Source organism: Pseudomarimonas arenosa (assembly GCF_014841215.1).
Classification (GTDB): domain Bacteria; phylum Pseudomonadota; class Gammaproteobacteria; order Xanthomonadales; family Xanthomonadaceae; genus Pseudomarimonas; species Pseudomarimonas arenosa.
The window spans coordinates 1-115,343 of record NZ_JACYTR010000004.1 but is presented as its reverse complement, the minus strand read 5'-3'; the positions used below and the strand labels follow the sequence as shown (position 1 = coordinate 115,343).

The following is a 115,343-nucleotide window of genomic DNA, read 5'->3' as shown; positions in this document are numbered from 1 at the left end:
CAGCGAAGTGCGCGACACCGATTATGCAGAAGCCATCAGTCGACTGTCGTTCCAGCTGCAATCACTGGAAGCGGCACAGCAAAGCTTCCTTCGCGTACAGAATCTGTCGCTGTTCAATCTGCTGTAAGGCCAGCAAAGTACCGCCGCACGACGCCACCGCGCCGACGAAGCAGGCCGAGCAGCAACACGCTGGCTGAGCCAGTCGAAGCCAGCAGAACGAAGCCAGCACCGTCGGGCAGATTGCCGTGCGCGGCGCGCGTCGCAATGAGCGTCCGTAGGTGTTCTGGGGATCCTTCAACGCATCGCCGCTCCAGGCACCCTTCGGCGAGCTCAGGGTGCGTCATCGTGCGAATCGCGGGCAGCAACACGCTGACTGAGCGCATGGAAGCCAGCTGGACGAAGCCAGTACCGTCGGTAATATTGCACGTGCGCAACGCGGGTCGATATGAACACGCGACGGTGTGCTGGGCATCCGTAAACGCCTCGCCGCTCCAGGCACCCTTCGGCAAGCTCAGGGTGCGTCATCGTGCGAATCGCGGCAGCAACACGCTGGCTGAGCGCGTCGAAGCCAGCGGGACGAAGCCAGTATCGTCGGTAATATTGCACGTGCACAACGCAGGTCGATATGAACAAGCGATGGTGTTGTGGGCATCCGTAAACGCCTCGCCGCTCCAGGCACCCTTCGGCGAGCTCAGGGTGCGTCATCGTGCGAATTGCGGGCAGCAACACGCTGACTGAGCGCATGGAAGCCAGCTGGACGAAGCCAGTACCGTCGGTAATATTGCACGTGCGCAACGCGGGTCGATATGAACACGCGACGGTGTTCTGGGCATCCGTAAACGCCTCGCCTCTCCAGGCACCCTTCGGCAAGCTCAGGGTGCGTCATCGTGCGAATCGCGGCAGCAACACGCTGGCTGAGCGCGTCGAAGCCAGCCAAACGGGACCGCACGCTCACGCTTGCCGTGGTACCTGCCCGAAAAGCCACTCAGTGGGGCAAATCATCACACCTCAATCACGATTGCCGCCTGCGCCAAACCCCTGAAAATCAAGGCCATGTGAAGCAGCGGGCAATATTCGTGATCAGGCCCACAAATCGAAAATTTTCGAGCTTCAAACCTAAAGTTCTCCCAGCGGTCGCCGATAACTTTCTCAGCAGCGCACGAAGACCGGGTGGTCGGAACGCTGCAGGAACCGGCTCACCCAATGCCGAGCAGCAAATCCTACTGGAGAACCTCTCATGACACAGGTCATCAACACCAACGTCCAGTCGCTCAACGCTCAGCGCAATCTGACCAATTCTGCGCTGTCCCTGGCGACGTCCCTGCAGCGACTGTCTTCCGGCCTGCGCATCAACAGCGCCAAGGACGACGCCGCCGGTCTGGCGATTTCCGAACGCTTCAGCACCCAGATTCGCGGCTTGAATGTTGCGGTGCGCAACGCGAATGACGGCATTTCGCTGTCGCAGACCGCCGAAGGCGCATTGGGTGAGATCAGCAACAACCTGCAGCGTATTCGTGAGCTGGCCGTGCAGGCCCGCAATGCCACCAATAGCGCCTCCGATCGCGCCGCGCTGAACGCCGAAGTGCAGCAGCGTCTGGCCGAGATCGAGCGCACCGCCTCGCAGACCTCGTTCAATGGTCAGAAGATTCTCGACGGCACCTTCGGCAAGGCCACCTTCCAGGTCGGCTCGAACGCCGGTGAAACCATCAGCCTGAATCTGGATTCCAGCACCCGCGCCAACAACATCGGCAAGATTGCCGAAGCTGTGTCGAATGCGCTGGGCGCCACCGCTACCGGCGGCAGCCTGGATGTCACGCCGTCTTCGTTGTTGTTCGGCACTGCCGGCACTGCCGATGGCAGTCTGGAAATTGCCGCGTCGAACCGACTGTTTGGTGATACCGGACAAGTCACCATCACCACCGGCACAACCAATTTCAGCACGGTGACGTTCGACGGCAGCAACACGCAGTCAATCGAAGCCAGCTTCAACCCCGGCGGCGGCAATGCTTATGACTTCAGCGGCGCCAACCTTGCCCAGTTCGACGTCACCATCGACGGCGCCACCGTCGGTATCACGCTGAACCAGGCCTTCGTTGACGGAACAGCGCTGGCTGCAGAGATTCAGGCCCAGATCGTCGCAGTGACCGGCGCCGGCCCGACTGTTGGCTTCTCCGCTGGCCAGCTGACCTTCACCGATGTCGGCAATGCTGCCGCGGTGGTCATCTCCGACGCCGACGCCAACTCCCAGGCCCTGGGCCTGGAGAACAGCGCGGGCACCGCGGGTGGCACAGGCGCATCGTTCCAGGTCGATGGCAATACCGTTAATCTCACTACCGACCTGACCGACAAGGCGGGTGTACTGGCCGAGATTCAATCGCAACTGAATACCGCGGCTCCGGGCGCTTATACGGTTGAAGACGCGGGCGGCAACGACTATCGCATCGTCAACAACGCCGCCGGCTCAGCTGCCACCGTGATCAGCAATGCGAACCTGGGCGCGGTAGCCTCCGGCATCGTCAATGAAACCGGTATCACGGCCGCCAATACGGCGACCACAGCCACCTTCGACGTTGACGGATTCAACGTCACCCTCGACGACAACTATGCCACCTTTGACGATGTGGCCGCCGCGATCCAGGCCGATCTCGATACCGGTGCCGGCGCAGGTGTGTACACCGTCTCGAACAATGCAGGCGACATCTCCATTGTCTTGAATTCCGGCGCCACGCCGGTGGCGATCACCAATGCCAATGCGCGGGCCACCTCGGCCGGCTTCGGCAACCAGACCGGCGTCGTCACCACCAATGCCTCGTTTGATGTCGATGGCACTACCGTGACTCTGGATCAGGACTATGCGAGTGCAGCCTTGTTGGCCGCGGACCTGGAAAGCCAGCTGACCGGCTATACCGTCACCGAGAACGGCGGCACCATTAGCATCACCAATGACACGCTTGGCTCCGCCGCGGTCACGATCACCGGCGCAGATCCCGGTAGCAATGCGGCGGCGGCAGGCTTTGGCAACGCCACCGGCACGGCCGGCATCGGCGCCGGGACGGTGACTTTGTCCAGCCTGACCATCCTCGACGGCACCGGTAAGACCAGCACCTTTAGCGGCACTTACGACACCGCGCAGGCCTTGGCGGACGACATCAACACCAACGCCAACGGTGTGTTCGCGTCGATCAGCACCGACGGCAAGCTGCAGCTGCAATCGGCCCTGGCCTTCACCGTCGGCGGTAGCGATGCCACCACCATAGGCTTCACCACCACCGAAGTGGCGACCAGCAACGGTTCGCTGAACGATGTCAACGTGCTCACCACCACCGCAGCCGACGAAGCGATTGTCCGCATCGACTCGGCTCTGCAATCGGTCAGCTCGCTGCGCAGTGACTTCGGTGCGATTCAGAACCGCTTCGAGTCGACCATCGCCAACCTGCAGGGCACCGCTGAGAACCTGGCTGCTTCGCGGTCGCGCATCCTCGATGCCGACTTCGCAGCTGAAACCGCCAACCTGACCCGCGCGCAGATCCTGCAGCAGGCCGGTGTGGCGATTCTGGCCCAGGCCAACCAGTTGCCGCAGAATGTTCTGAGCCTCTTGCGCTAAGGGATCACAGTTCGATCTTCGAAGTCGTAGGACAATCAGGATGAAACCGGAGCCGGCCTGGGCGTAAGCTCAGGCCGGCGCTTGTCCATCGGGCACCGTCCCCGGAGGGTGAGTCATATGAGCAGCAGTTTTCCTCCCATCAGTTCCACCGCCTCACCGGCGGCGTATGGCTCAGCGGGCTCCGGCACGCAGGCCGACGCGCGCAGCCTGCAGCGGTTTCTTGACAACGCGACCGCCGGCACCCAGCTCAAGTTCCGAGTAGAGTCGGACGTGGGCCGCGTGATTGTGCAGGTGCTCGACTCGCAAAGCGGCGAAGTCGTGCGGCAGATCCCTCGCGAAGAGGCGATCGAGTTGGCCCGCGCCGCCTTGGACCAACGCGGCGCCCGGTGACCCCGGGGGCAGGCCTGCCTGCCCTCCTGTCGCAGAGGCATTCGATGAAGGAGTGCAGCCATGGCATTGATCAGTAACATCGGTCTTGGCTCGGGCCTCGACATCACCAGCCTGGTCAACCAGCTGGTCGCCGCCGAGCGCGCCGGGCCCGACCTGATCCTGAATCGGCGCGAAGCACGCGCCAACGCGCAGATCTCGGCCATCGGCAAGGTCAAGTCGGCCTTTGCCTCGCTGCAGACAGCGGTCGACAAGCTGCGTACGGGCAATGTCTTCGAGGCCCGCAAGGCAAGCTCGGATGCCACCGACCGGATTGGCGTCAGCATCAGCGCCGGACAGTCACCGGCGCTGGGCAGCTTCGATCTCGAAGTCGAATCGCTGGCTGCGGCGCAGAAGCTGCAGTCCGACCCCACCCTGGTCACCGATGGCGAAGCCGCTTTGGCCACCGGCACGCTGAGCTTCTCGGTCGATGGCGACAGCTTCGACGTCGTGGTCGGCGCCGACACCACCATCTACGACCTGGCCAGTTCAATCAACCAGTCCTCCGGCGGCAAGGTGCAAGCCGCCGTGGTCAATGGCGACGACGGTTTCAGCCTGAGCCTGACCTCCGGCATCACCGGTAGCGCCGGTGAGATCAGCATCAGCCAAACGGTGGGCACCGGTCTTGAGGCCTTCACTTTCGACCCGAACAGCCCGCAGCCGGGCACCTTGAGCGAAAGCACGCCGGCCAGCGATGCCGTGTTCTACATCGACGGCGTCAAGCGAACCTCGTCGAGCAACTCGATCAACGATGCCATCAGCGGCCTGGACCTGACGCTGAAGCAGGCCGAGCTCGGCGTCACTGTCAAGCTGACGGTCAGCGAGGACAGCAGCAGCGCCAGCGGTGCCGTGCAGGGCTTTGTCACGGCCTACAACAATGTGCTGAAAACGCTCGACGACGTATCCGCCTACGACCCCGAGGCGAACACGGCGCAGGCTCTGAATGGCGACATTTTCGTGCGCAGCGCCCGCAGCCAGCTGCGCAGCTACATTGGCGGTGCCTTGAATGCGGCCAATGAAGCGGGAGTCAATCTGGCCATCAATACCCAGGTCGATGGCACGCTGACCTTCAATGCCACTACCTTCAGCCAGAATCTGGCGGCCAATCCGAGCGCGGTGAAATCGCTGTACTCCGGCGAAGACGCCGCCCTGACCCAGAACCTGTCGAGCTATCTGGGCGATGTGCTGGCCAACGACGGCGTATTGACGCAGCGCAACGACGCCCTGACTCGCTCGTTGGATCTGGTGGCCAAGGATCGCGAAACGCTGGAGCGGCGGCTGGAAAGCATCGAAGAGCGTTACCGCAAGCAATTCATCGCGCTGGACTCACTGGTCGCGCAGCTGAACAGCACCAGTCAGTTCCTGGCACAACAACTGCAAGGTCTGGCAAGCTCCAACTCATGAGCATGACGGAGATTGTTGATGTATCCCTCCCGCGGCAACGCTGACGCCTACAAGTCCGCTGCCATCCACAGCGGCGTCGAACTGCCGCCACAGCGCAAGCTAGCGCTTCTCCTGAGCGGTGCCATCGACCGTATCCGCCTCGCCGAAACGCAGATTCAGAACGGCCAGATCAGTGAAAAACTGACCACCATCAATACCGTCCTCACCATTCTCGAGGCATTGCGCGCCTCACTCGACCACGACGGCGGTGGCGAGATCGCCGACCGCCTTTCATCGATCTATACGACCGCTGAGGCCAGACTGGTCTCGGCCAATGCGCAAAACGATCTGGAGGGACTGCGAGCGGTGGTACGCTTGCTCACCCCGATCGAGCAGGCTTTCCGCCAATTGGCAACGCCCAGCGCCAGTGAGCCGCCGACGGAGCCCCCGTCCACGCCCACCTCGCGCCATGCCTGAGCTGCAACAACTCATCGATCAACTCGACCGTCTGCAGGCCTGCTGTGAAGAGCAGCGCTGGGAAGACGCGCATGCCTTGATGGATGAGCACGCCGCCACCCTGCATGCAATGCCGGTGGAACAGCTGGCTACGCCGCCCTTTGTCGCGCTACTGCAACGCGCCCGCGACCTGATGCAGCATCTGCTCGCCATGCAGGACGAGGCACGCCGCGAGCTGGAGGCCTTCAGCGCCAAGTCGCGCTCGGTGGAGAGCTACAAGAAGCATCATTGATCGGGTGCCCATTCACCCCACCCCGCGCCCCGGCCCGCGCGCACGCAGGCGCACGGGCGTTCGGCAGCTCGCGGCGCCGCCGCTCGAAATCCCGCCTCACCCCACCAGGAGAGTGGGGCTCGAATCCGCTTCGGTTCAAGGTCCCTGCGCATTGTAAGAGTGCGGCCGCTAAGCCCCTCTCCCCTGGAGGGAGAGGGGTTGGGGTGAGGGGGCAGCGCCATCAGCGAACACGCCCGCGCCAATCCCTTGACACCAGGCCGTCTCAGCGGCTCAGCGCCGGCCTGAGCAGCTTAACCCACTACTTCGCCATTTTCGAATAATTCCAAGCACTTTCAATCAGTTAACGAAGCAACCGTGAGGCGTCAAACGCCCGACACGAACACCCACCCCCGGCCATTCAAGCACTTGGCACGGACCATGCTTGAGGCAAGCCGTCCGTACCAATTTCCAGGCCAGAGGCCGCGGAAGGAGGGGGACGCCGGCGAGAGCGAGTTCACGCCCGGCATTCCATTCCGAGGAGCGTGTTTATGTCGCAAGTTATCAATACCAATATTCCCTCGCTGAATGCGCAGAGGAATCTGAGCAACTCAGGCTCGTCGCTCGCGGTCGCCCTGCAGCGCCTCTCTTCCGGTTTGCGGATCAACAGCGCCAAGGACGACGCCGCCGGGTTGGCGATTTCCGAACGCTTCACCACCCAGATTCGTGGCCTTAATGTGGCCATTCGCAATGCCAACGATGGCATCTCGCTGTCGCAGACCGCGGAGGGCGCGCTGGCCGAGGTGACCAACAACCTGCAGCGCATTCGCGAGCTGGCCGTCCAGTCGCGCAATGCCACCAATAGTGCGTCCGATCGCGCTGCGCTCGATGCAGAAGTGCAGCAGCGACTGGCGGAGATCGATCGCACCGCGGCGCAGACTTCGTTCAACGGCCAGAAGATTCTCGACGGTACCTTTGGCAACGCGACCTTCCAGGTCGGCGCCAATGCTGGTGAAACGATCAGCCTGACCCTGGATACCAGCATGCGGCTGGATACTCTGGGCGCCATTGCCACTGCGCAATCGGTGGCCCTGGGCAGCGCTGCCACCGGCGGCTCGATCAGCCGCCTGCTGAATCCAGCCAACGTCGATTTCAGCACCTCCGGCACGGCCGACGGTAGCTTGGCAATCGCCGCATCGAACCGATTGTTCGGACCCAGCGGCGAAATCACCATCGCCGCGCCGACGCCCACCGACTTCTCAGCCAACACCTTCGGCGGGAACAACCTGCAGCCGATTGCGGCCAGCTATCAAGCCGCGCCGCCGGCCAGCGCCGATCTATACGACTTCACCGGCAGTCGATTGGCGCAGCTCGACGTACGTATCGGCGCCAACACCATCGGCGTGACCTTGAACGGCTCATACGCCGATGCCACTGCGCTGGCCGCTGCTATCCAGGCGCAGGTCCAGGCAGGTGGCGGTGATCTGGCCACAGCCACGGTCGCTGCCGTACCGGGCGGCCTGCAGTTCACCAATAACGCCAGCGCTACCGCAGTCGAAGTGTTAAGCGTTGATGCCAATGGCACCACCGCCGGTTTCGTCGCTTCCGCCGGCAGCGCAGGCGGCACTGGCGCAACGTTCCAGGTCGATGGCATTCCGATCACCTTGAACACCGACCTATCGGCCAGCATTCCGGTGTTGGCGGGCGGCATCCAGGCCGCGCTCAACACTGCAGCGCCCGGTCAGTACACAGTCAACAACGACGGTACCAATATCACCATCGTCAACAACGCAGCCGGCTCCGGTCCGGTGGTGATCAGCAATGCCGATCCGGGCGCCACCGCCGCTGGCATTATCAACCAGACTGGCGTGATCGGCACCTCTACGGCCGCAACCGAAGCCCATTTCGACATCGACGGCGTGCCGATCACCCTGGATCAGAACTACGCCACCTTTGACGCTTTGGCGGCGGCGATCCAGACGCAAATGGATGCCGGCTCGCCTGGAAACTACACGGTCAGCAACTCGGCCGGTGTGATTTCGATCGTGCGCAATGATGGCTCCGCGCCGGTCGCAATCACCAATGCGGACGCCAATGCCACCGCCGCGGCGTTCGGCAACCAGACCGGCGCGATCACCACCAATGCCAGCTTCCAAGTTGACGGCAATGCGATCGTCCTCAATCAGGACTACACCGGCAATCTGAACCAGCTGGCCACCGATCTCCAAACGCAGCTCAACGCAGCCGCGGGTGCGGGCGCTTACACGGTGACCAACAACTCCGGCACCCTACTGATCACCAACAATTCCTTGGGTTCGCCCGCGGTCACCATTGCCGGTGCCGACCCCAATGCAATCGCAGCCGGCATCACCAACGGCGCTGGCGTGGCCGGTCTTGGCGCAGGGTCGATCACCTTGGCACCGGGCGACTTCACCATCACCGTGCCGCCCGGTACTACGGTTGACTTGGCCGGCACCTATGCCAGCACCCGCGACTTCGCCGGCGCTATCAACAACAACGTCAGCGGCGTATTCGCCCAGGCCAATCCCGACGGTAGCTTAAGCCTCTTGTCGGCCCGTGAATTCACTCTCGGCGGCTTGCAGGCCAACGGTCTGCTTGGCTTCGTCGGCACCAACTTCACGCCGACCTCGGGCAATTTGACCATGGCCAATGTGCTGACCCCGGAGAACGCCGATGAGGTGATCATCCGAGTCGATTCGGCACTCACCTCGGTCAGTGGACTGCGCAGCAACTTTGGTGCGATCCAAAACCGCTTTGAATCGACCATCAACAATCTGCAAACCACCTCGGAGAACCTGCAGGCCTCGCGCTCGCGCATCCTCGATGCCGACTTCGCCCAGGAAACCGCCGAGCTGACCCGGGCGCAGATTCTGCAGCAGGCCGGTGTGGCGATTCTGGCCCAGGCCAATCAGTTGCCGCAGAACGTGCTGAACCTGCTGCGCTAGTCGATGGAACGCCCTGATGAGCCGTAGCCGGACAGTCAAACTCACCCCGCCCCGCGCTCGCGCGGCGGGGTCATTGGCTGTCTTCAAGTGGGAGGACACTCAGCGATGGGCTTGATCAGCAATGTCGGACTGGGCTCGGGACTGGATATTTCCAGCCTGGTGCAGCAGCTGGTTGATTCTGAACGTGCCGGTCCATCGGCGGCATTGAACCGTCGCGAGGCACGGACCAAGGCACAGATCTCTGCAGTCGCCCAGGTCAAATCGGCCTTCAGCCAGTTGCAGACCGCAGTCAACAAGCTGCGCGACGGTGCCGCCTTCGATGCACGCAAGGTCAGCTCGTCGGATAGCGATCGGCTGAGCGCCTCGATCAAGGTGGGCAGCACGCCTGCGCTGGGCCGATACACGATCGAAGTGGAATCCTTGGCATCCGCGCAGAAGCTTCAATCCGATCCTGCCGCGATCAGCTCGGCCACCGACGCCTTGCCGACCGGAACACTGAGTTTCACCCTCGACGGCAGTCAGTTCGATGTGGTGATCGCCGCCGATACCGATATCTATGAAGCGGCGCAAGCGATCAACCAGGCGGCCGGTGGCAAGCTGCAGGCCAGCGTGATTCGCGGTGACGATGGCTTCAGCCTGAGTCTCACCTCGGGAGTCACCGGCTCGGCCGGAGAAATCACCATCAGCCAAACGGCCGGCGGCTCCTCGCTGCAGGCTTTTACCTTCGACCCAAACTCGCCACAAGCGGGCGCAATGGATGAAACCGCGCCTGCCAGTGATGCCGTGTTGTATGTCGACGGTGTCAAACGCACCGCGTCCAGCAACAGTCTTTCCGATGTGATCAGCGGCCTCGATCTCACGCTGAAGAAAGCCGAGCTGGGTCATAGCTTTACCCTGACGGTGGCTGAAGACACCAGTGGCGCGCGCGCCGCGGTCGAAGGTTTCGTCAATGCCTACAACACGGCCTTGAAGGTGCTGGCCCAGGTGTCGGCCTACGATGAGAACAACAATACAGCCCAGGCGCTCAACGGTGATGCCTTTGTGCGCAATGCCACCGCCCAACTGCGTAACGTGCTCAGCGACGCGTTTCGGGCTGCGGCCAGTGAAGGCGTGAAGCTGGGCATCGATACCGGCGTCGACGGCTCGCTGAGCTTCAAGTCGGCGGATTTCCTGCAAGGCCTCGAGGCCAGCCCGAATGCCTATCGTCGTCTGTTCGCTGGCGAAGAGGCCGCGCTGACCCGCGGGCTGTCGAGCTACCTCGACTCCGTGCTCGGCAATAACGGCACCCTGATTCAACGCAGCGAAAGCCTGGACCGCGCACTGAAGAATGTCACCGCCGATCGCAGCGCTCTCGATCGACGCTTGGTGGGTATTGAAGAGCGCTACCGCAAGCAGTTTGTCGCGCTGGATGGCTTATTGGCCAAACTCAACAACACCAGCCAATACCTTGCACAACAGCTGGCCGGCCTGGGCGGTTCACAGGGCTGAGGCCGGTCAATCGAGGAGCTAAGGACATGACCAACAGAACCAAGGGGACACCGATTCCCGTTTGCGAACCCGACCCGCACGCCCAAGTTGCCCTGTTGCTGCAAGGTGCCGTGCACCGCGGCCACATCGCCGGACGGGCGCTGCAGTCCAAAGATGCCAAAGGCTGCGCGCGTGCCGTGATGTCGGCCTTGAGGATCATCGACACCCTGCATGCGGCCCTGGATCCGCGCGCCGGCGAAATCGCCAACAGGTTGCAGTACCTGTACAGCTACGTCGCCCTGCGCATGCTCGAAGGTCACGGCAGCAGCGACCCAGTGCCGATCGCCGAGGCCACGCAGTTGCTGGCTGAGATTGCCTCGGGCTGGGCCGCCATCCCACTTGAGCAGCGCGCCGGGCCAGCGATCGCGGCCTGACTTCGATGCGCCAAAATCGCTATTCTGGTTGCAGTCACGCATCCGGAGAGGGGTATGGCTGAGCACTCGCCCACCGCCGCGGCCGACACTCTGTTCGGTGACGCCCTGACCTGCGACACCGACGTGCCGGTGGCGCTGCGTACGCTGGCGCCCGACGCGGGCAGCATCGAGCGCGCACTCGACCAGTCCGAAACAATCCTGCGCAGCCTGGCCCTGATCGAAGACTCGCCGCACGAAGAGCGCGACGAGCATGGGCAAAAGGATATCGCTCTCCATCGAATGGAGGCCAAGCTCAATCTGGTGTTGGAAACCCTGGCCAGCATGCTGCGCCGCGATCGCAGTGACCTGCCGATGCAGCGCATCCGCTGGTCGCGTCACGGTGTCGAGATGCGCCACCCCGAGCCGACGCCGCCGGACAAGGGCTTCCTGCTGATTCAACCCTTGGTTTGGCTGCCACAGCGCCTGGAACTGCCGATCATCACCCTGGCGCATGCTTCGCTGGACGACGGCGGCAGCCGCGTCTGGCTGCAATTCAAACCGCTTACGCCCAATCTGCAGCAGGCCTTGGAACGCCATCTCTTTCGCCTGCATCGACGCGAGCTGGCCGCGCGTAAACCGGAGTCGCGATCAGCGACTTGATCTTGCCCGCCCAAGCTGACAGTTTAAGGCCGAGCTGTGCGCTGCATCACAGGCTGCCAAAATGTCGGCGCAAAGTTCGGAAACTTCGCTTCGGCTTCACGTTTCGGTCGGCTAACGTTGCCACCATGCGAACCTGATGGCAGGCAGAAGGAGCACCGGTGCACTCAAAGAGCGTTCTCGTGCTGGACGAAGACAGTGGACGCGGCGAGCGTCTGGCTGGCGCGTTGGAACTGCTTGATCTGGAGCCGGTGGCTTGGCAGCAAGCCCTGCATCACGACCACGGTGACTGGTTGGCGGTGATCATCGGCTCGGTCTACTCGAGTGATCTCATCGATCGTCTGCTTGACGATCTGCGCAATGCTGAGCACCGCCCGCCCCTGCTGTTGTTGAGCGGCCAGGAAAACCGCCTCGGCAGCGGCCGCTATCCCGAGCCACTGATCTGGACCATCGACTATCCGCTGAAGAAGGAACAACTCGGCGAATGCCTGAAAAAGGCCGCCGAACGCCGCCGACACCGCATTCCGCCCGCCGTTATGGCGACCGGCCCGACCGGCACCAGCCCGGCGGTGCGTCGCCTGCGCCATCTGATTTCGCAAGTGGCGCCGCATGACACCACGGTATTAATCACCGGCGAATCGGGCACCGGCAAGGAGGTCACCGCGCGCGCCATCCACGATCTATCCAAACGCAGCGGCGGGCCCTTTGTTGCCATCAACTGCGGCGCCATTCCGGCTGAGCTATTGGAAAGCGAACTGTTCGGCCACGAAAAGGGAGCTTTCACCGGTGCGCTGACGACGCGAAAGGGGCGTTTTGAAATGGCCGAGGGCGGCAGCTTGATGCTGGATGAGATCGGCGACATGAGCATGCCGATGCAGGTCAAATTGTTGCGTGTGCTGCAAGAACGCTGCTTTGAACGCGTTGGCAGCAATCAGACCATTCAGTGTGACGTGAGGGTGATCGCGGCCACCCATCGCAATCTTGAGCAGGCCATCAGCGACGGCAAGTTCCGCGAAGATCTGTATTACCGTCTCAACGTGTTTCCGATCGAAATGCCGGCCCTGCGCGATCACAACACGGATATTCCCGACCTCATCGCCACCCTCAGCGCCGACATGGAGCGCCGCGGGCGCGGCCATGTGGAACTGTCGGAAGACGCCGTCGCCGCCCTCAGCCAGTACGCCTGGCCAGGCAACATCCGCGAACTCGGCAACCTGCTGGAACGTCTGGCGGTGATGTACCCCGAGCATGTGGTGTCGTCCGATGACCTGCCGGCCCGCTATCGTCCGGCCGCAGGCACCCGCACCGCCCCGCCCCCGCATCAGACCGAGGTGGCGAAAGTCGCGATTGACGATGAAGACGAGCATGAGCGCGCCATGCTGGCCGCCGTCCATGAGGACACTCGCGAGAGCCGGCTCAGCGAAATGGCTCAGGAACAGGCCGAGCGCAGCATGCTGCTGAGCAGCGTGGACAGCCTGCCGGAACAGGGGCTGGATCTGAAAGAACACATGGCGCAGATCGAGGTCGCCCTGATTCGCGCTGCGCTCGATCGCGCCGGTGGCGTGGTGGCGCATGCCGCACAAATGCTGGGCCTGCGCCGAACCACCCTGGCCGAGAAGCTGCGTAAGTACGGCCTGGACAACGAAGGACAGATCCGCGACGAGTAGGTGTGGCCTGATCCGCCACCCGCCTGCCTCCCCTTGCGCTGCGCAGCAGCGTGATCTCGCCGCGACGAGATTCCGTCACTTGCCCTGCCTCTGGCGCAGTTGGCACTGCCAGCCAGGGTCGGCACAGAACTTGCAACCTCCCAGCCGTAGTCCGCACTTCGACCTGCTGGGGCCCCAATGACCGACGCCATCGCCTCCGTGCTCTCGCAAATCCGCAGCCTGCAATCCCAGGTGCAGAGCAGTTCGATCGGTCAGGAGAGCGCGCCGGTCAAAGGGCCAGGATTCGCCGAGACCCTGCAATCGAGCATCCGCAAGGTGAACGAATCGCAGATGGAATCGAAGCGCGTGGCGGAAGCATTCGAAATGGGCGATCCCAGCGTCGATCTGGTCAAGGTGATGATGGCCACGCAACAGTCGCAGATCGCTTTTCGTGCCACCGTGGAAGTGCGTAACCGACTGGTACAGGCGTACCAGGAAATCATGAACATGCCGCTGTAACCTGAGCCTTGAGGCAATCCATGGCCGCTGTACTCGAACGTCGACTTCAAGACATGCCCGGGATCAGGCAACTGATCCAGGTCGTGATGCTGGCTGCAGCCCTGGCCATCGGTCTGTGGGTGTTCTTTCTCTGGCAAACGCCGAGCTACGCTCCGCTGTACGGGCGGATGAGCGATCGCGACGCCGCCGAGGTCACCGAGGCATTGCGTGCCGCCAACATACCGTTTCGACTGGATGCCGCCGGCACGGTCAGCGTGCCCGATGCCACTCTCAACGAAGCGCGCCTGAAGCTGGCCGGGCAAGGCCTGCCCAATGGCAGCCGCGCCGGCTTTGAAATGATCGAAGGCGAGCAAGGCTTCGGCGTATCGCAGTTCGTCGAAGGCGCGCGCTACCAGATGGCGCTGGAGACCGAACTCTCGCGCACCATCGCCACCCTGCGCCCAGTGCGCGATTCGCGCGTGCATCTGGCGATCCCAAAGCAAACCGCTTTCACCCGCGCCCGCGACAAGGCCGCCGCCTCGGTGCTGCTGGAACTGCATCCGGGCCGCGCGCTGGAGCGCAACCAGGTCGCCGCCATCGTGCATCTGGTGTCGACCAGCGTTCCTGATCTCAGCCCGGAGCGCGTCACCGTCATCGACCAGAGCGGCCGCCTGCTCAGCGAAACCGATCCGAACAGCGATGACGCGGTCAGCATGCGCCAGTACGAGCAGGTGCAGCGACTGCAGGACGACTATTCGCGACGCATCCTGCGCTTGCTGGAACCAATGACCGGCCCGGGCCGAGTCAGCGCGCAAGTCAGCGTCGATATGGATTTCACCGTAGTCGAAGAAGCGCGAGAGAGTTTCACCCCCGATCCCACTGCCCTGCGCACCGAGCAGACCTCGGAACAGAGCGTGACCGGCGTCAGCACCGGCGGCATTCCCGGCGCCACACCGAATACGCCGCCGACCGGCGATCCCACGCAGGGCGGCGGCGCCCAGGTCAACGGCACTCCGCAATCGGCCTCGCGCACCGCCAGCCGCAACTTCGAGCTCGACCGCACCATCAGCCATAGCCGTCAGTCTGTGGGCAGGGTCAGTCGGGTCACGGCGGCCGTGCTGGTCGACAATATTCCCGGCGGCCTGGATGACGCCGGCAACCCCACCATGCGCCCGGTGAACGAAGACGAGATCGCCCGCATCCAGACCCTGGTGCGCGAGGCAATCGGCTTCAGCGCCGATCGCGGTGATTCGGTATCGGTGGTCAATGCGGCCTTCGTTGCGCCTGAGCCGCTGGCACCGCTGGAGGAGCCGCCCTTCTATGAAAACCCGATGTACCGCGACTACGCGCGCATCGCGCTGGGCTTCATTGCCGTGCTGCTGGTGCTGACCATGGTGGTGCGTCCGGCGCTGCGCAGTGTGATGTCACCGGCACCGCCGCCGCGTCTGGCACGCGATGAAGACGAGGAAGACGAAGACGACGACGAAGACGCCGAAGATGCCGAGCACCGCGCGGCACGCAAACTGGCGCATGAGCGTCAAGCGCAGTTGCCCGGCGTCACCCCGCAAGAGGAAGCACAAGGTATCCTGGCGGGGCCAGGCAATTACGAGCAGCGCCTCACCGTTGCCCGCGCGGCCGTCGATCAAGACGCGCGTCGAGTGGCACAGGTGGTTCGCTCATGGGTGAACACAGATGGCTGAGCAAGCACCGCCCCCTGCCCTTAGCGGCGTGCAACGCGCCGCCGTTCTGCTGATGTCGCTCGGCGAACAACATGCGGCCGAGGTGCTCAAGCACATGAGCGCCAAGGAAGTGCAGAAAGTTGGCATGGCCATGGCCACCTTGAACAACGTCAATCGCGCTGCTGTCGAGGGAGTGATGAGCGAGTTCGTAGCCGAGCTTTCGGAACAGACCTCACTCGGCGTCGGCGCCGATGACTACGTGCGCAATGTGCTGGTGCAGGCACTCGGCGAAGACAAGGCCAGCGGCCTGATCGATCGCATCCTGCTCGGCCGCAACACACGTGGCCTGGACAATCTGAAATGGATGGAGCCACGCGCGATCGCAGAACTGATCCGCAACGAGCATCCACAAATTCAGGCCATCGTGCTGGCGCATCTGGATTCCGACCAGGCCGCCGATGTGTTGAAGGTCGTCCCCGAACGCACTCGCGGTGACATCGTGCTGCGCATCGCCCGACTCGATTCGGTGCCCCCGACGGCACTCAATGAATTGAACGAAGCAATGGAGAAGCAATTCACCGGTAGCCAGGCTTCCCGCGCATCGCATATCGGCGGCGTGAAGGTGGCGGCGAATATCATCAACGAGCTCGACACCTCCACCGAACAGCTTGTGATGAGCTCGATCAGCTCGGTCGATGCCGATCTTGGCACGCAGATCCGCGAGCTGATGTTCGTGTTCGACGATCTGGCCGCGCTCGATGACCGCTCGATTCAGACCATGCTGCGCGAAGTGCCGAACGACAAGCTGGGCCTGGCCCTGCGCGGCGGCGATCCGAGAATCAAGGAGCGCGTGCTGAAGAACATGTCGCAGCGTGCCTCGCAGATCCTGCAGGAGGATATGGAAGCGCGCGGCCCGGTGCGTTTGAGCGAGGTGGAAGAGGCGCAGAAGGAAATCCTGGCCACCGTTCGACGCTTGTCCGATGAAGGGCAGATTCAACTCAGTGCCAAGGGTGAGGACTTCGTATGAGCGCCGCCGAGGCCACCCGCTGGGATGCGCCGGATTTCGACGGCCAGCCGCAAAAGCGCCTGCAGCCGAACACATCATCGGGTGCTCAGAGCCGCCTTGGCCCGAGCGTCGAAGAATTGGCGCAGATCGAAAGCGAAGCCCGCGCCGAAGGCTTTGCCGCCGGCAAGGCGGAAGGCTTGGCCGCTGGCGAACAGGAAATACGCAATCTGCGCCATCAGCTGCAATTGCTGATCAATGGCTTCAGCAAACCACTTTCCGATCTCGACACCGAAGTGGCCGAAGCGCTGGGGGAACTGGCAGTTCAGATTGCCGGACGCCTGGTGCAACATCATCTTGAGGTGCATCCGGAAGAGCTGGCCGCATTGGCGCAAACCGCGCTCAGCCTGGTCGGCGACATGCGTCGCGAAGCCGAACTGCGACTCAACCCCGCCGATCTCAATATGCTGCAGGCCGGCGGCGCACAACTGGATGCTCGCCTCGTCGCCGACCCGACGATGAAGCGCGGTGATGTCAGGGTGCACACCCCAACCGTTCGCATCGATGCCACGTTGAAGGCGCGTCTGGAGAGTGCACTGAATGCGCTGCGGCAATCGGTTGAGGGAGGTCGCTGATGCTGGCCACTCGATGCCATCAGGTCGCAGAGCGGCTACGCCGCCTGCGCTGCGAGCCGGGCGAACTGGGCATTGTGCGCGAAGGCGTGCTGCGTCGCGTGGTCGGACTCACCCTGGAAGCCACCGGCTGCCGCATTCCGCTCGGTTCACCGGCCAGCATTGAGGGCAGTGCCGGCGAATGGATCAATGCCGAAGTGGTCGGCTTCGCCAGCGACCGCACCTTCCTGATGCCGGCCGAAGAACTGCATGGCGTGCTACCCGGCGCACGAGTGCTGCCCTTGTCCAGCTCTGGCCACGTGCCCGTCGGTCACGGCCTGCTCGGCCGAGTGATTGACAGCAACGGCGACCCGATCGACGGCAAAGGCCCGATTCGCAGCGAAGACAGCGTGCGTCTGGCCGGAAAACCCATCAACCCGCTGATGCGCGACCCCATCAAGACGCAACTTGATGTTGGAGTGCGGGTAATCAATGCCATGCTGCCGATCGGTCGTGGTCAACGCGTTGGCTTGATGGCGGGCTCCGGTGTGGGCAAATCAACCCTGCTTGGAATGATGACTCGCTACACCACTGCCGACGTGGTAGTGGTCGGGCTGATCGGCGAACGCGGACGTGAAGTGCGCGATTTCATCGACAACAGTCTCGGCAAGGACGGCTTGCGCCGCGCCGTGGTGGTCGCCACGCCTGCCGATCGACCACCGCTGGCCCGCGTGCATGCAGCGCTTCGTGCCACCTCGATTGCCGAGTGGTTTCGTGATCAGGGTGCCAATGTGCTGCTGTTGATGGATTCGGTGACCCGCTATGCCCACGCCCTGCGCGAAATCGGCTTGTCGGTGGGCGAGCCGCCCACCACCCGCGGCTATCCGCCCTCGGTGTTCGCCAAACTGCCGGCCCTGATCGAACGCGCTGGCAATGGTGCCGCGGGCAGCGGCTCCATCACGGCGTTTTACACCGTATTGAGCGAAGGTGACGACCAGCAGGAGCCAATTTCCGATGCGGCCCGAGCGATTCTCGACGGCCACATCGTACTGACCCGCAAGATCGCCGACAGCGGCATCTACCCCGCGGTGGATATCGAGGCGTCGGTGAGCCGCGTAGTCACCGACATCTGTTCGGCCGAGTGGCGCGAGCAGATCAGGCGAGTGAAGCAAATGGTGTCGAGCTACAACAGTCATCGCGATCTCATTTCGATCGGTGCCTACCAACGCGGCAGCGATCCCCGAGTGGATGAAGCGATTGAGCGTTGGCCCAAGCTCACTGCCTTCGTCAGCCAGGACGTGCATGCCTCGGCCGACCTGAAGAGCAGCCGAAGCGCCCTGCAACAACTGGTCGAGGCCAAGAAGGAAGCCGCATGAACGACAAGTTACGTCGCATCGACCCATTGATTCGCCGCGTCGAGGAGCGCCAGAACGCGGTGGCCAAGGAATACGCCAACAAGATCCGCGCGCTGAGCGCGCAGGAGCAGCGCTTGAACGACCTGCTGCGCTTTTGCGATGAGTACTCGCAGTGGCCGATCGGCGACTCGATCTCGCCAGCGCAGATCGGCAATCGGCAGGCATTTCGCGGGCGCTTGGGTGAGGCGGTGGAAAGCCAGAAGAAGCAGGTAGACAACTCGCGTTCGCAGGCCGAGCTCGAACGGGTACGACTCACCGTGGTGTCGCGCGAACGCAAGGTGGTCGACAAGTTGGCAGATAACTATCGCGAAGAGCAACGTCGCGTGGAGGATCGGCTCTCGCAACGCCAGCTCGATGACTATGCCGTGGCGCGACATGGTCGGCGCGCCGAGGAGGATGCGGAATGAACAGTTCGACACTCAGTCTTTTCAACCTGCTGGCCGGCGACGCCATCAGCAGCACGGTCGAGGCCGGCAATGTCACCCACGGCGAGTCTCAACCTTTGTTCTCGCTGCCGATCACGATCGACGGCGAGCAGCCACCCAGCAATGGCTGGACCTTCGGAAAAGGCCCTGCCCTGCCCACGTTTGAGCCGGCGCTGGAACTGGCCGAGCAAGAGTCGCTGGACGCCGTAGTCTGGGCCGGATTGATGTTGCCGCTGGCCGAAGTTCCCGTCAGCACGACGCCGGATCAGCACAACCCATCGTTCAATCCTGCGGCCGCACCCTCCATCGACGCGGCGATGGCCGCTACGCTGATGCCGCCGCCACCTACCCAGGCCAAATCACACGCTGCCACGGTGGCCATCGCACTCGCCACACCGATGCCGTCGCTGCGCTTGAGCACGAGCGGCCTGGCCGCGGACGCAGCCCCATCAAGCCCGGCCCCATCAGGCCCGGCCAACGACTTGCTGGCGCCTGCGAGCACACCGGCATTGTTCTCCCTCGCCGGCCAACCTGCCGCGGCGCCGAACGACGCCTTCTCGGAGGGCGGAATGCAGGCCCTCGTCGGGGGCTCATTGCAGAGCAAGTTCGCGGTCCTGCCCGACGGCAAGAGCGCTGCCGCGGACAACCTCAGTGTCGCCAATCTCTCCGCCATGCTGGCCAATGGCGACAACAGCAGCGCCGTTCAGCAGCTCGAACAGCAGCTCACGGAACTGGCGGCCCCGGAGCGCCGGCTGGATCTCAGTAGTTCGACCGCCACTGAACGGCCACAGCAGCTGGCCGATGCCGTGTGGGCACAGCTCGACTGGATGGCTGACAAGTCAGTCGGACGGGCAAGCATCGAGTTGCACCCGGAAGATCTGGGCCAGATCGAGATCGAGTTGCAAATGGAGGGCAAACAGGCCCGGGTGGAATTCGTGGCAGCCAGCGCCGAAACCCGCCATCTACTGGAAACCAGCGTGCCCAAGCTGCGTGAGATGTTCGCTGAGCAGGGCATCACCCTGGCCGATACCGGCGTCAGCGACGGCAAGTCACAGTCGGATTCACAGAGTGCGGGTCGCGAACACAGCGAGCGCAATCCCGACCGACTGTCGAGCGAAGGCGAATCGCAGATCAGCGTGGCCCGGCGCTGGCATGCCGGCGGTCTGAGTGAGTACGCCTGATGGCTGCACCTGAAGCCTGTTACTCCAAGCGCAAAGATTGCACAATCGAAACGCCCCAATCGAAACGGGAATAGCGAATGGCCGCCAAACCAGGAAAGAACTCTGCAAAGGACGCCCCCGCTGCCGTGAGCGGCAAGAAGAAGCTCATCCCGATCATCATCGGCGCGGTGCTGGTGGCCGCTGCGGCCGGCGGTGGCGCCGCGTTCTTCCTGAGCCGACAGGCAGCGCCGGCACAACCAGGTGCTGAGGTGCCGGCCGATGGCAATGGCGATGCGCCTGTACCCACTGGCAAGACAGAATATCTGGCCTTGGATCCGCCCTTCGTGGTCAATCTGGCCGATCCGGGCGGCGATCGCTACCTGCAGGTTGAAGTGCAGTTGATGACCCGCGACCCGGAGGCCAAGAAGAAGATCGAGGCGCACCAACCGATCATTCGCAATCGCTTGCTGATGCTGTTCTCGCAACAGACAGTGGACGGTGTACGCACACGTGAGGCCAAGGAAGCACTGCAGAACGACGCCCTGAAAGAGGTCCAGGACGTGTTGAACGAGGCCACCGGCTCCACGGTGGTGGAATCGGTTTTCTTCACCAGCTTCGTGACGCAGTAGCCATGGGCGCCGACCTGCTCTCGCAAGACGAGATCGATGCCCTTCTCCACGGCGTCGACGCAGGCGATGTTGAAACCGAGGCTGCGCCAGTCGACCCCCATGAGGTACGCAATTTCGATCTAGCCAGTCAGGACCGTATCGTTCGCGGTCGGCTGCCGACGCTGGAAATGATCAATGAACGCTTCGTTCGTCTGTGGCGCGTCGGCCTGTTCAACTTGCTGCGACGCTCCACCGAGCTATCGGTGCGCGGCATCGAACTACACAAGTTCATGGACTATGTGCACACGCTGTACGTCCCGACCAACCTCAACCTGGTCAAGCTCAAACCATTGCGTGGTACGGCCCTGATCCTGTTCGAGCCCAAGTTGATCTTCACCGTGGTGGACAATTTCTTCGGCGGCGACGGGCGCTACCCGACCAAGATCGAAGGTCGAGAATTCACCCCGACGGAAATGCGGGTGATCCAGCTACTGCTGCGGCAAACCTTCGAGGATCTGCAGGAAGCCTGGGCCCCGGTGTTGAGGGTCGAGTTCGAGTATCTGAACTCCGAGGTCAATCCGCATTTCGCCACCATCGTCAGCCCGCGCGAATACGTGGTGGTAAGCCGCTTCCACGTCGAACTCGAAGGCGGCGGTGGCGAGCTGCACGTGACCTTGCCGTACTCGATGATCGAGCCGATTCGTGACCTGCTCGATGCCGGCGTGGCCAGCGATCGAGTCGAGCGTGATGAAGGCTGGGTCACCGCGATGAACGAGCAGATCTGCGAGGCAGAGGTGGAGTTTTCCTGCACCCTGGCAGAATTGCGCAGCACCCTGGGACAAGTACTGAACTACAAACCTGGCGACATCATTCCGCTGGACCTGCCTGACCAGGTACCGCTGTCAATCGAGAAGCAACCGTTGTTCTATGGCAAGTTTGGCAGCTCGCACGGCAAGTGCGCCGTGCAGATTCAACGTGCGGTTCCACCGGTTCGCACCATGACCCAACTCGAACTCACCAAAGCGAGAGCATTATGAGCGGCGAAATGAGCGAAGCCGAACGGGCAATGTGGGGCGACCTGTCAGAGCAGGTGGCCAAACCGGCCGACAGCGGCAGCAGCGGTGGCGAAAAGAAAGACCTCAACCTCGATGTCATCCTCGATGTACCGGTCACGGTGTCATTGGAAGTCGGTCGTGCACGGATGCCGATCCGCAACCTGCTGCAACTCAACCAGGGATCGGTGGTCGAACTCGAGCGTCAGACCGGCGAGCCTTTCGACGTGTACGTCAATGGCACGTTGATCGCCCACGGCGAGGTGGTGGTGGTGAACGAGCGCTTTGGCATCCGACTGACCGATGTGATCAGCCCGGCCGAACGGGTCAAACGCCTCAAGTGAGCAATGGCGGCGCCACAGTAGAAGCCAGCAGCAGCCTGGGCGCCCTCGGCGCCTCCCTGCTCGCCCTGATTTTTGTTGTTGCACTGATCTTGCTGCTGGCCTGGCTGATTCGCCGCCTGCCCGGCATTCAGATGCGTGGTCACAGTCAGCTGCGCGTGGTCGCCAGCCTCAGTCTGGGTGTGCGGGAACGGGTGGTCGTGGTGGAAATCGGTGAACAGCAATGGGTGCTGGGCGTCACCGCAGAACAGGTCGCCCTGATCGATCGACTGGACCCGCCGCTGCCCAGCGAGCCGGCAGCTGACTTTTCCAAGGTGCTGGCCCGATTCGGCAGCAAGGACAAGCCATGAAGTGGCTGACCGCGGCCTGGATTGGCCTGGCCTGCCTGATTTGCCTGCTGCCGCTCGACCCTGCCTGGGCGCAGGCGGCGCAGGATCCGACCTCGGCGACCACACAGCCTGCCGCCAACCCAGTTCTGCCCGATATCACGGTGGCCCGGGTCGGCACCCAGGACGTGAGCCTGTCGTTGCAGGTGCTGCTGGTGATGACCTTCATCACCCTGCTTCCGGCGGTGTTGCTCAGCATGACCGCCTTCACCCGCATCATCATCGTATTGGCCCTGCTGCGTCAGGCACTGGGCACCGGACAGACGCCGAGCAATCAGATTCTGCTTGGCCTGGCCTTGTTTCTCACCCTGCTGGTGATGATGCCGACCTTGGATGTGGCCTGGGAGGCTGGCATTCGCCCCTACCTCGACGGTCAACTCGACGCGCGCGCCGCCTTCGATGCTGCCATCGCTCCGTTTCGCGCCTTCATGTTCGCCCAGGTACGCGAGCGCGATCTGCTGATGTTCGCCGGCCTCGCCGGAAGTACCGGTTATGCCGGCCCGGAAGACGTTCCCCTGCACATCCTTGCCGCCTCCTTCCTGACCAGCGAGCTGCGCACGGCATTTGAGATTGGCTTCCTGTTGTTCATTCCTTTCGTGGTGATCGATCTGGTGGTGGCCAGCGTGCTGATGTCGATGGGCATGATGATGATGTCGCCGATGCTGGTCTCGGCACCGTTCAAGATTCTGCTGTTCGTGCTGGTCGATGGCTGGATCCTGGTGATGGGCTCGTTGGCAGCGAGCTTTCGAATGCCATGACGCCCGATCAAGCCCTCACTGAATTGCGACTCGGGTTGGAGACGGCCCTGATGATCGGCCTGCCCCTGCTGCTCACGGTGCTGTTCATCGGCGTGATCGTCGGCGTGGTGCAGGCTGCAACCCAGGTCAATGAGCCGACCATCGCCTTCGTGGCCAAAGCGATCGCCCTGGCGTTCGTGCTGGCCGCAGGCGGCAGTTGGCTGCTCGGCAGGCTGGTCGATTTCGCCTCGGCCTTGATCCAGCGAATACCGCAGCTGGTCAGTTAGCCATGCCTGGGAGTGGAAGCAGGTGTTGGGATGGTGGACCGCAGGCCCACCCTACGCCACGCCATTGTAGGGTGGGCGTGTCGCCCACCTTCGATGGAGCTCAAGGTTAGCCGCTGATGGATGCCACCACGCCGGTGCTGATCGGTGGCCTCTTGCTGATGGGCTTTGTCAGCGAAGTGATCTGGGCCTCGCTGCGCCTGGGGGCAATGCTGATGGTGGCGCCGATCGTCGGCACTCGCGCCCTGCCGGGACGGATTCGCCTGATCGTGGCCCTGTCGCTGAGCTGCGTTGTGGCGCCCTTGATCGAAAGCCCGCCGCTGACGCAATTCGACGGCCGCACCATCGTGGCGATCATCACCGAGATGGCCATCGGCATGTCCATGGGCTTTACGCTGCGCGTCGCCTTCGAGGCCGCCGCCCTGGCCGGCGAGCTGGTGGCCCAAGGCATGGCACTGTCGTTTGCACAGCTGGCCGACCCGCTGCGCGGCGGCGCCACCTCGGGCGTGGTAGGCATGTGGTTCTACATCGGCTTTGCCCTGTTGTTCCTGGCCTTTGATGGTCATCTCGCCATGCTGCGCATGATCATCGATAGCTACAACCTGGTGCCGATCGGCGGCAGCGTGCCCGATCCGGTGAAGATGGTTAGCGGGGCGCCGCGTTTTCTGGCCATTGCCCTGATCACCGGTGTGCAGATCGCCCTGCCCTTGATGATGGCGATGGTGGTGGTCAATCTGGCCTTTGGCGTGCTGGGTCGCGCCGCGCCGGCCTTGAACCCGATCGCCGTCGGCCTGCCCGCCGCCCTGACCGTGGGCATGCTGCTGATGGCGGTGTTGGTCACCGAGCTTACCGAGCCGGCACGCCTGCTGTTTGACCAGGCCTTCAATGCCGCCGCCAGCCTGCTGGAGTGACGCATGGCACAAGGCGAAGACACCGGCCAGGACCGCACCGAACAACCTACCGAAAAGCGCCTGCGCGAAGCCCTCGAGCAGGGCCAGGTACCGCGTTCGCGCGAGCTCTCCACAGCCGCGGTGTTCGGCGCCGCGGCGATCACCTTCTTTGCCTTTGGTGGCTGGATGGGGCAACGCGCAACCATCTGGCTGTCCGACTATCTGACCAATTTTCACGAGGCACGCAACGATACCGCGCGGCTGTCGACCCACTTTTTCGTCGCCTTGGGCGATCTACTCTGGATCGCCGCCCCCATAGCCTTCGCCTGCCTGTTGGCCGGCTTTCTCGCCCCCTTCTCGCTGGGCGGGCTGTCCTGGAGCAACAAGCCACTGTCACCCGACTTCAGCAAGCTCGATCCGATCAAGGGATTGAAGCGCATCTACGGCCGCGAGGGCCTGGCCGAATTTGCACGTTCCCTGCTGCGGGTGGCGGTGATCGGTGGGTTCGGCGGTTTCGCCATCGCCGAGATCGCGCCTGGCCTGGTGGCGTTGATGCATGAGCCGCTGGAAGCAGCGGTAGTCCATGGCTTCAACCTGGCGCTGTCGATCGTGGTGGCGATGGCAATCGGACTGCTGCTGATTGCCGGCCTTGATGTGCCCTATCAACTGTGGAGCCATCGACAACGTCTGCTGATGACACGACAGGAACTGCGCGATGAGCTGAAGGAAAGCGAAGGCAGCCCGGAGGTGAAGGGCAAGATTCGCCGGCTGCAGCAGGAAGTTGCGCAACGCCGCACGATGGAGGCCATTCCCAACGCCGACGCGGTGCTGGTCAACCCAACTCACTACGCGGTCGCCGTCGAGTACAAAGCCACCAAGATGCGTGCCCCACTGGTAGTGGCCAAGGGCATCGACGAGGTCGCCGCGAATATCCGCAAGGTGGCCGAGCAACACCGCATCCCGATCGTTTCTTCCCCACCCCTGGCACGGAGCTTGTATAGACAAGTTCCGATTGGCCGGGAAATTCCGGTCACCCTGTACGCCGCCGTTGCCCAGGTGCTGACCTACGTCTACCAACTGAAGCAATGGCGCCGCCATGGTGGGCGCTATCCGGAAATGCCGCCGATCCAGATTCCCGACGATCCGAAGTAACGCATAACCCAGGTGGACAATCGGATGGCAGCACAACTGACGGTTTTCGATCGCGCTCGCAGCGCGGTGCGTCAAGGATTCGGCGCCCCCCTGCTGTTGCTGGCCTTGCTTGGCATGGTCGTGCTGCCACTGCCGACGCCGCTGCTGGACGCCCTGTTCACCTTCAACATCGCGCTGTCACTGGTGGTGTTGTTGGGCGTGATCTACATCCAGCGTCCGCTCGATTTCACCATTTTCCCCACCGTGCTGTTGGTGGCCACCCTGCTTCGATTGGCACTCAACGTGGCGTCCACACGTGTGGTATTGCTCAACGGCCACGAAGGCAGCCACGCAGCCGGCCAGGTGATCGAGGCCTTCGGTGAGTTCGTGATCGGCGGCAACTATGCCGTCGGCATCGTGGTGTTCGGCATCCTTACCATCATCAACTTCGTCGTCATCACCAAGGGTGCCGGACGCATCTCTGAAGTGTCGGCGCGCTTCACCCTCGACGCCCTGCCCGGCAAGCAGATGGCGATCGACGCCGATCTCAATGCCGGCCTGTTGTCACGCGATGAAGCCAAGGCCAGACGCGAGGAGGTGCGCGAAGAAGCGGACTTCTACGGCTCGATGGACGGTGCCAGCAAGTTCGTTCGCGGCGATGCCATCGCCGGCATCCTGATTCTGTTCATCAACCTGATTGGCGGCCTGCTGATCGGTGTGCTGCAGCACGACCTCAGCTTCACCCAGGCGGCGCAGATCTACGCCCTGCTGACGATCGGTGACGGTCTGGTGGCGCAGATTCCGGCCCTGCTGATTTCGACCGGTGTGGCCATGCTGGTTACGCGCATTTCGCGGCCGCAGGACATGACCGAAACGATCATGAAGCAGATGCTGGGCTCGGAGCGTGCGCTGGGCGTAGCGGCGCTGGTGATGGTGGTGATCGGACTGATCCCGGGCATGCCCAACCTGCCGTTTCTGTTGCTCGGCCTACTGCTGGCCTTTGGCAGCTGGAAACTCTTCAAGCGCAACGAGGATGCCAAACGGGAAGCACTGGCACCGCCCCCGCCGGACGCCGCCAAGCAGCCAGCCCCCGAGCTCAGCTGGGACGATCTGGCACCGGTGGACCCACTTGGCATCGAGGTCGGCTACCGCCTGGTGCCCCTGGTGGAACGCAAGAATGGCGGCGAGTTGCTGAGCCGAATCAAGGGCGTGCGCAAGAAGCTGACGCAGGACATAGGCTTCCTGATCCCACCGGTGCACATTCGCGACAATCTCGAGCTGCCGCCGGCCAGCTACCGAATTCTGGTGCACGGCGCGGCCATCGCCTCGGGCGATATCCATCCTGATCGCGAGATGGCACTGGACCCGGGACAGGTTTTTGGCAAGCTCGACGGTATCCCCGCCAAAGATCCGGCATTTGGTCTCGACGCCGTGTGGATTCTGCCGGTGCAGCGGCCTGAGGCTGAAGGTCTGGGCTACACCGTGGTCGATCCGGCGACGGTTATCGCTACCCATCTTTCACACCTGATCCGAGAACACTCGCACGAGTTGCTGGGCCACGAGGAAGTGCAGCAGCTGCTCTCCACATTGGCCAAGACCTCACCCAAGCTGGTCGAAGACCTCACCCCGCGCGCCATGCCGGCAGCCACCATCGCCCGCGTACTGCAGAACTTGCTGGTCGAGCGCGTGCCGATTCGTCATTTCAAGCGCATCGCCGAGGCCTTGGTCGAACACGCGCAAACCAGCACCGATGCCGGTGACCTGACCGCCGCCGCCCGCGCAGCAATGGGGCGTTTCATCGTGCAGGAGATCAATGGTCTGGCACCCGAATTGCCGATCTACACCCTGGCACCGAACCTGGAACGCATTTTGCAGGAGTCAGTCGCAGGCAGCAGCACAGCGCTGGAACCGGGTTTGGCCGATCGCCTTAACCAGAACCTGGCCGATGTGGTGAAACGCCAGGAGGCCTTGGGCCAACCGGCGGTGCTGCTGGTGCCAGGGCCGGTGCGTCCGGTGCTGTCACGCCTGGTGCGGCATAGCGTGCCGCAGTTGTCGGTTCTCGCCTATCACGAGATTCCCGATGACAAGCGATTGAAGTTGATAGGACAGGTCGGCTGAGTGCCGATTGGAACGCGGTGATCGAGAGGAAGTCGCCATGAAGATCAAACGATTCGTTGCACCGGACATGCGAACGGCCTTACGCATGGTGCGCGAGGATCAGGGCCCCGACGCGGTGATCCTGTCCAGCAAGAAGCTCGATCACGAAGGATTTGAGGTGGTGGCGGCCACCGACTTTGACGAGAGCCTGGCGCGCCACACCTATCTCGCCGATCAGACCGATACCCGACGCCTGCCGACGCAGATCAGTCCCGATCTGATGACCAGTGAGCAAAAGCGCAGCAAGCCGGTGGAAGCGCCGAAGCCAGCACCCGCGCCAGCCCCGGTCAAGACCCTGGTGGCCAAGCAGGCAGCTGCAGACCCCGCTACTGTGGCCTGGCGTGATCAGGGTTCGCTGGCCGATCTTCGGCGCGAACTGAGCAGCATGCGCGAGCTGCTCGAGCGGCAAGCGGTGAGATTTTCCGAAGAGCGTCTGCGCGGCGTTGCGATTCGCTCAATCGTGCTCGATGAACTCCTGTCCTACGGCTGCGATGGCGATCTGGCACGCTCGATCGCCACCGCCATTCCAGCCGATGCCGATCGCGGCCGTGCCCGCGGAATCATGCTCGGATTGCTGGCGAAGTCACTGGTGGTGACGCGTCGGGAGGCGATCCAGGATGGCGGTATCCTTGCCTTGATCGGCCCGACCGGGGTCGGCAAGACCACCACCATTGCCAAGTTGGCAGCGCGTTACGCTCACCATCACAGCGCCCGCGACGTGGTGCTGGTCACCACCGACACCCAACGGGTCGGCGGTCGCGAGCAATTGGCCACCTTTGGCCGTGTGCTCGGCCTGCCGGTGATCGATATCGACCGCACCGAGAATCTGGCGCCGGCGCTGGAGCGATTGAACGACTATAAATTGATCCTGATCGACACCCCAGGCTTCAGCCAACGCGATGTCGGTCTCGCCACCCAGCTCGGCTGGCTGCGTGCCGCCGGCCGCGTGCGTTGCTTCCTCACCCTGCCGGCCACCTCGCAAATGGCCGATATCGACGAAGTGGTGCGCAAGTTCCGCTGTGCCGAGCCGGAAGGCTGCGTCCTGACCAAGATCGATGAGACCGGATGCCTGGGTTCGGCACTGTCGGTTTTGATCCGGCACCGACTACCGGTAGCCTATGTCACAGACGGCCAACGCGTGCCGGAAGATATTCATCGCGCCGAAGCGCACCGATTGGTGTTGCGCCTGGGCGAACTCAAACGGGCCGGCGAATCGGCCAGCGAAAGGGAGAGCAACCATGCTGCCGCATGAGCCGAATGCACCAGGCAATCTGCATCTGGCCTCGCCACCGGCGCGCAAGCCGGTGCGCACCGTGGCCGTCACCGGCGGCAAGGGCGGCGTCGGCAAGACCAGCGTAGCGGTCAACCTGGCGCTGTGTCTGGCCGAGTCCGGGCACGACACGCTGTTGCTCGATACCGACCTCGGACTGGCGAATGTTGATGTCCTGCTCGGCTTGTCGCCGAAGTTCACCCTGGCCGATGTGGTTTCGGGCCGCTGCAGCATCGAGGAAACCATCCTCACCGGGCCGAAGGGCCTGATGGTGGTGCCTGCGGCATCGGGCAAGCGCCATATGACCGAACTCAGCGCCGCAGAACACGTCGGCTTGATTCGTGCGTTCTCCGAGCTGGAACGTCCGCTCGACACCATGATCATCGATACTGCCGCCGGTCTCGGTGACAGTGTGCTGACCTTCTCGCAGGCCGCTCACGATGTGCTGGTGGTGGTCTGCAATGAGCCGGCCTCGATCACCGACGCTTACGCACTGATCAAAGTGTTAAGTCGTGAACGCGGCGTGAGCCGGGTCCACGTGCTGGCCAATATGGTGCGCAGCAGCGGCGAGGGTCGCGAGCTCTTTGATAAACTGTCGCGAGTGACGGACAAGTTCTTGCAGGTAAACCTCAACTTCATCGGAGCCATTCCGTTCGATGAGTGGATGCGCCGGGCAATTCAGCGTCAGCAGGCCGTGGTACAGGCTTATCCAGCCAGCGCCGCGTCGATGGCGTTCCGCGCCCTGGCGCAACGTATCGACAAGTGGTCGGCACCGATGGTGCCGCGAGGCGATGTCGAGTTCTTTGTCGAGCGCATGCTGCCGGGAACCGGAGCTGCGGCCTGAGGCATGAGCGCCCCCTCGCTCTACCGCGATGCCTCCAAGGCAAGCACGAGCGACTTGGTCACCCGCCACGCCGACCTGGTGCGTCGTATCGCCCACCACGTAGCGGCCCGACTGCCGCCCAATGTCGAGGTCGAGGACCTGATCCAGGCCGGCATGGTCGGCCTGATAGAGGCTGCGCGGCAATTCGACCGCAGCGCCGGCGCGTCATTCGAAACCTACGCTTCGATTCGTATCCGCGGCGCCATGATCGATGAGATCAGGCGCGGTGACTGGATCCCGCGCTCCGTGCATCGCCGGGTGCGCGAAGCCGCTGAAGCCACTCGGCAGATCGAACAGCGCGAAGGTCGGGCCGCCAATGCCGGCGAAGTGGCTCAGGCCCTGGGCATAAGCCTGGATGACTACGGTCGACTGATGGAGGGCGCTGCTCGCGGCCACGTCCTGAGCTTGGACGATGACGAAGACCATCGCACCGAGTCGCGCAGCACTGAACACGCGCCGGCCGCGCATCAGGCCATTGAGGCCGCCGAATTCCAGCAGCAACTGGTCGATGCGATCGATAAACTCCCGGAACGGGAAAGATTGATACTCTCGCTTTACTATGAGCAGGAACTCAATCTACGCGAAATTGGTGCCGTCCTTGGTATAACTGAGTCCCGGGTGTGCCAGGTGCATGGCCAGGCCATGGTGAGGTTGCGGGCCAGGCTGCAGGATTGGCGCGAACATGTTTCGACTTGAACCTTTCAGCTTGCGGAGTGCCACGTGAACAAGAACATGCGCATACTGATCGTCGACGACTTCTCGACGATGCGCCGAATCGTCAAGAACCTGTTGAACGATCTCGGGTTCAGCAATACCGCCGAAGCTGAAGACGGCAATGCCGCGCTGGCCGCCCTACGCGCCAGCAAGTTCGACTTCGTCGTTACCGACTGGAACATGCCCGGCATGACCGGCATCGAGCTGCTGAAGCACATTCGTGCCGACGCCGCCTTGGCCAAGCTGCCAGTGCTGATGGTTACCGCCGAAGCCAAACGCGAGCAGATCATTGAGGCCGCGCAGGCAGGGGTGAATGGCTACATCATCAAGCCGTTCACGGCGGCCACCCTGCAGGAAAAGCTCAACAAGATCTTCGAGCGATTGGAGGCCGCGTGAGCGCCTCGGGCGGGCGTGAGGAGCTCGTCCATCGCCTCCAGGGCGCCCTCACTGCGCTGGAAGCCAACGACGAGGCCAACTTCCGCAAGGAAATCGGCGCCATCGCCGAATTGCGTGCCAGCCCGGTGATGATCGCCCTCGCCCGCCTGGCGCGCGAATTGGGTGAAACCCTGGGTTCGCTCAATGTGGCCGACCCATTGTTCGCCGAGCTGCCCGACGCCTGTGCCCGTCTTGAGCACGTCGTCAAGATGACCGAGGACGCTACCCACCAGACCCTCGATCTGGTCGAACGCTCACGCGAAGTGCTGGCCGCGTTGCCGCCCGAACTGGCGCCAGAAGCGCTAGGCGAGGTGCGCAAGAATCTGTCTGAGGTCGCCCTGGCCCAGGCCTACCAGGATCTCACCGGCCAGATCATCAAACGTGTGGTGGGTGTGGTCGGGCGTGTCTACGATGCAGTGGCGGCGTTCGGTATCGACGTAAACACCCTGCGACCCGACAACAATGGCTTGGCGGGCCCAGCAGTCAAAGGCGTCGACACTCATGCCGTCTCCCAGGACGACGCCGACGATTTGCTGAGTCAGTTGGATCTGTGACCGAGACATGCCGATCGACATCGCACAGCAGGAGGTTCGACAACGCCCAGTGCGCTCGAACTCTCTGAGCGATTGCCTACCGAGCCCCCGACTCCGGGGACCGAACAAGTGATACAGCGCACCCAACAGAACTAGCTAGCGCATTCCAGCGCCGGGAGGTAGATCCACCCATGAGCGACATGATGGATGACATCGCCCAGGATTTTCTGATCGAAGCGCAGGAAATTGCCGCCCGTCTGGGCGAAGAGCTGGTCTCGCTTGAACGCAGCCCTACCGATTCCGAGCTGCTGAACGCGGTGTTTCGCGGCTTTCACACCATCAAGGGCGGCGCAGGATTCCTCAATCTGAAACCGATGGTGGAACTGTGTCATGCGCTGGAAGAACAGTTCGGTGAAGTCCGCGCGGGCAAGCGCCTGCTCGATCCCGAACTCTGCGACGGTGCCCAGGAGGCGCTCGATCATGTAGTGCGGATGCTCGCGGAACTCGGCGCTGGCGTGGAATTACAGCCGGCACCCGATGGTCTGATGGTACGTCTGGCCCGCGCTGAAGCAGGAGGCCCGCCCGCTCCGGCTGCCGCCGCCACGCCCACCGCTGCCAAGAGCGAAGACATCACCGAACAGGAATTCGACCAGCTGCTCGACCACCTGGCCGGCAAGGGTCCAGCGCCGACAGCGCCTGTTGCCAACAGTGCAACGCGAGCAGCACCGCCGGCACCGTCCAGGCGCGCAGCGGCGGCTGCCAAGAGCAAGCCCTCGGAAGCCACCAAGGAAGTGGGCGTCGAAACCACGATCCGCATCGACACCAAGCGGCTGGACGCCATCGTCAACCTGGTCGGCGAATTGGTGCTGGTGCGCAATCGACTGAAGACCTTGCGCGGCGGCAGCCGGCGCGACGATGAAGTCGATCGCGTGGTCGCCTCGCTGGACGTCAGTGTCACCCGCTTGCAGAGCGCGGTAATGAAAACCCGCATGCAACCGGTCGGACGGGTGTTCTCGCGTTTTCCCAAGGTGGCCCGCGATGTCGCCCGTGCGGTGAAGAAAGAGGTTGAGCTGGAACTGCAGGGCGCCGAAACCGAGCTGGACCGCACTCTGGTCGAATCCCTGGCCGACCCGCTGGTGCATCTGGTACGCAACGCCATCGACCACGGCGTCGAAGCGCCGGACGTGCGCGAGCGGGTGGGGAAACCGCGCATGGGCAGGGTGGTACTGGCTGCGCGTCAGGAAGGCGACCATATTGCAATTGAAGTGCGCGACGACGGCGGCGGCATCGATCCCGAGGTGATCAAGACCAAGGCCAGAGAGAAAGGACTGATCGATGCCGATACCGCGGCGCGACTCGGGCCCGAGGAGTGTCTGCAGCTGATTTTCCTGCCCGGCTTTTCAACCAAGGCCGAAGTCACTGACATTTCCGGTCGCGGCGTCGGCATGGACGTGGTGCAGTCGAAGATCCGCGAGTTGAATGGACGGGTCACGATTCACTCCAAACTGGGCGAAGGCTCGCGCTTCCTGATCCGGGTGCCGTTGACCCTGGCCATCTTGCCGGCCTTGCTGGTGCACACCTGCGGCCGGGTATTTGCCCTGCCCCTGGCCAGCGTGCAGGAGGTGCTGCCGTTTCAGCCGGAGATGCTACGTTGGGTCGATGGCCGCGAGATTCTTGATCTGCGCCAGCATCCGCTGCCGCTGATCTTCCTGCGACGCTGGCTCGGCGAACCGCCGTCTGAAAGCACCTCGCATGTGGTCCTGCTGGTCACAGGCGAGGGGCTTCTGGGCCTGGTGGTCGATCAGGTCCGCGGCCGCGAAGAGGTGGTCATCAAACCACTGCCCCGTTCGCTGCGTGAAGTGAAAGGCCACGTCGGGGCGACGCTGACCGGCGATGGTCGGATGGCACTAATCTTGGATGTAGATGCATTGGCGCATAGCTGACAAGGCTGGCGTCAGGTTTCCGTCGCAGGCGAAACGCATAACACAGGGAAGGCGCTGCACGGTATCCGGTTCAAGCCAACGCTTTGGGGGTCGATAAACAGCACATGGACGTCTTGACCATCATCGGCTTGCTGTTTGGCGCCGCGGCCATCGTCGGTGGCGCGGTGGCCAAGGGCGCCAGCGTGGCGTCGCTGATCAACAGCGCCGCCTTCCTGATCGTGATCGTCGGCACCTTCGCGGCAATCCTGGTCCACACGCCCATGCGCACCTTCAAGCGCGCCTGGATGATCCTGCCCTGGATCGTCCGACCGCCTCCGAGCCAGGCCATCCGGCTGACCGCGCAGATCGTCGACTGGAGCAATATCGCGCGGCGCCAAGGGCTGCTCGGCCTGGAAGCGGAGATCCAACGCTCCTCTGATCCGGTGGTGCGCAAAGGCTTGCAGATGCTGGTCGATGGCCTGGAGCCCGACGCCATTCGCACCATGCTTGAAATCGAGGTCGGCAGCCAGGAGCAACAGGAGCTGGCGGCTGCCAAGGTGTTTGAGGGCATGGGCATCTACTCGCCGACGCTGGGCATCATCGGCGCCGTGCTCGGCTTGATGGCGGTGATGAAAAACCTGGCCGATCCCAGCGCGCTGGGCCCCGGTATTGCCGCCGCGTTTACCGCCACCATCTATGGCATCGGTGCGGCCAACCTGTTTTTCCTGCCGGTCGCCGCCAAGCTCAAGGACATCATCCATCGACGGATCAACGAGCGTGAGCTGCTGATCGAAGGCCTGATTGCCATTGCCCTGGGCGAAAATCCACGCAACATCGAGGCCAAACTAAGCGGCTTTGGCCACTAGGGCAGCCCGATCATGGCTCGCCGCAAGCACCACGAAGAACACGCCAACCACGAAGCCTGGGCCATTCCCTACGGCGACCTGATCACCCTGCTATTGGCCTTTTTCGTCGTGATGTATGCGATCTCCTCGGTCAATGAGGGCAAGTATCGCGTGCTGTCCACCTCACTTAACGCGGCGTTCGGCGGCCCGCAGACGCGACTCAATCCGATTTCGGTCGGTGACAACTCGGGTGGCGAAAGCAGCCGCCGCGGCCCGATCATGCTCAATGGTTCGGCCGGTATCGTGTCGCCCTTTCCTACCCGCCTGGCGCCGCGCCTGCCGCCGGTCGGCCGTCAGTTGGATCGACAGCTGCCGCAGCCCATGCTGGCCGCCGACCGTCATCAAGTCGGCCGCGCCCGCGACGAACTCAACACCATCAGCAACAAGATCGAGACCGCCCTGGGCGGGCTGATTGAACGTGGCCTGGTGGAAGTGAAGAAAACCGATCTGTGGGTGGAAGTCGCGATCAAGTCCGACATCCTGTTCGAGAGTGGCGTGGCCAAGCCGAACCAACAAGCGGTTCGCGTGCTCGGCCTGCTGGCAGACTCGCTGATCGGCACACCCAATCCGCTGCGCGTCGAAGGCCATACCGACAATCGTCCGATCTCGACAGCCTTTTTCCCCAGCAATTGGGAACTGTCCAGCGCCCGCGCCGCCAGCGTGGTGCGCATCTTTGCGGACCAGGGTGTTAATCCCGATCGAATGTCGATCGTCGGCTATGGTGAACGTCGGCCAGTGGCCGATAACGAGACCGTGGAAGGCCGCAATGCCAACCGCCGTGTGGTGGTGGTGATCCTGGCCGATATCCAGCCCACTGACGACGGCGATCTGGAGAGCACAGTCGACGACACAACGGGTATGCTGACACCCAGCGAAGACAACGATCGCAACGGAGGGTGACGGATGCGCATATGGACCGTGGCCAACCAAAAGGGCGGTGTGGGCAAGACCACCACAACGCTGGCTCTGGGAGGCCGACTGGTAATGCGCGGCTTCCGTGTTCTGCTGCTTGATCTCGATCCGCATGCGTCGATGACGCAGTCCTTGGGCATCCCCGCCGAACCCCCGCCGCAAGGCATTCTTGAGCTGTTCGACGAACCGCCGCTGGGCATACTCGATGTGATGCGAGACACACCGATGGCCGGCCTGCATCTGGTCGCCGGTCAGGCCGGACTGGCCACGCTGGAGCGTCGCGCGGGCACCCGCCCCGGGCTGGGCCGGGCGCTGGGCCGGGCGTTGGAACAGGTGGCGGATCGCTACGACTATGCGCTGTTGGACTGCCCGCCAACCCTCGGCTTGCTGATGGTCAATGCCTTAGCCGCCGCCGATCGACTGGTGGTACCGACGCAAACCGAACCGCTGGCGCAATTCGGCCTGCAGGGCATCGCCCGTACCGCCAGCATGGTGAGCCGTTCACGCAGTCGTGGCTTGCCGATGTCGATACTGCCAACGCTGTACGATCGACGAACGCGAATTGCCCAGGACACCTTGACCGAAATGCGGGCGCGTTTCGAGGGCTCAGTCTGGAATGATGCCATTCCAGTTGACACCCGCCTGCGCGAGATCAGCCAATTGCTTGGTCCGGATCCCGGCGAGAACGGGCCCCGCGGCCTGCTGGCCTACAGCAGAGCGCTGGACTGGCTACTGGCCTGCGACCACCTAGGGGAGGCGGTGGGATGAGTGGCAAAGATCTGATTGACGACTACCTCAGCGAGCTGATGGACGACCCGAGCAAGGGCGGACCGGCGTCGAAGGCTGATTCGGACGTCGCTTCTGAGCCAGCGGGTTCACCGGAACCACCCGAACAGGAGGTCTCCCCCACTGCGCCCGCCGAAGCGGAGCCCGCGACTGAAGACAGCGAGCAGCTGACTCAAGCCGACACAGGTGGCGGCGATCCCCTCGCTGCTTTTCGCGAGGGCTCGGCCAACGTCGATGACGCTGAATTCGAGGCGATGCTGGATGCACTGAACGGCAAACCCCAGGACGAACCAGCGCAGCCGGCGCCCTCAGGCGATCCCTTGGCGGCCTTTCGTGATGGCTCATCGGACATCGGCGATGATGAGTTTGAGGCCATGCTCGACGCCCTGCAGGGCAAGCCGGCCGCGCCGCCGCCCGCTGCGCCAGCCAGCCCACCGACAGCCGCTGAACCCGTGGGCGATCCGCTGCAGGCCTTTCGACAGGGCAGCGACGACATTGGCGACGACGAGTTCGAAGCCATGCTGGATGCGCTGTCAGGTCAAGCTCCGGTTGCGCCGGCCAGCCCGTCCGCGCCCCCTGCACCTGCCGCCCCTGCACCGGCAGCGCCCCCTGCAACAGCGGTTGCCGCGGCGCCCGCGCCGGGGCGGGCGCTGTCCGAGCTTACCGGCCCCTTGCAGGCCGAGCCGCCTGAGCGACGGCGCCGCGCCGAGGACAAGGTCAGCTCCTGGTTGCGCTTCAATGTCGACCGTCAATGCTTTGCGGTGGAAGTACTCAAGGTACAGGAAGTGCTGCGCGTGCCCACCATCATGCCGGTCCGTGGAACCGGCGACGCCATGCTGGGGGTGATGAATCTGCGTGGCCAGATCGTCCCGGTGATGGATACCGGCGTGCGCCTGGGCTTTGGTGCCGTGGAAGTATCCGAAGCCAGTCGGGTCATCGTGCTGGAAGAAACCGGCGAAGCGCTCGGCCTGCTGGTGTCGGCGGTGGCCGACGTCATCAACATTTCCGACCTGAAGGTCGAACGCATCAGCGGAACGCCCTCCCTGGTGAACTCAGAAGTCGTGCGCGGTATTTCCCGCCGCGAAGGGGCGATCATCATTCTGCTCGACGCCACTCGCATGCTGGCGTTTTGAATGGCCACCCGCCCGCCCGTTCGGCCCATTCAGCAAGACTCAGGCAGTCAGCACGAGCACCTCTGTTTTCACTCCGCGTGCATGGCCTTCATCGACGTGAAACTCTATAGTGCAGCTACAAACCCGTGGCTGGTTGCGCCTACACTGCAACAACCGCACACTGGGTTGGACGCGACGATCCGCTTCGGTGAAGGAACAACGGGAGTGCGATGATGCCGATCGAATTGGGCTCTGATATGGGAATCGAGAAGGCGGGTGATCTCAAAGACTCCCTGCTCGACGAACTGAATTCCGACGGCCTGCTGGAAATCGATTGCTCACAAGTCGAACGCGTCCATTGCGCAAGTCTGCAAGTGTTGACGGCCTTTGTGCGCGAACGCCAAGCTCTGGGCCACAAGAGCAGAATCATTGAACCCTCAAGCGTTTTCAACGACGCTGTCAACGTACTAGCCCTGAAGACTGCGCTCGGCATGACCGAGCCCGGAGACCACTGATGAGCAATCTACGCATTCTTGCCGTTGATGACTCCGCCTCCATGCGACAGATGGTGGCATTCGCCCTCACCTCGGCAGGCTTCGATGTAGTCGAGGCGGAAGACGGCGTGGTGGCCTTGGAGAAAGCCAAGCAAGAGAAGTTCAACGCGGTGGTAGCCGACGTCAACATGCCGAACATGGACGGCATCACCTTGATTCGCCATCTGCGCCAACTGCCGGACTATCGTTTTACCCCCTTGCTCATGCTCACCACCGAAGCCGGACTGGACAAGAAACAGGAAGGCAAGGCTGCAGGCGCGACCGGCTGGCTGGTGAAGCCGTTCAACCCCGAGCAGTTGGTCGCCACATTGCGCAAAGTCCTGGGCTAAGGAGCCGTCGACGTGGATCTCTCGCGCTTTCATGCCACCTTCCTGGCGGAGAGCCGGGAGGGTCTGGATGCCATGGAGGCCGGCCTGCTCGATATCGAGTCCGGCCGCGCCGATGGTGAAACCATCCACACCGTGTTTCGTGCGGCGCATTCGATCAAGGGCGGCGCCTCCACCTTCGGCTTCACCGAGATCGCCGGCCTCACCCATGTGCTGGAGACGTTGCTCGACGAGATGCGAGCCGGCAAGCGCGAACCCGACACAGAATCACTGTCGGCCTTGCTGCAATCGGTGGACGTACTTCGCGCCCTGCTCGATGTCGCGGAACGCGGAACCGAGCCCGATCGCGCCTCAGTGCAAGCTTGCCAGTCGCGGCTTGAAGCAATTCTGGGCGGAGGTCACAAGGCCGCCGCCAAACCCGCGGCCGCGGCGGCACCGAAGGCCGCCGAAAGTGCCGGATGGAACGTAGTGTTCAAGCCGCACGAATCGATGTTCATGAGCGGCAATGACCCGCTGCGAATCATGCGCGAGTTGGAACGTCTGGGCGAAATGAAGGCGGAGTGCAGCTTCGAACGCCTGCCCAAGTTTGCCGACCTCGATGCCTTCCAATCTCACCTGTGGTGGAAGGTGGAGCTGAAAGGCGACATCAAGAAAGCACAGGTCGAAGAAGTGTTCTCCTGGGTGGAGGACGAATGCGACCTTGAGATCAGCCCGCTGCAAGCACTGGTAGTAGCCGCCCCGGCGGCTGCCGCGCCTGCCCCACCGCCGCCCGCACCGGCACAGCCGCAAGCGGTAAAGCCGCAGCCAGTGCCGCAGGATACCCAGGCGGCCTCCGCCGGGGCGGGCGGTGCGACCGAGGGCACCCTGCGCGTGCAGGTGTCGAAAGTCGATGCTTTGATCAATCTGGTCGGCGAACTGGTCATTACCCAGGCCATGCTCAAACAGGCCGGCAGTGAACTCGACCCAGGCCAGTACGAGCGCCTGCTGGCCGGATTGGTGCAGCTTGAGCGCAATACCCGCGACTTGCAGGAGGCGGTGATTGGTATTCGCATGCTGCCGGTGGGCTCGGTGTTCAGTCGTTTCCCGCGCCTGGTCCGCGATCTGTCAACCCGACTGGACAAGCAGGTCAAGTTGAAAACGGTCGGCGAAGCCACCGAACTTGACAAAGGCGTTATCGAAAAGATTGCCGACCCCCTGGTCCACCTGGTGCGCAATTCGATCGATCACGGATTGGAAACCACCGCCGAGCGCGTCGCTGCCGGCAAGTCCGAAGCCGGCACCATCACCCTCGCCGCCTCCCACCAGGGCGGCCATATTGTGATCGAGGTCAGTGACGATGGTCGCGGCCTGAATCGCGACAAGATTCTGTCCAAGGCCATCGAGCGTGGGCTCAGCGTGCCGGAGAATCCGACGGACACCCAGGTGTGGGAGTTGATCTTTGCCCCCGGCTTCAGCACGGCCGACCAGGTCACCGACCTGTCCGGCCGCGGCGTCGGCATGGACGTGGTGCGCAAGAATATTCTCGCCCTGGGCGGCGAGGTGGGTATCGAAAGCCGGGCCGGCAAGGGCACCAAGATCACTGTCCGACTGCCGCTCACGCTGGCCATTCTCGATGGCATGCTGGTGCAGGTCGGCGGTGAAACCTTCGTGCTGCCGCTCGGCTTCGTCATTGAGGCACTGCAGCCGGAATCAGCCAATATTCGCACCGTGCAGGCCGACTCTCGCGTGCTGAAAGTGCGCGGCGACTATCTGCCGCTGTTCAGCGTGGCGCGCTTGTACAAGATCGAAGAAGAAGCCGCCAACGAACCCATGGTCGTGGTGGTCGAAAGCGACGGCAAGAGACTGGCGCTGGAAGTTGACGCCTTGCTCGGCCAACAGCAGGTCGTGGTCAAGAACCTCGAAGCCAACTACCGGCGAATTCCCGGCATTTCTGGCGCCACCATACTGGGCGACGGCCGGGTAGCGCTGATTGTTGATGTGGGCGGGCTGGCTCGCGGCGTCACCACGCAACCCGCGGCGAACCAGTAGGGTGCTGCAACTGGGCTGATCCGACGGCGGTCCGTTGGCTGAAACCAGATTGAGAAGCCGACTTTCCACGGTCCGAATCTATCATCCGTTGATCCGGCGCCGCGGCTGAGCCCAAGACAACAACACTGCGCCGATCGAGCGTAGCTGAGGGAGGATGCAAGGCCATGCGATGGAGCTTCAGAACGCAACTATGGGTACTCAGCGGCGCTGGCATTGCCGGCATCGTGTTGATGGCCATTGTCGGCATCATCGGTCAGGCGCGCCTCTCGGGCGCCTCCGAGCGACTTGAGTTTGCCGGTCGTGCGCTGTCCGTCCATCAGCAAGCGGTTCTGATGCACGCAGCGCTGCGCGCCGACACCCAGGAAGCCATGGTGGCCTCGTTCCTGGCCGACCCCGCCACCGGCGATCGCTTGGCCGGCGCCCTGGTGAGCGACGCCGAGGGACTGCGTGGAAGCCTGAAAGAACTGCTGGAGCTCGGTCTCGACGAAAGCATCGTCACTGACATCAAGGCGCTTGAACAGCCGGTAGAGGAGTACATCACTCAAGCCAACGACATGTTCAAGATCGCCACCGAGGAAGATCCCTACTCGGCGTCCAGCATCACGCCGGTATTCGCCAATGCCTTCCTGGCGGTCGACGAAGGGCTGAAGGCACTGAGCGAGAAAATCGGTGCCTATCAGTCCGAACAAGTAGAGCTGATCAACAGCACCAAGAACTGGGTACGCGTGTTTCAGCTGCTCGCCCTGGTGATCTTTGCCGGCGCGGTGGTGTTCATCGCCCTGGCCATCATTCAGCAGGTGATGAAGCAACTCGGTGGCGAACCTGGCTACGCCGCTGAAATCGTTCGACGCATTGCTTCGGGCGATCTTCATCGCGAGGTCAAGGTTCATACCAGCGGACAGTCGCTGCTGGGTGACATGAAGGCGCTGCAGCAACAGCTGGAGGGTCTGATCAATGCGCAGGTGGAGCTCGGCAAGAAATTCGCTCAGGGCGAAACCGATGCGCGCCTGCCAAGCGAGGGCTTGCAGGGCGGGTATCGCGAAATGGCCACGGCGGTCAACACCATCGCCGATGGGCTGATGGAAACCCAATCAGCGGTACTCGATGTGGTGCGGCACTACGCCCGCGGCAACTTCACCGTCGACATGCAGCGCCTGCCCGGCAAGCAGGCGCAGATCACCCACGCCATGGATGAGGTGAAGACACAGCTGTCGGCGGTCAAGGATGACATCCTGCGGCTGTCTGATGCTGCCGGACGCGGCGACTTCCGCGCCCGTGGCGACAGCTCGCGCTTCGAGTTCGACTTCCGCGAAATGGTCGCGGCGCTGAATCGCCTGATGGAACAAGCCGACGCCGGCCTCACCGACGTCGGCAACCTGCTCGGCGCGATCGCCAAGGGCGATCTGGCGCAGTCGGTCGAACAGGATTACGAGGGCGCGTTTGGCTCACTGGCGGACGACGCCAACGCCACGGTCCGTCAGCTACGCCGCATCATCGAACGGATCAAGGAAACCACTGACGCCATTCAAACGGCGGCGGGTGAAATCGCCGACGGCAACTCCGACCTCTCGGTGCGCACCGAACAGCAAGCCGCCAATCTGGAAGAAACCGCTTCGTCGATGGAGGAGCTCACCTCGACGGTGAAACAGAATGCTGAGAACTCGCGGCAGGCACGTCAACTGGCCGTGGGTGCCGCGCAGGTGGCGGCGCGCGGAGGTGAAGTGGTAGGTCAGGTGGTCACCACCATGCAAGGCATCACCGCCTCCTCGAAGAAGATCGGCGACATCATCGGGGTGATCGATGGCATCGCCTTCCAGACCAATATCCTGGCCTTGAATGCAGCGGTAGAAGCTGCGCGTGCCGGGGAGCAGGGCCGTGGATTTGCCGTGGTCGCATCGGAGGTACGCTCCCTCGCCCAGCGCTCGGCGGAGGCGGCAAAAGAGATCAAGGGCCTGATCGCTGAGTCGGTAAAGACGGTGCAAACGGGCGCTGATCTGGTCGACGACGCCGGCAAGACCATGCACGAGATCGTCGCATCAGTACAACGGGTCACCGACATCATGAGCGAGATCTCGGCTGCCAGCGAGGAGCAGTCCGCAGGTATCGAACTGGTCAATCAAACCATCGCACAGATGGATGAAGCCACTCAGCAGAACGCTGCCCTGGTTGAAGAAGCCTCTGCCGCGGCCCGTGCGCTGGCCGAACAAGCCGATCGACTGGCAGACGCCGTGGCCGCCTTCCGGCTGGCCGCGAATGACCAGGTCGGCACCGGCTTCGGCCTCGATGATGAGCAGGACGACGACGATGCCGAACTCGACTCAACCCAGGATGGCGAGCAAGACGAAGACGACGCTACCGTCGATGATATCGATCAGAGCGCGGACGACGAGCAAGATCAGGATGAAGCAGCAGATGACGACCAGGACGATCGCAACTAGCCCGCCCCAAACAAGGCGGCTGGCAACGATCAAACAGGAGATCGCGGCATGAGCGGGGCAATGGTTCAATCAGGCGGCGCTGGCCAGCTGCGTCGAGTCGAAGCGCAGGCCGACCACGCCATGCTGGATGACTACGACGAGTACCTCACCTTTACTCTGGACAAGGAAGAGTACGGTGTCGACATCCTGAAAGTGCAGGAGATCCGCGGCTACGACGCGGTGACACGCCTGCCCAGCTCACCGAACTGGATCAAGGGCGTGATCAATCTGCGCGGCGCGATCATTCCGGTGATCGACATGCGCATCAAATTCAAGCTCGGCGAGCCACACTACGACGCGTTTACCGTGATGATCATTCTGAATGTCGGCGGCCGCGTCATTGGAATGGTGGTCGACGCGGTGTCCGACGTGACTCGGCTTACCGCAGCGCAGAAGCGGCCGGCGCCCGAGCTGGGCGGCGGCATCGATGCACGATTCATCTCCGGCATTGGCAGTATCGACCAGCGCATGCTGATCTTGCTGGATATAGAGCGAATGATCTCAAGCCCCGAAATGGCCTTGGTGGACGATGACGACTAACGCGGTGTTGAGACACCAGATTTCAGCAGCTTGTTAAGGCGCGTGATGGACGGCGCGCACGGGAATCCGGCAGGCAAGTGCTTGATTCCCGCCAAAGGTGGCGCGGCTTTGCCGTGACCGTTTGCGCGGAAGAATCTCCAGGAAGGAGCTTTTTCAGCAACCTGCGAGTGATGTCGGTTTTGCTTTGTGAACTCAACGTCAAGAAATATCACTCATTTTATGCGCGTGGCTGCTCACACCGAATGTGCACTCTGCGCGAATGAGGCAAGGAATTCAGTCGCCTACGCCGGTTCCTTGTTCAAAACTGTGAGCCAAGGCAGAACTCCTGCTTTCGACGACATCTGGTGCTGGTGTTCTGGTTACCGACGCGTTTCAATAGAACCAAGATCGGTGCGCCATCGAGCCACCGGCGACGTTTCACCAGATTTTGATTTATGGCCAATACGGCCAAGGAGCGGAGCATGAACAAGCGGGTAATCTGTGCCCTGGCAATATGCCTGGTTTCGAGCGGGGCCATGGCCGCCGGCCCGACGATCGGCGCCGACAACGCATCGAGTTTCATCGGCAAGGACGCCACGGTATGTGGCAAGGTCGACAGTGCCAAGTACAACGAGAACTCGGACGGTCAACCCACCTTTCTCCATCTGGGCGGCAAGTTTCCGGTGCACAAGTTCGCCATCCGCATCATGGGCGAGAATCGCGGCAAGTTCACCCCACCGCCGGAAGAAAACCTTGGTCGCATGGTCTGTGTAAGCGGGCGGGTCGGTCGAGCGGCGGGCAACCGGGCCGAGATGGAAGTGGTCGACCCGAGCGAACTGCAACTTCTGTAAGCGAGACGCGGAGTCATCGCATGGGCGAGAAAAATCCTCATCGATGTCCGCAGCTCAAATCCAGAGATTCGATATGCGAATGGTTCCACTGATGTTTGGTAGCCTGTTTCTTGCGCTTCCATCAACGTTACCGGCGCAGCAGACCGTCGGCGCCGGTGGCGCGGCGGCGGTGGTCGGCAAGGGGGCCACGGTGTGCGGCAAAGTGGAAAGTTATCGCTATGAAGAAAACTCCGATGGCCAGCCGACCTTTCTGCATTTCGGCGGCGCCTACCCCAACCACACCTTTGCGGTGCGGATTGCGGGGGACGATACGCCCAAGTTTCAGCCCGCGCCCGAGGCATTGGTCGGGCAGATGATTTGCGTTACCGGCACGGTTGCCTTCGCTCAAGGCAACAAGCCAGAGATGGTGATCAGTTCACCGACGGAACTCACCCTGATGTAAGCGGGCTCCGCGAGCCGGTTTCGACTACTTGCAAGGATGTCTCACATGGACTGGTTGAACAACTTGAAGCTCAGCTATCGGCTGTGGATTGCCTTCGGCCTCGTCACTGCGCTCACCATGATCCTGGGGTTTGTGAGCTACCGTGCGCTCACCGACCTCGACGCGGAAGTGACTCACCTGGCCAAGGAAAACATGGCCGAGCTGGAAAGCGCAGCCCGCCTCGGCTACATAGTCTCGCGACATCGGATCCAGAGCTTCACCCTGATCGTGCCCAGCTCCGAGTCTGCCAAGCAGGCGGCGCGCGAAGCTCAGGCGGCCCGAGTGGCACAGTTTGACGAGACCTGGCAGAAGCTGACCGCCCTCCCCGCCAATTCCGAGATGGAAGGCCTGCGTGCACAGGTCGCGGAGAATTGGGAAGCCGTCAAGGCCAAGACTGAAGAGATCGACAGCTGGCTGCAGATGGCCGCCGAGGAGCCCGACGAGAACGGCGCTCCCAATCCGGAGCTGGTCGCCGCCGCCGTCAGTGAAACCATCGGCGAATCGGGTGCGCTGTTTGACAAGTTGACCCAGTCGATCGATCTACTGGTTGAGCAGACGACCAAAGCCGCCGTCGCCGCTGAGGCCGATGCCCATGCGAGCTACTCAGCAGCCTCCAAGACCATTATCACTGTACTGGTGATTTCTGTGCTGATCTGCGCCATTGCCGCGGTGGTGGTATCGCGCAGCGTGTCGACTGGCGTACGCGACGCGGTGCGATTGCTGGGTGAAATCGCCGGCGGCAAGCTGGACGGCAAAGTCGATGTTAAGCGAAAGGACGAGATTGGCGAACTCAACGTCGGCATGGCAAAGATGCAGACCACACTGCAGTCCTTTGTCGACGCCGAAATCGAAATGGCCAAGCAGCATGAGGCCGGCATGCTCGATCACCGCATACGTGCGGAGGATTTCCAGGGCGCCTATGCCGATATGGCGCACGCGCTGAATGAGCTGGTGGCCGGCCAGATCGACACCATGTCAAGCGCCGTCGCCTTGATGCGCCGCTACGCCGTCGGCGATCTCAGCCAGGATATGGAACCACTGCCTGGTCAGAAAGCGCAGATCAGCGATGCCATGGTTCAAACCAAGGCCAACCTGCAGGCGGTTAACGCCGAGATCCAGCGCCTCGTTCACGCCGCCGCCGAGGGCGACTTCTCGATGCGCGGCAACGAGCAGCAGTTCCAGTTCGCTTTCCGCGAGATGGTGCTCGGACTGAACCAGTTGATGCAGCAGGCCGACGCCGGCCTGGGCGAGGTCGGCCGATTGCTCGGCGCCCTGTCGCGCGGTGACCTCACCGTGCGCGTCGACAACAAGTTCAAGGGTGCCTTCCATACGCTGGTCGACAACGCCAATGTCACGGTGGAACGCCTGACCGATATCGCCCGCGACATCGGCCGCTCCAGCGAGTCGATCAATGTCGCCGCCAGCGAACTGTCGGCCGGCAATGCCGACCTTTCGACGCGCACCGAGCAGCAAGCGGCCAACCTCGAAGAGACTGCCTCGTCGATGGAAGAGCTGACCTCGACGGTGAAGCAGAACGCCGAGAATTCGCGACAGGCGCGGCAGCTGGCGGTCGGCGCCGCCGACGTGGCCGCCCGTGGCGGCGAAGTGGTGGGTCGCGTGGTGTCCACCATGAACGAGATCAGCGCATCGTCCAAGCGCATTGAAGACATCATTAGCGTGATCGATGGCATCGCCTTCCAGACCAATATCCTGGCATTGAACGCGGCGGTCGAAGCTGCCCGTGCCGGCGAGCAGGGTCGCGGCTTTGCGGTGGTGGCCTCCGAGGTGCGCTCACTGGCACAGCGCTCAGCTGACGCGGCAAAAGAGATCAAGGAGCTGATCGCCGATTCGGTCATCACCGTCGAATCCGGTTCGGCCCTGGTCGCACAGGCCGGCAAGACCATGGACGAGATCGTCAGTTCTGTGCGTCGCGTGACGGACATCATGAGCGAAATTGCCGCCGCCAGTGATGAGCAAAGCTCGGGCATCGAACAGGTCAACCAGACCATCGTCCATATGGACGAAACCACCCAGCAGAATGCCGCCCTGGTGGAGCAAGCCTCGGCGACGGCGCGCACCATGGAAGAACAGGCAACACAGCTGGCCAAGGCCGTGTCGGTATTCAAGCTGACCCAGGATGTGCTGGCCAAGCGGCCGGCGGTCAAGGACAGCAAATCGGGCTCGGTGGCCAGCAGCCCCGCCCCGTCCGTGCCAGCCAAGCCTGCCGCAACGCCGCCGAAAGCAGCGCCCAAGCCTGTGCCCGTGCCGACTGGCAAGCCGGTACCGAAACCGGCCCGCGCTGCCGGCAAGCAGGATGAGAGTCATTGGGAAGAGTTCTAAGCCGGCAGGTAGACCTGCTTTCGCAAACGACGCGAAAGAGGCTGACTATCGGACGCACCGCAAGGCAAGGAGTTAACTGATGTCGCAACAACATGCTTTGCAAGTCGCCGGAGATTCGGCTCGAGGACCGGCTGCCGCTTCCGGCGAATACCTGACCTTTGCTCTAGGCACTCAGCAATACGGAGTGGATATCCTCAAGGTCCAGGAAATCCGCGGCTACGACGATGTTACCGCGATTCCCAACACACCCAACTTCCTCAAGGGTGTGATCAACCTGCGCGGCACTATCGTGCCTGTGCTCGATCTGCGGCTGAAGTTCAATCTCGGTGAAGCGCACTACGATGGCTTCACCGTGATGATCATTCTGAATCTGGCTGGGCGCATAGTCGGCGTGGTGGTCGACTCAGTGTCGGATGTCGTCAATCTGGCCGCCGAGCAGGTGCGCGCCGCCCCCTCGCTGGGCAGCGCCATCGACGCCCGCTACCTGGTCGGGGTCGGCATCGTCGAGAAGCGCATGATCCTGTTGATCGACATCGAGCGATTGCTGGGATCGGAAGAACTGGCCATGCTCGACAAAGCCACAGGATAACGACCACTCGGCCCGTTGAACGATTCACAGGAGACACGGCAGCAGCAACTCCATCGGCACAGCCATTCGAGGAACGCGGAACCGTGACCACCCAGCTTTTCCAGGCAGCAATGGCAAACCCGCCCGGTGCCGGCGAAAGCGCCGCCCGACTCACGCGTTCCGGCGCCGATCGAGGTGCCGCGTGAATCGGGAGTTCGATTTTTCCGAGCGTGACTTCCGCCGTGTGTGCCAGCTGATCTATCAGCGCGCCGGTATTGCGCTTGCCGACAGCAAGCGTGACATGGTGTACAGCCGACTATCGCGACGGCTTCGCACTCTGGGTCTGCGCAGCTTCCAGGCCTACCTCGATCAACTGGAAAGCAATGGTGGCGACGAATGGGAAGCCTTCACCAATGCCCTTACCACCAACCTGACCAGCTTCTTTCGCGAATCGCACCATTTCGACATCCTGCTGCAGCACCTGAGCGAGCGCCGTGGGCGCGGTCAACTCAGAATCTGGTGTGCAGCCGCCTCCACCGGTGAGGAGCCCTGGAGTCTGGCCATCACCGCCTGTGAAGCGTTTGGCAGCATGACGCCGCCGGTTGAGATTCTAGCCTCCGATATCGACACCCAGGTGCTGGCCACCGGCGAGCGTGGCGTCTATCCCTTGGAACGGATCAAGGGCCTCAACACGGCGCGGGTGAAGAGCTTTTTCCAGAGAGGCACAGGTCCCCAGGAAGGCATGTGCCGGGTGCGCAACGACGTGCGACCGTTGATCCGCTTCTTTCAGCTCAATCTGCTTTCGCCCAGCTACGCGTTGAAGGGGCCTTTTGACGCCATCTTCTGCCGCAATGTGATGATCTATTTCGACAAGCCGACGCAGCGCGGAGTGCTCGAACGAATGACCCCCTTGCTGGCACCCGATGGACTGCTGTTTGCCGGTCACTCCGAGAGTTTTCTGCACGCCGCCGATCTGGTGCGGCCCTGCGGTCGAACGGTTTACTGCCGGGCTGACGCGCCGAAATGAAACTTCGCGCCGCCCGAGCCTTTGACCCGGTAGCCAATGCGCGATCGCGAGCCTCTCCCCTGCTCTATCGCGACACTCAACTGAATGCCGATGTGGTCAAGGTATTGCCGGCCGAGTATTTCTGCACCGAGCGCGACCTGGCGCTGATGACGGTACTCGGTTCCTGTGTCGCGGCCTGCATTCGCGACCCGATCGCCAAGGTCGGCGGGATGAATCATTTCATGTTGCCCGACGGCGAGGTCACCGACGGTGTACCGGCGCGATATGGCAGTCACGCCATGGAACTGCTGATCAACGAATTGTTGAAGCATGGCGCAAGCCGGCAACGCCTGGAGGCCAAGGTATTCGGCGGCGGCAATGTGCTGAAGGGGTTCACCTCACAGCCGGTCGGCACGCGCAACGCTGAGTTTGTCATCGCCTATCTCAGCAATGAGCGAGTGCAGGTGATTTCGCAGGACCTGGGTGGCATCCACCCGCGCAAGGTGTGCTTCTTCCCGGTCACCGGTCGCGCCCTGGTCAAGCGCTTGCCGCACGCCCACGACGACGTCGTGGCGGCCGAAGAGAGCGCGTACAAGAGTCGTCTGCAGGAAACCCCAGTATCCGGATCCGTGGAGCTGTTCTGATGGCCATTCGCGTCTTGATCGTCGACGACTCTGCCTTGGTCCGCCAGTTGCTTACCGAGGTGCTGGATGCCGACCCCGGCATCGAGGTGATCGGTACCGCTGCCGACCCCTTCATTGCCCGCGACAAGATCAAGCAACTCAATCCTGACGTGCTCACGCTGGACGTCGAGATGCCGAGGATGGACGGTCTCAAGTTCCTGGAGAACCTGATGCGTCTGCGGCCGATGCCAGTGGTGATGGTATCGACCCTGACCGAAAAGGGTGCCGATGTGACCATGGCGGCGCTGGAGCTGGGCGCCATCGACTTCGTCACCAAACCCAAGCTCGATGTTGAGAAGGGCCTGCGCGAATACGCTGGCGAGTTGATCGAGAAGGTAAAAACGGCGGCTCGCGCGCGGGTGTCATCGGCCAAGCGTCATGACGCGCCGAAGACGCCGATGGTGCTGCCGACCACCTATCGCACCACCGATCGTCTGATTGCGATTGGCGCCTCCACCGGCGGCACCGAAGCCTTGCGCTATGTGTTGGCGCAGTTCCCGCCCAATGCCCCCGCCGTGGTGGTTGCTCAGCATATCCCCGGCGGATTCTCACGCGCATTCGCTCAACGGCTCGATCGCGAAACCCCGCTTACCGTGTACGAAGCCAGCGATGGCCAGCCGATCACACCCGGGCATGCCTACGTCGCTCCCGGCGGCTACCACCTGCGGGTCGAACGCAGCGGTGCACGCTGGTTTTGCCGCATCGGCGAAGACGAGCCGGTCAATCGCCACCGACCCAGCGTCGACGTGCTGTTCAAGTCGGTAGCAGGCGCCGCGGGCAAGAACGCAGTGTCAGCCATCCTTACCGGGATGGGCGACGATGGCGCACGCGGAATGCTGGCTTTGCGCGACGCGGGGGCGTATACCTTGGCACAGGACGAAGCCAGTTCGGTGGTTTGGGGCATGCCGGGCAGCGCGGTGAAAATGGGGGCGGTGATGGATATCGTGCCGCTGGAGCAGGTGGCAACACGCCTACTGCAGCAGGCCGCAGAATGAACGCTGCCAAGCTTGCCCCGAGCGCACACCCTTGTGGCACACTGCTACTGAGCCCATTGGCCCTTGGCAGCAGCAAGACAGCTAAAGACCTAGTTAATCAGGCCGATATGACTCACTGAGGCGAACATAGGACGAGCCATGATCAAGAGGATCTCGCAATATCTCAGTCCCGGCATTGTTTTCACCATCGCGGTGATTATCGCAGCGGTGACCGGTCAGTCGAGTGGCCTGCTAGTTGCGCTATCGGCGCTGTCACTGATCGCATGGACAGCCGGCGCGGTCTTCCTGGCGCGCAATTCGCGACGACACACGCCCGAAGAGTCGAAGCTCTTGCGTGAACAAGATGCCCTGCTGCAGGAACTGCGCAGCTTCGTCGCCCGCGAGCTGGAAGGCAGCCGCGGTGAGATCAATCGCACCAAGACCCTGATTCGCGATGCGGTGGCCACTCTGCAGCGCAGCTTCGATGCCATGGCCCGGCACTCACGTGAACAAGGCAGCTCGGTATCGAAGATCGTCGATCGTACCGGCGACCGCGACGGTGACGTTGGCATGCAGCGCTTCGCCATGGAAGCCAGTCGCCAGATGGAACAGCTGGTTCAGGCCCTGGAAGAGGTCAGCGGCCAGAGCGCGCAGACCGTCGAACACATCGACACCATGGTCGAGCATCTGGACGGCATTTTTGCCCTGCTCGAAGACGTCAAGTCGATTGCTGACCAGACCAACCTGCTTGCACTCAACGCCGCGATCGAAGCGGCGCGCGCCGGTGAAGCAGGCCGTGGCTTTGCCGTTGTGGCCGACGAGGTGCGCAATCTGTCCGAGCGTTCGACCGCGTTCAACGAGCAGATCCGCAAACTGGCCCACAGCTCACGCGACGTCGTCACCAAGGTGCGCGATTCTGTCCAGCGTATGGCCTCACGTGATATCACCCGCTCGCAAGAAGCCAAACACGAGTCCGCTCGCATCATGCAACAAGTGGGCACGCTGAACTCGGTGATCACCTCGGGTATTCAGGAAATCCGCGCGGCGGGTCAATCCATCGACAGCTCGGTCGGCGAAGCGGTGCGCTCGCTGCAGTTCGAGGATATTGCTACCCAGGCGCTGGGCTCGGCCCTCACTCACATGGAACGACTGCAGGCAATCAACAGCGAAGCCACTGCCTTGCAGGAACTGTTGCACCGCAGCGGCGGCCCCCGCGACGCCGAGCTGTTGAGCGCCATGCACGCCATCTCGCGCCGCATTCACGAGGTGAAGGAAGAATGGGCGCGTCCGCCGCACAAGCCGGTGTCGCAGGTAGACATGGGCAGCGGCAGCATCGAGTTGTTCTAAGCGCGTCAAGCCGCGAAGGATCTTAGGGTGCGCCTTGGGCGCACCAATGCAGCCCAACGAGGTGGGGCTGACCCTGACCCGGGCGTTGGTGCGCCGAAGCGCAGTCGCGCAGTCGCGCAGTCCAAGACTGCTTGCTAGCCCGGATATTTCATGAGGGGGCGCGGATGATCACCGAGGACTTTGCGTCGAGTGCAAGGCGCGACGAGCCCAAGTGGTGGGCCCACTTGGGCGAGAAGCAACGCGGCAATCGGCGCAAAGGACCGGTGAGGGCCGTGCCAGCGCCGAAAGATCGCGAACACTCTGTTATCTCAACACCATCGGTCGAAACTCTCGCCCCGCTTGGAATTGCCGGATCTTTCGGCGCGACCTCATGAAATATCCGGGCTAGCACTGTTGCCCGCAAGCGGGCCGCACCTCACTCAGTCGTGCTGATGACCACCCGGGCCATGGGCATGACCATGCGCCTTCTCTTCTTCGGTCGCCTCGCGTACGTCCACCACCTCGACGTTGAACTTCAGCGTCTTGCCCGCCATCGGGTGGTTCAGATCGACATCGATCACGCTGGCGCCCACTTTGAGGACGGTGACCAGTCGCGGGCCCTGCGAGGTGCTCAGTACCGTCTGCATGCCGGGCTTGAGGCGAGCGGCATCGCGGAAGTATTTTTTCGCCACGCGCTGCTTGAAGCCTTCGCGCAGTTCGCCATAGCCCTCGGCCGGCCGCACGGTGACCTCAAAGGTGTCGCCCTCGGACTTGCCGATCAGGGCATTCTCCAGGCCAGCAATCAGGCCGCCGCGTCCGATCATCACCGCCAATGGCTCGCCCCGCTCGCGTGAGGTTTCCAGCTGTTCACCACCGTCCTCGAACACGGTGTAGTGAAAACGAACGATGTGGTCTGCTGCGATGTTCATACGGCTCAACTCCAATGTGGGCGGGCATCGTATGACGATTCGGCTCGACCTACAAACGGCGGATCCTGAGGCTCCCCGGGTGGCGCCTAGCCTCAAGCCAACGCAGGCTGGGCGCGTTCCTTCCGGGCGAAGCAACGCCGTAGCCAAGCCGCCAATTCTCCATCATGTTCGCGTACTCGCTCGCGACGGGCACTTCGCAGCGTTCGCCGCAATTCGGCCACGGTCGCTGGCTCATCCAGGGTGTGCACCGCTTCAGCTGACAACCAGAGATCACCCTCACGGCCCAGCCGCTTGCCCAGGTCGACCAACACAGAGGCCAGCGCGTCCCGCCCACCCAGCCATTCCTGACGCAGACGACGCATCGCCGCATAGCGCCTCACCTTGCAGCGCATTCGATGACGCAGCACCCGACGATCCAGGCCAAGCGCGCCAACAATGGCCTTGCGCGCCTTCTTGCGCGCTCGTTCCAGGCTTGCCTGCAGATCCTCGGCACGCAGGGTTGCCAGTGAGACGCGATGCAAACGCCCGTGCAAGCGGGCAAGATCGGCCTGCGCGCGGTGCCAGAACGGGTCCGAGAACCCCAGCCAAACCTCGTCCAGCCTGGCCTGCAAGCCTTCGCACACCTGCGTCAGCAGCTCGCAATCATCGGGCGATCGGCCAGCCAGTTCACGCGCCAGATCAAGCCGCACAGCCGCATCACGCAGCCGGCTGAAGCGACGTCGAAAGCGCTTGATATCGCGCTCCAGCTTGGGCAAATGAATGGGATCGACATCGCACAGCAGGTGAAGCATGGCGCGCAGTCGCTGCAGCGACTTGCGCAGCTGGTGCACGGCCTTGTCCCGCCCCTTGCCGCGTCGCCCTGCCTTGGCGAGCTCACGCTCGCTTTGAGCGCACTCGCGCTGCATCGATTTTTCGACCCGCTTCTGCATGGGAGGCCTGACGCTGAGCACTCGAAACGCACCATGCCACGGCGCCGTTCGCCGTACCATCTCCAAACCGTGAAAGCGGCGCCCCGGCAGCGAAGTTCTGCCATGCTTGCCGCAATGAAACGGATCGTCATCCAGCGTCCGGGCGGCTATGAAGCATTGCGACTGGAATCGGTGCCGGAGCCGGTCCCTGGTCCCGGACAAGTTCGCATCCGTTGTGCGGCCTGTGGACTGAACTATGCCGACAGCATTGTGCGCATGGGGCTGTATGCCTCTGCCAAGCAACTCCACGGCTACCCGATAACGCCTGGATTTGAGGTGGCCGGCACGATCGATGCGATTGGCAACGACGTGGACCCGGCTCGGCTGGGGCAAGCTGTCCTGGCATTGACGCTGTTCGGGGGCTACGCCGAATGCGTGGTCGTCGAGGCCAACGCGGCATTCGCCATCCCCTCCCGTGTCTCGCCACTACAGGCGGCCACCTTGCCGACCGTGTTTCTCACCGCTTGGTTCATGGCACATCGCCTGATGTCGCCACGAACCGGGCAACGTTGGCTGGTGCATTCTGCTGCGGGTGGTGTGGGCTCGGCCCTGGTGCAGCTGGGCCGACTGGCCGGCTGCGAAGTGATCGCTGTGGTCGGCTCAGCGCACAAGCGCCAGCATGCGCAGGCGCAAGGCGCATCAGCCGTGATCGACAAGAGTAGCGAGCCGCTTTGGCCGACCGCCCGAGAGCTTGCGCCCGGGGGCTACCACGCGATCTTCGATGCCAACGGCGTCAGTACGCTGGCGGCCAGCTATGCCCACCTGACCCCCACCGGCGTACTGGCCATCTATGGATTTCATTCCATGCTGCCGCGCAATGGTCGGCTGAACTGGCTGCGACTGGCCTGGGACTGGCTGCGCACGCCGCGTTTCAACCCGCTCGATATGACCCAGGCCAACAAGAGCGTGGTGGCGGCGAATCTCAGCTTTCTGCAGTCGGAAAGCGAGTTGCTCAGCGAAGGCATGCACTGGCTGTTGTCACAGTTTGAGGGCGGCCATCTACAGCCGCTGCCGGTGGAGACCTTCGGCTTTGAGCAGGTGGCCGCCGCGCAGGCGCGTATCGAGTCTGGATCGAGCGTCGGAAAACTGGCGCTGCTTCCCTGACGGCTCAGCCCTGACGTGCATCGGCAACGGCCGGGTCGGGTCGGCGCCACAGCCACACCGCCACCACACCCATCGATACCACGGCCGCGGCCAGACTCCACCCTGGCACTTCGAGCAGCCAGAGCACGGCAGCACACAGGCCCATGGTACCCAGGGCGAACCACTTGGCCCGCCGACTGACCGCACCCTGGGTCTCCCAGTCGCGAATGGCCGGTCCAAACACGGCATGTTCGATCAGCCATGTGCGCAGCCGCGGCGAACCTTTGGCCGCACACGCCGCCGCCAGCAGCATGAATGGCGTGGTCGGCAAGCCGGGCAAGATGACTCCCAGCAACCCCAGACCGAAACAAAGCCAGGCCAGTGCAGACCATAGCCAACGGAGACGCCTGCGATCCGGCGCATTGGCAACAGGCTTGACCTTCACCCAGACCTCCATCGAATTGCGGGCGACACAGCAACGGTGGGCGGACGGCTTCCGCTACCATACGATAGAGCCTTGCGCATGCCTTTTGCATGTCGCTTCGTCACTATGAACGCCCTACCGAGAATCATGACCGATCAGCCCACCATACGGGTCAACAGCCAGTTCGGAGTCGACGACCACCAGACCATCGTCGTGCTGTTGAATCGCATGATAGAGCAGCGCGCCATGCTGGAAGCAGCGGTTCCCGGCGGCAACGCCGCCCTGCTCAGTGCGGTGCTGCACGTGGACGAGAAACACGATCAGGTGTTCCTCGATGCCACGCCGCACGCCGATGTCGAACGCGTGGTGATCTCGCAACCAAGCGTAGCGTTCAGCGCACGGGTTGACCGGGTCGATGTGCGGTTCATCACCGGCCCACTGGAAAAGACCCGCTTCGAGGGCATGCCAGCCTATCGCGCGCCGATCCCCGACAAGATGACCTACATGCAGCGGCGCGAATTCTTTCGCATCGAGGTGCCGGCGCGCCATCCGGCCTACTGCCAGGTCATGGTGCCGGCCGGCGACGACTTCCCGCCACGCGAGCTGCGCACCCGCATTTACGACATCAGCGGAGGTGGCGTCTCCCTGTTCATCCCTCCCGGCACCGACGACATCCTCACCGGCGGCGCCCACTTCGGCGCCTGCAAGTTGCTACTGCCTGAGCACCAACCGGTGCTAGTGGGATTGCGCGTGCGACGCAAGTTTCGCACCAGTCGCCGTCAGGCGATCAGTCAGATCTGCGCCGGCTGCGAATTCGTCGACCTGCGCTCCACCGCACAAACCACGGTGCAACGCTATCTGATGCGCCTCGATCGTGAGCGCATCCAACTGGATCGCGAGCAAGGATTGTGACGCAGCCACGCGGGACTTCGTCCCGTCCTGACCCCAATGGGCCCGCCATTGGGGCTCGTCGCGCCTTGCACTCGATGCAAAGTCCTCGGCGATCAGCCGCGCCCTCTCATGAAATATCCGGGGCTGCTGATATCCACCGATCGAGAATGGCGCTAAGCTTTCGCCTATGGCCCTGAGGCGACGCCGCGCTTTTAGCCCTCTGGTCCGAGAGTGAGAGCTCTGACGCGCATGACAGGAGTGACTGCGATGTACAACCGAAAGATTGCGAAACTGCAGCACCTGGGACTGGCTCTTTTCCTTGCCGCCACACTGCCATTGAACGCCCAGGCCGGTGTGACACCCTTTGCCACCACCAACCCAGATGCGGTGACTAAGTTCGCTGCTTGGTGGACTGGTCTGCTCAGCAAGCTCTACTCGGCGACTGGCATCAAGGGAGATGAAGAAGGCGGCAGCGTTGACCCGGAAACGGGCGACCCGTTGCCATAGACTAGCCCGCATTTCTCATACCGCCGTCGAGACGCCGTCGTGGCGCGCGCGGCGGCGACCCGGAAATTAGCCGGTGCTCTCTCCGACATCGAGATGGTTTGACCAACGAAGCCTCAGAACGGCTTGGCCAACACCAGATAGATCACCGGCAATAGCAGAACCACCGGAATCTCATTGAACCAGCGCAGGGCCCGACTGCTCGGCAGCGCTGCGCCGCGCTCGGCTCGCTTGGCCCAGCGGCCAGCGATGATGAAATGCGCCAGCATCAAGCCAATCAAGAGCAACTTGGCATGCAGCCAGCCGCCTTTGATGTCGTAGTACAGCCATAGCACCAGGCCGAGAATGAAGGCCAGGCCAAACATATGGTGACCAAACCGATACAAGCGCCGCGCCATCAACAGCAACCGCGCCCGGACCGCCTGCGGATCCTGATCGGACGCCGCCTCCGACACATTGACCAGAATGCGCGGCAGGTAGAACACCGTCGCCATCCAGGCGATCACGAACAACAGGTGAGCGGTTTTGGTTAGGACGTACATGGGCGGCCCGTGGATTTGTGATTGGTGATTGGTGATTCGTTAAGAGCGCGACGGCCGTCTCCGTGCGACACTCAGCGCCTGTCGGCCTTCGCGCCGCTACCTTATCACCCCGCGCGCGAGCTGCATGGTCTTGCGAGCATCTCAACGAATCACCAATCACAAATCACCAATCACGACTGCAACAATGACATTCCAAGGCACCGATCGTTACGTCGCCACCGACGCCCTCAAGCTCGCCGTCAATGCGGCTATCACTTTGCAGCGCCCCTTGTTGATCAAGGGCGAGCCCGGCACCGGCAAGACCCTGCTGGCCGAAGAAATGGCGCGCGCGCTGGGCGCGCCGCTGATCACCTGGCATGTGAAGTCCACCACCAAGGCGCATCAGGGGCTGTACGAGTACGACGCCGTCAGTCGTCTGCGTGATTCGCAACTCGGCGATCCGCGGGTCGAGGACGTGCGGCACTATATTCGCCGCGGCAAGCTGTGGGAGGCCTTCGAGTCAGAACAGCGTGCCGTTTTGCTGATCGACGAAATCGACAAGGCCGATATCGAGTTCCCTAACGACCTGTTGCAGGAACTCGACCGGATGGAGTTCTACGTCTACGAGACCGACGAGACCATCCGCGCCAGGCATCGACCAATGATCGTCATCACTTCGAACAACGAGAAGGAGCTGCCGGATGCGTTTCTGCGCCGCTGCTTCTTCCACTACATCGCCTTCCCCGATCGCGAGACGCTGGAACGGATCGTTCGGGTGCACTACCCCGACATCGACTGTCATCTGGTCGACCGTGCCATTGAGTGTTTTTTCGATCTGCGTGACGTGCCGGGCCTGAAGAAGAAGCCCAGCACTTCTGAACTGATCGATTGGCTGAAACTGCTATTGGCAGACAAGATTCCGGTCGCCGCCCTGATCGAACGTGACCCGACCAAGGCCATCCCACCGCTGTACGGCGCCCTGGTCAAGAATGAACAGGATGTTCAGTTGCTGGAACGCCTGGCCTTTATGCATCGGCGGGCGAGTCGCTAGTAGGCTCCTTACTCGCCGGAGTAATAGCCCCTCTCCCCTCGCGGGAGAGGGGTTGGGGAGAGACCGATGCGCACTGATCTTCGCGCGCCCGCTGGTGCCCCGGAACTCCCTCCCCGAGGTTCGGGGAGGGCTGGGGTGGGGTTAGGGAGCCGATCTTCTCCTGCCCAGGGGTCTCGCGAAGCGAGGTTCCTGGGTAGGGGGCAAGTACGCGCAAATCGCCACGCTCCGCCGACCTTGGAAACGCTGCTCTCAAACGCTAACACACCATGCTGCTAAACCTGTTCGACGCCCTCCGTGCCGCCAAACTCCCAGTCACCCTGCGTGAATGGCTGGATCTGTACGCCGCATTGGATAACGACCTCGCCTTCGCCGACGTCGAGGCCTTTTATCATCTGGCGCGCACCGTGCTGATCAAGGACGAGCGCTACTTCGATCGTTTTGACCGCGTGTTTGCAGCCTATTTCCAGGGCATCGAACAGATCGACCTCAGCGGCCTGAAAGACATTCCGGAGGACTGGCTGCGCGAAACCCTGAAGCGCAGCCTCAGCGATGAGGACAAAGCGAAACTCGAAGCCATGGCTTTCGAAAAGCTGATCGAGGAGTTCAGAAAGCGCCTCGAAGAGCAGCAAGGTCGCCACGCCGGAGGCAATCGTTGGATCGGCACCGGCGGCACCTCGCCGTTTGGCGCTGGCGGCTACAACCCGCAAGGAATCCGCGTCGGCCCGAAAGGCGGCGGTCGTCGCGCAGTGAAAGTCTGGGATCAGCGTCAGTTCCGCAATTACGACGACAACGCCGACCTCTCTCAGCGCAACCTGCAGATCGCCCTGCGCCGACTGCGCAAGTTTGCCCGCCAAGGCGCCGCCGACGAACTCGATATTGAGAGCACCATCGACGCCACTGCCCGCGAGGCCGGCCTGCTCGATATCCGCATGCGCCCGGAGCGGCACAACTCGGTGAAGGTGCTGCTGTTCCTCGATGTCGGCGGCTCGATGGACGACCACGTCTACGCCGCCGAGGCGCTGTTCAATGCCTGCAAGAACGAATTCAAGCGCCTCGAACACTACTACTTTCACAACTTCATCTACGAAAGCGTGTGGCAGGACAACCGCCGCCGCTTCAGCGAACGCACCTCGACCCTGGAACTGATCCGCCGCTACAACTCGGACTACAAGGTGGTATTCATCGGTGACGCCGCCATGGCTCCCTACGAGATCACCCACTCCGGCGGCAGTGTCGAAGGCTGGAACGAAGAACCCGGCGAAGCCTGGTTCCAGCGCATCAAGGCGCACTTCAAGAAGATCGTCTGGATCAACCCCAGCGCAATGCAGGCCTGGGGCTACACCAGTTCCACCCAGCTTATCAAACAGCTGGTTGAGGATCACATGTATGCGCTGACGCCCGATGGGTTGACTGAGGCGATGCGCTATCTCGCCAAGTAGCGAAGGGCGCCCCAAGGCAAACCCCTAAACGCACCCTGAGCTCGTCGAAGGGTGCATCGACTCTCCGAGACTCGCCCGTTGTCGAAGCTCGCTTCGACGAGCTCAGCGAGCGCGGGGGCTTACGCATGTTTCTCGCGAGAGCGTCGACGAATCCCCCGTGCCTTTGGGCTAAGATCAGCCGCTCTTGTCAACTCCATGTGATCGTCCATGTTTCGAGCGAAGTCAGGCGCAGAGTCGGTTGCCACTCCCACCGTTCAGCGCCCGCCAGCGGAAGTCCTGCATGCCGATGAGCTGGCCGAGTTGGCGAAAAAGGATCGCGACCCCAAACCGCCTGGCTGGCGTCTGAGTCTGCGCGCGGTGCGGCGTTTTATCGCTGGCGAACCTGAAAAGGATCGTCCGGCAAAGTTAATGGTGCCGCTGAGCTTGATCGACCGTTGCATGGTGACCCTGGCCAGTGGCCGCGGGCTGTTGTTGGTCGGCGAGCCGGGCACGGCCAAGTCCCTGCTCAGTGAGTTGCTGACGGCGGCGATTTCCGGCAGCAGCGCACTGACCGTGCAAGGGGGAGCATCGACCACCGAGGATCAGATCAAGTACGGCTGGAATTACGCCCTGCTGCTCAACGAAGGGCCGAGCCCGCGTGCCCTGGTGCCGGGGCCGATCCTGACCGCCATGCGCGAGGGCCAGATCGCGCGCTTCGAAGAAATCACCCGCTGCCCGGCCGAAGTACAGGACAGCCTGTTGTCGATCCTGTCCGAGCGCGTGTTGATGGTGCCCGAGCTGGAGGGCGACCACAGCACGATCTACGCCAAGCCGGGCTTCAACCTGATTGCCACGGCCAACACTCGCGATCGCGGCGTCAATGAAATGAGTTCGGCCTTGAAACGCCGCTTCGCCTTCGAGACCGTGTTTCCGATCAGCAGCCTGGAGGATGAGCTGGCCTTGGTGAAGCGCGAAGCTGCTCGTTTGCTCAAGCAATCGGGCGTGGATCTCACGCCTCCCGACGATGTCATCGAAGTTCTGGTTGCCAGCTTCCGCGAACTTCGCCAGGGCCTGGATGCCGAAGGCGGCGGAATGGAGCGGCTCTCCACCGTGCTGTCCACCGCCGAGGCGGTCAGCGTGGCACATTCGGTGGGCTTGCGCGGCTACTATCTGCGCGGCGATGCCGGCCAGGCCAGCGATATCGTCGAGGCTCTGGCGGGCACAGCGGTGAAAGACAATGCCGAGGATCTGAAAAAGCTGCGTCGTTATCTGGAACAGCGCGTTGGCAAGCGCACCGGCTCGGCCTGGCGGGCCTTCTACGAGGCGCGACATCTGCTGCCCTCGGCGTGAAGTCTGCTCTCGAAATCATCGGCGTTCGCCATCACAGCCCGGCCTGTGCCCGGCTGGTACAGGCGCGTCTGCGTGAGTTCAAGCCGAACTGGGTGTTAATCGAGGGACCGAGCGATTTCAACGACCGCATTGGCGAGCTGCAAAACAGCGAGCACCAGGCCCCGATTGCCATCTTCAGCTACTACACCGAGGCGCGCCACACCCGCCACTGCTTTGCCCCGTTTGCCGACAACTCGCCCGAGTGGGTTGCCCTGCAGGGCGCGGAGCAACTGCGAGCCACTACGCGCTTCATCGATCTTCCGTATTGGCACGAAGGCTCGCGTGGACGGGCGAATGTACTCGCAGATGCGCTCTCCCAGCGGCGCCAGCAACAGGGCGAACAGGAGCTTGCGCGACGTCTCGGCCTGGATGACGGCGATGCCCTGTGGGATCACCTGTTCGAGCAGGAGTTGCCGCTGGAACCCCTGGCTGAGCGGCTCGAACTGTACTTCGACCGACTGCGCGGCGAGGATCCCGGTGATGCCAGCGACCGGGCGCGCGAAGCCTATATGGCAGCCTGGATTCGCCATGCCATGCAACAAGGCGGGAGGATCCTGGTGGTCTGCGGCGGCTGGCATCGCCCTGCCCTGCTGCGCCTGTCAGCACAATCGAACAGCAACGACACGCTCGCCCTGGACGTACCCGCCAGCATCGAGCGCCACGGCAGCTTTCTGATTCCCTACAGTGATCGACGACTGGAAGCGTTGGCCGGCTATGGCGCCGGCGTGCAGTCGCCGGCCTATTATCGACGGCTGTATCAGCAGGGCGCCGAAGCCGCCGCCGACTGGGCTGAGCGCACGATCGTGACCCGACTGCGCAAACAGCAGCAGACCATTTCCACTGCCAGCCTGATTGCCGCGCAAGCGCGAACGCAGCTCCTGGCCAAGTTGCGCGGCCACCCGACGCCTTTGCGGGCCGACGTACTCGACGGCCTGCTCGACGCGATCTGCAATGAGGCCCTGAGCGCGCCGCCGCCCTGGCAATCGCGAGGCACCTTGTCGATGCGCGACGATCCGATGTTGCGCGAGGCTCTGCTCGCCCTCACTGGCGAACGCGTTGGCATACTGGCACCGGGCACGCCGCTACCACCCTTGGTGTTCGATACCCGGGCCCTGCTGGAAGCGCTCAAGCTCGATGGCTCGGGTGGACTGAAACTCGACCGTCTCAGTGACCACGATCGCCAACGCAGCGAAGTGTTGTGGAGGTTGCGTCTGCTGGGCATTCCTGGCTTCGAATTTCGCGGCAGCAGCGCCCCGCAGGCCGCCCGTCAACTGGGCACCGATCAGCGCCCGATCGAAGAATGGCAGCTCAGCCCCAGCGATGCCCGCGACCTGGCCCTGATCGAGGCCGGCGCCTATGGCCCCACCCTGGCCGCCGCGGCGCTGCAAAAACTCGGCGAGCGTCTCAGTGATTCGGCCGATATCGAGACCTTGGCCGAGCTGTATGCCAATGCCCTGCGCGCTGGCTACGCCGAGTTCGGCGATGCCTTGCTGCCCGACCTGCATGCCGCGGTGCTCAGCTGCGCAGATCACGGCAGCCTGGCGCGCGCCGGCCTGCGCCTGCACAACCTGCTGCTCTGCGAGCACGGCTCAGGCGAACACAGCCTGCTGCTACCCGCCCTTAACGCCATGTTGGATCGCCTGCTGTGGCTGCTGGAAGGGTTGTCGGCGCCGATCCAGCCAGCGCATGTCGACGACACCGACCCGCTGCGCCTGATCGACCGACTGCTCGACTCCGACCTTGAGCTGACCAGCTCCTGCCGCAGCGTGCTGGACACTCTGCAGCGGCTCAGCCTTAACATACAGCTTCCGCCGGCCACCCGCGGCGCCTGCTTCGCCGTGTGCTGGCGCCGTGATGGGGACGCCGCCGTCGAGCAGCGCCTGCTCGGCTGTGTACGCGCCTTTGCCGGCGCCGAGCAGCTCGGTGATTTCCTGTTCGGCCTGTTTGCCTTGGCGCGCAATGAGTGTGCCGGTTCGTCCAGCCTTCTCACCGTACTCGATGCCGCAGTCGCTGCGCTGAGCGACCAGGATTTCCTGATCGCTGCCCCTTCTCTGCGACAGGCGTTCCACTACTTTCCACCGCGCGAACGGGCGGCGATCGGTCGCAAGATTGCCGGCCTGCACGGCAAGGACGATCTCGCCGCCGGCGACTGGCTGCGCCTTCCCTGCTCGATCGAAGATCTACAGCGCAGTGCGCGCCTGTCGCAGGCAGTCGATCAGCTGCGCCAGAGGTTTGCCCTATGAAAGCCGCCAACCTCGGCCCCCTCGAACGCTGGCGGCTGCTGCTCGGCGATGCCGCGGAAACCGCGCTGGGCGATGGCAGTGGCGGCGTGCTCAGCGGCGCCAGCCAGGCGATGGATCGCGCACTGGACTGGTTATACGGCCGCGATGACGAGCAGGAAGACCGCGATGTACTGAGCCGCGAACGCGCCGCTGACCTGAGCGCCAGCGCGCTCAGCGTGCCCGAGTGGATCAATCAGATTCACACCCTGTTTCCCAAGGAAACCATCGAGCGGCTGGAACGCGATGCGGTCGAGCACTACAAGATCAACGAGCTGATCACCCAGCCCGAGGTATTGCAGCGCGTGCAGCCGAGCCAGGCCTTGCTCGAAGCCGTGCTGCACACTAAGCATCTGATGAACCCCGAGGTGTTGGCCATGGCGCGCAATCTGGTTGCCGCGGTGGTGCGGCAACTGATCGATGCCTTGGCGGTGGAGCTGCAGCAAGCCTTCAGCGGCGTACGCAACCGGCGCCAGCATACGCGTCACGCCAATGCGCGCAATTTCGATGCGATGGCGACCCTGCGCGCCAATCTGAAGCACTATGATCCCAGCACGCGACGGCTGGTGATCGAACGCGCCCTGTTCAATAGCCGCAGCACGCGCCACCTGGAGCGCTGGCAGATCATCCTGGTAGTGGATCAAAGCGGCAGTATGGTGTCGAGCGTGATCCATTCGGCGGTGACTGCCGCCTGTCTCAGTCAACTGCCCGGCATCGATACCCATCTGCTGGCCTTTGATACCGAGGTGGTGAATCTCACCGATGAGCGCAGCGATCCGGTGGAACTGCTGATGAAGGTACAGCTCGGCGGCGGCACCGACATTCAAAAGGCCATGCGCTACGCCGCTGAACTGGTCGATGCGCCACGGCGCGCCATTATCGTGCTGATCAGCGATTTCTACGAGGGCGCCGCGCCACATTTGCTGGTACGCATCGTCCGCGAGCTGTGCGCCCAGGGCAGCCGTGTACTCGGCCTCGCGGCACTGGATCAGGACGCTGTGCCGGCCTATGACCGCGATATGGCGCGCAAACTGGTGGAGGTGGGGGCCGAAGTCGGCGCCATGACGCCAGGACAGCTGGCACGATGGCTGGCCGAAAAACTCAAGGGCGGTGCCCGCTGATGGCCGCCCCGCTGCGCTCGGATCTGCTCAGCCTGACTCCGGAGGCACTGGCACAGCTAGCCAACATGGGCCTGCTCAAACGCGCTCAGCGGGAGCTGGCGGCCGGCTACACACCCGAACTGGATGTACAGGAGGACGGCACCTTGATCGCCCGTTTTCCCGATCAGGTGCGCACCGAGTTTCCGCCCAGCGCCGGGCTGAAGGAGGCGAGCTGCAGCTGCGGGGCGGCGCTCTGCCGTCACCGCATCGCCACGATATTGCACTACGCGAGCGCGGCGTCGACGGAAAGCGATCTGCCACAGCTGGCCAGTTTTGCCGATCTCAGCGAAACTGAGCTGCGCCGGCAAACCACCGCTTCGTTCTGGCCGGCAGTGGAGCGCGAACTGCGCCAGGGCATTCGCATCGAAGTCGAGCGCAGCCTGAGTACCGAGCAACAGAAGCCGATCTACACCGCCCGGCTACCGCATGCCACCGCCCGCTATTACGCCGGCGCTGATCTCGGCTTCGCGCGTTGCGATTGTCAGGCCCAGCAGCGCTGCGAACACATCGCCCTGGGCGCGCTGGCCCTGCAACGCGCGCCGCAACTGGGTGAGGCACGGCTGGCCATTGAACTGGGCGAACCGCGTGCCGATGAGCGCAAGCTCGACTTTGCCCTGGCGCCCTTTATCGACCTGATCGCCGCCCTGCTGCGCGACGGCCTGGCCCATGGCGCTGCCGAGAGCCCGCGTATGGCCCAGGCCCTTAGCAGCGCGCTTCGCCTCAGCCGTGAGCAGGGCTGCACCTGGCTGAGCCTTAGCCTTGAAAGTCTTGAGCAATGGCTGGAGCTGTATCTGCAGCGTAGTGCGCGCTTTGCCTATCTCGATGGCCTGCGCTTGCTGCGCGAGATCAGTCTGCGGCTGGCCGTGGTGGAAAGTGGCGGCGCCGACTTATCACCTCGCTCAGTGCTGGGCATGGGCGAGGCGATGGAGACCGCGCTTGATCGACTGAGCCTGATCTCGTTGGGACTGCGGGTGCTGGGGGATGGCAAGGAGCGCCGCGCCACCCTGGCAGTGGTCGATTGTGATACCCAGACCCTGCTTTGTCTGCAGAAAGAATGGCAATACGAGAACAACGCCGGCAGCAGCGAGTTGGCCAGGCTCGACCAGCAACGGGTCGCCGGCACCCTGCGCTTTGCCCGTCTGGCCCAGGGCAGCCTGGTCACCACCACCGCCCGCCGCCGCGCCAACGGCGAGTTACGGCTCGGCCAAAGCCATGCCGGCAAAGCCTCGGTTTCGGCGCACAACGGCGACTGGTCGGCGCTGCGTCCACCGCTGCTGATCGAAGACCAGCAGCGCTATTTGCGCCAGCAAGCGCATGCTGCCCCGCGCGAGCTGCAGGCGCGCAGCGCATTGCCGGGCTTTCATGTGCTGCGCGTGAGCCAGGTGGTCAGCCTGGGCTACGACCCGGCGGCGCAGCGACTGCACGCCTTGCTGGCCGACGCCAGTGGCGCCGGCTGGTGGCTGCTGCGTGATCACGCCAGTGCCACGCCGGGCGCCCTGGACGCCATCGCCCGGGTCCTGCTCGATGCCCCCGACAGCCCGCAGCCTTTGTACGTCGCCGGCGTGATCAGGCGAGGCAACGAAGGGCTGAGCATCGAACCCTGGGCGCTCAGTCTCGGGCGTCTGGTCGTACCGGACGCCAGCACAGCCGATGGCAGCCTGAGCGCAGTCACGCTTGCCAATGCGCCACACGCCGCGGCCGATCCACAGCAACACTGCCTGGCCGCTGTCGACGAAGCACTATGCGAACTGTTGCGCGATGGCCTACGTCGACCGCGTACGACCCTGAACCGACTCAAGGAACTACGCAGGCGCGCGGTCGAGATTGGGCTGCGTGGCGAGCCCGAGCGAGGACTTGAGGCCATCCTTGAGCGACTGCTGGCCGAGCTTCAAGGCGATGCAACCACAGGTTATGAATCGACCGTCAGCGCCTTGCGCGAATTGCTGAACTGGCTGGCCCTGGCCTATCACGCCGCCCCCACGCTTGATCTTGAATCCTCAGAAGGACTCTGAAATGCGACGCTTTGAGCTAGTCGAAGGTACTTCCTCCAAGTTCTGGGAAATCAGCCTTGAAGGCAGCAGCTATACCGTGCGTTATGGGCGCATCGGCACCAACGGCCAGACGCTGACCAAGACGGCAGCCAGCGATGCCAAGGCCGAAGCCGAGGTGACCAAGCTGATCAAGGAGAAGACCGGCAAGGGCTATACCGAAGTAGCGGTTGCTGCAGGTGCCACGCTGGCGGCCGTGACACCCAAGCCAGCGGTGAGTCAGGCCAAGCCGAGCAAGCCGGCGACTCAGGATCCGGCTGCAGCTGATGACGAGCCCGCCAAGGCCGCTGCAGCCTCCGCTGACCCCCAGTCTGCGACCAGCGCAGCCCGCCCTGAACATCCGGTTTCATCAGTTGCTCAAGCGCAGGCCAGCACCGCCATGCCCGACGGTCAACTTCGCCTGAGCAGCGGTCTGCGACGACTGATGCCGGCGCAGCGCGGATACGAGCTCAGCGCATCCTCACCCAGCGAGGAGAGCCTGTTGCTCCAGCTGGGCAAGATTGCCGCCATGGATCCACAGCGCAGCTACTGGGAGTTTCAGTACGCCGGGCTCAACGCGCTGATCAAGGAATCGCCTTTTTCAGCGCTGTTTACCCAGGAGCGGCTTCGCCCAGCGGACCCGGCATCGTGGCTGTCTGCCCTGCGCATCGCACTCGCCCTGCAGGACCACTACGACGTCGATATGCTCAAGGTGCTGCTCACCTTATGCGCACGCTGGCATGGGTTGGCCTTCACTGTACGGCACTTCCTGCAGGCTGTGCGAGGCTCCGAGCGATTCCAGGAGCGACTGAGCTTCGAACAGATGGCCGCCTTGCTGGCGACCTGCACGCCCGAGGAATACGACGGTGCCAAGGCCGAGGCCGCTCTTATCGTTCCCACCGGGTTCGAAAAGATCGCCCGCGCGGCCATCTTCAACACCGAGTCTGACTGGATCGCGGAGGGGTTCGACGCCGCCCGGACACATGCAAACGCCGCCCTGGGCCTGACCGGCGTGCGATTGACACTGCCGCAAGCGGAAGAGCTAGCTAAGTCGTCGGCGTTCCATTACTACGGCGCTCATTCGGCCGCCACCCGGCTGGCCTTGAATCTGGCGCGCGAGCACGGACCCGCAGCAGCCCGCTTGATCGTCAGCCTGTACGACTCGGTTGCCGACTCCGATCGCCGAAGGCGACTCGCTGAGGTGCTGGGCAGCATCCACTGCAGTGAAGCCTTGGCCGAACTGCTGGAGCGCATCGAGCACAAGGAGGTCCGGCCGCAGCTCGATGAGTTCGCCCAGTCCTGGCCCTATGCATCCATGCAAGCCGCCGCCGAGCACTGTGCACGCACACGCAGCAAGCCGGTCGAGACCTGGCTATCACGCCTGCTGGCCGCGCATCCTGAACTGATCGATCCACTGCAGGAGACGCTGCAGGACGGTGCGCTGGAGCTGCTCAAGCGACTGCTGAAGAAGCTGGTCAATGTCGACGAAGCGCCGTTGGAGGCGCTTCCCAGTGTGCTGCGCGATCCACCCTGGTTGAAGCCGCAGCCGAAACAGCAGCGCCCTGAACTGCCTGAGGTGCCGATGCCAGCGCCGCGCATCCAGTGGCCGGAAGGACTGCGCGAAGAATGGCAGCGGCGGCTGCCAGCCAACGGCGCCATCGATCCCGACTCCAACAAGCAGAAAGGCCGCATGGGCGAGGCCCTGGATGCGCTGTCGGTACCGCGCTCGCTGTGGCCCGGCATCCTGTCCGGCAGGATCACCGACCTTGGACCGCACATGGCCGAGATCGACGCGCACTGGGCCAAACTGCAGTCCTATCATCGCTACCGCTACCTGCAGTCCCTGGTGCCCCTGGCGCCGCAGTTTCGCCTGTTGCTGTGGAACAGCCTGCCCGGCTGGGATGCCTACACCTGGGAAGGCTCTCCGACGGTCGGTTCGTTGATCGCACACTACCAACTGGATGCCCTGCCCGGCCTACTCAACTTCGTGGGCAGCCGTCTCGAGGCCGGCCTGGCCGCCGCCTTGCCGGTTGCTGCCGCCGACATCGCCACCTTCGCCGCTCAGGGACTTAGCAGCAAGAAAGCGCGCCCGCATGCTGTGGCCTGGCTGCGTGCGCACGCCGAGCTGGCGACCAGTGCATTGTTGCTGCAGTCAGCGCGCGCGACCAAGAAAGCCGCTGAACAAGCGGATGCCGCGCTGCGCTGGCTGGCGGCCAATGTCGAGCCCGAGCGCATGCAGACTGGTGCAGGCCATTTCGGTGAGGCCGGACTGGCTCTGCTGCAAGCGATTCTCTCGGTCGATCCGCTCGCCCTGCTGCCGCAAAAGCCGCGTGCCTTGCCAAGCTTCTATTTGCCGGCCGGCTTCGCCCGCCCGCGCTTGCCGGACGGCCGGGCGCTGCCGGCCGAAGCACTGGCTACGCTGGGCACGATGCTGCAAGTCTCCCTGCCCGATGAACCCTACGCCGGGCTGGAACAGATCAGGTCGACCTGCACGGCGGAATCGCTGGATGAGTTCGCCTGGGATCTGTTCCAGGCCTGGTATCAAGCCGGCGCGCCGAGCAAGGAAGGCTGGGCGTTCACCGCCATGGGAGCAATCGGTGGCGAACACTGCGTGCGCCAGCTGACCCCGCTGATTCGAGAATGGCCGGGGCAATCGCAACATGCGCGCGCCGTGACCGGTCTCGACGTGCTGGCCGGTATCGGCAGCGACCTGGCCTTGATGAACCTCAATGGCATCGCGCAGAAAGCCAAGTTCAAGGGACTGCAGGAGCGCGCCAAGGAGAAAATCCAGGCGATCGCCGAGGCCCGCGACCTCACCGCCGAGGAACTGGCCGATCGTCTGGTGCCCGACCTCGATCTCGAAGCCGATGGAACCTTGCACCTCGACTTCGGCTCGCGCCAGTTCACGGTGGGCTTCGATGAACATCTACGTCCCTTCGCCCGCGATGCCAGCGGTGCTCGACTGAAGGATCTGCCGAAACCGAACAAGACCGACGATGCCGAGCTTGCCAAGGCCGCCAGCGAGCGCTGGAAGCTGCTGAAGAAAGATGCCAAGAGCATCGCTAACCACCAGCTTCAGCGGCTGGAACAGATCATGTGTACCGGTCGCAGTTTCGAGCTGCCGGTGTTCGAGCAGTTCCTGCTCCACCACCCCTTGATGCGCCATCTGGCGCGGCGCCTGCTCTGGGGTGTGGTGCAAGCCGATGGCAGCGTGCGCGGCTTTCGCATTGCTGAGGATTCCAGCTATGCCGACAGCGAGGACATGCAGTTCGTCATGCCCGCCGATGCCAGGATCTGCCTACCTCACCCGCTGAAACTCTCTGCTGAGGAGCAAGCAGGCTTCGGCCAGATCTTCGCCGATTACGAGATCCTGCAGCCCTTTGTGCAACTCGGCCGCGAAGTTCTGCAACTGAGCGAGGAGGAGCTCACCCAGAGCGAACTCACCCGCTTTCAGGGCAAGCGAGTGGCCATCGGCAGTGTCTATGGCCTGCAGCATCGCGGCTGGCGCCACGGCTCGCCGCAGGATGCCGGCTGGATCGGCTGGTTCGAAAAATCCTTGCCCAATGGTCTGGAAGCGCATATCGAACTCGACCCCGGTACCGCGGTTGGCGATATCCGCTACGAGTCCAAACAAAGTCTCGGCAAACTGAGTTTGCGAGTGGTGAACTCCTGGGACAACAACGGCCTGCGCCCCTTCGCCACACTCGATCCGGTGGTGCGCTCGGAATTGCTGCGCGATCTTGATCGCTTGGCGGTATTGGTCGATTGATGAGCCTGAATACCTAATGAGATCGCCTGCATGAATATGCCCTTCCCCCCGAGCCTGCTACGCAAGCTGCCACCACAGCGCGGTCGAAAGTCCTCGTTCAAGCTTCAAACCGAGGCGACCATGCTTGATCTGCTGCGCCGCATTCCCACTGGCGCGACGTCTTTGTCACAAACGAGTGAGCGCCAGGCCATGCTCAGCCAACGTTCGCTAGCCCATTGGTTCGACGAAGCGTCACTGCGCCAGGCCGACGCCGAGCACTGGCGCTGGGCCATTCTGGCCAGTTTGCTGCTGCGCGTGCGCCTGAAGCAGCACCCCACCAGCACTCTGATGCAGCTCTGTCTGCACTGGCATCCACTTGAATTTGCCTGCACGGCCTACTTCGCCGCCCTGGCCCTGCTGGAGAAGAACGGCTACGCGTACTTTCTCATCGACCACTCGCCGGGTTGCGCCGAAGTGGCCGCCTGCCTGGCAACCGCTGCCGAATCGACCTATCGCCACGCGCTGGGTTCGATCACAGCACAGGAACCGGAGAACGATCAGCAGCGCTACGCCCGCGCCGCGGTCTTCCACACCGAGCCCGAACTGATCGATGCGGCTCTGGACACCTTGGGCCTGGACACTGACAGCGGCTTTCACAACCTGCCCGGCATCGTGGCCCTGCCACTGACCTTGAAGCAGGCCGAGCGTCTGGTCTCAAGCCCTAGTCGTCGTGAGACCTCCAGCACGGCCGCAGTATTTGCCCTCAACCTGCTCTGCTTGCATGGCGATGCGGCCATGCCGCTGATCGCCATCCTGTTTCAACGCGTGCTGCAATTCCGCGAACTGCGAGCGCAGCGCGAATCGGTCGGGCGCCTGGCCGACGTCCTTTCAGCCAGTGGCAGCCCGCTGGCGTTCGAACTCTTGCTCAGTGCTTTCGGGTTTCCCGAAGTGCGCGCCGCCATCGATGATTTCGCCCAGCGTTTCCCCACCGTGGCCATCGAAGCGGCGCGTACGTTGAGAGACCACGGCGCGACAGCGGAATTGCATGATTGGCTTGAGGCACTCTTGGCCTCTGAACAATGCGTTAAGAACGACTCGTCAATCGCGGCATTGCCTCAGCCTGTCTCCGAGACATCGCCAGAACAGGCGGACGGGGACGGGTCCAGTGATCCGCTGATCGGCTTGCTGCGCAATGCGCCGTGGCTGCTCCCGCAGCCGAAAAGGCCGCGTGTGAAGCTGCCGGACGCACCACCGCCGCCACCGCAATTCTGCTGGCCCGAGGGCCTGCGTGCAAAATGGAAATCTCTGCTGCCCGAGCAGGGCGACCCAGGGCCGCACCTGGGCTCGCGCTACACGCGGCAACAATTGGCCTTATTGCGGCTGGCTATCCCAGAATCGCTGTGGCCCTCACTGCTGTCCGGCGAGGTCGACTCGCTTGACTCGATGCTGCCGAAACTCGAGGCCGAGGCGCGCCGAGTGAACAAGCCATTCCGCCCGTTGGGCGAATTGGCCGTCTTGCCGCCGCCATTGCGACGCCTGTTCTGGAATGATCTGAGTTTCGAACAATCTTCCGGACCAAGAACCGTCACCGCGGGATCGCTGCTCGCCCACTACGAACTTGAGGCGTTGCCGGGTCTCCTGCGACTGACAGCGCATCAACTTGACCTGGGACTGGAGGCGGCTCTGCCCGTGGCTAGCGCCGAGTTTGCCGTGCTGGCTGTGCAGGGCCTGCAGCTCAAGCGAGCGCGACCGCATGCCATGGCCTGGCTGATCAAACACGCAGAATTGGCCACCCTGTCGCTGCTGCCGCTGATCGCTGAAGGTCGCGGCGAACTCCCGGTCCAGGCTGAAGCGGCGCTGCGCAATCTTGCGCATGAAGTCGATCCGGAGCGACTGCGAGAGGGGGCAAGGCACTATGACAATGCTGGTCTGACGCTGCTGGACTTTGTTCTCAGCAAGGATCCACTGACTGCACTGCCGCGTAAGCCGCGCAGCCTGCCCAGCTTCTATCGGCCCACGGCCTTTGCGCGACCGATTCTGTGCGACGGCGCAAGCTTGCCGGACGATTGCCTGGAGGCGCTGGGCACGATTCTACAAGCGTCATCCCTACAAGCCCCCTATGCCGGAGTGCAGCTGATCAAGTCGAGTTGTACCCAGGCATCGCTGGATGCCTTCGTCTGGGATCTGTTCATCGCCTGGACCGAACATGGCGGCGACAGCAAGGAAGCCTGGGCCTATACCGCCATCGGTCTGCTCGGTGGTGATGACTGCGTGCGCAGACTTAGCCCCTTGATCCGCCGCTGGCCCAGCGAGGGCCTGCACGCTCGCGCGGTGACTGGGCTGGATATCCTCGCCGCTATCGGTTCCGACCTTGCCCTGATGAATCTCGATAGCATCGCGCGCAAGGTGAAGTCCAAGAGTCTGCAGCAGCACGCGCAATCGCGCATCGAGGCTATCGCCGCTGCGCGCGAGCTCAGCGCCGATGAGCTTGCCGATCGCTTGGTACCCGACCTCGGTCTCGGCAGCGATGGCCGCCTGACCCTGGACTTTGGCCCGCGCGCCTTTACCGTCGGCTTCGATCAGTACCTGCGCCCGTATGCGCTGGATAGCAATCGCGCCCGCCTGAAGGACATCCCCAAGCCATCCAGCAGTGATGACGCTGCGCTGGCGGCCGCCGCCATCGAGCGCTGGAAGCTGCTGAAGAAAGATGCCAAGGCCATCGCCTCGCAGCAGATCCAGCGGCTGGAAGCACTGATGTGCAGCGGTCGTGAAGTGGAACTCGAAGTGTTTCTCACTTGCTTCGTACAGCATCCTTTGCTTCGCCATCTTGCTCAGCGCCTGCTGTGGGGCGAACGCAGAGCAGATGGATCGCTGCGACTGTTCCGCATTGCCGAAGACCTCAGCTTCGCTGATGCCGACGACCGACAACTCACACTGGCCGATGATGGGATGATCAGCCTGGTGCATTCGATGAAACTCGATGCTGAACAGCGCTCGACCTGGCGCCAGATCTTTGCCGACTACGAGATCCTGCAACCGTTCAGCCAGCTTGGTCGCGAATTGTTCGAATGCGCGAGTGACGAAAACGAGCAGTGCGAGCTCAATCGATTTGCAGGCAAGCGGGTAGGCACCGCCAGCGTGTTTGGCTTGCAACAGCACGGCTGGCGCACGGCAAGCAGCAAGGGGCGCGGTCACATAGGCTGGTTTGAGAAGAGCCTGCCCAGCAACCTCGAAGCTCGAATTCAGCTTGATCCAGGCACCTCGGTGGAGACGCCGATGCTGCAGCCCAACCAGACCCTGGGCGCGCTGCAGTTGTTCGCCGTCGACGGCGGCAGCGACGTCGACCCACGTCCGTTCAAGCTGCTCGATGCAACAGCCCGTTCAGAACTCTTGCGCGACATCGATCGCTTGACCAGCTGAGATCGAAGCGGCTAGCCGGGATATCCGGGCTAGGAGCCTGCGCGGCAGAAACGGTCTTGCAGCCCGGCCGCGCAGGCTCGGCAGCGGTGCGCCCGAGGCGCACCCTATGCCGCGTGAACCATCTCCTCACTCGACAAACCAGGCCATCTTGTGCAGATCGCGCTGCAGCTCGCTCAGGCAGATTGGATCAAGCACCGAGAAGCGACATTCCCGATCGCCCACCGGGCCATATCCGACGCGCAGTATGACGTCGTGGATATGTTCGACCTGAGCGCCCTCGGCTGGCGCGCCGATGAACCACTCGCCGCTCACATGGATCACTACCTCTAAACCGTCGCCCACCGGCTTGGCCAGGGCATCGATCATTCCACCATCGCCCACTTGCCGGTTCCAGCCGCGTTGCTCCAAACCCAGGAGACTCGACACGGTGACGCTGCGCCCCGACCATTCGGGCAGGCGATTGCCCGACAGCAGCTCAGGAGGCAGGTTGTAGGCCGCCCGTTGCAACTGTTCGAACGGCTGCAAGATTTCATAGTCGCTGAATACCTGACCAAAGCCTTGAGCAGACTCAACATCGAGTTCAAGCGGATGAACAATGCCGACCTGCATCGCCATTGGCAAGCTCACACGCTCATCCTGCCAATCGGCAAGGCTGCGATCTTCTGCCACACGAACTGTCTGCTGCAGGTTCCCATCGGCAGCGTACAACCCCCACACCAGGCGCTGGCACAGGTGGCCCATCAGCGGATGTTTCAATAGCAGGCTGTCGAACTCCTCGGTCGACCAGCGACGCTGGGCACACATGGCTGACTCCAGGCGGCGAATCTGCAGTGTCGACAGGCTGCGGGCCTGCTTCTTCAGATCCTTGTATTGCTGCACCGCCGCTTTCGATTGAACCGCATCATCGCGACTGTTAGGTTTGGGTAGATCCTTCAGCCGCCTGCCCGACTCATCGCGAATAAAGGGCTGCAGCCCTTCGTCAAAATGCACGCTGAAGGCGCGCGGCCCAAAGTCCAGGCGCAGCCCGCCCTCGGCGCCCAGACCAAGATCGGGAACCGTGCGATCCGCCAGCTGTTCGCGGGTCAAACCACGCGCCGCTGCGATCTCGTCGATCATCTTGTTGGCGCGCTCGTTCATATCTCGGTAGCGTGTCTGCGCAGAGAAACTGTGCAGCTGCATCAGAGCGGCATCGCTGCCGATCTGTGCCAATATTTCCATGCCATCGTAGGCGCGCACGCGATTCAGCTTGGCCCGCCATTGGCGAATCAGGCCAGCAAGTACGCGCGCAGTTTCGTCGTCGCCGATCAGGCCCTGCGCGATAAGCATCCAGCGTTCCTTGCTCGGCGCGTCGTTGTCCCGCCACCAATGGAGCAGCGCCCGGCCAAGCTGCGCCAAACTCGATCTGGTCACCGACTGTTGTATTGCTTCCAGTCCCGTGTACGCCGTGTCGTGGCGGCTCAGCGCCATGCAGATCAACAGATCAGGCATCTGCGCCAGGGGGATGGCCCGGCCGCTGTCGGCCAGCAGGAGGCGCGGCAGCGAGGGCAAGAACAGCTTCCTCGGCAAGTTCGGCATGGCGTCGGGCAGAACCTCCTCAGGCGCGATGGCGATCAGCCGGTGCAAGGCCTCTTCGGCGGCAATGCCGTAGCCCGCGGCCGCTCGCTGCAGTTCATCGACATGGCCGCGTACCGCCAGCCCACGCAGCCCCTCGCGCGCCACATCGCGGTCGCTGCCCGGGCGACCCAGGGCCACTGGAAGCAAACCGCGCGCCGCGGTTTCCGCGTAGTCGGTCAACCATTGCCAGGCCTGATCCTTTAGCCAGCGGTTTCGGCATGCCGCCTGCGCGACGTCCAGGGCCAATTGATCCCATTCGATGCAGTGGTAGAGCCGCATCGAATCCCGCGACGGACGCGGTAAGTGGCGGCGCAAGGCAGGCAGCATGGCATGCTCCAACCAGCGCAGCAGACGCGCCAGGCGGTGATCCCAATCCCAGCGCGAATCGATAGTGACCCGCGGCCCATGCTGCAACACCGATGCCGCCAGCGGTGCCGTGAAGTGCCAGAGAAACAGGTGATCGTTGTAGCCATGCTTGTGTGATGGCCGCGCCTGAAACCAATCGGACTCGACCCGTTGTTCGCGAACTGCCTGTTCAATTCGCTCCGGCAGCAGTCCCAACATCCACAAGCCCTTGCGCGGCTGATCCCAGCTTGCCGCCTGTGCTGGGGCTAGGGCTTGCAGATCGTCGAACATGGCATCGACCATCAGCTGGTGGTGGCTCCAGCCCAGATTGCTGCGCAAGCTCGGCGGCTGGAAGTTCTTTTCTTCCGCCGACCAATGGAAACGTGCTGGCATCGACTGAACGACCAGGTCAAGTTCGGGCACCGATGGACGTTCGGCCCGATGGCTCCACGGCGGGCGCTGCAGGATGGCCGGCAGTTCCGTGGGGCCTGCATCCTCGATCGAGTGGTCGACCTCCAACAAGCGCTCCAGGGTCTGCAGTTGCGCTGCATCGCAGTGCTCCCGCAATGTTTCCGCCCATTCAGGCCGATCGTACAGCAGCCGTTGCACCAGCTCGGCCGCGGGCTGGTTACGATTGGGCCTCCTGTCGAGCAACTTCTTTAGCACATAGATCGGCCAGCGCTTGGCGTGTTCGAGCACTGACTCTCGCACCGCGCTGTGGGCGAGAAAATCCAGCAGTCGATCGACTGCCGCTTCGGAATGGATGGATTTCAGAATCCGAAAGCCAAACTCGCCGAACTGGGCAAAGCGCGAATTGAGGTAAGCACGGACGAGATGTTCGACCACGGGCAGCGCTGCACCACCGTGCCAACGCAGGATCGCCAGCGCGCGAGCGTGCAACCGGCTATCAAACGGGTTGCCCAGCAGGCGATCGAGTTCGGCCTCAGTCGCCGGCATGCTGGACCAGTCGGAGAACAGCCGGTCGCGCTCCTGCTCGACCTGATCGACTTCGGCTTCCTTCTTCCGCATCCAGGCATCCCACACCACAGCGCCATCAGGCGTCGCCAGCAACATCTGCTTCTTTGTGCTCACAAGAATCCCCAACCGGACTACCAGGCCAAGCGCCCGGCAAAAGTCCGAAATCCTACTCGCAACCAGGTGCCCTTGGCTGCATAGCCAGCGGGTCGCTGACAGACTCGGCTTGCAACAGCAGAGCTGCGGGCGCGTTGGCCAGCGCTTGCGCCCAGCCAGGGCAAACGAGTAGAACGGACAGGTCTACTTCGATGGGTGCTGGATGAGCGCGTCCGAACGGCAGGTGGCACTGGGCCTGATGGCGCCGCTGACCGGCGTCGCCTCGATTTACGGCGCAGACATCGTGCGTTCGACGCAGATCGCCTGCGCCGAGGTCAACGCCGCCGGAGGGGTGCTCGGTCGACCGCTTGAGTTGCTAGTCGAAGATGATCAGTCTCAGCCCGCAGCGGCGGTTGGCGCGGCCCGCCACCTGGTGCAGCGGCGCGGCTGCGCTGGCCTGATTGGCAATCTGCTGTCAAACGTGCGCATTGCTGTGGCCGACGAGGTGAGCAGCACATTGCGGGTGCCGTATCTGAACTTCTCTTTTTACGAGGGCAGCATCAGCGACCGCCACTTCTTCCACTTTGCGGCCCTGCCCAATCAACAGATCGAGCCTTTGATGGACTGGCTGACCCGGCACCAGGGGCGCCGGATCTTTTTTGCCGGCCACAACTATGAGTGGCCACGCGGTTCGATCGACGTGGCACGAAGCGAACTTGACGCCTTGGGCGGGGACGTTCGCGGCGAACGCTATCTTGAGTTTGATCCGGACGATGCCCAGCTCGATGCTTTGCTGAATGAGGTCGCCCGCTCCGGCGCTGAAGTGCTGATGCCCTTCCTGGCTGGCCGCGATCAGATCCGATTGTTGAAGCGCTTTGCCGAGCGCGGCCTCGGTCAACGCATCCAGATCGCCGCCTGCCATCTCGACGAGGTGATGCTGAGCCATGTGCCCACCACCGCTCGCGGGGGCCTGCTGGCCTGCAACAGTTGGTTCATGGGAGTGGAAGGTCCGCTGCAGCGACGGCTGCTGGAGCAGCTCGCTGCCGCGCCGGGCGTCGACCGGCTGTGGCCCGAAGGTAACGGCATCATGTCGCACTTCGGCGAAGCCACCTGGATTTGCGTCCACGCCTATGCAGAAGCGGCTCGCCTCGCCGGCAGCACGGCAGCGGAGGCGATCTGCGCGGCCTTGCCGAGGATTCGCATTGCCGCAGCGCAAGGTCCGGTCTGGCTCGATCCCGATACCCGCCATGCTTACGTCAATATCTATCTCGCCCGCAGCGATGCCGAGGGTCGCTTCTCGATCATCGAGAAATTCCCTACCCGGGCGCCGAAAATTCCCACACGCCACGCACTCGCGACCCGTCCGGCCACCGACCGGCCAACCCACTTCGCGCAGACAAAGCTGCTCGTTGAGGATGCGGCGGGTATCCTGGCGGTGGCCGACACGCCCATTATCGCTTGCGCTCACAACGGCGTGATCCGTCTGGCCAATGCTGCGGCCTGCGAACTGTTCGGCTACCACGAGGGCGAGCTCGACGAGTTGCCCTTGGAACGCCTGCTACCCCCGCATCTGCGCGGGCCACACCGCGGACTGATGGCCAGGTTCGTCGAATCGGGCGAGACCCGTCGCGCCATGGCCGAGCGACGGGAAATCGTCGGTTACCGGCGCGATGGCAGCTTCGTGCCACTAGAGGTGGCCATCGCACGCCATGACAGTGAATCAAGCCAACTGCTGGTCGCTACCCTCCGTGATATCAGCACGCGCAAACGAACCGAAGACCAATTGCGCTGGCATGCCGATCATGACGCACTGACTGCCTTGCCGAACCGCCGATTGATCCGCGAGCGACTTAGCACGGCCTTGCGCCGCCAGCACCGCCTCGGCGCTGTCGGGCTGCTGCTGGTCAACCTCGACGGCTTCAAGCTGATCAATGACAGCTACGGCAGTGCGATTGGCAACCGCGTGCTGAGCCTGGTCGCGCAGCGTCTGCTTGAACTCTGCCCGGCCGGCGATACGATCGGCCGCTTGTCCGGAGATGAGTTCATCGTACTGAGTGAAGATCTTTCCTCCTCCGAACAAGCCGTTCAACTGGCTGAACACATCATTACATCGATGAGTGAAGAACTGCTGATCGATGACTTGCCCTTGCACCTGACCACCAGCGTCGGTATCGCCCTGGATGACGCCGATCTCGACCAGGCCGACGACCTGCTGCGCGCGGCCGACACCGCGATGCACGAAGCAAAGTTGAGTTCAGCAGGCAGCTGCCTCGTGTACAGCTCAATGCTGGCCGAACGCACACGGCAGCGGATGCAGATCTCTCAAGGACTGCATCGCGCCATCGCCAAAGGTGAGCTATCGCTGCGCCTACAGCCCATCGTCAACCCGACCAATGGCCACATCGTGGCGGCCGAGCTGCTATTGCGCTGGCACCCGGCCACCGGGGAGGTTCCGCCAGCGGTGTTTATCCCGATTGCCGAAGCGACCGGCACCATCATTGGCATTGGCGACTGGGTTTTCGCCCAGGCCTGTGAGATCGAAGCACGCTGGCGCCAACGCTGGGGCGATGCAGCGCCAGCGTATCTTGCAGTTAATCTGTCGCCACGGCAGCTCAACAAATCGAGCATCGATGGCGACTTCGCTGCCATGATTGAGCGCAGCGGCGCCCGGCCGGAGCGCTTGCAACTCGAAGTGACGGAAACTGCGCTGATGGCCGACGTCGAGGCGAATCTGTCGGTTCTGCGGCGCCTCGCTGCACTCGGCATGCCGATTGCCGTCGACGACTTTGGCACCGGCTACTCGTCGCTGGCGCAATTGACCCGGATGCCGGTCAGCGTTTTGAAGGTCGACCGCGCCTTCGTTGCCAGCCTCGATCAGCAGCCCGAGAATCGCGCCGTGGTGCACGCCATCGTCAGCCTGGGTCGCGCGCTCGGCCTGACCTTGGTCGCTGAGGGCGTCGAGACGCCGGCCCAGCTGGACGAGATGCTGACCCAGGGTTGCTCGCTGGCACAGGGTTACCTGTTCTATCGGCCAATGGAGCTGGACGCGTTCGATCGCGCAATCGAGCAACAGCTGTGCGAAAGATCTACCCGGGCCTGAAGCGCACCAGAAAAATTCGGCGTACCCTACAGGCTTCGAGTAGCGGGGAGGATGCCATGCACGGTCCCTATACGGTTCGTCGTCGTCGGCTTCTGCTCGCCGGCCTGTGCTGGCCGGTACTCGCCCTGGCCGATGAGCGCTGTCTGCCCACGGCGCGCCAAGTGGAGGGCCCGTTCTACCCGCCCGACTGGTCTGGCGAACACGAGTTCGATCTCAGCCAGCTCAACGGCCATGCGACGCGGGCCGAGGGCGAGCTGATCGTGGTGAGCGGGCGCATCCTCGATGCCCACTGTCAGCCGGTGGTCGGAGCGGCGGTCGATCTATGGCAGGCCAATGCGCGCGGTCGCTATGCCCACCCGGCCGACCGCAATCCGGCGCCGCTCGATCCAAACTTTCAGGGTGCCGGGCGCGTACATACTGACAGCGAAGGCCGCTATCGCTTCATCACCATCAAGCCGGCGCCCTACGCCTTGCAGTACATCGACGGCAATCCCAGCGACGCCGGCTTTCGTCCGGCACATCTGCATTTCAAGGTCAGCAAGCCCGGCGTAACCCCCCTCACCACTCAGATGTACTTCGCTGGCGACCCCTATCAGGAGGAAGACGGTGTGTTGCGCCGCGTCAGCGATGCCGAGCGCGACGCCCTGATCATTGCGCCTACGTCTACTGCCAGCGGAGCGATGCAATTCGACTTTAACATGCACCTTCGCTCAACCTGAGACCAAGGAAGAAGCCTCGATCAGCCTCGATCCAATCCAAAGAAATTGAGGATCCGGCTGCGAATATCATCCGGCGCGCCGCTCTTGGACTTGCCACTGGGCGCACTGGCCCTGGCGCTGTCCAATTCGTCCTGCCGTTTGGCGATCACCTTCGACATTTCTTCGGCAATGTCTTTTCTCGATGCCAGCAGCTCGCGCAGTGCATCCTTGTCGAGCCGGTAACACTCGACGTCAGTGCGGGCAGTGACAGTGGCACGGCGCGGCTCGCCGGTCATCAGCCCCATCTCGCCGACCACGCTGCCGGCCTTCAGTGTCGCCACCCGCGTGCGCAAGCCCTCGTTCTCCGCCCATACATCGGCTTCGCCGCTGATGATCATGTATAGCCAGTGCGCCACACTGCCCTGGCGAGTGATGGTGTCGCCATGCACGAAGGGCGTATGCACCAAGGATTCGGCCAAGGCATCGCGCTCTTCTGCCGACAAACTGGCAAACAGTTCCACCGACGCCAGCGCAGCCAGGCGCTTGGAGCGATCGTGGGCCTGCATATGCGCTCGCCGCGCCTCATTTTCCTTGATCACCACGCGTTCTTCCTGCACCACAGCCAGCCGCATGCCGTTGCGGGCCAGCGCCGCCAGGGCGTGCATACGCACCTCGGAATCACTGGGATCGTCGACCCGCGGCTCGCTCAGCCAGAAGCGCAGCGCGTAGCGCGCATAGCCCTGACCGATGTCCATCAAGACTGCACTCGGCGCCGGTGTCTCCGCCACATGTTCAATCGAGGCCTGACGCACCGACTCCTCAAGCACTTCACAGACCCGACTGGGCGGAGCATCGAGCATGACGTTGAACCACACCCAGCGACGCCACACCGGCTGCGGATCACGACGCGAGCCAATCACCGTGAAGCGGTTCTTGACCAACCAGCCGTTGGGCACCACCACCGTCTCGCGGTTGCGGGTCTCGATCGCGGTATGGCGCCAACGAATGTCGACCACCTGACCATTGATATCGTCGAACTTAACCCAGTCTCCCACTCGCAGCGAATCGTCGATTTGCAGCACGACCCCGCCCAGCACATTGCCAAGTGTGTCCTGCATGGCAAATGCAACCACGGCGGTGATCACCGCCGAGGTGGTGACCAGGCTACCGAGATCGACCCCCACCACATGCAGCCAGACCAACAACCAGGCAGCTGCCAACACGGTGGTGACCAGATCCTCGACGATGCGCGCCGGGCTGAAGCGCAACAGCGGCAAGATGCCGCGAAACACCCCATGGACAGCCAGACGGATCAATACCGCGCCGACCCCGACTGCCGCCATCGAGGCCAGCAATCGCGCGGCCTTGCCATAATCGATGGCGCCCAAGCCCAAAGCCAGCAGTTCCAGCGCCACAAATCCCAGCAATACCACCAGCAGGTTGCGCACCGAAGATTTTTCGATGCGTTGCAGGGTCAGCACCCAGAGCCCCAGCAACAAGGCAACGCCCGCCCCCAGCATCACCTCATTCAACCAGAGCGAGCCCTTGGCAGCTTCCAGCAGTTCGGTCACGTCCACGGCGCCTCAAAGCAATGGATGAGAGCTGTAGCATAGCGTTTGTTCGATCTGCGAGCCCGATCGATCAAGCGCCGTGCTCTACGGGCGCACTGCCCTGGAACCCGAGCGCTTGCTCACCCTTGAAAATCGGCGACCCGCCAGAGATAGAGGCTGGCCAGGGTTCGATGCGGCGCCCATCGTTTGGCCCGCTCGGCGGCCTGTTTCGCCGTCGGCATCTGCTCCAGCTCATCCAGGCGTTGGATGCCCTTGCGCAAGCCGAGATCGTCCATGGCGAACACATCCGCCCTGCCGAGGCGGAACATCAACAGCATTTCCACTGTCCAGCGACCGATACCGCGTACCGCGGTCAGTCGATCGACGATCTCCTGGTCAGTCAGACGATCGAGCTGCCGCGCACTGGGAATCAGCCCCTGATCGGCGTGGCGGGCCAGGTCACGCAAAGCCAGCAGTTTGTTCGCCGACACGCCGCAGGCGCGCACGGTGGGATCATCGACCTTGGCCAGGCCCTTAGCGCACAGCTTGGCACGCCCGATGGCGGTTTCCACCCGGCCAACGATGGTCGCCGCGGCCTTGCCGCTCAACTGCTGGTACAGAATGGCGCGAGCCAGGGCGTCGACCAGATCGAATGACTGCGTCCAGCGCGGATCGCGCGGCAAGGCGCCAATCTTGCGCATCCAGCGACCAAGCTGCGGGTCATTCCGGCGCAGTGCACGCGCCGCCATGGCGATATCAAAACCTCGCTCAATCTTCATCACCGGCATGCCTAATCCTCTCGCTTCGCAGCCGAGGCGCGCCAGACTGCGGGAATGGCCAACAGCCAGGCCAGGATCAATAGACTGCCGCCGAACGGCGCCCATTGCGCTCGCCACTGCCAGAACAGCGCGGCCAGCAAACTGCCGACGAACAGGCAGGATCCCAGCATGATCGACCAGCGAACCAGGTTCAACAGACGCCCTTGGCCAAAGCTGTTCAGTGCCAGCAAGCCGAGACCGTGCAAGCCAAGCATGGCGGCGGCGGTAAACGCGCGTGGTTGGTCGACGGAATCAAGGCCGTGCGCGGCGTAGGCAGACAACGCGGTGGCGGCAGCCAGCGAAAATGCACCGAACGCTACGCTTGCTCGAACGATGAGTGGGTGCGCTGCGCGCATGGGCCCTTACCTTGCCATTGGTTCAGCTCGAGACTCCGCCCGGACAGGCGGCGCTGAATCAACATGCTACGCGAAGCTGCGCCGATTCGCCTCGCACCGTCATCCCGACCAAAGCCTGTGCTGGTCGAAGCACTCGGTCTCCATCTTGCTCTGCTTGCCGCTTCAAGATGGATCCCGGCTTTCGCCGGGATGACGATTTCCTGCACTCAGGGGAACTGCAAGTCAGCTCACTCCTTCGGCTTGAGATAGTCCTCAAGCTTGCGGTTGAGGTTGGCCGCTTTGAAACTCGGCAGCTGGAACACGCGGCCCTGGAACAAGGCCTGCCAGGCAGCGACTTCGTCGCGCAGTGCTTGCAGCTTGGCGTCGCGATCGGCCTCCGGATCGGTCACCGCCAACGGCGCCTGCGCGCTGCCTGCATCGCCAACCGCAGCATCGGAGGCGTTGGCCACCGGCTCGGCTTCGCTCGCGCCGGTCTCGGCTTCGGCTGACCCGTCGGCTGCGGCGGCTTGCTCGTCCTCAGCCTTGGCGGTTTGCTCTGCCTGCCAGGCCTCGGTCTGCTTGGCCTGTTCTGCGCTGATGTGCTGAACGGCTTGTTCTTCGTTCAATGCAGCACTCAGACTGACCCAGGTCTGGTTCTCCAGCATGTGGGCCGACAGTTCCACTGTGATGCCATCGATCAATTCGAACTTAGCAGATCGTTCAACAGCAGCATCGGCCTTCGCAGCGCCGACATCGTCGATCCGCAGGCCCTGCAGCAAGCCTGCTGTGGCGTCGGCCACGAAATCCGATGAGGCCTCGCGTCCCTTGGGCAGATTGAGCACGCGGAAGTCACCGTCTTCGTTGCGACCGATCTCGACCTTGTCCTTGTCCGCCGTCACCTCGACCCGTGCCACGCGATTCGGCTGCACATCGAGCAGGTCTTTCTTCAGCCAGTTGTTGGTCTTGGTTTCAACCGCGACATTACTGCCGATCAACCAGCTCTGCGCCTCACCGGGCGTGCGCACATAGGTGCCGGTGCCTTGGCTGTAATTGCTGCCAACGATCAGTGCCATCGGCTCACCGCCGCCCAGCAATTCGAGCTGCACTCCAGCAGCGTCCTCCTTGCTGACATCGGAGACACCCAGCTTCGAGTACAGCTCGGGGTTGGAGGTCTTGGCCTCCAGCCGCTTCGCCTGCGCAATGTTGAGCAGCACCCTGCGCAAGGCGTCGGCATCTGCCGGATAGGATTTTTCCTCCAGCTGCCAACCGCCATCCACTCGCTTCAAGGTGGCAACGCGGGCATCGCCGGCGCGAGTGATGCGCACTTCCTCGATGCTCTCCAGCCGCTCCAGCAGACCCGGCAAGGCTGGCCCGGTCATCGACAGCTCAGCGGCCGGCTTGCGCCCGGCGTCGAGCCACAGTGCCAAGCAGATCACCAGCACTGCCGCGACCAGTAGGCCAATCAGAATGCGTGGCTTCATGGCTGCACCTCCTTGCGCTGACGCAGACGCAGCAGTGCGAACACCAAGGCAATCACCGTGAGCACCAGGGGCACGCCGAGAATGTTGAGGAACTTGAGCTGTGTACCGAGCTTCTGGATATCGTCATTGAGCTGATGCTGCACCTGACGAAGTTCCTTGCGAATGCGCAGTTTCTCATCCTGAAAGCGCTCCAGGGCCTGACGTTGCTCTTCGGTCAGCAAGGTGGAGCTCTGGTCGCTGCGATTGTCCTGCAACTCGCTCAACTTGCGTTCGGTTTCACTGAGCTGCGCCTGCAGCTCGCGCTCCTTGCTGCGGAAGCGATCGTCGGCGGCGCGTTTCAGCGCCTCGACGGTGTCGAACGGGCGCGCCGAACTGGGCCGGGTGCGCACACTGATCAGATCAGCCGAACCGACCATGTTGTCGGCGGCGTTGATGATGAAATCGCCATTGTTGGCAAACGCATTCATCACTTTCTGGCTGAAGAACTGCTGCACTTGCACCCAGAGCCGATCGGTCAGCAGATCGGTGTCGGCAAACAGGATGACATTCGCCGGCTCCCGGGTTTCGCTCAGATGCCCGTCACCGCTGCGATCGGGGAACGCCGTGTTCAGTTGGCCACTCAAGCGACCGGCCAACACGTAGCGCTCCTTGCTCGGCACGAATTCGTTGAACAACTGATCGGGATCAGGCAGAAAACGCACGCGATCGGTGGCCACCGTGGTGCTATTGGCCGAAGACTGCGCCAACGCCTCCCAGTTCGCCGTGGCGCCGTCCAGCACCACGAAGTGACCGGCGGTGGACATGTTCACCGCTTCCAGTTGCGCCGACACGACGTCGTTCTGGTTCAGCTGTTCCACGCCCAGTCCGAGGATGGCCAGATGCGGGCTCGGGCCGCGGTCAGGGCGACTTTGAATGGGAAGGCCGAGTTCGGCGTCAAGCACTACCTGCTCGGGGTCGAACTTGATGCCCCAGGCCTTGAACAGCGTATCGAGGTTGGACGATTTGCTTTCAAACATGGCCTGGGTCGGATCGACGCCCTGCCCGGCCTGCTCCATTTCAGCGTGAGGGTCGACGAACACAATCAAACGCCCGCCGCGCATCACGAACTGATCGATGGCATACAAGGTGTCGGTGGAGAGGCCTTTCGGATGCACCAGCATCAACAGCTCGATTTCCTCGTCGATCGACGTGACGGTTTTTTCGACCTGCTTGACCTCGAACAGGTTCTTCAACTCGCCATAGACCACCGCGCCGTCAGTGACGCGGCGCGCCGCCGGGTCGAAACCGGGGCCGATCTCCAGCGTACTGAGCATGCCAATCACCGGCTTTTCCTTGCCCGACAAGCCATTGATCAGCTTGGCGACGTCGTACTCCAGAAAGGCCTCCTTGTCCGGCTGAAAGAACGGAATGGCCATCGCACCGTCCGTCGAGTTGGTGCCGGCCAGACCGAAGAACAGGCTGCCCTGACCGTTGCCCAGCGGCACGCCCTGCAGACCGGCTGCGGTAGCGCGGTCCTCGGCTTCCGAGAACGGCTCCGGATCGATTACTTCCAAGCGAACCTTGCCGCCCGAACCGGCAGCAATCTCCTCCAGCAGTTCGCGCACGCGCTGAGCATAGGTGCGCAAATGCGGGATATCGGCAGCCGCTTGCTCGGAGAAGTAGAAATACAGCTGCACCGGCTCGTCCAGCTGATTGACCACGGCACGCGTGCCATCCGACACCGTGTACAGCTGGTTGGCGGTGAGGTCGAGGCGAACGCCGCGGAACAGCACGCCCACCAGCATCACCGAGGCAATGAACAACAGCGCGATCACCAGCAAGCTGGTGCCGGTGAGAGCGCGTCTTTGCAACAGATTCATGAACTCGCCCTCCTTAGTCGGCTTTCTTGAGATCGATGACCACGGCGCAGGCATATAGCCAGAAACCGATGGTCAACAGGAAGAACAGCAGGTCACGCAGATCGATCACGCCTTTGGCGATGGCGGCAAAATGAGTGAGGAAGCTGAGCTGCGAAATTGCGTCCACCAGGAACTGTGGCAGCACGCTCGAGGCCAGATCCAACACCAGGGGGAACCCGGCCAGCAGCATCAGAAAACACACCACCACGGTGAGGATGAAAGCGATGACCTGATTGCGCGTGCAGGCTGACAGGCAGGCACCAATGGCCAGAAACGCACCGGCCATCAGCAGGCTGCCCAGGTAGCTGGCCAGGATCACGCCGTTATCAGGATTGCCGAGGTAGTTCACCGTGATCCAGATCGGAAAGGTTCCGGCCAGCGCGATCGCGATGAAACTCCAGGCGGCGAGAAACTTGCCCAGTACAGCCTGCCACATGGTGACCGGCAGGGTCAGCAGCAATTCGATCGTGCCGCTCTTGCGCTCCTCACTCCACAGCCGCATGCCGACGGCTGGAATCAGAAACAGATAGAGCCAGGGGTGAAAGTTGAAGAACGGTTGAAGATCAGCCTGACCGCGCTCGTAGAACCCGCCCAAGTAGAAGGTCAAGGCCTTGCTCAGGGCGAGAAAGATCACGATGAAGATATAGGCCAAGGGGGTGGCGAAATAGCTCTTCAGTTCGCGCTTGTAGATCGCTAGGGTCGGGTTCATGCGCGGCCTCCGGCGGTGTTCTGGGTCGTGATCTGGCGGAACACTTCGTCGAGTCGGCCCTGTTCAAGCTGTAGCTCACTGAACACAACGTTCTGACTGCGCAAGTACTCGCTGACCTTGTCGAACAGGCGCGCACCTTGTTTCGGAAAGGCAGTCATGCGGCCGTCCTGCGGATCGATTTCCACGGTGGCGACGCCTTCGACGCGCTTCAGACCATCGCGCAGCGCCGCCGGATTGTCGGTTGTCAGCGACACCGCACCGTGATAGCGCGAGCGCGCCTCCAACTCGGCCGGCGTGGCGTCGGCCAACAGCTTGCCTTTGGCGATGATCACCGCACGCGAGCAGACCGCATGCACCTCTTCCAGAATGTGGGTCGAGATGATGATGATCTTGTCGCGCGACATCGAGCGGATCAGGTCGCGCACCTCGTGCTTCTGGTTGGGATCAAGGCCGTCGGTGGGCTCGTCCAGCACCAGGACCTTGGGGTCATGCAGGATCGCCTGCCCCAGTCCGACGCGGCGCTTGAAGCCCTTCGATAGCGTATCGATCGGCTGGTACAAGACCCCTTGCAACTGCAGCCGAGCGACCACTTCAGCGATGCGCCGGTCACGCTGCTCGCCGCCTATGCCGCGCAGTTCGGCGACAAATCGATAGAACTCCAACGGCGTCATTTCGCCGTAGCTGGGGGCGCCCTCCGGCAGATAGCCCAGCATCCGCTTGGCTTCGATCGGCTGCTCCTGGACATCGAAGCCGCACACTTTGGCGCTGCCCGATGTCGGAGCCAGAAAGCCGGTGATCATTTTCATCGTGGTGGACTTGCCGGCGCCATTGGGCCCGAGAAAACCCAACACCTCACCGGGTTCCACCTTGAAGCTGATGTTGTCGACGGCGGTAAGCTCGCCGTAGCGCTTGGTCAGTGACTGTGTTTCGATCATATCCTTTGTCCAAACAGTCGGGGCACAGGCCTGCCCCGGGCGAACGCCCAGGCAGATCTGCACCAGCAGACTTCAAGTGGGCGCGAAGCGCGGACACCGGCCGCCTTACGGTTGGCTCGGGCCCATCCCCCGCTTCGCACCGCCACGCCAAGCCCGGCTGCCCCCATCGGCGCTACAAAGCACCGATGCGAACAACAGGGACCGAGGCCCTATACCGCAGAAAATCGAAAAAGTTCCGCAACGCAGGCCTTGTTACGGTCTAAAAAGCAGAAGGCCCGCCGAAGCGGGCCTTCTTGATACAACGAAAGCGCGATTGCGCCTTACTCGGCTGCAGCGGCTTCTTCGGCTTCCGGCGCTGCGGCTTCCTCGGCCGCTTCGGCAGCAGCCTGCTCAGCAGCCACGGCGGCACTGGCTTCAAGCTGACCCGCCGCCCACTGGCTTTCCTTGATCGGCCAATAGATCTTGAATTCGGCTTCTTCGGCGGCCGTGGTTTCGATATCGGTCAGGTACTCCTCGAAGGCGCGATCCTGAATGACTTCACCATGGGTGGCCGCGTAGGCGCGCAGCTGGTCACGCAGCAAGGGCAACGCCGCCGGGTGTCCCTGATAGCGCGTGGTCAAGGCGTTACCGCCGTAAGAGGCGCCCTGCATCACACCTTCCGGCAGGTTGAGGCCAGCCAGCATCGGCAGCGTCGGTGCTTTCGGCTCCATGCCGGGCAGCGCTTCGGCGGCCGGCTGCGCGTCGGCGGCTTCGCCCGCAGCGTCGGCTGTTGCATTCGGATCGACGAATTGTGCGTTCTCCGGCGCCACGAATGGGATCGCCACGTCGAACTCGTACTCATCGCTGCCGAAATTGGTGGTGATGAGCCGCACCGGCCCAGCCGCTTCGAGCCTGTTATCAGCCAGCGCCTTGCGCAGCTGGGTAATCGCCTTGGTCATGCCCTCTTCAACCGCGGTGATGTTGCGCTTGGTCTTCAACGATGCGTACAGCACATGCTGCGGCGCGACCTGCTCGTAGGCCACGTCAATACTCGAGTAGTCGAAGCGCGGCATGGTGGCCAGCAAGCCACCGACCTGGCCCAGGGCCAGCTTGATGTCATCGCCAGCGGTGCGATCAACATACAGACCGGCATAGCGGCCCATCAGATCCCAGCCGTATTCGACGGTGTAAGTCCACTTCACTTCCACGGTCTTGCCGCGGTCGTCGAACTCCACCACCGCCAACTTGTTTTCGCCACGAGCCGGATTCTCGATCGCGTAGGCGATTTCCATCACGTCTTCGCTAGTGATGATCTCGTAGCTGCCCTGGCCGACCTTCGGATCGCGCGAATCAAACACCAGCTTCGCGCCAACACCACGCTCCGGGCCTTCGAAGGAGATGTTCATCGACGGATCATGCGATCGCAGCGGATGCCACTCGGGGAAGCGGCGGAACCCGTTCATCAGGTCAAACACCATCCGCGCCGGATAGTTGGTTTCGATGGTGTGGGTGACCTTACGCTCGGCCGGCAGCATCACGCCGATCAGCACGAAGACTACGACGACGATGATCAGCGAAATCAGCAATTCAAGTATACGAATCATTCAACGGGCTCCAGGGACTTGTCTCCGCCTGCGGGGCTGTTTGGCGGTTTCGCCGGTCGGACCGGATGCGCCAAAACGTACCGGCGGCCAGGACAGGCGGGCGCCGTATGCTAGCAGGGTTCGGCGACGAGTCGCAGCCCAACGAACGTTTCAATCTTTCGCCAGGGCGAATTCTGCGTCCGCGCTCACACAGGGCCGTACTGCAGGCGTCAAGCTCCGGCGGCGAACAGCACTCCCCGCTGGCGCCAGAACGCTAGACCAGCTTGAGTTCGAATGCCTTGAGCACGGCGCGGGTGCGGTCGCGAACGCCGAGTTTGGAAAGTATGTTGGAGACGTGGTTCTTTACCGTGCCTTCGGCCACGCCGAGGGAGTTGGCGATCTCCTTGTTGGAGTAGCCACCGGCCATCAGTCGCAGGATCTCGGTTTCACGCTCGGTCAGCGGGTCGGGACGATCCAGACTGGTGAAATCGGTATGCATACCCTCCAAACCAGAGAGCAGCCGCTGAGTGACTGCCGGCTGAACGAGCGATCCCCCATCGGCCACGGTCTGGATGGCATCGACCAGCTGATCCAGCGAGACGTCTTTCAGCAGGTAGCCGCGCGCTCCGGCCTTCAGCCCGGCCAGGACCAGCTGATCATCGTCAAAGGTGGTGAGGATGATGGTCGGCCGCATCTCGCCGCTGGCCGCCATGTGTTGCAAGGCCTCCAGCCCCGACATCACCGGCATCCGCATGTCCATCAGGACCACATCGGGCTTGATCTGCGGGATCATCTCGACCGCTTGCCGGCCATCGCCGGCTTCGGCCACCACTCGAATATTGTCGGAGAGTTCGAGCAGGGAGCGAATTCCCTGCCGCACCAGGGTCTGATCGTCGACCAGCACCACCCGAACCGTTGCGTCCGTCATCTCAATCTCCCTGTACCGATTGCAGCGGTACCCAAGCGTCTACAGCAAAGCCCTTGTCGGGGGCGGTGTCTATCTTGAGCCGACCGCCCACGTTCTCCAAGCGCTCGCGCATCCCGCGCAGACCATTGCCGGCCACGAAAGCATCGGCGCCACGGCCATTGTCCGACGCCGCAATCGCCACACCACCGTCTGCCGCCGCCACTTTCAGCTGCAGTTTGCTGGCGCCGGCGTGGCGTACGGTATTGGTAATGATTTCCTGTGCGCAGCGCAGGACCACCTGGGCTCGTGCGGGGTTACCGATTCGCAAATCCGGCTCGACCTGCAGGTGAATATCGATGCCCGGCACATCATCGACCAGCGAAGCCAGTGCCTCGCGCACATCGATGCTGTCATCTTCGCGCAGTTGACTCACTGCTTCACGCACATCGGTAAGCAGCAGCTTGGCCAGCGACTGCGACTTGCGCACATGCTCCTGCGCCTTGCCGGTGCTGACATGCGAGGCCACTTCCAGATTCAAGCTCAGCGCCGTCAGATGGTGCCCCAGCAGATCATGCAGCTCGCGCGAAATGCGCATGCGCTCGGTCAGTCGACTGCTTTCCGCCAGCAGCGCGCGGGTCGCCCGCAACTCGGAGTTCAATCGACGCTGCTCTTCCCGCGCCTGCGCCTGCTGCCTTGCCACCAGGCTGGTCACAAACACGAAACTGGCGAAGCCCATGTACAAGGTCGACTGCAGGAAGGCATCCAGCAACTCATATTCGGGGAAATTGAGAAAGATCGGGAACGCAGCAATATGTTGTGCGATCAACCAGGCCACCCCGTGCGACAGGCGCAAATACCAGGGCAGTACCCCGGAGACCACCATCAGCAGGATGCTGCCCAGACCACTATCGCTGAATCGACTCACGCCGATCGCGCTGACCGTGAGCAGGACCAGAGCAGCCAGATCGTACAGCCGGGCGCGCCGCAGCCCCAGGCGCCGCGAAACGAACAGATAGCTGGCGCCAAAGGTGAAATAGCAGGCGCGCCAGGCGAGCTGGCTGAAGTCACTGAGACCGCTGGACTCGCCGAAGTACCAGGGCTGCCACATCATCGGAATGCCGACGCAGACCCAGGTGAACAGGCCGGCGTAAGTCAGCATCTGGGTCGGGGCAAAGCGTTGACTGGGCATCGGCGGATTCTAGCCGGCCGCGACGCCACTGCCTCATGCCCTAAGTCACAGCCGGGAAGACCTTCGCCCGGGGGCGACTCGTGCGATAATCCGCGCCGGCCTCGGGAGGGGCCGCACCGCGGAGATTGCGTTCTGCGGACTAGAGGTTTTCGGAGACAGGAATGTCGATTCAAATTCGGGATGTGTCTGAGCACGAGCTGGACTCGGTGCTGGCACTGAACAATGCTGCAGGCGTGAATATCCTGCCCCTGGATGCCGCAGGCTTGCGCTGGTTCTATCGCAACGCCGGCTATTTCCGGGTGGCAGAAGTCGACGGCACGATGGTCGGGTTTCTTATTGCCCTGGACAATCAGGCCAACCACAGCAGCAGCAATTTCCGCTGGTTTGCCGATCACTATGCGGAATTCGTCTACATCGACCGTATCGTCATCGCCTCACCGCGACGCGGCCTGGGTGTGGGGCGGGCGTTTTACGCCGACGTCACCAGCTTTGCCGAGGTGCGCTCACCGCTGCTGACCTGCGAGGTGTTTCTGGAGCCGCGCAACGACGTGGCGGTGCTATTCCACGGCACCTACGGGTTCCAGGAAGTGGGCCAGCAGATCATGGAGCCGGTTGGCCGACGGGTGTCGATGCTGGTCAAGACACTGTGCAGCTACCCCTACGTCAAGCAGACCTATCTCGACCAGGGCGGTCTACCGCACGTGTCGTGGCTGAGCAGTCGCCTGCCCAGCAAGGACCCACCGCGTGCCACCGGAACCTGAACTGTGAGCAAGCCTGCAACAGAGCTGGAACAAGCCGGTGAACTGAAGATTGGCCAGGTGGGTATTGCCAATCTGCGTGTACGCGAATGGCAGGTCGATCGCCTCGCCGCAGAAATGCGTGAACGCGTAGAGCGGGCGCCCAGTCTGTTCCAGCACGCCGCAGTGGTGGTTGACCTTGGCTCACTGAGCCAGTGCCCGAGCCCGATCGAAGCTCGCGAGCTGTTGAGTCGGCTCAGCCAGGCCGGGGTGCACCCGGTTGCGCTGGCCTTCGGTACCAGCGAAATCGAACGGCTGGCGCGCGAACTGGGCCTGCCCTTGCTGGCCAAGTTCCGCGCCCAGTATGAGTCGACCAGCCAGCGCGCAGCGCCGCCCCCCCCGGCGGTCGAGCCTGCCGTGGAACCTGCCCCGGCACCGGCCAGCGCTGCGGAACCACCGGCGCCGGCCAGAGCTGGCGGGCAGATCGTCGAGCTGCCGGTGCGTTCGGGCCAGCAGGTCTATGCCCAGGGTCGTGACCTTACTGTGCTGGCCGGTGTCGGTGCCGGTGCCGAGGTGATCGCCGACGGCTCGATTCACGTGTATGGTGCGCTACGCGGCCGCGCCTTGGCTGGGGCGCATGGCGACGAGTCGGCCAGAATCTTCTGCCGTGAGTTCCACGCCGAACTGGTCGCGATTGCGGGACATTACAAGGTGTTTGAAGACCTGCCGGCAAACCTTCGCGGTCGGCCGGCGCAGATTTGGCTAGAAGACGAAAAACTTTGCGTCGCCGAACTGACCTAGGCGGCGGGATTTATCGGAGATCGATCACTTGGCAGAAATCATCGTTGTAACCTCAGGTAAGGGCGGCGTCGGAAAGACGACGACCAGCGCCAGTGTGGCCTGTGGCCTGGCCCGACGCGGCAAGAAAGTGGCCGTGATCGATTTCGACGTGGGGCTGCGCAACCTCGATCTGATCATGGGCTGTGAGCGCCGGGTGGTGTATGACTTCGTCAATGTCATCCAGGGCGAAGCCAGCCTCAAACAGGCGATGATTCGCGACAAGCGCCTCGACAACCTGCATATCCTGGCCGCCTCGCAAACCCGCGACAAGGACGCCCTCAGCAAGGAAGGTGTCGAGCGCGTACTGAACGAGCTGGCCGACGACGATTTTGACTACATCGTCTGCGATTCGCCGGCGGGCATCGAAAAAGGCGCATTCCTGGCCATGTATTTCGCTGACAAGGCGATCGTCGTGGTCAATCCGGAAGTGTCGTCGGTGCGCGACTCGGATCGCATTCTGGGCCTGCTGGCCTCAAAGACCCGCCATGCCGAGCAAGGCAAGCGCGTATCGGAGTACCTGCTGCTCACTCGCTATTCGCCCAAGCGCGTCGAAAGTGGGGAAATGCTGTCGATCGGCGACGTTGAGGAAGTGCTGGGCCTGAAGACCATCGGCGTGATCCCGGAGTCGCCGGATGTTCTGAACGCTTCAAACAAGGGCGAGCCGGTGGTGCTGGACCCGAACTCCAATGCCGGGCAGGCGTACGAAGATGCCGTTGCCCGCCTGCTAGGTGATGAGCGCCCGATGCGCTTCACCCAGGTCGAAAAGAAAGGCCTGCTGTCCAAGCTGTTCGGAGGTTGAGCATGGCCCTGTTTGATTTTCTTCGTGCCAAGAAGAACACGGCGTCGATTGCCAAGGAGCGGCTACGCATCATCGTCGCCCAGGAACGCAGCACCCGCGGCGGCCCGGACTACCTGCCCGAACTGCAGCGTGAGTTGCTGGCCCTGATCAAGAAATACGTCCACGTCGATGCCGACGCGGTGAAGGTGGATCTGGTCAAGGATGGCGAGCACGACGTGCTGGATATTTCGGTGTCCCTGCCGGAACGCGGTGAAGGACACGGCTGATTCGGGATTCGGGATTCGGGATTCGGGATTCGGGATTCGGGATTCGGGATTCGGGATTCGGGAAATCATAGGGTGCGCCTTGGGCGCAGCGAAACAACCTGTCTGTGTGTTATGTGCGCTGAACCAACGCTTCCCGACTCTGCTGATGTACTGCGCCTGGCCGATATCGGCTGGACCGCACCAAGCAAGCTGCTGAGTCGTTTCGGCCTACGTCTGCATCGGGTCGGCGCAGGCCAGCCGATTCCCGGCAGCTACTGGGGCGAGTCCGAGGCCGGCATCATCGCTGAAGACGTCTACGCCCGCGACGACACGCCGGTGCATTCGCTGCTGCACGAGGCCTGCCATCTGATTGTGCTACCGCCCGAGCAGCGCGCTGCCGTGCACACCGATGCTACCGACTCCGTAGCCGAGGAAGATGCCTCCTGCTACCTGCAGATCGTGCTGGCCGAACAGCTGCCAGGCGTCGGCGCGCAGCGCCTGATGCAGGATATGGATCGTTGGGGCTACACGTTTCGACTGGGTTCGGCGCAGGCCTGGTTCGAACGAGACGCCGATGATGCGCGCCTTTGGCTGCTCAAGCGCGGCCTGCTTGCCCACTGCCCCACCCCGCCCACCGCCGATGCTGCGCCTGCACTTGCACCGGCGGCGCCCGCGGTCTAGCCTGCGGTCCCTCGTTTCCGCGCGGAAACGAACCTTCCCGTCCAATCGTTGTTCGGAGTCAGCCAGTGAAACTCAAACGCGCGCCGCTTGCGCTCAGCATTCTTTCCTCGATCGCCCTGCTCGCTGCCTGCGGCAGCGCTCCCGAACCCACGGTTGAGCAAACACCCAAAGAAACCGGCGATGCGTTCGTCGCTCGCGTCAACAAGACCTTCGCCGATCAGATGCCCGAGGCGACCTCGGCGGCCTGGTTGTCGCAGACCTACATCAACGAAGATACCGCCCGCGTTTCGTCGGCATCGAGCGAGCGCTCGCTGACCACTCTGAACCGACTGGTCGAAGAAGCCAAGGCAGTGGAAGGCACGCCGATGAGCGAAGCCAGCCAGCGCGCCGTTGCCCTGCTCAAGCTGCAGACCTCGATGCCGGCGCCGCGTGATCCGGCCAAGCTCAAGGAGCTGACCGAAATCTCGACCAAGCTGGAACAAGCCTACGGGGCGGGCAGCTACTGCACCGGCGAAGGCGAGGCCAAGACCTGTCGCGACATCGGCGAGCTGTCTGAAGTACTGGCTAAGAGCCGCGACCCGCAGGCGCAGAAGGAGGCATGGGAAGGCTGGCACACCATCGCCAAGCCGATGAAGGCCGACTACCAGCGCTTCGTCGAGTTGGTGAATGAGGGCGCCCGTGAGATGGGCTACGAGAATGCCGGCCACATGTGGCGTTCTGGCTACGATATGGATCCGGCGGCCTTCCAGCAGGAAACCGACCGCCTTTGGGGCCAGGTCAAGCCGCTGTACGATCAGCTGCAATGCTATGTTGGCGATAAACTGGTTGCTAAGTACGGCGAACAGGGCAAGGTCGACGGCAAGTACTTGCCGGCGCACCTGATGGGCAATCTGTGGCAGCAGGATTGGGGCAATCTGTGGGATTTCCTGCAGCCCTACCCGGGCGCCGGCGATCTCGACATCACCTCGGCCCTGCAAGCGCAACGTGATGCCCTGTACGGCGAAAAGGTCGCCAAGCTGGGCTCGGGCGCCAGCGCCGAGCAGCTGGTGGGCGCCGCACGAGAGGCCGATCTGGCCCACGCCAAGCAGATGACCCAGCTGGCCGAGAGCTTCTACACGGGACTTGGCATGCCGGCCCTGCCGGAGTCATTCTGGACCAAGGCGCAGTTCATCAAGCCGCGCGACCGCGACGTGGTTTGCCACGCAAGCGCCTGGCAGATGAACCCGGATGCCAGCGACGTGCGCATGAAGATGTGCATCAAGCCGAACGAAGAGGATCTGACCACGATCTATCACGAGCTCGGCCACGTCTACTACTACCTGGCGTACAAGGATCAGCCCCCGATGTTCCAGTCGGGCGCCCATGACGGCTTCCACGAAGCGATTGGCGACACCATCGTGCTGGGCATGACGCCAAGCTACCTGCAGTCGATCGGCCTGATCGGTAGTGCCACGGTCAGCGAGGAGGCAACCATCAATGCGCAGATGCGCATGGCTTTGGCCAAGGTGGCCTTCCTGCCGTTCGGCCTGATGATTGACCGCTGGCGCTGGGGCGTATTCGACGGCAGCATCCCGGCCGATCAGTACAACAAGGCCTGGTGGGATCTGAAGGCCAAGTACCAGGGCGTCGCGCCGGCCTCGTCGCGTGGCGAGGAGTTCTTCGATCCGGGCGCCAAGTACCACGTGCCGGGCAACACGCCCTACACCCGCTACTTCCTCTCGCACATCCTGCAGTTCCAGTTCTACAAGTCACTCTGCGACGCGGCCGGTCACGAAGGGCCGCTGCACACCTGCAGTTACGCCAACAACGAGGCGGCCGGCGAGAAGTTCTGGGCAATGTTGCAGAAGGGTCAAAGCCAGCCCTGGCAGCAGACCATGAAGGAGCTGACCGGCGGCGAGCAAATGGATGCCAGCGCCATTCTCGATTATTTCGCCCCACTGGACGCTTGGCTGAAAGAACAGAACCAAGGCAAGAGCTGCGGCTTCTGATCACAGCGTTTCATCGCCGGAAGGGCGGCTGCGGCCGCCCTTCTGGCGCTCTGCCCTAACGACAGCGAGAGAGTCTCCGTTGGCTGCTAGCTAGGTACCCACCGCTTCGCTGCCCTGGCGTTCGGCGGTGCGGGTCCAGACGTCGGCCAGCTTTGGCAGCAGCCCGCGATACTTGTTCAACGATACCAGGCTGACCACCGCATGCTCAGGATCGGTGGCGCGACGCTCGGCCTCCCCGGTCAGGGTGTGACCATTGCTCCCCAGCAACGCCCACATCATCGGCTGAGCCGCGTTTTCGCCGCGACGCACCACCACGGCAATCTCGCCGTTCTTCAATCGAACCAGGGAACCGGGTGGAAACACACCAATCTCGCGAATAAAGGTCTGGGCCAGCTCCTCGTCGATCTGCTTGCCGCGATCGAGAAAGATTTGCCTGAGCGCATCCTTGGCCTGCAACGGGTCACGATAAGCACGCGGACGGATCATTGCCGAGTAGATGTCGACCATCGCAATCAGTCGCGCCTCTAGACCGATCTGGCTACCACTCAGGCCGCGCGGGTATCCGCTGCCATCGACCCGCTCATGATGGTCGCGTACGGCCGTCAGCCAGGCCTCGGCATCCACACCTGCGGCGCTCAGCATCTGCGCGCCAAGATCCGGATGCCCTTCCAGCAGCTGACGCTGCTGCAGGCTCAGCGCATCGCGCTGGCTGTTCAAGGCATCGGCCAGACGAAACATGCCCAGGTCATAGGTCATCGCCGCGCCAATCACCACCTGCCGCCGATCGGCCTGCAAGCCAATCGCTCGACTCATCAAGTCGGCCAGGACGGCTGCATGCATGTAGCGCGCCGAGCCGCCACGCATCTGCTCGGCGGCATCGACCTGGAATGCCGCCAGCGCGGCATCGGCATCTTCATCGCAAGCGACCATGATCAGGGCCGCAAGACGCAGGCAATCACTGAGTGCATCGGGATAGGCACTGTGCAGCTTTACCATCGCCGCTTCGTGCCAGTCCTGCGCGGCGCGCATGCGGCGGAACACCGGCATCCGGTGATATTCGATCTTCGGTGCCAGCGGCGCGGCTTCGCGCTGGCGCTCGGCCTCGATCACGAAGCCCCGAGCGAGCATCGCGTTATACAGATCTTCGGTGCGGATCACGTCGCCTTTGCGCAGCAACAGGTTGCCCTGCCGGTCATGCACCGGCCATGGCAAGGGCTCGCCAATGTGCAAGTCCTGCGGTGTTAACGCACGTGCCGCCATTCCAAACTCACTTCGCACAGTTGCTGCGTTGGAGGCACTTGCCAATCAGCAACTTAAGCTCAATTGTTTACAAACAAGCTGAGACAAGGCCAGGAAGCTTCCTTTTAGGCCCAATTAGATTCGAACGCAAGCACAAATGTGAATTTTTTCCATTCGGCTCACACTCAGCTTCTACACCGGCGCCAGGCCGCATTGGCGTTACACTTCGCGGCCTCGGAGCCTGCTCGGAACTCAGCCATGTCGAACACGATGAAAGCCCTGGTCAAGCGCGAAGCCACCAAAGGCATCTGGATGGAACAAGTGCCGGTTCCGACGCCGGGGCCGAATGAGGTGCTGATCAAGCTGGAGAAGACCGCGATCTGCGGCACTGACCTGCACATCTACAAGTGGGATGAATGGAGCCAACGCACCATCAAACCCGGTCTGGTGATCGGCCACGAATTCGTCGGTCGAATCGTCGACATGGGGCCGGGCGTCACCGGCTACCAGCTCGGCGACCGGGTGTCGGCCGAAGGCCATATCGTCTGCGGTCATTGCCGCAATTGTCGTGCCGGCCGCCAGCATCTGTGCCCCAACACCGTCGGCATCGGGGTCAATCGGCACGGAGCCTTCGCCGAGTACATCACCATGCCGGCGAGCAATCTGTGGCCAATTCCCGATCAGATCCCCAGCGAGCTGGCGGCATTCTTCGACCCGTACGGCAATGCTGCACATTGCGCGCTGGAGTTTGATGTTATTGGCGAGGACGTGCTGATCACCGGCGCCGGCCCGATCGGCATCATCGCCGCCGGCATTTGCAAGCACGTCGGCGCCCGTAACGTCGTGGTGACCGACGTCAACGACTACCGCCTCAAGCTGGCCGCCGAAATGGGCGCCACCCGGGTGGTCAACGTCGCCAAGCAGAGCCTGAAGGAGGTAATGAAGGACCTGCATATGGAAGGCTTCGACGTGGCGCTGGAGATGTCCGGCCACCCCGGCGCGTTCAATGACATGCTCGAATGCATGTATCACGGCGGCAAGATCGCCCTGCTCGGCATCCTGCCCAATGGCGCCGGCATCAACTGGGACAAGGTGATCTTCAAGGGCCTGACCCTGCACGGCATCTACGGACGCCGCATGTATGAAACCTGGTACAAGATGACCCAAATGCTGCTGACCGGCTTTCCGTTGCAGAAAGTGCTCACCCACCAGATTCACATCGATGACTTCCAGCGTGGTTTTGACCTGATGGATTCCGGGCTCTGCGGCAAGGTCGTGTGTAGCTGGAATTGATTCGGGATTCGGGATTCGGGAAGAAGCATAGCCCCTCTCCCCTCGCGGGAGAGGGGTTGGGGAGAGGGGGAAGCCCCCAACACTTAACTCATGGCTCAAACAAACCGGTAAGCAATGACCCCCTACGTTCTTTGGCACAACCCGCGCTGTTCCAAGTCGCGCGAAGCACTGGAACTGCTGCGCTCGCGCGGCATCGAGCCGGTAATACTCGAATACCTCAAGCATCCACCACACTGTGCCGAAATCGAACGCGTGGCCAGTGCGCTGGGCGAGCCGGTAAAGTCGATGATGCGCAGCAATGAGCCGGAGTTCAAAACACTGGGTTTGGATGCGCCGGGTGTTTCCGACGCTGCCTTATACGCCGCGATGGCCGGTTACCCGCGCCTGATCCAGCGCCCGATTCTGGTTCACGGCGATCGTGCCGTGGTCGGCCGCCCGCCTGAACGACTGCTCGAACTGCTCGATTCCGCCCACTGATCCATGCCAACCTTTCTGCGCACCGGCCTTTGGGCCCTGGTGCTGTGCTGTTCCTGCGCTCAAGCCACCGCGCCCGTTCGTCTACCGGCCAGCGAACTGGCTGACCCCAGCCTGCTCAGCGGCCCCGGATTCAGCGTTCGACCCGAGGCTGAAATTGCCGGCCTGCAGGCCCGCTTCGTCATCGATACGCGCTGGGGCGAACTGCAGGTCGACTCAGTGGAACTACTGGCCGTGCGGGTCGAAGAGATGGCCGCGGTCTCAGTGCTTTACGGCGAAAAGGTGAGCAACACGCTGAAGCGCGCTGGCCTGGAAAAGGCCGGTTCGCCCTGGAACAGCGCGGTGGCGATATCGGCCAGCCCGCTGGAGCGGGCAGAACGTCTGCCCGCCGGTGTGCTGAGCATGTTCTCCACCAAACTACGCCGCTGGGGAGAGCGCTTTCGTCGCTGGGGTGACCGCGTCGACCGGGCAATCTTCCAGTCGGGCGATGCGAGCCAAGGGTTCGATCTGGTGGAACACGCTGACAAGCCCAAGACACCGTGGTGGGATGCGCCCGCCGACGAAATGGGCCGACTACTGCGCTCTGCCAGTGGTCACGGCGCCGCCCGCCGACAGGTGGCCACTGCACTCGGTATCGCCAGCGACACCAGCAATCCACTGCTGCGCTCGCGGCTTGATGCCCTGGCCTGGGCGGTGGCCGGCCAGAAGATTGCGCTCGACTCCCTGGCCGACCTGTTGCTGCCTGGCCTGCGCCAAACAGTAGGCTATGTCGAGCAGGCCGACACGCTGACCCGCGCACCTAGCGAAGAGTCACTCCGCGCCCGCAATGAGCAACGCCTGCAAGCGCTCAGCGCCGACCAGGACTTAACCTATTGGTTGGCCTGGAGAGGGGGATTCTCAGCCAACCTGATGGCTCAGCTGCTGGATGAGCTCGATCGTCTGGGCAGCGTGCGCGGTAAGGTGTCAGCCCTGGAGGCGGCAGCCATCGCCGACAACGAACTGGAGGCGCGTTTCGTCATCAATAGCGTACGCATGCTGCAATCAGTTCAGCTCGGTCAGCCACAGGGTGGCGAACTTCGAGCAGTCGGACACTTGCTGGCCTATCTGGCCGCCGACGGCGAGCTCCACCTATGTCTGCCGGTCGACTACCTGCAGTGGACACGCCCGATCGCCCAGTGGTTCGACCATCCGCAAATTGCCGAGTCAGCCCGACGCAGCGTCCTGGTCGCCGGCCAGATCAGCCCGCGTGCCGCGCGTCAGATCAGCCGACGCGGCTGGAGTCTGTTACCCGGCCTGCGCTACCCCGCCTCTCCACCCTACCCGCAACTCAGCTTACGGACCGAATCCGGCCCCGGCCTGTCATCCGCGACGCCGGCCGACCGAGCCGGCTCCTGACCCACTACCCGGCACGTCGCCAAATCCTGGCCCACCGGCCATTGTTCGGCCACTGTCGCCTCTCGCCAAGTCGGGCCGAGTGTCGAACTCGATCGGGCCTTGATAACGGCCGACGTCATGCTCCTCGTACATAATCAGCGAACCAATCGCCAAATCGTGATCGCGTAGATTACCTCGTGCTATTCGCAGCAAATGGAGATGATGCGGTTGAGCTTGTCGCAGGCGCTCTCGAATACGTCCTCGGGTGCCTGTTTCCACGGATGCGCCTTCGCCTTGCGCTCGCGCCAGTCGAATGACTTTGGCTGGTTCGAGATGACGTAGCCGGTCGTACCGTCGTTGCCAACTAAGGGCACGGCAAAGGGGTTTGTCGCGTTGTAATCCGCAGTGGACATCGGCAGCCCGATCACGATGCTTGTCGGGTCGTTCACAATACGCGGTGAGAGCACCAGCATCGGATGCCGCGCCTTCATCTCGCGGCCAGTCTGCGGATCGAAGTCGATCCAGATGATGTCGCGGCGATCGGGAACCCAGCGCTTCGGCATCAACGGAACTCCGCGCCCCGCGGCGCGTCAGCCATCAGCTCACCGCCGTGAAGCTTGGGATCGAATGCCTTAACCATTTGTTCGAGGGTCATGCGCGGCGGACCTCCTTGCGGACGCACCACGACATTGCCGTCGACTGCCTCGACGACAACCGGCTGGCCACGCACCAGGCGCGCAGCACGGGCCACGGACGCAGGAATCCGCACCGCAAGGTTGTTACCCCAGTTCTGCACTGTCAGTTCGGCTTTTGCGCTCATGACCTTCCTCACTCAGCGTTTCAACAAGTATAGACAACGCGCCGGAAGTGTTGCAACACGTTGCAACAACAGCAAGGAGTCCCGTTTCCGTCAGCGCGCGACTGGGCTGACAGCTCGGCCACTATCGACGTCCGGAATGGCCCTGCCCTCTGCGATGCCTGGGGCGACTTCAATGGCGACGGGCACCTGGAAAGGTAGTCTGCAGCGGCCAATTTGGCGGCGAAAAAAGCCAAACCCGGCCATAGCTTGACATTTCCTTCACTTTGCTGCAGCGCAACTTGCGTTCATCTCCCATTTAGCGAATTGTCCGTACCGCCCGGTATGGAGTTGCAACCTAGACCCCGGCCGCGGTCCATCCAACGATTCAACCGTTCTCTGGGGAGGGAATGTTGTGAAATCCACTACGCTTGTGTGCGCGGTGTCCGCCGCGCTGTGTGCTGCTGCGTTTCCGCTGAAGGCTGAGGAACTGCTGGCTAAGCAACTAGCCGGCCCACCGGAAGAATTTTCTGCCATGCAACGGCCGGCGATCGCCGAGGCGCCGATCATGTCGAAGAGTGCCGTCGTTCCGATGGAGTTGTCCGCTAAAGGTTCGAGTTGGAGCACACGGCTGCCGGCGGAGAATGGCCAGCTGAAGTTCGCCGTGGTCAATCCCGGCGCCGCACCGCTTGAACTCAGCCTGCAAGGACCGAACGGACAGCAGATCAGCGCCAGCCAGATGAGTGCACGGAGCAAGCGCAGTGGCATCTTCGAGGGCGGGGTCAACCTGCCGGCCGAGATGTACGAGCTGAATGTGGCGGGCGATGGCGAGTGGCAACTCAACGCCCGTGGCAGCAGCAAGACCGCCGGTCGCGCGTTGCTGATTCTGGAAGGCGATCCGGACGACATGCTGGCCTCCTGGCAAGCCAACGACAGTCAAAAAGTGAAACAGCCAGTGTTGATCGCTGCAAGCCTGCTGAGCGATGCCGATGCCGGACTGGTGGGCCCGATGGCGCAACGCCTTGGCCGTCTGCAGCAGGCCAAACTCAGCATCACCGCGCCGAACGGCGACCGTAGCGAAGTGCCGATGTTCGACGATGGCCAGCATGCCGACGGCCTGGCCGGTGACGGTGTGTTCGGCGGTCGCTTCCTGCCCAAGCAGGCCGGCAATCACCTCGTCCAGGTGGTAGCGCATGGCCGCGCAGCTGCCGGCCATGCCGTGCTTCGCACTGCTGAACATGTTGTTCCAGTGCTCGACTCCGATCTGCAACTGGGCGCAGCGGGATTGAGCGTGAGCAAGTCGGGGGAGCAGCGAGTGCAGATCAGCCTGCCGGTAGCGACCGCCAAGAACGCTGGCCACTTCCGTACCTATGCCGAGGTCTGGGGTCACAATGCGGCCGGCGAACCGGTGGCGGTGGCCTGGATCGGCGGCATGTCGGCGCTGTCCAAGGGTCAGCTGACCCTCAATCTCGATCAGCGCTGGCTCGACCGCAGCGGCGCCGGGGCTCCATTCGAACTGCGCAATCTGCGCATTGAAGATCCCGATCATTTCGTCGTGCTGGCCAAGGCCGATTCGCTCGCCCTGCCCTTGCAGCGCGCGGCCAGTAAAGCGGCCGGCGATATCCAGATCGATGATGAAATGCGCCAAGGCCCGCGCCCCGTTGCATTTGACAGCGCCAAAGGCACCGGCTCACGCCTGCTGCTGGTGCACGGCTACTGCTCCGGCGGGGTCTGGCCAACCTCACACTTCAGCAACGCTTCCACCTTCCTCGACGCCAACAAGAGTCGCAGTCATGATCAGTTCGCCCAACTGATCAAGAGCTTCGGCAATACCTGGAACAGCTACGGCGTGGTCGCCCACAGCCAAGGCGGCGCCGCCGCCCTGCATCTTTACACCTACTACTGGAGCGGGCTCGACAACGCCGGCAGCGGCCGACTGATTCAATCGGTTGGCACGCCGTATCAAGGCACCAATCTAGCCGGCATCCTTGCCACCCTTGGCTCCTGGTTCGGTGTTGGCTGCGGCACCAATGACAACCTTACCTACAGTGGCGCCTCGTCCTGGCTATCCGGCATCCCGACCTCTTCCAGGGCCAAGGTCAACTACTACACCACCTCCTTCAAGAGCACCAACTGGTGGACCAACGACTACTGCAACTTCGCCACTGACCTGGTGTTAAGTGACCCCGAAGACGGCACCACCGAGAAAGCCAAAGGCCAACTCTCGGGCGCGGTCAACCGCGGCCACACCAATGGCCAATGCCACACCACCGGCATGCGCGATCCGGCGCAGTACAAAGACAGCAGCCGCAATGCGACAATGAACAGCAACGCGGCGCGCTAGACCGACTGCGCAACAGAGTCACCCGAGCGGTCTTCGCGAGGGCGAGAAATCCCGGCTTCGGCCGGGATTTTTCGTGAAGCACGCTTTCAGTTGACCGCTCCAAGATTCAGGTCCAGTGCCTTGAGTCCGATCACGACTCCCATCGCCAGGATCGAAGCCCACCACAACAGGCGTCCACTGCCTCGAGCTCAGGAATCAGGATCGAAGATGATCTCTCGCACTTCCTGTGCACAACGACAGGATGAGGCGATCTTGGCCGCCCACTGCAGCGCTTCTTCTCGCGCAGCCACCTCGACGATGGCAAAGCCGCCGAGCACTGCCTTGATCTCCGGATAGGGACCAGCGGACACGCTGCCTTCGACAGCGACGATGCTGGCCTGCTGGCTGAGAATGCCTCCACCAAAGACCCACACGCCGGCCTTCTTCGCCTCGCGCACCACTGCGTGCGATGCCTCGGCGACGGTGGCGAGTTCTTCCTCGGACAAGTTCATCGCGCCGTCATCAAATGAGATCAGGTATCGCTGCATTTCCAACCGACCTCGAAAATGACCAGCCCCTGTCGGCGCGGCCGCAAAGGAAGTTTGAGCAAACTCGTCAATTATTGAACCGACCAATTGATGTTCAAACTTCAGGTTGCCGAATCAATTCCGCAAGTACCAACCACCCTCTTCGCGCAACATGGTGGCCAATCGTCCGCCCGATTCGGACAAAAAGAAGGCAGCGGTCTGACCGTCATCCGCAAACTCGATGCGAACCCGACTGTCGAGCATCAAACGCAGCAGCCATTGCAACGCAGGCTGCTTCTTCTCGGCGAATTTCTTCAGCTTCTGCTCATAACTGCCCTCCTCTCTGAGTCGCTTCACCTCTGAGGGCAGGGCCAGCGCTTCGAACAGTTCCGCGTGGCGCTGCTGCGTTGACAGGCTCAGCGCTGTGTGCAACTTGAGACGTATCGCTTTCACATCGGCAGTCTGGTCACCGAGGGCCGTCGGGGCAATGATCAAACCGAGTAGAAGTATCAAGGCGCGCATAGGTTGGACGACGATCAGGGGTGGTGGGAGCGTAGCAGGTTGATCGAATCGTACCCGGCGATGACCAATGCTCTGCGGTTGGCACCTTTGGTGACTACCCGCATCACTGGCGAGTTTTCCACATTTGGATTGGCCGCAGGGGACTACTGCACTTGCGCATGTGGCAGGCCGCAGAGGATGGCGCCGTGGCTCACAGCCCCCTTGAGCATACGTCTTCGCGAGCCAAGGACAGGCTTGACCGGCGCGGGCCCCTCCAGGCGGACTGCCAGCTCAGCCCGAGCAACAGCAGCAGGCAGCAGATCGACCAGTACAGCAACGCTGTGCGCATGGGCAGAGGCTCGTCAGAGTCGATGAGAGTCAGGCTCAGAATCGCCGCGAATCATGACAGAAATCGGGCGGCAATCCGACCTGTGCGGGCGCCCATGCGCCACTGTCCGACCGGCACATGGGCAAGTGTGTCCGCGTTGGCGATAATGACAGACTGTTCCCCGCCTCCGGAGCCTGCATGACCGCCGCCACCCTAGAGCGCTATGCCGCTGAACTCGATTCGATTCGCGAACAAGGCCTGTTCAAGCGCGAGCGCATCATCACTTCGCCGCAGTCGGCGGAGATCACCTTGGCTGATGGTCGCAAGGTGCTGAATTTCTGCGCCAACAACTATCTTGGCCTGGCCGATCATCCGCGGGTGATCGAGGCAGCAAAGAAGGCGCTGGATACGCACGGCTTCGGCATGGCCTCGGTGCGTTTCATCTGCGGCACCCAGGATCTGCACAAGGAACTGGAGGCCAAGATCGCCGAATTCTTTGGCAAGCAGGACACCATCCTCTACGCCGCCTGTTTCGACGCCAATGGCGGCCTGTTTGAGCCCTTGCTGGGCGAGCAGGACGCGATCATCTCCGATGCTTTGAACCACGCCTCGATCATCGATGGCGTGCGGCTATGCAAGGCCAAGCGTTATCGCTACGCCAATTGCGATATGGCTGATCTGGAGGCTCAGCTCAAGCAGGCCCGGGCCGATGGCGCACGCGACATCATGATCACCACCGACGGTGTGTTCTCGATGGACGGCTTTATTGCGCCGCTGGATCAGATCACTGCACTGGCGGCGAAGTATGATGCCCTGGTGCATATCGACGAATGCCATGCCACCGGCTTCCTCGGCGCTACAGGTCGCGGCTCAGCGGAAGTGAAAGGCGTGTTGGACAAGATCGACATCATTACCGGCACCCTGGGCAAGGCTCTGGGCGGTGCGCTGGGTGGCTTTACCACCGGTCGCGCCGAGGTGATCGAGATGCTGCGTCAGCGCTCGCGACCGTATCTGTTCTCCAACTCGCTGCCACCGCACGTGGTCGCCGCGGGCACCGAAGTGTTCGAGATGCTGTCGGCCGCCGGTGATCTGCGTGAGCAGCTCAAGTCAAACACCGCCTATTTCCGCCAGCGGATGACCGAGGCTGGCTTCGATCTCAAGCCAGGTGAGCACCCGATCTGTCCGGTGATGCTGTATGACGCACCCTTGGCGCAACGCTTTGCCGAGCGACTGCTAGAACTCGGTGTGTATGCGATCGGGTTCTTTTTCCCGGTGGTGCCGAAAGGTCAGGCGAGAATTCGTACCCAGATGAGTGCAGCGCATACTGGTGAGCAGCTGGATCGCGCAATCGAGGCGTTCATCACCACCGGCCGTGAATTGGGCGTTATCAAGTAAGCGCGCAGCGATTGCTTCGGCAACTTGAAGTCTGAACATCCTGCTCGACTTCAAGTCCGCGCGCGCGGCCGCTGTTCCGCACGGCGGCCGCTCACCATTCCAGGGTGACGATAATGGTATCGGCATAGCTGCCGGCCTTGACGTCCTGCAGCGCGGGAATGCGGCCGTACACCGTGTGATCGACCGGCGAGCCGCTGCCGCTGCCCGCCACGGTCGACGTGCCTGATGTGCCATCGCCCCAGATGGTGGTGCGTGCCGGATCAGTGTACAGGTAGTAGTCGAGGCTGTCGTCAAGCGAGTCCAGACGGCGTGGCGCGAAGCTGCCGTTGTTCAGACTGACGCTGAGCGACACGGTATAGGGCGTGGCGCAGTCGACCGTGATAGCGCCGGCCACCTCGACGGGGCTGACATCGAATACGTTGTATGCGCCAAAGGCTACCCCACTGCTGGTCACCGAACAGGCCAGTACGCTGCAAGGCAACAGGCCGCAGCCTGCAATCAGCCACCGACACGACAATCGCTTGGTCATTGGTTCACCTCATGACAGACGATGGTCCCCAGATCGAGCAGCGGCTCGACGGAATCCGGCACCTGCAATTCGATCTCGCAGGTTCGACCCTCGTAGTGTGCGCTCAGGCGGCTGTGCGCATCCAGCCCGGTGACATAGGCCTCCCCACGAAAGCCCACTGGCCATCGCTTGCCCGCCCACTCCAGCGCCGCGCCCACGGGCAGCACGTTGCCATCGGCCAATACAACGCGAAAGAAGGCGTCGCGACTGTGCGCCGGGCAGAAGTCCAGCACCACACCGGCGCGTGCGTAGGGCACCACAAGCTGTTCCACCTGGTCCACGCGCATCCCCAAAGGCAGATCGGCCTGTTCGATGCCAACCCGGTTGCGCTGGTAGGCGCGCAATCCAGGCACGATCGCCACACCTTCAGCATTGGTGGTCGCCACCGTCTGATTCTCGGCGTAAACCCGCACGCCCTGGCGACCGGGCACCCGCACGACTGCAAAACCATCACGTATGCTGCGCGAAGCAAAGGCGTGTCCTTCGATCATTCCGATGCCGCCCGCCGCATCCGCTCGGCCGGCCAGGCTGGCATTCGCATAGGCGCCCTCAACTCGCCAGCGGCCATAGTCGTTTTGCCAGGCAATGGCGGCGCGTTGGGCGCTTGATTCACCGAACCCCGTTTGCAGGTCGTACCCGTAACCGGTTCCCGCCGGCAGGCTGCGTCGCCATCGCACCGAGCCCTGATCCCTGGCGTTCTGCCGCGCTGCATTGAGGCTGACGCGATCGCCGGTGTGTCCGATCGGAAATGTCAGGGACAGGTTGACCGCGAGTTCGCGATCAATCGGGTAGTACAGGGTGCTCAGGCTGAAGAAACCCAGCTGCCCCAGCCCGCGGCTGAAGCGCACACTGGCGAACTTGATGTCCTGTGCCTGTCGAATGCGCTGCTCGGTCCAGGACAGCCCCAAGGAATTGCCATAACCAAACCGCGTGCTAAGGTAGGCCCGCAGCTGCCGTGAGGGCAACGCTTCGTCGGCGCGCATGCCGGTGCGCCGGAATTCCGTGCTGACCCATTGACTCTCGGCACCGACGCTCAGCCATTCGCCCTGGAGCTGACCGCCAAGGCTGAACAGCTGACCGCGGCCTTGCTCGGATTCGCTGACCGCGGTAGCTGCCTGGATCACACCGCTCACCGGCAAACGCCAGACCCCGCCGACGCCGACCATTGTCTGGTCCTTCAGCCATTGGGCGTGGGCCTCAGCGGTCATCCAATCGGCAACCCCATAACGATGGGTGGTGCTGGCCAGAGTTGCACCGTAGTTGCTGCTCTGTAGCCCAAAGTCCTCTCGAACCGAGCCGAGTTCGACCGACCAGTCATGCAAGCCCGGACGCAGCAATTGCGCGCTGGCATAGAACTCCTGGGTCAGCACCTGCTCGCGACCGAGGGCATCACGCACCACTACCCGCACGTCACCTTGTCCGGTGATGGTCGGAATCTGGTCGATACTGAACGGCCCCGGTGGAATGTCCTGACGTAGACGCAAGGCATCGTTGACATACAGCTCGACTATCGAAGGCAGGGCAGCTTCCCCGGCGACCGCCACTGTCGGCAGAGTGAGGTAATCCGGTTGCGTGCTGAAGTTGCGCCCCCACTGCAGACCGGCAAAGCGCACGGCGCCACTCCAGCCAGTGGCGCGACTGATCGAATCGCCGATGACCCAGCTGCGCATGTGCTCGGGGTCATCGTGGCGCAGGGCAGTCTCCAATCGCAGCAGGCGATACTTCTGCGAATCCGATGAGCGATTCCAAAGCGCCGTGGTCGTGGCGTTGAGAGCCGATCGAAACGCCGCCAGTTCAAAGAAGCCCGCTCCACTCGACTGCCCGTCGATCTCGCTGACGCTGAGGTCGTAGTTAAGGTAGCCGCCCAAGGGCGAGGGCATGGGCGGTATCCGTTGTCGACCCTGAGGCGACAGCGCCGCCGCCTCGAACAACGCAGCGGGTGCGTTCAGATCAAGCACGGATAGCGGGCGATCCAGCGAATGCTGTATGCCCAGGCGGTCCAGCCGATACCATTCCTCCCCGTCTTCAACCACATCGGCTTGGGTTGGCAAGCGCAGCCGCCAGCGCTGCAGATCCGCAGCGGCCAGCAGCAGGTGTTCTTGCTGCTGCAGTGCCAACACGGTGCGCCGTTCGTGTTGGCGATTCAGACTTGCCTCCAGCCACAGCAGATTCGGCAAGGCAGCGGGCGCTTGATCGACAGCCACTGAGCTGCTGCGAGCAGTTTCAGCCGCCACTGGCACGCTTTCCCGCTCGGGCGCCGGCAATAAGTCCAGCACCAGCCGATGGCCAAACCTGCCTTCTGGTAACAAATTGAAGCCAATGACCTGGGTATCAGAACGCAACTGAAGGCTAAGAACCGCCGCACCAGGACCGGCCGCCTCCGCCCTGCCCCGGGCAATCAGACGATGCTGACTGGATAGCGCGGCGGCCAGCGCCGCTTGCAGCGAACCTGCATCGATTTGCTCGACGCGCAGGTCCAGCTGACGGCCGGTATTCGCCGGCAGCGCAAAGGGCTGCGCCCGATCCGTTTCGATCACCAGACGGGTGCGATCCGGCCACTCGCCAATTCGCAGGCTCCGAACCCGGCTTGCCGCCAGCGCAACGGCTTGCGGGGAGGGAGGCGGCGTTGAACCAAGCTGGGCTTCGGGCTGCGTGCCTGGCCCTGGCACGGCCAATCGGGATGAGACAACCAGCGGCGACTTGACGAACTTGAGATCGAGTACGAAGCGATGCGCATGGCCGGACTGCGGTCGCAGCACCATCAAAGCCGGATTGACCTCTTCCGCCAGTTCCAGCACCAGAACGACGTCATCGGCTTGCAGGGACTCAATCCGATATTCCCTGATCAGGGACTGATCACGCAGTTGCCGGGCGTCGATCAGCTGCTGCAACCGCCCCCGATCAAGCCCCGGCAGATGCAGCTCAAGTCGTCGCTCAGCGTAGTGCTGCTCGACTTCGATGCCTTGCTCCACTTCGAACACAAGACGCAGTCGATCAGACCAGTTGCCAGTCCGAACGTCGACCAGATGCGCGGCCCGCAGCGGCGAGCAGAACAGCAGTGACAGTGAGATCAGGGCCGCGACCCAGTACGCTGAAGCGTACCGTCGCCGCTCAATGGACGGACAATTGGCTGCCGTACTGAACGCCATCGATTCGGGCTGTCAATGCGAGCTGCGCATCGTCGGCCAGATCAGCGGGAGATTGCAGTGTCCAGGAACGCGTGGCCCCCGCCAGCACATAGGCCATGCCTCCCGGCACCAGGCGCTTGCCACGGTGTTCCAGGCTCAACTCTGACACCTGCGCACGACCATTGCCTCGATTCACCACACTCAGTTCCACCTCATGAACTGACAGTCTACGCAGCCGCCACTCAAGCTCAGGCCCGGACTTTCCGCTGACCGGGGCAATGAAAACCGGCAGACTCATGCGCAACATCATGCGCAGACCGCGAAAGCCTTGTTCTGCCGATGGCGGCAGCTCTTGCACGTAGAGGCGGAAGGCTCGCTCACGCTGTTCATCGGGCGTGCCGCGCAGGCCGACGCGAATGATCTGCTGAGAACCGGCGGCGAGACTGAAGATCGGCGGCGTAGCCAGCAGTTCAGTCGTCGGCTGGTAGTGATCCTCGCCCTCGACTTGGGTCCACTGCACCAGTTCGAGCTGCACATTGGCATCGTCGCTGCCGCTGTTGCGTAACGTTAGTGCAACCACCCGACTGTCCTGATCGATCTCGACTCGGGTCGGGTTGATTTGCAGGCTTGCCGCTGAACTCAGCCCAGCAAACAACAGGCCACAAAGCAGCCCACCGACCCGAGTGCCGCGCCATCCCTGCCCCCGCCAGGACGCGCGCTGCATCAGAACGTCACGGTGACCACAACGGTATCGGCATAGCTGCCCTGCGGCACATCCTGCCCTCTGGGCACACGCGCATAGATGGTCAGGCCATCCGGACTCGCCGCGCCATCGCCGGTCCCAGCCACGCCGGTGCCCGCCGTATTACCCCATTCGGTCGTGAAGCCGGCATCGCTGAACAGGCTGTAGGAGAGGAAATCGCCGCCACTGATCATGCGCCGGTCGGGGTCGGCATCGGTCGAGCCACCACCGGCATTGCTCCCCTGGCCCAAAGTCACGGTGTAAGACGAGCCATCGGTGCAGGTGATGTCGATATCACCCGCAGTATTGTCGAGATCAGCGCCGGCGGCGCCATGGGTGGTGATCGGCAGGTAGTTGCCGAATGCAACATCGGTGGCTACCACCACGGTGCAATCGGCCACGACCTCGGCTGTCACGCTGAGGTTGTCGGTATCGGTGGCCGCCCATGCGGCACCGCTGATAAAGACGGCGGCGGCAGAGCCAGCGACCAGCCGTCGCGCATACGGAGAAGAAAGTAAGTTCATGGTCACGCTCCCTGAGTCGTTGTCGACTGCTCCGGGAAACCGGAGCGAACCCCGGGTTGGCTGGGCGGGGCCATGCGTCCTCAGGCGCGATGAATCCCCGCACTCCTCCAGCGCTTCGGTGTGGCACATCCCTGTCGCTCGGCACCTCCGGCGCCGAGACGGATTCCGCTCCCTTGGCGAACGACCTCAGCGCCGTCCGCCCCACCCGCCTTGCCCTGAAAATCTCAAAGCGTTTTTATGATCTACAACAACTTACCGCTTATTGTCAATTTTTTCTTGAAGAATGTGCGGCAAGCTCAGTACAGTCTCCGTGCTGCCGCACCGGCGTTCCCAGGCCTGAATCCTTAACCCGGAATTCAACTGGGGCTGAGCCGACCGGCAGACCACGGCTGTGGCGGGCTGCGTACAGCGGACCGATACGGATGGCCAACAGGCTCTGCGCAATCGGCAGAAGCCCCGGCAATGTCCGAGCCGCAAGGCTTGCACTGCCGCTAGGCTGCATGGACACTTGTGACACGCGGAGCTTGCGATTGGCGCCGTCAGTGACTCAACCAGAACGGGGACGGGAATGGCGGGGGAGCGAAAGAGTTCTTCAAGCTTAGCGGGCACGCCAGCGAAGATCTTGCTGGTGGAAAACTCTCGCATGTTCCAGGAAATGGTCGGCGAAGCGCTGGAGGGGCAACTCGGCATTCCGGTGATCCACGCCCGCACGCTGGCTGAAGCGGGTCAGGCGATCGAAGCGCAGGGCCCGTTCATGCTGGTGATCACCGGCCTGGTGCTGGCCGACGGCAATCAGGACAAGATCGTCGACTACTTTCTGGCCCGTCATCTGCCCACGGTGATCGTCACCGGTGTGTACGACGAAGACTTGCGCCAACGCCTGCTTAGCCGCTCGATCATCGACTACATCCTGAAGAATGCGCCAGGGGCCGTTGAGTATCTGGTCTGGCTGGTGCGCCGACTGGAGCGCAACCGCCGCATCACGGCACTGGTCATTGACGACACCGAAACCGCCCGCCAGCTGACCGCCTCATTGCTACAGATGTACGGATTCGGCGTGGTATCTGCCGCCAATGGCAAGCAGGGCCTGGAGCGCCTGAACGAAGACAGTTCGATTCGCCTGGTGGTGACCGACCAGGAGATGCCAGAGATGACCGGCATCGAATTCACCCGTCAGGCGCGAACCAATTACTCGCGCGATCGCCTGTCGATCATCGGCGTATCCGGAGCCGACAAGAGTTCGCTGGTGGCCCAGTTCCTGAAGAACGGTGCCAATGATTTCCTGCACAAGCCCTTCTCACGCGAAGAGTTCTTCTGCCGCATCTCGCAGAACATCGAAAATCTCGAACTGATCGGTTCACTGCAGGATCTGGCCACCAAAGATTTCCTCACCGGCCTTGCCAATCGGCGCTATTTCTTTGAGCGCGGCCAGCAGATGTTTGATCACGCCGGTACGCACAAGAAGAAGCTGCATGCCGCGATGCTGGATATCGATCACTTCAAGAAAATCAATGACACGTACGGCCACGACGGCGGTGACGTGGCCTTGAAAGCGGTGGCCAACGCCATCGCCAAGTTTGCGCGACCGCAAGATCTGGTGGCGCGTTTCGGTGGTGAGGAGTTTGCGCTACTGACCCCGGATCTCGGCCACACCGAGGCGGAGTACTTCTTCGAAGGCCTGCGTGCGCGCATCGAACGCCTCGAGATTCCGTTTGGTGAGCAGATGATTCCGGTCACCACCAGCGTCGGTGTCTGCCTCGACCGCCGCAAGAGCCTGACCGAAATGATGTCGGAAGCCGACCGCGTGCTGTACCTGGCCAAGGCCGGCGGCCGCAATCAGGTGCAGATGGCCCATCCGGATAGCGCTTGAGTTGCGCAACAGACTGCTGAGACTTGTTTCGTTGGATTGGTTCTACGCAACAGCACCCTCCGGCCAACTCAGGGCCGAAACTCAACTGGAAACCCCTTCGACGGCCGCTGCACTACGCTGGCTGAGCTTGTCGAAGCCAGCCTGCGCGAAGCAAATCGCCGACGGGCTGACGGCAAGTGTTGGTGTCGCCCTGTGCTTCGCGGACATAAGCGCGAACTGGAATCCGACTTTCGCCGCAATGACGGGCGCAATCTCGATAGTGCAACGACAGCGGTACGCCCTGTTCGGGCAGCTGTTCTAAGACATTCAGATCACGAGGTGCCGTCAAACGTCTTTAGCGCATCGACACCGTGGTCACTTGACGACTGCGGTTGCGAGTGAAGACATAGACGGTGGCCGGCGGCATGTTCCACCAGGTCAAGCCGCCACGCCGTGCCGACAGACCGAGATCAGCCAACACCTCGGATTTCACCGGACAGGTCGGCCCGTAGGTGAACTGGATGAACCTGCCGTCTTCCGGTCGCAGCACCTTGAACGCTGCATCCATGATGGCGTGCTGGGTCTCCTTGCCCATCGACAGCAGGCCAAGTCCCGAGAGCACAGCATCGGCAGGGCCGTCATCGAGAAAGCCACAGCGCTCGGCGACGCAGGGCAATTCCCGCGCATCGCCGCACTCCACTCTTGCATCTGGAAAGCGCTGTCGCAAGTGCTGATGCAACTCCTCGTTCAGTTCCAACACCAGTAGTTCGTCCGGCACAATGCCGTGTTCGAGCAGGGCCGAGGTGAACACACCGGTGCCGCCACCGAGCTCGATTACCTTGCGCGCCTGAGACGGCAACTCGGCCAGCATCTGCCTTGCCAGATGGCGACTCGAAGGCGAGATGGCGGCAATCGACAGCGGGCTTTTCAGCCACTGGCGAAAAAACGTCCAGTGCGAGGGTGCATGCGCCGGAACGCGGCGGCGGGTGTGGGCTTTTCCGCTCATGACCTGCGTTCCGCCTGCTCAGCAAAGGTGAATGGAACCACAGTCGCGTCCTTGTCGTGTATGGGTGGCGTCGGCCAATCAGCGGTACTCTTGTCAGCAAGCATTGCCGCCCGCGGCCGGGAGGTCAATATGTCGAAATGCATTGGACTCAAGATCGGGGTCTTGCTGCTGGGCGCCTTGCTGCCCCCGGCCCAGGCGGAGCAGCGGCCCAGCCCCGGCCAGACGCCGATCCGCCCGCTGAGCGAGTGCCTGGATCCAAAGGCGGCACAAGCATTCCTCCTGATCGACAACAATCGCCTGCTGATCGATGCCGGGCGCCAACACTTCCTGATCGAACTGCGTTGGAGCTGCCCCTGGCTGTACCATGCCTCGGCGCTGGATTTTCGCTCGCGCAATTCGGCCGGACGGATCTGCGGCGATGTCGACGAGCAGGTCGGCGCGGCGCACAATCCGGCGCTGCAACCCGATCGCTGCCGAGTCGCCAGCGTGACGCCGATCAGCCGCGACGAGTACCTGCAGACCATTGCCCGCACAGGTCGCGGTCAGGCCGCCCATTAGCCCGGATATTTCAGCCTCTATCGAATTCCAAGTGGGTAACTGAGAATTTTGGTCTGACGCCGACAGCCTCCGTTTTGTCGAGCGCAGGCTGATTTCGGAGAGTGAGACCCATGCACGACAAGTTGTTCGAAGCTGC

Annotated in this window: 100 protein-coding genes and 3 pseudogenes (1 of these 103 running past the window's edge); 78 read left to right on the top strand and 25 right to left on the bottom strand. The window is 62.8% G+C overall.

What is annotated here, in order from left to right; all coding sequences use genetic code 11:
* From flgL to IFO71_RS03025, 52 genes and pseudogenes are all read left to right on the top strand, one after another.
* Window positions 1-127, top strand: the final stretch of a protein-coding gene (gene flgL, locus IFO71_RS03275) for a flagellar hook-associated protein FlgL (RefSeq protein WP_192028100.1). Its footprint begins 1,100 nt before the window's first position; the window shows 127 of its 1,227 coding nt (coding positions 1,101-1,227); the start codon falls outside the window, past its left edge; its stop codon occupies window positions 125-127.
* A gap of 1,110 nt (window positions 128-1,237) precedes the next feature.
* Window positions 1,238-1,900, top strand: a pseudogene (locus tag IFO71_RS21725) (flagellin N-terminal helical domain-containing protein); the annotation flags it as partial.
* A gap of 42 nt (window positions 1,901-1,942) precedes the next feature.
* Complete coding sequence (locus IFO71_RS03270; protein WP_332309305.1) at window positions 1,943-3,604, top strand: flagellin; 1,662 nt, start codon at window positions 1,943-1,945, stop codon at window positions 3,602-3,604.
* Window positions 3,605-3,721: 117 nt separating this feature from the next.
* Window positions 3,722-3,994 carry a flagellar protein FlaG gene (locus IFO71_RS03265; protein WP_192028098.1) on the top strand — a complete coding sequence of 91 codons (273 nt, stop codon included), beginning with the start codon at window positions 3,722-3,724 and terminating at the stop codon, window positions 3,992-3,994.
* 60 nt (window positions 3,995-4,054) lie between these two features.
* The gene (fliD, locus tag IFO71_RS03260) at window positions 4,055-5,434 is read left to right on the top strand and encodes a flagellar filament capping protein FliD (protein WP_192028097.1); all 1,380 of its coding nucleotides are present in this window, start codon (window positions 4,055-4,057) and stop codon (window positions 5,432-5,434) included.
* Window positions 5,435-5,452: 18 nt separating this feature from the next.
* Window positions 5,453-5,890: a flagellar export chaperone FliS gene (gene fliS / locus IFO71_RS03255; RefSeq protein WP_192028096.1), complete on the top strand. Its 438-nt coding sequence runs from the start codon at window positions 5,453-5,455 to the stop codon at window positions 5,888-5,890.
* Entirely contained in the window at window positions 5,883-6,161 is a 279-nt protein-coding gene (locus IFO71_RS03250; RefSeq protein ID WP_192028095.1) for a hypothetical protein, read from the top strand. Before fliS ends, IFO71_RS03250 begins: the two co-directional genes overlap by 8 nt.
* A 527-nt stretch (window positions 6,162-6,688) precedes the next feature.
* Window positions 6,689-7,246: pseudogene (locus tag IFO71_RS03245) on the top strand (flagellin N-terminal helical domain-containing protein); the annotation flags it as partial.
* An 876-nt stretch (window positions 7,247-8,122) separates the two neighbouring features.
* Window positions 8,123-9,103 (top strand): flagellin, encoded by a 981-nt coding sequence (locus tag IFO71_RS22610; protein WP_425502865.1) that lies wholly within the window; start codon window positions 8,123-8,125, stop codon window positions 9,101-9,103.
* Between the two features lie 105 nt (window positions 9,104-9,208).
* The gene (gene fliD, locus IFO71_RS03235; protein WP_192028094.1) at window positions 9,209-10,591 is read left to right on the top strand and encodes a flagellar filament capping protein FliD; all 1,383 of its coding nucleotides are present in this window, start codon (window positions 9,209-9,211) and stop codon (window positions 10,589-10,591) included.
* Window positions 10,592-10,617: 26 nt separating this feature from the next.
* Window positions 10,618-11,004: a flagellar export chaperone FliS gene (locus IFO71_RS03230; RefSeq protein ID WP_192028093.1), complete on the top strand. Its 387-nt coding sequence runs from the start codon at window positions 10,618-10,620 to the stop codon at window positions 11,002-11,004.
* A gap of 54 nt (window positions 11,005-11,058) precedes the next feature.
* Window positions 11,059-11,643, top strand: a complete 585-nt coding sequence (locus tag IFO71_RS03225) for a PilZ domain-containing protein (protein WP_192028092.1) — start codon at window positions 11,059-11,061, stop codon at window positions 11,641-11,643.
* 158 nt (window positions 11,644-11,801) lie between these two features.
* Complete coding sequence (locus tag IFO71_RS03220) at window positions 11,802-13,307, top strand: sigma-54 dependent transcriptional regulator (RefSeq protein ID WP_192028091.1); 1,506 nt, start codon at window positions 11,802-11,804, stop codon at window positions 13,305-13,307.
* Between the two features lie 177 nt (window positions 13,308-13,484).
* Window positions 13,485-13,805: a flagellar hook-basal body complex protein FliE gene (fliE, locus tag IFO71_RS03215; RefSeq protein ID WP_192028090.1), complete on the top strand. Its 321-nt coding sequence runs from the start codon at window positions 13,485-13,487 to the stop codon at window positions 13,803-13,805.
* Between the two features lie 20 nt (window positions 13,806-13,825).
* Window positions 13,826-15,484 carry a flagellar basal-body MS-ring/collar protein FliF gene (fliF, locus tag IFO71_RS03210; RefSeq protein ID WP_192028089.1) on the top strand — a complete coding sequence of 553 codons (1,659 nt, stop codon included), beginning with the start codon at window positions 13,826-13,828 and terminating at the stop codon, window positions 15,482-15,484.
* The gene (gene fliG / locus IFO71_RS03205; protein ID WP_192028088.1) at window positions 15,477-16,490 is read left to right on the top strand and encodes a flagellar motor switch protein FliG; all 1,014 of its coding nucleotides are present in this window, start codon (window positions 15,477-15,479) and stop codon (window positions 16,488-16,490) included. Before fliF ends, fliG begins: the two co-directional genes overlap by 8 nt.
* On the top strand, window positions 16,487-17,101 hold the full coding sequence (locus tag IFO71_RS03200) for a FliH/SctL family protein (RefSeq protein WP_192028087.1): 615 nt from the start codon (window positions 16,487-16,489) through the stop codon (window positions 17,099-17,101). The genes fliG and IFO71_RS03200 overlap by 4 nt, the downstream gene beginning before the upstream one ends.
* On the top strand, window positions 17,101-18,453 hold the full coding sequence (gene fliI, locus IFO71_RS03195; protein ID WP_192028086.1) for a flagellar protein export ATPase FliI: 1,353 nt from the start codon (window positions 17,101-17,103) through the stop codon (window positions 18,451-18,453). The genes IFO71_RS03200 and fliI overlap by 1 nt, the downstream gene beginning before the upstream one ends.
* Window positions 18,450-18,899 carry a flagellar export protein FliJ gene (fliJ, locus tag IFO71_RS03190; RefSeq protein ID WP_192028085.1) on the top strand — a complete coding sequence of 150 codons (450 nt, stop codon included), beginning with the start codon at window positions 18,450-18,452 and terminating at the stop codon, window positions 18,897-18,899. Before fliI ends, fliJ begins: the two co-directional genes overlap by 4 nt.
* On the top strand, window positions 18,896-20,098 hold the full coding sequence (locus tag IFO71_RS03185) for a flagellar hook-length control protein FliK (RefSeq protein ID WP_192028084.1): 1,203 nt from the start codon (window positions 18,896-18,898) through the stop codon (window positions 20,096-20,098). The genes fliJ and IFO71_RS03185 overlap by 4 nt, the downstream gene beginning before the upstream one ends.
* A gap of 77 nt (window positions 20,099-20,175) precedes the next feature.
* Window positions 20,176-20,706 (top strand): flagellar basal body-associated FliL family protein, encoded by a 531-nt coding sequence (locus IFO71_RS03180; RefSeq protein ID WP_192028083.1) that lies wholly within the window; start codon window positions 20,176-20,178, stop codon window positions 20,704-20,706.
* Between the two features lie 2 nt (window positions 20,707-20,708).
* Window positions 20,709-21,722 carry a flagellar motor switch protein FliM gene (fliM, locus tag IFO71_RS03175; RefSeq protein WP_192028082.1) on the top strand — a complete coding sequence of 338 codons (1,014 nt, stop codon included), beginning with the start codon at window positions 20,709-20,711 and terminating at the stop codon, window positions 21,720-21,722.
* Between the two features lie 29 nt (window positions 21,723-21,751).
* Window positions 21,752-22,081: a flagellar motor switch protein FliN gene (gene fliN, locus IFO71_RS03170; RefSeq protein WP_192028168.1), complete on the top strand. Its 330-nt coding sequence runs from the start codon at window positions 21,752-21,754 to the stop codon at window positions 22,079-22,081.
* Window positions 22,078-22,428 carry a flagellar biosynthetic protein FliO gene (gene fliO / locus IFO71_RS03165; protein ID WP_192028081.1) on the top strand — a complete coding sequence of 117 codons (351 nt, stop codon included), beginning with the start codon at window positions 22,078-22,080 and terminating at the stop codon, window positions 22,426-22,428. Before fliN ends, fliO begins: the two co-directional genes overlap by 4 nt.
* Window positions 22,425-23,222 (top strand): flagellar type III secretion system pore protein FliP, encoded by a 798-nt coding sequence (fliP, locus tag IFO71_RS03160; RefSeq protein WP_192028080.1) that lies wholly within the window; start codon window positions 22,425-22,427, stop codon window positions 23,220-23,222. Before fliO ends, fliP begins: the two co-directional genes overlap by 4 nt.
* Window positions 23,219-23,488 (top strand): flagellar biosynthetic protein FliQ, encoded by a 270-nt coding sequence (locus tag IFO71_RS03155; RefSeq protein WP_192028079.1) that lies wholly within the window; start codon window positions 23,219-23,221, stop codon window positions 23,486-23,488. Before fliP ends, IFO71_RS03155 begins: the two co-directional genes overlap by 4 nt.
* Before the next feature lie 116 nt (window positions 23,489-23,604).
* Window positions 23,605-24,396: a flagellar biosynthetic protein FliR gene (gene fliR / locus IFO71_RS03150; protein WP_192028078.1), complete on the top strand. Its 792-nt coding sequence runs from the start codon at window positions 23,605-23,607 to the stop codon at window positions 24,394-24,396.
* 3 nt (window positions 24,397-24,399) lie between these two features.
* Window positions 24,400-25,527: a flagellar biosynthesis protein FlhB gene (gene flhB / locus IFO71_RS03145; protein WP_192028077.1), complete on the top strand. Its 1,128-nt coding sequence runs from the start codon at window positions 24,400-24,402 to the stop codon at window positions 25,525-25,527.
* Between the two features lie 24 nt (window positions 25,528-25,551).
* Window positions 25,552-27,624, top strand: coding sequence for a flagellar biosynthesis protein FlhA (gene flhA, locus IFO71_RS03140; protein WP_192028076.1), 2,073 nt, complete (start codon window positions 25,552-25,554; stop codon window positions 27,622-27,624).
* A gap of 37 nt (window positions 27,625-27,661) precedes the next feature.
* On the top strand, window positions 27,662-28,915 hold the full coding sequence (gene flhF / locus IFO71_RS03135) for a flagellar biosynthesis GTPase FlhF (protein WP_192028075.1): 1,254 nt from the start codon (window positions 27,662-27,664) through the stop codon (window positions 28,913-28,915).
* On the top strand, window positions 28,902-29,777 hold the full coding sequence (locus IFO71_RS03130) for a MinD/ParA family protein (protein WP_192028074.1): 876 nt from the start codon (window positions 28,902-28,904) through the stop codon (window positions 29,775-29,777). The genes flhF and IFO71_RS03130 overlap by 14 nt, the downstream gene beginning before the upstream one ends.
* Before the next feature lie 3 nt (window positions 29,778-29,780).
* Entirely contained in the window at window positions 29,781-30,512 is a 732-nt protein-coding gene (locus IFO71_RS03125) for an RNA polymerase sigma factor FliA (RefSeq protein ID WP_192028073.1), read from the top strand.
* A gap of 24 nt (window positions 30,513-30,536) precedes the next feature.
* Window positions 30,537-30,926, top strand: coding sequence for a chemotaxis response regulator CheY (gene cheY, locus IFO71_RS03120; RefSeq protein WP_192028072.1), 390 nt, complete (start codon window positions 30,537-30,539; stop codon window positions 30,924-30,926).
* Window positions 30,923-31,519 (top strand): protein phosphatase CheZ, encoded by a 597-nt coding sequence (locus IFO71_RS03115; protein WP_192028071.1) that lies wholly within the window; start codon window positions 30,923-30,925, stop codon window positions 31,517-31,519. Before cheY ends, IFO71_RS03115 begins: the two co-directional genes overlap by 4 nt.
* 170 nt (window positions 31,520-31,689) lie before the next feature.
* Window positions 31,690-33,441: a chemotaxis protein CheA gene (locus IFO71_RS03110; protein ID WP_192028070.1), complete on the top strand. Its 1,752-nt coding sequence runs from the start codon at window positions 31,690-31,692 to the stop codon at window positions 33,439-33,441.
* A 104-nt stretch (window positions 33,442-33,545) separates the two neighbouring features.
* Window positions 33,546-34,286: a flagellar motor protein gene (locus IFO71_RS03105; RefSeq protein WP_192028069.1), complete on the top strand. Its 741-nt coding sequence runs from the start codon at window positions 33,546-33,548 to the stop codon at window positions 34,284-34,286.
* 9 nt (window positions 34,287-34,295) lie between these two features.
* Window positions 34,296-35,129 (top strand): annotated as a pseudogene (gene motD / locus IFO71_RS03100) (flagellar motor protein MotD); the annotation flags it as partial.
* Window positions 35,130-35,228: 99 nt separating this feature from the next.
* On the top strand, window positions 35,229-36,005 hold the full coding sequence (locus tag IFO71_RS03095) for a ParA family protein (RefSeq protein ID WP_192028067.1): 777 nt from the start codon (window positions 35,229-35,231) through the stop codon (window positions 36,003-36,005).
* On the top strand, window positions 36,002-37,156 hold the full coding sequence (locus IFO71_RS03090; RefSeq protein WP_192028066.1) for a chemotaxis protein CheW: 1,155 nt from the start codon (window positions 36,002-36,004) through the stop codon (window positions 37,154-37,156). The genes IFO71_RS03095 and IFO71_RS03090 overlap by 4 nt, the downstream gene beginning before the upstream one ends.
* A gap of 212 nt (window positions 37,157-37,368) precedes the next feature.
* Complete coding sequence (locus IFO71_RS03085) at window positions 37,369-37,650, top strand: STAS domain-containing protein (protein WP_192028065.1); 282 nt, start codon at window positions 37,369-37,371, stop codon at window positions 37,648-37,650.
* Window positions 37,650-38,018 (top strand): response regulator, encoded by a 369-nt coding sequence (locus tag IFO71_RS03080; protein WP_192028064.1) that lies wholly within the window; start codon window positions 37,650-37,652, stop codon window positions 38,016-38,018. Before IFO71_RS03085 ends, IFO71_RS03080 begins: the two co-directional genes overlap by 1 nt.
* Before the next feature lie 12 nt (window positions 38,019-38,030).
* On the top strand, window positions 38,031-40,043 hold the full coding sequence (locus tag IFO71_RS03075) for a chemotaxis protein CheA (RefSeq protein WP_332309297.1): 2,013 nt from the start codon (window positions 38,031-38,033) through the stop codon (window positions 40,041-40,043).
* Window positions 40,044-40,207: 164 nt separating this feature from the next.
* Entirely contained in the window at window positions 40,208-42,481 is a 2,274-nt protein-coding gene (locus tag IFO71_RS22265) for a methyl-accepting chemotaxis protein (RefSeq protein WP_269749959.1), read from the top strand.
* Between the two features lie 120 nt (window positions 42,482-42,601).
* Window positions 42,602-43,060, top strand: coding sequence for a chemotaxis protein CheW (locus tag IFO71_RS03065; protein WP_225444345.1), 459 nt, complete (start codon window positions 42,602-42,604; stop codon window positions 43,058-43,060).
* 461 nt (window positions 43,061-43,521) lie between these two features.
* On the top strand, window positions 43,522-43,890 hold the full coding sequence (locus IFO71_RS03060) for a hypothetical protein (protein WP_225444330.1): 369 nt from the start codon (window positions 43,522-43,524) through the stop codon (window positions 43,888-43,890).
* 79 nt (window positions 43,891-43,969) lie between these two features.
* Window positions 43,970-44,332: a hypothetical protein gene (locus tag IFO71_RS03055; protein ID WP_192028063.1), complete on the top strand. Its 363-nt coding sequence runs from the start codon at window positions 43,970-43,972 to the stop codon at window positions 44,330-44,332.
* A gap of 45 nt (window positions 44,333-44,377) precedes the next feature.
* Window positions 44,378-46,711 (top strand): methyl-accepting chemotaxis protein, encoded by a 2,334-nt coding sequence (locus IFO71_RS22260; RefSeq protein ID WP_192028062.1) that lies wholly within the window; start codon window positions 44,378-44,380, stop codon window positions 46,709-46,711.
* 79 nt (window positions 46,712-46,790) lie between these two features.
* A complete protein-coding gene (locus IFO71_RS03045) occupies window positions 46,791-47,300 on the top strand; it encodes a chemotaxis protein CheW (protein ID WP_192028061.1) in 510 nt (169 codons plus the stop codon).
* 181 nt (window positions 47,301-47,481) lie between these two features.
* Window positions 47,482-48,306 carry a CheR family methyltransferase gene (locus IFO71_RS03040; RefSeq protein WP_192028060.1) on the top strand — a complete coding sequence of 275 codons (825 nt, stop codon included), beginning with the start codon at window positions 47,482-47,484 and terminating at the stop codon, window positions 48,304-48,306.
* Complete coding sequence (cheD, locus tag IFO71_RS03035) at window positions 48,303-48,929, top strand: chemoreceptor glutamine deamidase CheD (RefSeq protein ID WP_192028059.1); 627 nt, start codon at window positions 48,303-48,305, stop codon at window positions 48,927-48,929. The genes IFO71_RS03040 and cheD overlap by 4 nt, the downstream gene beginning before the upstream one ends.
* A complete protein-coding gene (locus IFO71_RS03030) occupies window positions 48,929-49,963 on the top strand; it encodes a protein-glutamate methylesterase/protein-glutamine glutaminase (protein WP_192028058.1) in 1,035 nt (344 codons plus the stop codon). Before cheD ends, IFO71_RS03030 begins: the two co-directional genes overlap by 1 nt.
* A 138-nt stretch (window positions 49,964-50,101) precedes the next feature.
* Window positions 50,102-51,289 (top strand): methyl-accepting chemotaxis protein, encoded by a 1,188-nt coding sequence (locus tag IFO71_RS03025; RefSeq protein ID WP_192028057.1) that lies wholly within the window; start codon window positions 50,102-50,104, stop codon window positions 51,287-51,289.
* A 419-nt stretch (window positions 51,290-51,708) separates the two neighbouring features.
* Here the strand turns inward: IFO71_RS03025 and IFO71_RS03020 are convergent, their stop codons facing one another.
* On the bottom strand, window positions 51,709-52,197 hold the full coding sequence (locus IFO71_RS03020) for an FKBP-type peptidyl-prolyl cis-trans isomerase (RefSeq protein ID WP_192028056.1): 489 nt from the start codon (window positions 52,195-52,197) through the stop codon (window positions 51,709-51,711).
* A 92-nt stretch (window positions 52,198-52,289) separates the two neighbouring features.
* Entirely contained in the window at window positions 52,290-53,126 is an 837-nt protein-coding gene (locus IFO71_RS03015; RefSeq protein ID WP_192028055.1) for a CHAD domain-containing protein, read from the bottom strand.
* 114 nt (window positions 53,127-53,240) lie between these two features.
* Between IFO71_RS03015 and IFO71_RS03010 the strand changes: the two genes are divergently transcribed.
* Window positions 53,241-54,269, top strand: coding sequence for a zinc-binding dehydrogenase (locus IFO71_RS03010; protein ID WP_192028054.1), 1,029 nt, complete (start codon window positions 53,241-53,243; stop codon window positions 54,267-54,269).
* A 4-nt stretch (window positions 54,270-54,273) separates the two neighbouring features.
* On the opposite strand, the gene IFO71_RS03005 is transcribed toward IFO71_RS03010, so the two are convergent.
* A complete protein-coding gene (locus IFO71_RS03005) occupies window positions 54,274-54,693 on the bottom strand; it encodes a YbaN family protein (RefSeq protein ID WP_332309296.1) in 420 nt (139 codons plus the stop codon).
* A 126-nt stretch (window positions 54,694-54,819) separates the two neighbouring features.
* Here IFO71_RS03005 and IFO71_RS03000 point away from each other — a divergent pair, with 126 nt between their 5' ends.
* Window positions 54,820-55,584 (top strand): flagellar brake protein, encoded by a 765-nt coding sequence (locus IFO71_RS03000; RefSeq protein ID WP_192028052.1) that lies wholly within the window; start codon window positions 54,820-54,822, stop codon window positions 55,582-55,584.
* A 246-nt stretch (window positions 55,585-55,830) separates the two neighbouring features.
* Window positions 55,831-56,070: a hypothetical protein gene (locus IFO71_RS02995; protein ID WP_192028051.1), complete on the top strand. Its 240-nt coding sequence runs from the start codon at window positions 55,831-55,833 to the stop codon at window positions 56,068-56,070.
* Between the two features lie 113 nt (window positions 56,071-56,183).
* Here the strand turns inward: IFO71_RS02995 and IFO71_RS02990 are convergent, their stop codons facing one another.
* On the bottom strand, window positions 56,184-56,609 hold the full coding sequence (locus tag IFO71_RS02990) for a CopD family protein (protein WP_192028050.1): 426 nt from the start codon (window positions 56,607-56,609) through the stop codon (window positions 56,184-56,186).
* A 184-nt stretch (window positions 56,610-56,793) separates the two neighbouring features.
* Between IFO71_RS02990 and IFO71_RS02985 the strand changes: the two genes are divergently transcribed.
* From IFO71_RS02985 to IFO71_RS02950, 8 genes are all read left to right on the top strand, one after another.
* Complete coding sequence (locus tag IFO71_RS02985; protein ID WP_192028049.1) at window positions 56,794-57,639, top strand: AAA family ATPase; 846 nt, start codon at window positions 56,794-56,796, stop codon at window positions 57,637-57,639.
* A gap of 266 nt (window positions 57,640-57,905) precedes the next feature.
* Window positions 57,906-59,078: a vWA domain-containing protein gene (locus IFO71_RS02980; RefSeq protein ID WP_192028048.1), complete on the top strand. Its 1,173-nt coding sequence runs from the start codon at window positions 57,906-57,908 to the stop codon at window positions 59,076-59,078.
* Window positions 59,079-59,285: 207 nt separating this feature from the next.
* Window positions 59,286-60,407 carry an ATP-binding protein gene (locus IFO71_RS02975; RefSeq protein ID WP_192028047.1) on the top strand — a complete coding sequence of 374 codons (1,122 nt, stop codon included), beginning with the start codon at window positions 59,286-59,288 and terminating at the stop codon, window positions 60,405-60,407.
* Entirely contained in the window at window positions 60,404-62,689 is a 2,286-nt protein-coding gene (locus IFO71_RS02970; protein WP_192028046.1) for a DUF5682 family protein, read from the top strand. The genes IFO71_RS02975 and IFO71_RS02970 overlap by 4 nt, the downstream gene beginning before the upstream one ends.
* Entirely contained in the window at window positions 62,686-63,846 is a 1,161-nt protein-coding gene (locus tag IFO71_RS02965) for a VWA domain-containing protein (RefSeq protein ID WP_192028045.1), read from the top strand. Before IFO71_RS02970 ends, IFO71_RS02965 begins: the two co-directional genes overlap by 4 nt.
* The gene (locus IFO71_RS02960) at window positions 63,846-65,897 is read left to right on the top strand and encodes an SWIM zinc finger family protein (RefSeq protein WP_192028044.1); all 2,052 of its coding nucleotides are present in this window, start codon (window positions 63,846-63,848) and stop codon (window positions 65,895-65,897) included. Before IFO71_RS02965 ends, IFO71_RS02960 begins: the two co-directional genes overlap by 1 nt.
* 1 nt (window position 65,898) lies before the next feature.
* On the top strand, window positions 65,899-69,681 hold the full coding sequence (locus tag IFO71_RS02955; RefSeq protein WP_192028043.1) for a DUF4132 domain-containing protein: 3,783 nt from the start codon (window positions 65,899-65,901) through the stop codon (window positions 69,679-69,681).
* Between the two features lie 30 nt (window positions 69,682-69,711).
* Window positions 69,712-73,080 carry a DUF4132 domain-containing protein gene (locus IFO71_RS02950; RefSeq protein ID WP_192028042.1) on the top strand — a complete coding sequence of 1,123 codons (3,369 nt, stop codon included), beginning with the start codon at window positions 69,712-69,714 and terminating at the stop codon, window positions 73,078-73,080.
* Between the two features lie 126 nt (window positions 73,081-73,206).
* Here IFO71_RS02950 and IFO71_RS22435 read toward each other — a convergent pair whose 3' ends face one another.
* Window positions 73,207-76,131, bottom strand: a complete 2,925-nt coding sequence (locus IFO71_RS22435; protein ID WP_192028041.1) for a DUF4132 domain-containing protein — start codon at window positions 76,129-76,131, stop codon at window positions 73,207-73,209.
* Between the two features lie 202 nt (window positions 76,132-76,333).
* On the opposite strand from IFO71_RS22435, the gene IFO71_RS02940 reads away from it, so the two are divergent.
* Entirely contained in the window at window positions 76,334-79,210 is a 2,877-nt protein-coding gene (locus tag IFO71_RS02940) for an EAL domain-containing protein (protein WP_192028040.1), read from the top strand.
* A 56-nt stretch (window positions 79,211-79,266) separates the two neighbouring features.
* The gene (locus tag IFO71_RS02935) at window positions 79,267-79,929 is read left to right on the top strand and encodes a dioxygenase family protein (protein WP_192028039.1); all 663 of its coding nucleotides are present in this window, start codon (window positions 79,267-79,269) and stop codon (window positions 79,927-79,929) included.
* A 20-nt stretch (window positions 79,930-79,949) separates the two neighbouring features.
* Here IFO71_RS02935 and IFO71_RS02930 read toward each other — a convergent pair whose 3' ends face one another.
* From IFO71_RS02930 to IFO71_RS02885, 10 genes are all read right to left on the bottom strand, one after another.
* The gene (locus IFO71_RS02930; protein ID WP_192028038.1) at window positions 79,950-81,485 is read right to left on the bottom strand and encodes a cyclic nucleotide-binding domain-containing protein; all 1,536 of its coding nucleotides are present in this window, start codon (window positions 81,483-81,485) and stop codon (window positions 79,950-79,952) included.
* Between the two features lie 113 nt (window positions 81,486-81,598).
* On the bottom strand, window positions 81,599-82,246 hold the full coding sequence (locus IFO71_RS02925; protein WP_192028037.1) for a DNA-3-methyladenine glycosylase family protein: 648 nt from the start codon (window positions 82,244-82,246) through the stop codon (window positions 81,599-81,601).
* A 2-nt stretch (window positions 82,247-82,248) separates the two neighbouring features.
* Window positions 82,249-82,632 (bottom strand): DUF423 domain-containing protein, encoded by a 384-nt coding sequence (locus IFO71_RS02920; protein ID WP_192028036.1) that lies wholly within the window; start codon window positions 82,630-82,632, stop codon window positions 82,249-82,251.
* 227 nt (window positions 82,633-82,859) lie between these two features.
* Window positions 82,860-84,092: a DUF4340 domain-containing protein gene (locus tag IFO71_RS02915; RefSeq protein WP_192028035.1), complete on the bottom strand. Its 1,233-nt coding sequence runs from the start codon at window positions 84,090-84,092 to the stop codon at window positions 82,860-82,862.
* A complete protein-coding gene (locus tag IFO71_RS02910; RefSeq protein WP_192028034.1) occupies window positions 84,089-85,951 on the bottom strand; it encodes a GldG family protein in 1,863 nt (620 codons plus the stop codon). The genes IFO71_RS02915 and IFO71_RS02910 overlap by 4 nt, the downstream gene beginning before the upstream one ends.
* 13 nt (window positions 85,952-85,964) lie before the next feature.
* Window positions 85,965-86,699, bottom strand: coding sequence for an ABC transporter permease subunit (locus IFO71_RS02905; protein WP_192028033.1), 735 nt, complete (start codon window positions 86,697-86,699; stop codon window positions 85,965-85,967).
* On the bottom strand, window positions 86,696-87,634 hold the full coding sequence (locus IFO71_RS02900) for an ABC transporter ATP-binding protein (protein WP_192028032.1): 939 nt from the start codon (window positions 87,632-87,634) through the stop codon (window positions 86,696-86,698). The genes IFO71_RS02905 and IFO71_RS02900 overlap by 4 nt, the downstream gene beginning before the upstream one ends.
* Before the next feature lie 320 nt (window positions 87,635-87,954).
* The gene (locus tag IFO71_RS02895; protein WP_192028031.1) at window positions 87,955-89,217 is read right to left on the bottom strand and encodes an SRPBCC family protein; all 1,263 of its coding nucleotides are present in this window, start codon (window positions 89,215-89,217) and stop codon (window positions 87,955-87,957) included.
* A 253-nt stretch (window positions 89,218-89,470) separates the two neighbouring features.
* The gene (locus IFO71_RS02890; RefSeq protein WP_192028030.1) at window positions 89,471-90,124 is read right to left on the bottom strand and encodes a response regulator; all 654 of its coding nucleotides are present in this window, start codon (window positions 90,122-90,124) and stop codon (window positions 89,471-89,473) included.
* Window position 90,125: 1 nt separating this feature from the next.
* Entirely contained in the window at window positions 90,126-91,292 is a 1,167-nt protein-coding gene (locus IFO71_RS02885) for a sensor histidine kinase (RefSeq protein ID WP_192028029.1), read from the bottom strand.
* A 161-nt stretch (window positions 91,293-91,453) separates the two neighbouring features.
* Here IFO71_RS02885 and IFO71_RS02880 point away from each other — a divergent pair, with 161 nt between their 5' ends.
* The 6 genes from IFO71_RS02880 to IFO71_RS02855 all read left to right on the top strand — a co-directional run bounded on the left by IFO71_RS02880 (window position 91,454) and on the right by IFO71_RS02855 (window position 96,582).
* Complete coding sequence (locus tag IFO71_RS02880; RefSeq protein WP_192028028.1) at window positions 91,454-92,053, top strand: GNAT family N-acetyltransferase; 600 nt, start codon at window positions 91,454-91,456, stop codon at window positions 92,051-92,053.
* Window positions 92,054-92,056: 3 nt separating this feature from the next.
* Complete coding sequence (minC, locus tag IFO71_RS02875; RefSeq protein ID WP_192028027.1) at window positions 92,057-92,830, top strand: septum site-determining protein MinC; 774 nt, start codon at window positions 92,057-92,059, stop codon at window positions 92,828-92,830.
* Between the two features lie 28 nt (window positions 92,831-92,858).
* Window positions 92,859-93,668: a septum site-determining protein MinD gene (gene minD / locus IFO71_RS02870; protein ID WP_192028026.1), complete on the top strand. Its 810-nt coding sequence runs from the start codon at window positions 92,859-92,861 to the stop codon at window positions 93,666-93,668.
* Window positions 93,669-93,670: 2 nt separating this feature from the next.
* Window positions 93,671-93,934 carry a cell division topological specificity factor MinE gene (gene minE / locus IFO71_RS02865; RefSeq protein ID WP_192028025.1) on the top strand — a complete coding sequence of 88 codons (264 nt, stop codon included), beginning with the start codon at window positions 93,671-93,673 and terminating at the stop codon, window positions 93,932-93,934.
* 111 nt (window positions 93,935-94,045) lie between these two features.
* Window positions 94,046-94,594: a hypothetical protein gene (locus IFO71_RS02860; protein ID WP_225444329.1), complete on the top strand. Its 549-nt coding sequence runs from the start codon at window positions 94,046-94,048 to the stop codon at window positions 94,592-94,594.
* A 65-nt stretch (window positions 94,595-94,659) separates the two neighbouring features.
* Window positions 94,660-96,582: a M2 family metallopeptidase gene (locus IFO71_RS02855; protein WP_192028024.1), complete on the top strand. Its 1,923-nt coding sequence runs from the start codon at window positions 94,660-94,662 to the stop codon at window positions 96,580-96,582.
* 90 nt (window positions 96,583-96,672) lie between these two features.
* On the opposite strand, the gene IFO71_RS02850 is transcribed toward IFO71_RS02855, so the two are convergent.
* Entirely contained in the window at window positions 96,673-97,842 is a 1,170-nt protein-coding gene (locus IFO71_RS02850) for an HD-GYP domain-containing protein (RefSeq protein WP_192028023.1), read from the bottom strand.
* Between the two features lie 237 nt (window positions 97,843-98,079).
* On the opposite strand from IFO71_RS02850, the gene tdh reads away from it, so the two are divergent.
* The 3 genes from tdh to IFO71_RS02835 all read left to right on the top strand — a co-directional run bounded on the left by tdh (window position 98,080) and on the right by IFO71_RS02835 (window position 100,983).
* Entirely contained in the window at window positions 98,080-99,114 is a 1,035-nt protein-coding gene (gene tdh, locus IFO71_RS02845; RefSeq protein WP_192028022.1) for an L-threonine 3-dehydrogenase, read from the top strand.
* 114 nt (window positions 99,115-99,228) lie between these two features.
* The gene (gene arsC, locus IFO71_RS02840; RefSeq protein ID WP_192028021.1) at window positions 99,229-99,591 is read left to right on the top strand and encodes an arsenate reductase (glutaredoxin); all 363 of its coding nucleotides are present in this window, start codon (window positions 99,229-99,231) and stop codon (window positions 99,589-99,591) included.
* 3 nt (window positions 99,592-99,594) lie between these two features.
* Window positions 99,595-100,983, top strand: coding sequence for a hypothetical protein (locus IFO71_RS02835; protein ID WP_192028020.1), 1,389 nt, complete (start codon window positions 99,595-99,597; stop codon window positions 100,981-100,983).
* Between the two features lie 179 nt (window positions 100,984-101,162).
* Here the strand turns inward: IFO71_RS02835 and IFO71_RS02830 are convergent, their stop codons facing one another.
* On the bottom strand, window positions 101,163-101,525 hold the full coding sequence (locus IFO71_RS02830) for a type II toxin-antitoxin system PemK/MazF family toxin (protein ID WP_192028019.1): 363 nt from the start codon (window positions 101,523-101,525) through the stop codon (window positions 101,163-101,165).
* Window positions 101,525-101,782, bottom strand: coding sequence for an AbrB/MazE/SpoVT family DNA-binding domain-containing protein (locus IFO71_RS02825; protein WP_192028018.1), 258 nt, complete (start codon window positions 101,780-101,782; stop codon window positions 101,525-101,527). Before IFO71_RS02825 ends, IFO71_RS02830 begins: the two co-directional genes overlap by 1 nt.
* Window positions 101,783-102,173: 391 nt before the next feature.
* Between IFO71_RS02825 and IFO71_RS02820 the strand changes: the two genes are divergently transcribed.
* Complete coding sequence (locus IFO71_RS02820) at window positions 102,174-104,102, top strand: choice-of-anchor X domain-containing protein (RefSeq protein ID WP_192028017.1); 1,929 nt, start codon at window positions 102,174-102,176, stop codon at window positions 104,100-104,102.
* Window positions 104,103-104,290: 188 nt separating this feature from the next.
* Here IFO71_RS02820 and IFO71_RS02815 read toward each other — a convergent pair whose 3' ends face one another.
* The gene (locus IFO71_RS02815; RefSeq protein WP_225444328.1) at window positions 104,291-104,593 is read right to left on the bottom strand and encodes a YciI family protein; all 303 of its coding nucleotides are present in this window, start codon (window positions 104,591-104,593) and stop codon (window positions 104,291-104,293) included.
* Between the two features lie 150 nt (window positions 104,594-104,743).
* Complete coding sequence (locus IFO71_RS02810) at window positions 104,744-105,130, bottom strand: hypothetical protein (protein ID WP_192028015.1); 387 nt, start codon at window positions 105,128-105,130, stop codon at window positions 104,744-104,746.
* A gap of 505 nt (window positions 105,131-105,635) precedes the next feature.
* Here IFO71_RS02810 and kbl point away from each other — a divergent pair.
* Window positions 105,636-106,832, top strand: coding sequence for a glycine C-acetyltransferase (kbl, locus tag IFO71_RS02805; RefSeq protein ID WP_192028014.1), 1,197 nt, complete (start codon window positions 105,636-105,638; stop codon window positions 106,830-106,832).
* Between the two features lie 91 nt (window positions 106,833-106,923).
* Here the strand turns inward: kbl and IFO71_RS02800 are convergent, their stop codons facing one another.
* Genes IFO71_RS02800 through IFO71_RS02785 form a run of 4 tightly spaced genes read right to left on the bottom strand, consistent with a single transcriptional unit; the run spans window position 106,924 to window position 111,794 of the window.
* Window positions 106,924-107,361: a Csu type fimbrial protein gene (locus IFO71_RS02800; protein ID WP_192028013.1), complete on the bottom strand. Its 438-nt coding sequence runs from the start codon at window positions 107,359-107,361 to the stop codon at window positions 106,924-106,926.
* Window positions 107,358-110,549 (bottom strand): fimbria/pilus outer membrane usher protein, encoded by a 3,192-nt coding sequence (locus IFO71_RS02795; protein ID WP_192028012.1) that lies wholly within the window; start codon window positions 110,547-110,549, stop codon window positions 107,358-107,360. Before IFO71_RS02795 ends, IFO71_RS02800 begins: the two co-directional genes overlap by 4 nt.
* Entirely contained in the window at window positions 110,512-111,252 is a 741-nt protein-coding gene (locus IFO71_RS02790; RefSeq protein WP_192028011.1) for a fimbrial biogenesis chaperone, read from the bottom strand. Before IFO71_RS02790 ends, IFO71_RS02795 begins: the two co-directional genes overlap by 38 nt.
* On the bottom strand, window positions 111,252-111,794 hold the full coding sequence (locus tag IFO71_RS02785; RefSeq protein ID WP_192028010.1) for a Csu type fimbrial protein: 543 nt from the start codon (window positions 111,792-111,794) through the stop codon (window positions 111,252-111,254). The genes IFO71_RS02790 and IFO71_RS02785 overlap by 1 nt, the downstream gene beginning before the upstream one ends.
* 568 nt (window positions 111,795-112,362) lie before the next feature.
* Here IFO71_RS02785 and IFO71_RS02780 point away from each other — a divergent pair.
* Window positions 112,363-113,664 carry a diguanylate cyclase gene (locus tag IFO71_RS02780; RefSeq protein ID WP_192028009.1) on the top strand — a complete coding sequence of 434 codons (1,302 nt, stop codon included), beginning with the start codon at window positions 112,363-112,365 and terminating at the stop codon, window positions 113,662-113,664.
* A gap of 334 nt (window positions 113,665-113,998) precedes the next feature.
* Here IFO71_RS02780 and IFO71_RS02775 read toward each other — a convergent pair whose 3' ends face one another.
* Window positions 113,999-114,649: a class I SAM-dependent methyltransferase gene (locus IFO71_RS02775; protein WP_192028008.1), complete on the bottom strand. Its 651-nt coding sequence runs from the start codon at window positions 114,647-114,649 to the stop codon at window positions 113,999-114,001.
* Between the two features lie 129 nt (window positions 114,650-114,778).
* Between IFO71_RS02775 and IFO71_RS02770 the strand changes: the two genes are divergently transcribed.
* Window positions 114,779-115,207: a DUF6491 family protein gene (locus tag IFO71_RS02770; protein WP_192028007.1), complete on the top strand. Its 429-nt coding sequence runs from the start codon at window positions 114,779-114,781 to the stop codon at window positions 115,205-115,207.
* The last annotated feature ends 136 nt before the right edge of the window (window positions 115,208-115,343 follow it).

What these genes read in the sequence shown, in the direction of transcription:
- IFO71_RS02910 (WP_192028034.1), bottom strand. Translation starts at nt 85,951, where the DNA reads ATGAATCTGTTGCAAAGACGCGCTCTCACCGGCACCAGCTTGCTGGTG.
- fliN (WP_192028168.1), top strand. Translation starts at nt 21,752, where the DNA reads ATGTGGGGCGACCTGTCAGAGCAGGTGGCCAAACCGGCCGACAGCGGC.
- IFO71_RS02985 (WP_192028049.1), top strand. Translation starts at nt 56,794, where the DNA reads ATGACATTCCAAGGCACCGATCGTTACGTCGCCACCGACGCCCTCAAG.
- IFO71_RS02835 (WP_192028020.1), top strand. Translation starts at nt 99,595, where the DNA reads ATGCCAACCTTTCTGCGCACCGGCCTTTGGGCCCTGGTGCTGTGCTGT.
- IFO71_RS22610 (WP_425502865.1), top strand. Translation starts at nt 8,123, where the DNA reads ATGGATGCCGGCTCGCCTGGAAACTACACGGTCAGCAACTCGGCCGGT.
- arsC (WP_192028021.1), top strand. Translation starts at nt 99,229, where the DNA reads ATGACCCCCTACGTTCTTTGGCACAACCCGCGCTGTTCCAAGTCGCGC.
- fliJ (WP_192028085.1), top strand. Translation starts at nt 18,450, where the DNA reads ATGAACGACAAGTTACGTCGCATCGACCCATTGATTCGCCGCGTCGAG.
- IFO71_RS03065 (WP_225444345.1), top strand. Translation starts at nt 42,602, where the DNA reads ATGCTGGATGACTACGACGAGTACCTCACCTTTACTCTGGACAAGGAA.
- IFO71_RS03080 (WP_192028064.1), top strand. Translation starts at nt 37,650, where the DNA reads ATGAGCAATCTACGCATTCTTGCCGTTGATGACTCCGCCTCCATGCGA.
- IFO71_RS03055 (WP_192028063.1), top strand. Translation starts at nt 43,970, where the DNA reads ATGGTTCCACTGATGTTTGGTAGCCTGTTTCTTGCGCTTCCATCAACG.
- IFO71_RS22265 (WP_269749959.1), top strand. Translation starts at nt 40,208, where the DNA reads ATGCGATGGAGCTTCAGAACGCAACTATGGGTACTCAGCGGCGCTGGC.
- IFO71_RS02830 (WP_192028019.1), bottom strand. Translation starts at nt 101,525, where the DNA reads ATGCCGAAGCGCTGGGTTCCCGATCGCCGCGACATCATCTGGATCGAC.
- IFO71_RS02825 (WP_192028018.1), bottom strand. Translation starts at nt 101,782, where the DNA reads ATGAGCGCAAAAGCCGAACTGACAGTGCAGAACTGGGGTAACAACCTT.
- IFO71_RS02920 (WP_192028036.1), bottom strand. Translation starts at nt 82,632, where the DNA reads ATGCGCGCAGCGCACCCACTCATCGTTCGAGCAAGCGTAGCGTTCGGT.
- IFO71_RS02925 (WP_192028037.1), bottom strand. Translation starts at nt 82,246, where the DNA reads ATGCCGGTGATGAAGATTGAGCGAGGTTTTGATATCGCCATGGCGGCG.
- IFO71_RS02915 (WP_192028035.1), bottom strand. Translation starts at nt 84,092, where the DNA reads ATGAAGCCACGCATTCTGATTGGCCTACTGGTCGCGGCAGTGCTGGTG.
- fliG (WP_192028088.1), top strand. Translation starts at nt 15,477, where the DNA reads ATGGCTGAGCAAGCACCGCCCCCTGCCCTTAGCGGCGTGCAACGCGCC.
- IFO71_RS22260 (WP_192028062.1), top strand. Translation starts at nt 44,378, where the DNA reads ATGGACTGGTTGAACAACTTGAAGCTCAGCTATCGGCTGTGGATTGCC.
- IFO71_RS02990 (WP_192028050.1), bottom strand. Translation starts at nt 56,609, where the DNA reads ATGTACGTCCTAACCAAAACCGCTCACCTGTTGTTCGTGATCGCCTGG.
- IFO71_RS03110 (WP_192028070.1), top strand. Translation starts at nt 31,690, where the DNA reads ATGAGCGACATGATGGATGACATCGCCCAGGATTTTCTGATCGAAGCG.
- IFO71_RS03185 (WP_192028084.1), top strand. Translation starts at nt 18,896, where the DNA reads ATGAACAGTTCGACACTCAGTCTTTTCAACCTGCTGGCCGGCGACGCC.
- IFO71_RS03020 (WP_192028056.1), bottom strand. Translation starts at nt 52,197, where the DNA reads ATGAACATCGCAGCAGACCACATCGTTCGTTTTCACTACACCGTGTTC.
- cheD (WP_192028059.1), top strand. Translation starts at nt 48,303, where the DNA reads ATGAAACTTCGCGCCGCCCGAGCCTTTGACCCGGTAGCCAATGCGCGA.
- fliR (WP_192028078.1), top strand. Translation starts at nt 23,605, where the DNA reads ATGGATGCCACCACGCCGGTGCTGATCGGTGGCCTCTTGCTGATGGGC.
- fliE (WP_192028090.1), top strand. Translation starts at nt 13,485, where the DNA reads ATGACCGACGCCATCGCCTCCGTGCTCTCGCAAATCCGCAGCCTGCAA.
- IFO71_RS03250 (WP_192028095.1), top strand. Translation starts at nt 5,883, where the DNA reads ATGCCTGAGCTGCAACAACTCATCGATCAACTCGACCGTCTGCAGGCC.
- IFO71_RS02780 (WP_192028009.1), top strand. Translation starts at nt 112,363, where the DNA reads ATGGCGGGGGAGCGAAAGAGTTCTTCAAGCTTAGCGGGCACGCCAGCG.
- IFO71_RS02995 (WP_192028051.1), top strand. Translation starts at nt 55,831, where the DNA reads ATGTACAACCGAAAGATTGCGAAACTGCAGCACCTGGGACTGGCTCTT.
- IFO71_RS03200 (WP_192028087.1), top strand. Translation starts at nt 16,487, where the DNA reads ATGAGCGCCGCCGAGGCCACCCGCTGGGATGCGCCGGATTTCGACGGC.
- IFO71_RS03265 (WP_192028098.1), top strand. Translation starts at nt 3,722, where the DNA reads ATGAGCAGCAGTTTTCCTCCCATCAGTTCCACCGCCTCACCGGCGGCG.
- IFO71_RS03085 (WP_192028065.1), top strand. Translation starts at nt 37,369, where the DNA reads ATGCCGATCGAATTGGGCTCTGATATGGGAATCGAGAAGGCGGGTGAT.
- IFO71_RS03180 (WP_192028083.1), top strand. Translation starts at nt 20,176, where the DNA reads ATGGCCGCCAAACCAGGAAAGAACTCTGCAAAGGACGCCCCCGCTGCC.
- IFO71_RS02770 (WP_192028007.1), top strand. Translation starts at nt 114,779, where the DNA reads ATGTCGAAATGCATTGGACTCAAGATCGGGGTCTTGCTGCTGGGCGCC.
- IFO71_RS03125 (WP_192028073.1), top strand. Translation starts at nt 29,781, where the DNA reads ATGAGCGCCCCCTCGCTCTACCGCGATGCCTCCAAGGCAAGCACGAGC.
- IFO71_RS02895 (WP_192028031.1), bottom strand. Translation starts at nt 89,217, where the DNA reads ATGATTCGTATACTTGAATTGCTGATTTCGCTGATCATCGTCGTCGTA.
- flhF (WP_192028075.1), top strand. Translation starts at nt 27,662, where the DNA reads ATGAAGATCAAACGATTCGTTGCACCGGACATGCGAACGGCCTTACGC.
- IFO71_RS02975 (WP_192028047.1), top strand. Translation starts at nt 59,286, where the DNA reads ATGTTTCGAGCGAAGTCAGGCGCAGAGTCGGTTGCCACTCCCACCGTT.
- minE (WP_192028025.1), top strand. Translation starts at nt 93,671, where the DNA reads ATGGCCCTGTTTGATTTTCTTCGTGCCAAGAAGAACACGGCGTCGATT.
- IFO71_RS02795 (WP_192028012.1), bottom strand. Translation starts at nt 110,549, where the DNA reads ATGGCGTTCAGTACGGCAGCCAATTGTCCGTCCATTGAGCGGCGACGG.
- IFO71_RS03230 (WP_192028093.1), top strand. Translation starts at nt 10,618, where the DNA reads ATGACCAACAGAACCAAGGGGACACCGATTCCCGTTTGCGAACCCGAC.
- kbl (WP_192028014.1), top strand. Translation starts at nt 105,636, where the DNA reads ATGACCGCCGCCACCCTAGAGCGCTATGCCGCTGAACTCGATTCGATT.
- fliF (WP_192028089.1), top strand. Translation starts at nt 13,826, where the DNA reads ATGGCCGCTGTACTCGAACGTCGACTTCAAGACATGCCCGGGATCAGG.
- IFO71_RS02940 (WP_192028040.1), top strand. Translation starts at nt 76,334, where the DNA reads ATGAGCGCGTCCGAACGGCAGGTGGCACTGGGCCTGATGGCGCCGCTG.
- IFO71_RS03010 (WP_192028054.1), top strand. Translation starts at nt 53,241, where the DNA reads ATGAAACGGATCGTCATCCAGCGTCCGGGCGGCTATGAAGCATTGCGA.
- IFO71_RS02955 (WP_192028043.1), top strand. Translation starts at nt 65,899, where the DNA reads ATGCGACGCTTTGAGCTAGTCGAAGGTACTTCCTCCAAGTTCTGGGAA.
- IFO71_RS03130 (WP_192028074.1), top strand. Translation starts at nt 28,902, where the DNA reads ATGCTGCCGCATGAGCCGAATGCACCAGGCAATCTGCATCTGGCCTCG.
- fliM (WP_192028082.1), top strand. Translation starts at nt 20,709, where the DNA reads ATGGGCGCCGACCTGCTCTCGCAAGACGAGATCGATGCCCTTCTCCAC.
- fliD (WP_192028097.1), top strand. Translation starts at nt 4,055, where the DNA reads ATGGCATTGATCAGTAACATCGGTCTTGGCTCGGGCCTCGACATCACC.
- IFO71_RS02965 (WP_192028045.1), top strand. Translation starts at nt 62,686, where the DNA reads ATGAAAGCCGCCAACCTCGGCCCCCTCGAACGCTGGCGGCTGCTGCTC.
- IFO71_RS03045 (WP_192028061.1), top strand. Translation starts at nt 46,791, where the DNA reads ATGTCGCAACAACATGCTTTGCAAGTCGCCGGAGATTCGGCTCGAGGA.
- IFO71_RS03225 (WP_192028092.1), top strand. Translation starts at nt 11,059, where the DNA reads ATGGCTGAGCACTCGCCCACCGCCGCGGCCGACACTCTGTTCGGTGAC.
- IFO71_RS02785 (WP_192028010.1), bottom strand. Translation starts at nt 111,794, where the DNA reads ATGAACTTACTTTCTTCTCCGTATGCGCGACGGCTGGTCGCTGGCTCT.
- tdh (WP_192028022.1), top strand. Translation starts at nt 98,080, where the DNA reads ATGTCGAACACGATGAAAGCCCTGGTCAAGCGCGAAGCCACCAAAGGC.
- IFO71_RS02905 (WP_192028033.1), bottom strand. Translation starts at nt 86,699, where the DNA reads ATGAACCCGACCCTAGCGATCTACAAGCGCGAACTGAAGAGCTATTTC.
- IFO71_RS03105 (WP_192028069.1), top strand. Translation starts at nt 33,546, where the DNA reads ATGGACGTCTTGACCATCATCGGCTTGCTGTTTGGCGCCGCGGCCATC.
- IFO71_RS02860 (WP_225444329.1), top strand. Translation starts at nt 94,046, where the DNA reads ATGTGCGCTGAACCAACGCTTCCCGACTCTGCTGATGTACTGCGCCTG.
- fliI (WP_192028086.1), top strand. Translation starts at nt 17,101, where the DNA reads ATGCTGGCCACTCGATGCCATCAGGTCGCAGAGCGGCTACGCCGCCTG.
- fliS (WP_192028096.1), top strand. Translation starts at nt 5,453, where the DNA reads ATGTATCCCTCCCGCGGCAACGCTGACGCCTACAAGTCCGCTGCCATC.
- IFO71_RS02800 (WP_192028013.1), bottom strand. Translation starts at nt 107,361, where the DNA reads ATGACCAAGCGATTGTCGTGTCGGTGGCTGATTGCAGGCTGCGGCCTG.
- IFO71_RS03025 (WP_192028057.1), top strand. Translation starts at nt 50,102, where the DNA reads ATGATCAAGAGGATCTCGCAATATCTCAGTCCCGGCATTGTTTTCACC.
- IFO71_RS02880 (WP_192028028.1), top strand. Translation starts at nt 91,454, where the DNA reads ATGTCGATTCAAATTCGGGATGTGTCTGAGCACGAGCTGGACTCGGTG.
- IFO71_RS03030 (WP_192028058.1), top strand. Translation starts at nt 48,929, where the DNA reads ATGGCCATTCGCGTCTTGATCGTCGACGACTCTGCCTTGGTCCGCCAG.
- IFO71_RS03060 (WP_225444330.1), top strand. Translation starts at nt 43,522, where the DNA reads ATGAACAAGCGGGTAATCTGTGCCCTGGCAATATGCCTGGTTTCGAGC.
- IFO71_RS02815 (WP_225444328.1), bottom strand. Translation starts at nt 104,593, where the DNA reads ATGAACTTGTCCGAGGAAGAACTCGCCACCGTCGCCGAGGCATCGCAC.
- IFO71_RS02900 (WP_192028032.1), bottom strand. Translation starts at nt 87,634, where the DNA reads ATGATCGAAACACAGTCACTGACCAAGCGCTACGGCGAGCTTACCGCC.
- IFO71_RS02885 (WP_192028029.1), bottom strand. Translation starts at nt 91,292, where the DNA reads ATGCCCAGTCAACGCTTTGCCCCGACCCAGATGCTGACTTACGCCGGC.
- IFO71_RS02850 (WP_192028023.1), bottom strand. Translation starts at nt 97,842, where the DNA reads ATGGCGGCACGTGCGTTAACACCGCAGGACTTGCACATTGGCGAGCCC.
- fliD (WP_192028094.1), top strand. Translation starts at nt 9,209, where the DNA reads ATGGGCTTGATCAGCAATGTCGGACTGGGCTCGGGACTGGATATTTCC.
- IFO71_RS03000 (WP_192028052.1), top strand. Translation starts at nt 54,820, where the DNA reads ATGACCGATCAGCCCACCATACGGGTCAACAGCCAGTTCGGAGTCGAC.
- IFO71_RS02980 (WP_192028048.1), top strand. Translation starts at nt 57,906, where the DNA reads ATGCTGCTAAACCTGTTCGACGCCCTCCGTGCCGCCAAACTCCCAGTC.
- IFO71_RS02935 (WP_192028039.1), top strand. Translation starts at nt 79,267, where the DNA reads ATGCACGGTCCCTATACGGTTCGTCGTCGTCGGCTTCTGCTCGCCGGC.
- fliP (WP_192028080.1), top strand. Translation starts at nt 22,425, where the DNA reads ATGAAGTGGCTGACCGCGGCCTGGATTGGCCTGGCCTGCCTGATTTGC.
- IFO71_RS02810 (WP_192028015.1), bottom strand. Translation starts at nt 105,130, where the DNA reads ATGCGCGCCTTGATACTTCTACTCGGTTTGATCATTGCCCCGACGGCC.
- IFO71_RS02960 (WP_192028044.1), top strand. Translation starts at nt 63,846, where the DNA reads ATGGCCGCCCCGCTGCGCTCGGATCTGCTCAGCCTGACTCCGGAGGCA.
- IFO71_RS02790 (WP_192028011.1), bottom strand. Translation starts at nt 111,252, where the DNA reads ATGCAGCGCGCGTCCTGGCGGGGGCAGGGATGGCGCGGCACTCGGGTC.
- IFO71_RS02775 (WP_192028008.1), bottom strand. Translation starts at nt 114,649, where the DNA reads ATGAGCGGAAAAGCCCACACCCGCCGCCGCGTTCCGGCGCATGCACCC.
- IFO71_RS02890 (WP_192028030.1), bottom strand. Translation starts at nt 90,124, where the DNA reads ATGACGGACGCAACGGTTCGGGTGGTGCTGGTCGACGATCAGACCCTG.
- IFO71_RS03015 (WP_192028055.1), bottom strand. Translation starts at nt 53,126, where the DNA reads ATGCAGAAGCGGGTCGAAAAATCGATGCAGCGCGAGTGCGCTCAAAGC.
- flhA (WP_192028076.1), top strand. Translation starts at nt 25,552, where the DNA reads ATGGCAGCACAACTGACGGTTTTCGATCGCGCTCGCAGCGCGGTGCGT.
- IFO71_RS03095 (WP_192028067.1), top strand. Translation starts at nt 35,229, where the DNA reads ATGCGCATATGGACCGTGGCCAACCAAAAGGGCGGTGTGGGCAAGACC.
- flhB (WP_192028077.1), top strand. Translation starts at nt 24,400, where the DNA reads ATGGCACAAGGCGAAGACACCGGCCAGGACCGCACCGAACAACCTACC.
- IFO71_RS03155 (WP_192028079.1), top strand. Translation starts at nt 23,219, where the DNA reads ATGACGCCCGATCAAGCCCTCACTGAATTGCGACTCGGGTTGGAGACG.
- IFO71_RS03090 (WP_192028066.1), top strand. Translation starts at nt 36,002, where the DNA reads ATGAGTGGCAAAGATCTGATTGACGACTACCTCAGCGAGCTGATGGAC.
- IFO71_RS02950 (WP_192028042.1), top strand. Translation starts at nt 69,712, where the DNA reads ATGAATATGCCCTTCCCCCCGAGCCTGCTACGCAAGCTGCCACCACAG.